Here is a 90,691-nt window from a genome sequence, read left to right as displayed (position 1 = left end):
ACAACGCAATATCATCTGGATCAAAGCGTAGCCGTGGCCGCTTGCCGTGATGCTTATCGCCTACATAGATCACGGGCGGCAGATCGCCTCCACTGCTAACGCGGTTGTAAATGGTCTGCAAAGCCAGCCCCAAAAGCGGGGCCGCCTGTGCAGCGGTGAGGAGTGGCTGAAGGCCGATAGCTGGAGAGCGGTTCATGTAGGTTCCAGGGTTAGCAACCAAGTCGGCTGCTTTAGGTATAGCACCTGGATACCGGCACCTACTTTGAGCTCACGTTCGCGGCACAGCTCCTTGGCACAATTGGCACAATCGGCCCAGTAAATCGGGGTAAAATTCGGGAACGCTGGGTATGGAAAAGCGTGTGTTTATGCGGTTCTTCGTGTTTCCCGCTAGGTGCCAAAACGCATTCGCAATGCGAAGGTCGGGAGTTCGATCCTCCTCGTCTCCACCAGAACAACCGCCTGACAGTTCTCTGTCGGGCGTTTTGTTTTGGGCGATCCTCTCTACTGAACTTCCACTCCCAAAATGCGTCCAACCTATAGTTGGACATTTCGAGGTTGAGTCACCACCGACGCCGACCCCTCAATACGTAGCCTACGCCAGCAGGTCACCCAGCCCCACGTCTGGAGAACAGCCGTGAGCAATCGCATTCAAGAAACAGGGCACAACCGTTCTGAATTTGTCGAATCGCTGGCAGACTATTCGCGCAAGCAGCAAGCCCAGCAGTGGGAAGGCACATTCAGCGACTATCTGCGCACCATCGTCGCGGACGACCCTGCGCGAGCCGCACGATCCAGCCACCAATACATCTGGGACATGATCTCCTGGCAAGGCCTGGAAACCCAAAAGCTAAGTGGCACCACACGCTACAAGCTGTTCCAGGACGAGTTATTCGGCATCGATCAGGCGCTCGAGCGCGTGGCCAATTACTTCAAGGCGGCCAGTGAGGGCTCTGAGGTGGGCCGCCGCTTGCTACTTTTGCTGGGGCCACCGTCCGGCGGCAAATCTAGCCTGGTGACATTGCTCAAGCGTGGCCTCGAAGCTTATAGCCATACAGACGAAGGAGCGCTCTACGCCATCCAGGAAAGCCCGATTCAAGAGTCGCCACTACTTCTGATTCCTCACGGCAAGCAGGCAGAATTCAAGGAAACCTACGGTGTTGCTCTCAGTGGCGAAATGTCACCCTTCACCCGTGCCCTGCTCGACGAGAAATACCAGGGGGATTTCGCGCGTGTGCCTGTGCACCGTATCTTCATCGACGAGGCGGGCCGCAACGCAGTAGGAACCTACGCACCACACGACCCCACGACGGCTGACATTGCAGACCTCGTAGGCTCGGTCGACCTGTCCAAGGTTGCTGAATACGGTGACGAAGGCGATCCGCGCGCGTGGTCGTGGTCCGGTGCCGTCTATGCCGGTAATCGCGGGCTTCTGGAAATGATCGAGATCCTGAAGGTCAAGCGCGAGTTTCTGTATCTGTTGCTGACCCTGACGCAGGAACAGGTTGTCAAGGTCTCGCGCTTTCCACTGATCTATATCGACGAGACCATCGTGGCGCATACCAACATGGCCGAGTTTCGCCGCTTCCTGCAAGAGAAGGAGAACGAGGCCTTGCTCGACCGGATGGTGATCGTGCAGGTGCCCTATACCCTGTGCTACACCGATGAAGCCCGCATCTACCACAAGCTCACCTCGTCGACGCCATCGTTTACGCAGGTTCACCTGGACCCGCACGCGCTGCAAGTAGCAGCCGTCTTTGCCATTCTGACCCGGCTGAAAACATCCGAACGCGCCGATCTGGATCTGAGCAAAAAATTGCGTATCCACGCTCATGAGGCCGTCGAGGGGGTTTCAGACGCCGAGGCAGAACGCATCATGCGTGAACAACCCGACGAAGGCATGGACGGAGTGTCACCCCGCTTCATCGTCAATGCCCTGGCCGGCGCCATCAGCCAATCGGAAAGCAAGAGTCTGACTGCAATGGAAGTGCTGCTCGCGCTCAAGGACGCCATCGAGCTCGATGCACGCATGGACGCCAAGCTCAAGAAACAATGGACGGATTTCCTCGTCACCACCCGCAAGGACTTCTACAACCGCTGGGTCAAGGAAGACGTCCACAAGGCGCTGTTCGTATCATTTCAGGACGAGGCTGAGGAGCTCCTGGACAAGTACCTCGATGAAGTCGAAGCCGTGCTGGAAAGCCGCAAGATCGCCGACCCGATCACCGGGGAAGAACGCGACGCCGACGAAAGATTTCTGCGCAGCGTGGAAACCAAGATCGGCATTTCAGACTCCGGCAAAACCTCATTTCGGCAGGAAATCGTGCGCAAAGCGCTGGCAGCCTACAAGCGAGGGGCCAAATTCACGCTGGCAGAGCATGCTCGGCTGAGAGAAGCCATAGAGCAGTACCTGTTCGAGGAGCGCCGCGACGTCTTGCGTCTGGTCACCTCCAGCACACGAGCTGACACCGAAACCCTGAAAAAGATTTCGGCAGTCGAAGAGCGCCTGGTCAACGATTACGGCTACGACGCACACAGTGCGCACGAAGCGCTCAACTACGTGACCACATTGCTGGCGCAAGAGTAGTCAAGGCATGCAAGGTCGTCATCATGACCAAGCCCGCTTATCGGCAGCTGTCCAACCTGGCGCACGCACACCGTTGGTATGACCTGTTCTCGCGCGGTGCGCGCGACTGGCTGCGACATAACGAAAAAATACGAGAGGCAGTCCGCGATCAGCTTCCGGAGATGATCGCAGGAGCCGACATCCTGAGTCGCCCCTCCAGTCACACCGTGCAGATCCCGGTTCATTTCCTGGAGCACTACCGGTTCCGGCTGAGTCCACGCAATGAGGAATCCGGCGTCGGTCAGGGAGGTGGGCGGCCCAATGACGTCTATCAGCAAGACCAGGGGCAAGGCAATGGCCACGCTGGTGCCGGGGGCGGCGGGGGGGGCGAGCTTCGGTTCCTGATCGAGCTAAAGATCGAAGACATCGTGGACTGGATCTGGGAAGAACTGCATCTGCCCGACCTTAAGCCACGGACAAGTGATGCGCTACGCGACGAAGATCTCGTCCGGGAAGGCTGGAGCCGGCACGGTCCCATTTCTCGGCTCGACCGGCGCATGACACTCAAAGAGGCCATCAAGCGTCGTCATGCTCAACCAAAGGGCGCTGCTCCGTTCTCGGATGAAGATCTGAGGTTTCGTCAGCTCGCCAGGCGCCAGCGCCCTGCTACCGATGCGGTGGTCGCCCTGGTGCTGGACGTCTCGGGGTCCATGGATGAAGAGCGCCGCAAGCTCGCCAAATCGTTCTTCTTCTGGGTCGTGCAGGGGCTGCGCAGGCAATACGACAGCACATTGGAAATCATCTTCATCGCGCACACCGACCAGGCATGGGAATTCACCGAAGAAGAGTTTTTTCAAGTAACCGCCACCGGGGGAACCACGGCCTCCAGTGCCTTCCAGTTAGCCTTGGACATTTTTGACAAACGTTATCCAACCCGCCGCTACAACCATTACCTGTTCTACGCCTCAGACGGCGAAAATTTCGCCGATGACAGCGACCTCGCAGACAAACTGCTGTGTCGGCTGGGCGACACCGTGAATTTCATGGGGTTCGTGGAAACGCCCCAGAACCCCCACGAATCAGGGCTGTCCGAAATGGGGCGCCTGTTCCAATCGCTGGAGTCGCGCAACTATCCGGCCAGCATCTACACGGTGCACGAACGCAGCGACGTCTGGAACGCAGTGCGGCGCTTCTTCCAGCGCGAATCTGCCGCCCTCACAGATCGGGAGGCCTGACATGCGCGCCGCACATCCCCAAGAGCTCGAGACGCTAACCCACTACATGCCCAAGATCGAAAAACTTGCCCTCCGCGACGGGCTGACCTTCGATCCGGTGGACTTTGAACTGGTCCCCAATACCTTCATGATGGAAGTGGCCATTTACGGACTGCCTATCCGCATGCCGCACTGGTCGTTCGGCGTACGCTACATCCACCAGCACGTGCAGCATCGCATGGGGGGCTCCCACATCTTCGAAGTGGTGTTTCCCGGCAATCCCAATCGCGCCTACCTGGTTACCGACAACGGCCTGGCCCAGAATGCGCTGGTCACGGCTCACGTGCTGGGGCATGCCGACTTTTCAAGAAACAACGCGCTGTTCGCACGCATGCAACAACAAGTGGGTTACCACATCGTTACCGAGACTGCAGAACGCGCTCACCACATCCAGACGGCCATTGAAGAACACGGACAAACCCGCGTCGAGGCCGTGCTCGATGCAGCGCTTGCGTTGGAGCAGCATATTGATGCGGATCAACCCATTCACCGGCCGGATTACCCCACCCACAGAAAGCCCAGTGCCGGCAGACCTACCGGATTCCGTGCACGCTACGCCGCATTGCCCGGCGAGCAAGCCCCCCCGGTGCCGCAGCGCCAACGTGCTCCCATTCCTCCCTACCCCGAATCCGATCTTCTCTGGTTCATCGCGCGCTACGCGCCCGACATGGAAGGCTGGGAACGAGACATTTTTCTGGCTGTGCGTGAAGAATCTTTTTATTTCTACCCTGTGTTCGCCTGCCAGATCATGAACGAAGGCTGGGCCAGCTACTGGCACGCCCGACTGCTGCGAGAAGCCAATTTTTTACCGAACGACCTTTACCTGGAAGCCATCAAGTCCCATTCCGACGTGATACGGCCCTACGCCACGGAAAAAGAGGTCTCTCTAAGCCTGAATCCCTATCACATCGGCTTTTCGATGTGGGAACACATCATCGAGAAAGAAGGCTTGGACACCGCTCTGCGTATCCGCGAGGATGAAGACGATTTCAGCTTTATCCGCAACCACTTGGATGAGGCCCTGGTCGAACAGTTGCAACTGCTCAATTATCGCGTCACGGACGACCCCAATACGGGCACTCGCGTACAAATCGAAGAAAGCACGCTGAGTACGCTCAAGGAGCGGCTGATCGAACCCAAATTCAATTTTGGGGCGCCTCACGTCTACGCCGTCGACCTGAGCAACGATGGCAGCCTGCTGTTACGCCAGGACGCCGTAGCAGACGGCCGGGGCCTGGACCTGGAACGGGCACAAAAGGTACTGGAATACATCGCCCCGGTCTGGCGCCGTCGGGTCGCACTGGAGACCGTGGATGCCAAAGGCAGCCCACAGACGCTCACGGCCGGGTGAACCGCGGCCTGGGCACCGGCCGCCCTCAGGATGCGAGCAGGCGTAGATTGACATTGAAGGACTGAAAGCACAGACTTTTGCCTTAGCTCGAGTGTCCTGCCGAGTGTTGAATGCTGTCGCCACACGAGTCGCAACGCACTTTACAAAGCAAACTCATCAGGGGTTGAAATGGCTACCGACAGCAACGAAGCACCACAGTGCACGGACCGCTGCTACCCGGCGCTGACCCGCCGGGCAATACTCCAGGGGATCGGGGCAGCCGGGCTATCAACGATACTTACCGGCCACAGCGCACTTGCAGCCGAAGCACACGCCACGAACCGCCGCAGGCTAAAGGTTGTAGCCAAAGACTATGCCTTCGAACTGCCCGGAAGCGTCCCCTGCGGCTACACAGAGATTACCCTGTACAACGAGGGTTCCGAAGAGCATCACGCCATGTTCATGCGGCTGAATCCGGGCACGACAGTTGCGGAATTCATGAATGCGGCGAAGCACGAAGACCTTCCAGCACTGTTTGCCATATCATCGTCAGCCGGCGGCCCGGGCAGCATCGATCACGGCAAGGCCTCCACTGTGATCATGGATCTGACCCCGGGTGAATACATGGTGATCTGCATTGTCCCTGACGCACAGGGCATGGCCCACTACAAGATGGGCATGCTGGCGCCTTTGACGGTGACGGGCGTGGCAAAGGCCGAAAGCACCCCGCGGGCAGATCTCACCATCGACCTGCTCGACTTCTCCTTCAGCAACCTGCCACGGCAAATCAAAGCGGGCAAGCACCTTTGGAAAGTCGTGAATACCAGCCCGCAGCTGCACGAAATGATACTCAGCCGCCTTGCACGAGGCATTTCCTTCAATCAAGCCAAGGCAATTCTGATGGCCCCTCCGCCATCGGCCAAAGCGCCTGTACCGTCAGTACCATTCGTCGCTGTCGCAGGAGCTGCCCCGATGAGCCCTGGCGCCATAAACTGGGCCATGCTGGACCTCCAGGCAGGGGATTACTTTGCCGTTTGTTTCGTGCCCGATACCAAGACTGGGAAGCCACACTTCGAGCTGGGCATGATCGCGCCGGTCACGGTAGGGCTTTGAGCCTCAGTGAGGACCTCCAAGGTGATACATTGCACATCTTTCATGAGCATACCGGCCCTCTGCTGAGAACATAGAGGCCTGCTGAGGAGGCTCGGAAGTCGCCACCATCGGCAACAGGCCCTGCAGCCTTTCTCTAGCGACTGGCAAGATAATCGTGCACCACCTCGCCCAAGCCCAGTGTGAGGTCGGTCAAAATGTGCACCGCACCGACGACTTCCAGCACCGGCAGACGCGCCACGGGCGCCAGCGCATGTTCAAAAAGCTGCAGCGCAGCCGGCCCCTGCCAGGCGCCATGGATGGTCACGTCATGGCAGCGATAGCGCACGAGTTCGCAGACCCGTGGCGTGCAATCCACATGCGGAATGATCTTCAGCAAATAGTTGTCACCCGTGACGGCCGCCAGCGCCTTGTCCTCGTCGAACGGGCGATGCTTGTAACCCATGGTGCCGATCGCTACTCGGATACTGCCGTAATCCAAGGTCCCGATCAGCACGTCTTTGTCAACCTTCAGCGACGGGTTGGCGAGCTTCTTTGGAAAGCCCCAGATTTCGCGTCCCCCCGCAATCGGGGCATCGTCATTGAGAAACATGTTGTGAGAGTAGGTGCCCTGCTTGCCCTGATATGTCACCGGGATCACCTGCCCGGACTCGGTGTAGTCACCAAACCCCGTCGAATCAGGCATGCGGATGAACTCCATCTTGACGATGTTTTCTCCGGCCGGTTGAAGCGGCGCAGGCACGACCGCGTTCAACAAGCCCGGGTCCGTTCGATAGCTGATCACCAGAAACTCCCTACGCATGAAACGATAAGGCCCCCGAGGATAGATCGGACTGGTAAGCGGCATGGCCCACGCATTGGCACGGACATCTTTTTCATTCATTCCAAATCTCCTGTCGGAATAGGCCAGCCCCCCCACCGAACCACGACACGCGTCGATGACGGACTGGACACTCAAGGGCGGCAAGCACGCATCGCACGACAACCGTTGCACAGATGACACGCCCTGCCATAAAGATGGACCAAGATATGGGAAGACAGTTCAATCTCGCCTGCTCAAGCAGCAGGCCGGCGATAAAATATTTAGATAGGCTAAGTAATTAACTCCATGACTGCTTTCTCACCCGATCCCTCCAAGGCTGACGCCATCGGAGCCAGGCTTCTGGATGTTGTCGTGCGCCTCAATCGCTGGGCCAACCACCACACGGCCTGGCCCCTTCCGCCTGCACAGGCGCGCGTTCTATCGCAAATCGACGGACTGGGCACCACGTGCATCAGCGACCTGGCGCGGGCAGAACACTGCAGCCAGCCTACCATGACGGCCCAAGTCCACCGATTGCAGCAACAGGGCTTCATCCAGCGCACCCCATCCAAAGAGGACGCACGCGTCACCTGGATCTCCCTCACGGGCCAGGGACACGAGGTGCTGACACGCGTGCGAAGCGATCGCGCCGCAACCATCGAATCCCTGATTCACCAACTCGGCACGCACGACCAGCAGGCATTGCGAGAAGCGGTGCACGCACTTTCACAATTGCTGGCGGCGGCCTATCCGCAGGCAGCCTCTTCACAGGACCCCCGAAAACCATGAATTTGTTGCATCAACCCAAAGCCGTACTCGCCGTGGCCTTCTCCTGCGTCATTGCCTTCATGGGGATCGGGTTGGTGGACCCCATTCTGAAGCCCATCGCAGATTCGCTCGGAGCCACACCATCCCAGACGTCGCTGCTGTTCACGAGCTACATGGCAGTCATGGGTCTGGCCATGCTGATCACCAGCGCCGTGTCCAGCCGCCTGGGCGTCAAGCTGACATTGCTCATTGGGCTCCTCGTCATCATTGCCGGTGCCGGTCTCGCAGGATTGTCCGATTCCATCGGCGCCATCGTTGGCTACCGCGCCGTCTGGGGCCTGGGCAACGCTCTTTTTGTAGCGACGGCGCTCGCCGCCATCGTCTCTGCCTCACGGAGTTCGGTGCGCGACGCCATCATCTTCTATGAGGCGGCACTGGGCGTCGGCATCGCCGCTGGTCCGCTCATCGGCGGAGTGCTGGGCGCCATTTCGTGGCGTGGCCCATTCTTTGGCGTGTCCGTCCTGATGGCACTGGCGTTCATCGTCACTGTACTCCTTCTGCCCAAGTCGACCACAAAACCCAAGCCCAGTTCGCTGAAGGACCCTTTTCGCGCCCTCCGCCACCGAGGTCTGCTGGGCATTGCCATCACGGCACTGCTCTACAATTTCGGTTTTTTCACTTTGCTGGCCTACACGCCGTTCCCGCTGAACATGAGCGCTCGCGAAGTCGGGCTGGTGTTCTTCGGCTGGGGGCTTGCTCTGGCATTTGCGTCGGTCATCGTCGCCCCTCGGCTTCAGAGCGTTTTTGGCACGTTGCCATCCATCCTCCTCGCCCTCATCGGTTTCGCTGCAGTCCTGATGGCCATGGCGATCTGGACTGACGAGAAGGCGGTCCTGGTGGCCGGCGTGGTCGTGGCAGGCCTGTTCCTGGGCATCAACAATACCTTGGTGACGGAAACCGTCATGAAAGCTGCGCCCGTGGAGCGCGGCGTGGCTTCGGCTGCCTACAGCTTCGTGCGTTTCAGCGGGGGCGCCATTGCACCCTGGTTGGCAGGCTATCTGGGTGAAACGATCAATGACCACGTCCCGTATTGGGTTGGCGCCGCCGCCGTGCTGCTGGGCGCTTCTGTGCTGATAGCAAGCCGCAAGCACCTGCGCCACATCGATCACCAGCCAGGCCATGAGATTCCACTGAGCACTAGGCCCGCTGCTGCGTCAGCCCTCGCCACAGAGCACGCCTGAACGGGCCGAATTGCAGGGGAGCGCCGAGGACTCAGGACTACGGTAAGGATGGTTATTGGCCCGACGACGCCTTGCGAGCTGCGCGCTCGGCTTCAGTTCGTGCAGTCACGTCACGAGCCATGGCCACCGCACCTACCGCCTGCCCTGCGGGGTCCTTGACCAGCGCAAAAGTCATCTCGACGTAAAGCCGACGCCCGTCCTTACGTAACCCTCGCGTCAGCGTGGGGCGCCCACCCAGCTTGAGCTGACCCCGCTCCATGGCAGCGTCGAACCCTGCCCAATGGGCATCTCGCAAATGCTCAGGGATGATCAGGTTCAAATTCTGGCCAATCGCTTCTTCTTGAGAAAAACCAAACAGCAACGCCGCCGCCGGGTTCCAGCGGCGAATGTCGCCCGCTCGGTCGGCATAGATAAGCGCATCCGTCGTCTGATCGATGATCCACTCTGCCAATCCTGCTGCTTCCGCCATTACCACCCCTCGCCCGGTTCCCGGGCACACTGTCATAACCACCGGATTCTCTTGAACCTCCAGTACAGCAACAAGCACACGCCCAAGGTGCCCCCCAGCATGGCTGGGTAACCGTAAGACCAGCTAAGCTCGGGCATATCGTGAAAGTTCATGCCGTAGATGCCCGCGACCGCAGTGGGTACAGCCAGGATGCCAGCCCACGCCGCCAACTTGCGAGTAATGTCAGTCTGCTGCATCTGACCAATCATCATGCTGGCCTCGAAGGCAAAGGCCAGCGCCTCACGCAAGCCCGAGACCGATTCTGTCACACGTTGAATGCGATCGCCGATTTCGGCAAAATAGGCGCGGCTTGCCACTCCGATGTTGCGAGTTTCCACATGTGCCATGCGGCGACAGATTTCGGTGAGCGGGGCAATTGCCGCCTGTACCCGGAGCAAATCACGCCGATACCGGTACAGGCTTCGGATGTCGGCTTCGCGAAAGCCGCGCAGTAAAAACTGATGCTCTACCGCCTCGACCAGGGCCTCGAGGTGCTCGAGCGACTCGACATACCGATCCGCCAACAGATCCAGCAAGGCAGAGGCGACAAAATCACTGCCACGGCCTTGAAAATCTGGCGATTCCGTCAAAAGACTGCGCAGTTCGCCGTAGGAGCTCTCGGAACGCCGGCGGATGGTCAAAATGTACCCCGGTCCTATCCACAACTGCAGCTCGCCGAAACTGGGCCGCTCACGACTCACCTCAACCGGAATCGCGACAATCAGGGTCAGTTGATCGTATTCCACAATTTTGGGTCGACGATGCACGGCCAGTACTTCTTCTGTGGCCCGCCCAGGGAGCCCCAAACGATCGCCGACCTCTCTCAGCAAGGCATCCTCAGGGTCCTTGAGCCCCACCCACAACAAGCCCTTGCAGGCAGTCGCCGCTGAGCCAAGATCGTTCAGATCAACGTCACGTGGGCTTCGGTCTGCATCGTAATGGGCCGAGGCCACCGCACACCGTTGGAAAAGAGTTCGAACTGACACACTCGAAGGCATCTTGAGCTCCTAACGAGGGGTCAGTCCCTGCAGGAGTTGCCCCAAGTTGCCGGGCAACTGCGTGGGCTGCGCCGGCAAGCTCAAGGTGCCCGGCGCCGGCGCCGCCGACGAGATACGCTCGACCCGATACTGGCCTTCGTACGCCAGAAGCCCCATGCCGCGCTGATTGAGGGCATCCAGGACCTGTTGCGTACCACTGACCGGCTGACGGCCAGCACTCTGCAGCAAAATCGCCATATGGCCTAGAACCTGCGTCAACTCGCGAACTGTCGCCTGAGACCCCAGCACCCCTCGCCCGGTATGCGTGCGGCCTTGCACGTCCCGATACGTCACGCTGTAGACGTCTCCGGGCTGCCCCGCCACGGTTTCATGCGCACCGGTGGCCGCAAGCCGCGTCAGCGATTGGATCATGTCGGTTGAGGTATGCAAGCCGCCGCCCAGCAGACCCGCCGCACTCTGAGCATCAAGTACCAAGGGCTGACCATTGACGTTTGTCACTGAATAGACCCGGTCTCCTTGCAGCAACAAATACCCACCCTGGGTGCCCGAGATATCGACACGGGCATCGGCCCCCGCGAACGACACGGTGACCGTTCGATCCCCCGTCTTGACCGTGGCCACGCCGGCAGCCCACGCTCCTGTGGACGCCATACAACACACCATCAGCACACCACTCGCCACCCAGCGCATGCACGCACTCCAAAAAATTTAGATCGGGCCTCAACAATAGCGGCTCAAACGACTTCGAAGCAAGCCGGGCCACTGCTCAGATGTGTCTGGATTTTGCCTCAAAACTCTGGCTCTCCCAGCACAAGATCACTCGACCGTAGTAAATTCGTCGCACCCACTCGCAACAGACTGTGCACATCCATGACGAAATACGTTCCCCTCGCAGTCAGAACACTGCTGTCAGTGCTTCTGGCTATGGGTGGCCTGTCCGGGGCCCCCGTCTGGGGAGCCACCACAGGGATGGAAGGCTGTTCGGCTGGCAGCGTCTTGGCCGTGGTAGCACACACCGACGACGATTTGCTCTTCATGAACCCGGATCAACAGACGGCCATCACGCAGGGGCAATGCGTTCGCACGGTGTACCTCACAGCAGGAGACCGGGGCGAAGGCCTGCCCTACCTGCAGCAGCGGGAGCGCGGCATCATGGCCGCCTATGCAGCCATGGCCAAAGTGCCCGATATCTGGACAACGGACGCGCTGCATGTCGATGGGCGATCGCTCGTTCGCCACACGCTGCATGACAATCCGCGCGTCCAGCTGATCATGTTGCGCATCCCGGACCCCTGGCTCGGCCCCGGTTGGGGGAGCCTTACTCCGCTCAGCCGCCTGGAATCCGTCCCAGGCACCCACGTTCAGTCTTATGGGCCTTACCGGGAAACGTATACACGCACGCAATTGGTTTCGCTCTTGGCCAGCCTGATACAGGCCGAACAACCGCAGGTCGTGCGCACGATGGACCCCACGATCACGGTCGCTTACCAGGCACTTTGCTGGAAGTGCAAAGGACACGACCACCCGGACCACATCGCCAGCGCGCACTTGATGGACGACGCCATGGCGATTGCACCGGGCCTCTACACCCAGATTGCCTATCTCGATTACCCTAGCCAGGAACGCCCTACCAACCTGAGCCCTGCTCAGACCCGCCGCAAGACGGCTATTTTCCTGCGCTACATGCGTGACGACCATCACTACTGCCCTGACCCGTCCCAATGCGCTGAAGTGCGCGGCCCGGAAGCCAAATGGGTAAGCCGGCAATACACGGTCAACAGCAGTCGAGCAACGGCCACGGCCGAACGCTAACCCCAGAGATCACCGACTGCAGGGCGCAGGCCCCCCGCAGACCATTCAGGATTTGTGCGAACGGTCGTGCAAAAGGCGCTCATCGCCTGCGCTCAGGCGGCCAGAGTCTCGGGCAGCCTCAATCAAGTCGGGTCTGTGGGTGGCCGTCAACGCCAGCGACCGCTCGCGCCGCCACGCAGCGATATGGGCATGATGCCCGGAAAGAAGAGGCGCAGGCACCGGATCTTCACGCCAAACCTCGGGACGGGTGTAATGAGGGCTGTCCAGGAGCCCATCAAGCGTGGGGCTGAACGAATCCTGCACGGCAGATTCGGCATCATGCAAAGCCCCGGGCAACAGGCGTACCACGCTGTCGAGCAGCACCATGGCACCGAGTTCTCCCCCCGAGAGCACAAAGTCTCCGAGTGACACCTGCTGGGTCACATAGCGGTCAATGAAACGCTGGTCTACCCCTTCATAGCGGCCGCATATCAGAATGGCACCAGTTCCCTGCGACCAGGCTTGCGCAGCAGCCTGGGTATGCACGTGACCCACTGGAGAAAGCAGCACGACAGGGGCAGACGCACCTTCCGCGTCAGCACCCGCCTCCAGGCGCGCCAGACGAGCCGCCTCGACGGCCTGCGCCAGCGGCTCCGCCATCATGACCATGCCAGGCCCCCCGCCATAGGGACGGTCGTCCACCGTTCGATGCAAGTCGTGCGTGAAATCGCGGGGGTTCCAGGTCACCAGGGACCACAGGCCATGCGCATGCGCACGCCCGGTGATGCCAAGATCTCGCACCGCCGCAAACATCGGAGGAAACAACGTGATGAGATCGAAGCGCATAGGGCTCAGAAATCGGCCGGCCAGTCCGTGTCGATACGGCGAGACTGTAGATCGACGCGCTGTACGTGTGCGGCCACGAAAGGAATCAAAGTGTGTTGAGGCCTCCCGTCACGACCCAGACTTGGACAAAACGAAGAATCGTTCAGGTCGCCCAGCACTACCTGGAGTACGGCGTGCGCTCCATTGTCGAAGACCTCGTCGACTTCACCCAACAACACGGAAGAGCCGCCTGACATGCCATAAAGACGACAGCCAATCAGATCGATCCAATAATATTCGTCGGGGTCTGCTGCGGGAAACTCAGCCCGGTCGACCCAGATCATCTGCCCACGTAATGCCTGGGCGGCGTCACGATCCGAGATGCCTTCGAGTTGTGCAAGCAAATGCGGACCGGCAGCACGACAGGCCAACACACGCAGTGCCTGACCCGGTGCGCCCTGCACTGCCGAGGCGGCCGTCAACCACCACGCTTTTGCCGAAAGCAGGACCGTACCGGACTCGGAATACGGCTGGACTTTCAGCCAGCCACGCACCCCATGCGCGGACGCGATCCGCCCAACGGCCACCCGCTCAGGCGAGGCCGGGGATGTCATCGTACAAACTGCGCTACAGTCTGTGGCAATCAGGCAGCCGCCGAAACCGTTGCCGAGAATTCCTTGACCAGGCGGTCTACCGTGCCAGAAAGCTGGGCACCGTTGTCGACCCAATGCTGAATGCGGTCAAGCGCAATGCGAAGCTTTTCCTGGCCTTCGCCAGCAACCGGGTTGTAAAAGCCCACGCGTTCAATAAAGCGGCCGTCGCGGCGATTACGGGAATCAGCAGCAACAACGTTATAAAAGGGGCGCTTCTTCGAGCCACCGCGAGCCAGACGAATCACAACCATGAAGAGTCCTTTGAAAATACTGTGAAAAACGAAAGATTCTAGCATCCAGCCCTGTGCACCGCAATCGTTGCGCACCGGGTTCTGCAAAAGAAAGTCCAAAACAAACACCACGAGGCATGTGCAGTGGCCCTGGCGCTTGCCCGGAGTCATTCGGATGAGCCAACGAGGCACGCGCTCTTTAGCGACGACGAATGTAGTGCACCATCGCAAGATCGGACGCCGCATCGGAATGCCGGTTCTGCGCCAGCAAGGCGTTGCCCGTCTGGCGGCAGAATGCCTGGAAATCCGCCACGGCGTGTGGATCTGTGGTCACCACGGCCAGCACCTGACCGCTCGCAAGCTTCGCCAGCGCCTTTTTGGTGCGCAAAATCGGCAAGGGGCAATTGAGCCCCTGCGCGTCGATCCATTCGTCGACTTGCAAGGAGTCAAGTGATACGTCGGTGATCATTTGGTCCCCAACCGCCCCGACAGCCACGATGCCACACTCCCCAAAGCACTGTCGAGTGCCGCCACGTCTGAGCCGCCCCCCATGGCCATATCCGGTCGTCCGCCGCCCTTGCCACCCACCTGGGCTGCCACAGCGCCCACGAGATCGCCCGCCTTGATGCGCGGCCCGACCTCTGGCCCAACCCCTGCCACCAGACTGATTTTGTCATCCGCCACTGCGGCAAGCAGAATTACCGCGCTCGGCAGGCGTGATTTGAGTTGGTCCACCATTCCGCGCAGCGATTTGGGATCTACGCCATTCAGGCGCTTGGTCAGGAGTTTGACACCGCCGACTTCAACGGCCTGCCCCGCGAGATCGGCGCCCGCCGCCGCTGCCAACTTCTCTTGCAGACGAGCCAGTTCATGTTCGCTGTCATGGAGCTGCTGCTGCAGGGCCTGCACCCGTTCGGGCACCGCTTCAGGCTGCGCCTTGAGCAAGGAGGAAGCGTGCAGCAATACATTTTGCGTCCGCTGCACCCAGGCCACCGAATTGCGCCCGGTAATGGCCTCGACGCGACGAATACCGGCTGCTACGCCGCTTTCGGACACGATCTTGAACAGACCGATATCGCCCGTGCGGCTGACGTGGGTCCCCCCGCAGAGCTCGCGCGAAAAGCCGATATCCAGCACTCGGACCACATCACCGTATTTTTCTCCGAACAGCGCCATCGCACCACCCGAAACGGCCTCGTCGTACGCCATCTGCTGCGTCTGCACCGCCACGTTGGCCAGCACCTGATCATTGACGATGGCTTCGACGCGTGCGATCTGATCGGCCGTCATGGGAGCGTCATGCGCAAAGTCGAAACGCGTCTTTTCAGGGTCGACCAGGGAGCCTCGTTGGCGCACATGCTCACCCAACACCTGGCGCAAAGCCTTGTGCATGAGATGGGTAGCCGAGTGGTTGCGCATCGTGTCGGCACGACGCTCGACGTCTACTTGCGCCTGCAGCACGTCACCCACCGACAGGGTTCCCTCGATGAGGTTGCCGTGGTGGCCAAATACGTGGCTTTGGATCTTTTGCGTGTCTGCTACCTGAAAGCGTGCCGCGCCGTTACTGAGCAAACCGGTATCGCCCACCTGCCCCCCCGATTCAGCGTAGAACGGTGTCGCATCGAGCACGACGACCGCATCCTGGCCCTGGGCGATCGAAGGCACCGAGGCCCCGTCGACGTACAGCGCCGTCACCGTCGCATTGCCATCGAGCCGCTCGTAGCCGTCAAAGCGCGTCTCGGTGCCTTCGTATTCGAGCCCTGCCGCTGCCTTGAATTTGCCAGCTGCGCGTGCCTGCTCACGCTGTTTTGCCATGGCATGTTCGAAGCCTTCGAGATCGACCTGAATCTTGCGCTCGCGGCAAATGTCGGCCGTCAGATCAACCGGAAAACCATAGGTGTCGTAAAGCGCAAAGAGTGTCTGCCCATCCAGTGCCTGCCCTGCCGGCAGCACCGACAGTGACGCTTCAAGGATGCGCATGCCGTTTTCGAGCGTTTCGCCAAACCGTTCTTCTTCTTGGCGCAGCACCTGCTCGACGCGCGATTGCTGGGCGGCAAGCTCAGGGTAGGCCGCGCCCATCTGCACTACGACGTCGGCCACGAGGCGATGGAAGAAGAGCCCCTTTTGCCCCAGCTTGTGGCCATGGCGCAGAGCGCGTCGGATAATGCGGCGCAACACATAGCCGCGTCCCTCGTTGCCCGGGATGACGCCGTCTACCACCAGAAAACTGCAGGCTCGGATATGGTCGGCAATGACCTTCAAGGAATTATCGGACAGATCAGTGGCACCGGTTTCACGGGCGGCCGCACGGATAAGATGCTGAAACAGGTCTATATCGTAATTGGAATGCACGTGCTGCAAGACGGCTGCAATACGCTCCAGACCCATCCCCGTATCGACGCAAGGCTTGGGCAAAGGGTGCATGACCCCCTGTGCATCGCGCTCGAACTGCATGAACACGAGATTCCAGATCTCGATATAGCGATCGCCGTCTTCTTCAGGAGACCCCGGAGGCCCGCCCCAGATTTCCGGGCCGTGATCATAGAAGATCTCTGAGCACGGACCACAGGGTCCGGTGTCGGCCATTTGCCAGAAATTGTCGGAGGCGTAACGGGCACCTTTGTTGTCGCCAATGCGGATGATGCGTTCCGCCGGTACGCCGATGGCGTGTTCCCAGATATCGTGGGCCTCGTCGTCTTCCTGGTACACGGTGACCCAAAGCTTGTCTTTGGGAAGCCCCAGCACTTCAGTCAGCAGGGTCCAGGCAAAGGTGATTGCATCACGCTTGAAATAATCCCCAAAACTGAAATTGCCCAGCATTTCAAAGAAAGTATGATGCCGTGCCGTATAGCCGACATTTTCAAGGTCGTTGTGCTTGCCACCCGCGCGCACGCACCGCTGTGCCGTCGTCGCTCGGTGATAGGCACGCGTTTCTTTGCCCGTGAACACGTCCTTGAATTGCACCATGCCTGCATTGGTGAACAACAGGGTGGGGTCATTGGCCGGTACCAACGGGGAGGACGCCACGACCTGATGCCCTTTGGATTCAAAGAAAGAGAGGAACTTCTGGCGAATTTCGGAGGTTTTCATTCTAGGGTTCACGACGCAGGAAATACCGACGGGGCATTATAGAATGCCTTTTCGCCGCCGAGAGAAGGACCGGGCGGCCATGGCCGCCTGTCTGCGTAGAACGCGCCTTTACGGAAAGCCGGTGACAACAGGCACTCTAGGCCGGGACAGCGTCCCGGTTCAACGCCTCGACTGCGGGATAGAATTCGCGGTTCTCGCGCAGCATGCGCGCATAAACGTCGTGCAACACCGTGTTAGCCTCGGCTCGGAAGACTTCGGGGTTACGCACCAGCTGCGTCGCGTTCCCCCACCGACGGGCAAACGTGATGAATGCCGTCGCAATGCCCTTCATGTCGTCCTGGTAAGTCCGGCTCATCGTGGCCAGATGGTCGTCACCGCTGCGCTCCAACGACGGATAGAGGATGCGGTCCTCAATAGCCAGATGCTGCGTCACGACCTGAGCGAGCGCTTTGAGTTCGTAGGCGATGTCGACGGCCCTGTCCTCTATGCCCTGATGCGCCAAAGCGCGCAGAGAATTGATGCCGGAGATGATCTGAACGTGATGTTCCTTGAATCGATCGATGTTCATGCTGCACCTTCTGAAAGAAGAGGTCGAACCCTTGTCGCATGCAAGCACAAGTGGGCCTTCCCCGAGAAAAAATCAATTGCTCGTTTCAGGCGCCCGTCTTGGGTGTTACGCCTGATGATGTGTTTAATAAGATATATGTTAAATACATCTTTAAGACAGCACAAGGCGGCTGCGTACACACGTTCACAACACGCTCACAGCAATTGCTGAAAGTCGTCGGAATGCTCTGCAGGGTTCCAGGAGTGGGCAGCCAACCAGGCACGAATTCGCGCTATCGCTTGAGACCGCAGCTGCGACACACGCCCTTCTGTGACACCAAGCACCACCGCGATCTCTTTTTGGTTCAGGTCCTGCTCGAACTGCAGCGAAAGCAGCAGTTTTTCACGTTCGGGCAACTGATCGATTGCCTCGATCAATACAGCTCGGAGACCGCTACGTACCAGCCAGTCCAGAGGGTTGGCCATTGCGTCATCGGCAACCCCGTCGACCACTGAAGCCCCCTCGTGGTCTTCGCGATGCTGGGCAAGATCTTCGATCATCAGGACCTGCACACCACGCGACTCTTCAAGCAGCGACTGATAGGCCGGTAAATCCAGCCCCATTTCTTCGGCGATTTCGGACTCGGTTGCAGGCCGCATCAGGCGCTGATTAAGCGCGTGGATGCTGCCTTCGATACTGCGCGATTTGGTGCGCACGCTGCGCGGCAACCAGTCCTGGCTACGCAGCTCGTCGAGCATGGTACCCCGAATACGCGTAATGGCGTAGGTTTCGAACTGCGCATCGGCCCGCTGCTGATAGCGGCGTACGGCATCAAGCAAGCCCATCATCCCCGCCTGCATGAGATCGTCGAGCTCCACACTGGCCGGCAGCCGGCCAATCAGCGCCAGCGCCTGACGGCGCACCAAAGGCGCGTATTGACTAATCAGCTGCTCCTCGGACAGAGGCATTGCAGACCCGTATGACATGTTGACACCGCTAGTATGCCGCAGGATCACCCTGCCATTTCACCAAGCAAGCGGCTGATGTCGGGCGAGTTCCACTGACCATAGCCTCGCTTCTTGAGGAAAAATAACGACTTTCCAGCCTAAAGTTCAGGACCCAGCGACCGTTATGGCAGAAAAGGATGCACCCGCCCAAAAAGGGTGGTTTGACGCACGACATCCGGAAAACATCAGTCATTCGCAGGGGCCTCGTATGATCCAACCCATCGGTCAAGCACTCGCAGCTCTGGGGGCGAGTTTGCCCCAGCCTCAACCCGAACGTCCTTCCGTGCCACCTATTGCAGCGTTGCCATCGTCTGGTTCTGCCAGCCAGGCGGGAGCCCACACAATGGGTCAGCGCAAGACTGCAGGGCAGCCTGAATCCGCGCTGGAAAAGGCCCTGACTGAAGTCAACGACCACCTTCAGGCCTGGTCGACCAGCATGAGATTCGACATGGACAAAGAAGCGCAAAGACTGGTGGTCTCGATCGTCGACACGGCGTCGGGCAAGGTGCTGCGCACCATCCCGTCAGACGCAGTGTTGCAGGTCGCCAGAATGATCGTCAAGCTGCAGGGCGCGAGCGTCGACACTCAAGCCTGACACTTCCCGCCAACCTACACGAAAAGAACTCATCCATGCCGACCGTCAATTCTTTGGGTATCTCCGGGCTTCCCCTCGACAGCCTGCTGACCAGTCTGCAAAACGACGAAAACAGGGCGCTGCAAGCGATCCAGGCCCGGCAAACTGCCAACCAGGCCAAGGTCTCGGCCTACGGAAAGCTCCAAGGAACCGTCTCGGCTTTTCAAGTGGCTGCAGAAGCCCTCAAGAAGGTCGACAGCTTCGGCGCCATCTCGGCAAAATCGGCTTCGGACTCCATTTCGGCCACGGCGGCCCCGGACACCATCCCGGGCCAGTACTCCATCGAAGTCAATGCTCTGGCCACGCAGCAGTCGATGGTCTACAACGGACGGGCCGATCGCATGGCGGCCATCGGTGCCGCAGGCACGCTGGACATCACGACAGCCGACGGCAAAACGCATTCGCTGGATCTGTCCGACACCTCGCTCAATGGCCTCGTGAAGGCTATCAACACGAACCCTGACATCGGCGTCAATGCAACGATCGTCAACGACGGTGATGCCTCCAGCCCCTACCGTCTGCTGCTGACCAGCCGCGATACCGGGACCCAGGCCGCCATCACAGAAATCAAGGTGACCGGCAACGACGACCTGCAGGCATTCCTGGGGACCACCGTCAACGCAGATTCATCCAGCACCAACGCCAATGTCGAGGTCCACGCCGCCCAGGATGCAGCCCTCACCGTCAATGGCATCGCGATCACCAGCCACACCAACACGGTGACCAACGTCATCGACGGAGTGACGCTGACGCTGAACAAGACGACCAGCAGCCCGGCCAATCTGGCCCTCACGCGCGACGACAGTTCGGCCAAGAAGGCCATCATGGACTTCGTCTCGTCCTACAACAACTTGCAGAGCACGATCCAGTCTCTCACGGCGTACGACGTCGGTTCCCAAAGTTCGTCGGCGCTCACAGGCGATTCGGTGGCGCGCTCAGTACAGACGCGCCTGCAAGGTGTCCTCATGGGTGCGGTCGACTCCAGCTCGGGTCTCAATCTGTCTTCGATCGGCATCAGCCTTGATATGGTCAACCCAAGGTCGGGCCAACTGGTGGTCGATCAGACCGTGCTGGACAAGGCACTCGCGAACAACGGCGCCAGCGTGAAAGCACTATTCACTGGCAGCACCGGCGTGGGAGCCCAGATCACTACCGCCGTGGACGCCTTCACTCGACCGGGCGGCATATTTTCGACTGCCAGCGACGGCCTGACCAAAACCATGGCGGACATCGACAAGCAAATCGCATCCACCAAAGACATCATCAACCAGCGCATGAATACCTACCGGACACAATTCACGCAGCTGGACGCCATGGCAACACAGATGAAATCCGTTAGTGATTACCTCACGCAGCAGATGACCGTATTAAACGGATCCAAAAACAAGTAAGCACTCATCATGACCTACGCACCGCGTTCACGCGCCGCCCGGGCCTCCGGGTCCTACGCCAATATCGGCCTCGAGACCGAAGTCATGGGGGCTTCTCCCGAACGACTCATCTCGCTGTTGTTCCGAGGCGCACAGACGGCACTGGCGCAAGCGCGCCACCATCTGCATAACGGCAACATCGCCGAGCGCGGCAAAGCCCTCTCAAAAGCAATCGACATCGTCGATTCCGGGCTCAAGGCAAGTGTCGACTCCGCGCGCGGTGGCGAAGTTGCACGTCATCTGATTGCAGCATACGACCTCGTCATTCGCGACTTGATGCAGGCCAACCTGCACCAGGACGAAAGCAAGCTCGACGAAGCCAAAATCCTGCTCGACAACCTGGCAGAAGCATGGCAAATTGCAGCAGACCCGCAATTTGGGGCTTCGGTGACCTCCCTCTGAAACAGGACGTTCAATTGGCACCGCTTCACACCCCGCTGATCCGGCACTATCAGGCCATTGCTGCACTCTCGACCGAGATGCTGGGCAAAGCCCAGACCCAGGAATGGGACGCCCTCGTCGAGCTCGGCCAGCAGTACCGAGACGCAGTCGAACACTTGAAAACACTGGCGCCGCTGGACGACGACCAGAAAAATGCCCGGCGCGAGTTGCTGACGCTCATCCTGGACAACGACGCGCATATCCGCCAGTTGATGTCGCCCGAAATGGACAGGCTGAGCCACCTGCTGGGAGCATTCAAACGCCAACGCAACGTCTTGCAGGCCTATTACTCCGGCACTCGCCCACGATAGGCCATGAGCATAGGAGCCCCGTCCAACCTCGGAACCCTCCTCATCCAGCGGCTGGACGCTGTCCTGGGCATTGGTTTGAGCCAGCAGGCGGCGCTGGCCAAAGACATAGGCCCCCAGGCCGTGCGGCAGCCGGGCAACCCAGAAGCTTCATCCGGGTTGCAGAATCCGGTACAACGCGACACCCAGGAAGCCGTCGACCAAGCAGCCGCCCAAGGGCAGCAACGTGCCGCCGTCAGCAAAGCCACGCAAGAAATGCGGCTGGCCAATTTGCTAGGGCGCGCCACCACTCAGTTCACTGCCACACAATCGGCCCCCACGACACTGGGCTATGCCGCACGTACCATCCTTGCGCTGCTGAACACCTATCCTGAAGCCGACACCTCGATCCGCACGCAGACAGCTCTGGTATCAAACCCAAGTCAGGTCACCTCCGAGGCCCTGGTAGCAAAAATTGCCACCACGCTGCAGCAGTCCATACAATCCAGCGGACTCTTCTACGAATCCCACCTGGCCCAGCTCACGGCCGGCGCCTCGTCGGTACAAGCACTCCACCAGGAGCCACAAGGCCAGCTCCTTGCCGCAACGGCACGCGATCCACAGGCACTACCTTTGCCTTCCACGCCCCCGCCCCTCCAAGAAGCACCTGCACTACCCGGAGGCCTTGCACAGCAAATTCAGGCTCAGATCTCATCCCAGTCTGCATCAGCTCTGGCGCCCGACCTCTCCACGTCCCCCCATGACACCTCTGCAGCGTCGACCACGCACGCGGCGGCGACAGCCTCTGGCCACACGGCACCTGGAATCGATCCGCAAGCACAGCCACTGGTCCGTCAGCAACTGGAGGTCCTGGCCAACCAAAGCGTCGTCTGGTGCGGAGAAGCCTGGCCAGGGGCCCCACTGCGTTGGGAAATCCAGAGGCGCAATGCCAAAGACCCAAGACCACACGATTTCGAAGGGCAGCACTGGGCCACGCAGCTTGAACTCAACCTTCCCCGGCTGGGCACCGTCCAGGCCCGGCTCAGCCTGCTGCACGATCAACTGGTGCTGCAGATGACGGCCGCGCAATCGGCCCCTCAACTTGATGCGTCGCTTGAGACCTTGCGTACACGACTGCTGGCAAAAGGGCTCAAGGCCAGCCAGCTCTCAGTCACGCAGTCCCCCCCAGAGGCACCCACCTCCACGTCCCATGAAGTCCCCTTCGCCTGAGTCCAACCGCACGAGTGCCGTCGCGCTCGCCTACGATCCGTCTGACCGCGCCCCACGCGTCGTCGCTAAAGGGTATGGCACTTTGGCGGACACTATCGTGCGCACGGCTCACGAACACGGCCTCTACGTCCACGAATCACGCGAACTCGTGGGCCTGCTCATGCAGGTTGACCTCGACGCCCACATTCCGCCGCAATTGTACGTGGCGATCGCGGAGCTGCTGGGCTGGTTGTACGCGCTCGATGCCGGTGAAGCGCCTGAAAATCTTAAACGGCCACCGCCCGGGCTTTCACTTCCCGAGCACCTGTAGCCCCCGGGGGGGGTTACACCGCCATGTTGGCAATGTCTTTGTAGGCCTCGACCAGCCGGTTGCGCACTTGGACTGTGGCCTGAAACGAGAGATTTGCTTTCTGCAGGTCAATCATGACATTGCTCAAGCTGACACCCGGGTCGCCCAGCTCGAAAGCCTGTGCCTGAGCGTTGGCCGCATTCTGAACCTGAGAGACCCGGCCCAGCGAACGGCTCAATTCAGCGGCAAACCCGCCCGCCTGCAGCGGCGACGATGCATCGGCGCCCAGCGCACTGCCCCCTTGGGCCGCCTGCGCCACCGACCTCATCTGGGAAAGAAGATTCTCCACACTGGAAAGGGCCTGGGAAGTGATCATTAAACAATCGTCCAATTTCAAGACCTGGGGGCCCGACACACGGGTGCGCATATCGGGCAGATATCGCACTATACGGCGCTCCCGCATCAGACAAGGGTCCCAACAAGCCCAACAACCCCCCGTAGTTTTGCCGATTGAGCCAGAAACAGGGCAACCTCCATCCGGATCGTTCTAACTAAGCCCCAAAAACCGGTTTTTTCGAGACTTGCCGCCACATTGATCACGGCCATAATGGCGGCCATAGATCTCAACCTTCCCCACGTCGGCATGACCATCTCCCAGCCATTCAAGGCCTCTTCATGGCCCGTGCCGGCTTCTAAAACCCAGCGCGCCCATTAATGAGTTTCCCTAACGACTGGATCAACCGCAACCCGGCGCTGGCACGATTGGCCGTGCTACCAAAACCCGTACTTCTGGGCCTTGGTGCTGCGGTCGTGGCCATTCTCGTCGTGCTTGCGCTCTGGATGCGCGAGCCCGAATACCGGACGCTCTTCTCCAATGTAGAAAGCCGCGATGGCGGCGCCATCGTCAACGTTCTAAGCCAGCGCAACGTCCCCTACAAGTTCGCCGACAACGGGAGCACCATCCTGGTGCCCGCCGATCAGGTCTACACGCTGCGACTGGAACTTGCTGCCCAGGGCCTGCCGCGCGGCGGGAATGTCGGCTTCGAACTGCTGGACGAACCCAAGTTCGGCGCCAGCCAGTTTGCGGAACAAATCAACTATCAGCGGGCACTCGAAGGCGAGCTGGCCCGATCAATTGAAGCACTTCATCCGGTCAAGTCGGCGCGTGTTCATCTGGCGATTCCACGCCAGTCACTATTCGTACGCGATCGCGAGGCGCCCACTGCGTCCGTGCTCCTGACGCTCTTCCCTTCTAGAACCCTGAGCGAAGCTCAGGTTTCCGCCATTGCGTGGCTGGTATCCTCCAGCGTCCCTCAACTGAACGCCGCCAACGTCTCTATCGTGGACCAGGATGGTCACCTGCTGTCCACCCCCGAAGGCAGCGCCGGGATGGACAGCACCCGGCGCAGCTTTGTCAACGACATCGAGCAACGCACCACGCAACGCATCCTGACATTGCTCAACCCCATCGTGGGTTCAGGCAACGTTCGGGCGCAAGTGAGCGCTACCGTCGACTTCTCACAACGCGAGCAGACGTCCGAAACCTATCGCCCCAACGAGACACCAGGGACTGCGGCCATTCGCAGCAAACAAACCAGCGATTCCACGCAGGGCGAGCCAACTTCGCCACAAGGGGTGCCTGGCGCCCTGACGAACACCCCGCCCGCCAACGCCACTGCCCCCATCCAGACGAATCCGCCTGCGCCAACGGCCAACGCAGCTGGCGGAGCCCGCGCAGCCACCACGGGTACCGCACCAGCTGCATCGGGGCCTCAGTCCGTTCGCAACGACGCGACCGTGAACTACGAGCTTGATCGCACCATCAACCACATCAAACATGAACCTGGTGTGTTGCAACGGCTGTCCGTGGCCGTAGTTGTCAATTACCGCGACAAGGATGGCAAACCCGCACCCTTGGGCCAGGACGAAATGACCAACATCAACGCACTGGTGAAGCAGGCGATGGGTTATTCGTCAGAGCGCGGCGACACGCTCAGTGTGGTCAACAACGAATTCACGGCAGGCGAGCCGGCGCCCAAGCCTTGGGAAGACCCCGCCTATCGCAGCATGGCTCTGCAAGGGTTGAAAGTCTTGCTTGGCCTGCTGTTGCTGTTCTTCCTCTGGCGCTCAGTCTTGCGCCCCGTGGTTCAGGGGTTTGCGAGTGCCCAGGTGGAGCGCGCCAAGAACGAAGCACATCTGGAGACGATGCGCGAGCAACGCCGCCAGGATGAAGTGCGCGCCTCCGAGATCAGCCGTCACGAAGAAAACCTGAACACGGCACGTACGCTTGCCCAAAACGACCCACGCGCAGTCGCCATGGTGCTGCGATCCTGGATGGACGGTAAAAATGGCAATTCCTGAAGCCAGCCTCACGCGCTGCGCGATCCTGATGATGTCGCTCGGGGAAAACGAGGCTGCCGAGGTCTTCAAGAATCTGACGTCGCGTGAGGTCCAGCAGATCGGCCTGGCCATGGCCAACCTGAAGCAGGTCTCACGCAGCGACGTCGACAAGGTGCTGGAAGATTTCCGCCGCGAGGCCGACCAATTCATGGCGGTCACGCTGGGCTCCGAGGACTACATCCGCGCGGTTCTGACCAAGGCACTCGGGACGGATCGGGCTGCGGGCATCATCGAAGACATTCTGGAAGCCGGCAGCGACGGCAGCGTATCGGGAATCGACGCACTCAATTGGCTCGAGCCTGCCAACGTGGCGGAGCTCATTGGCGACGAGCACCCGCAGATCATTGCCACCATTCTGGTCCACCTTGAGCGGGACCGGGCCTCGGCGATTTTGGCACTGCTCAACGAGCGGGTCAGAAACGACGTCATGATGCGTATTGCCACCTTTGGCGGTGTGCAACCTGCAGCACTGCACGAACTGACAGAAGTGCTCAACGAGGTGCTGTCGGGCCAAGGCACCAAGCGCTCCAAGATGGGAGGAGTGCGTGCCGCAGCAGAAATTCTGAACTTCATGAGCAGTACAGAAGAAGAAGCAGTGGTGAGCAGCCTGCGCGACCTCGACGCAGACCTCGCCCAACGCATCGTCGACGAGATGTTCGTTTTCGACAACCTGATCGACGTCGAAGATGCTGCCATCCAGCTCATCCTCAAGGAAATCGACACCGCATCGCTCACGATTGCGCTCAAGGGCGCCAGCGAAGAGCTGTGCGGCAAATTCTTCAAGAACATGTCGAACCGTGCCGCCGAAATTCTGCGCGACGACCTGGAAGCCCAAGGTCCTGTCCGGATGTCCAGAGTCGAAACCGAACAGAAATCTATCCTCATGGTGGCACGCAAGCTGGCTGAAGCAGGCCAGATCAACCTGAGTATGGGCAATGACGAATACGTCTGACCGAGCCGGCAGCCCCACCCCTCTCACAGTTCGGGCACGGTGGCAGCGCTGGGAGATGGAATCGCTGGGGGCCTTACGCACACGCTCAGAGCAACGGACGCACGGCACGGGCCAGCTGCCTCTGGCAGACGAACCCGATCCAGACGCACAGGCGCGCGCCAAAGCACTGGAAGAAGCGCGGACACTTGGCTATCGCGAGGGTCAGGAAGAAGGCAGGCGCGACGGGCAAGCAAAAGGCCTGGAGGCGGGCCACACAGAAGGCCTGGAGCGAGGTCGCCGCGAAGGTCTTCTCGCCGGCCATCAAGAGGGCCTCGCGCAAGGACGCCAGGAAGGTGCTGCCGAGTCACAACGGCAGGCGGAGCAACTGGGGCGGCTGGTCGAGACCTGTGCCACGGCGATTCACGACCTTGAGGCCGAGGCAGGCCAGGCGATGATTCGCCTGGCGACCCGGATCGCAGCACAATTCCTGCATACTGAATTGCGCGAAAATCCACGCCTCATCGTGGACCTGGTCCAGGATCTTCTGCAAACCCAAGTGCCCCAGGACACGACCCTGACCCTGCATCTGAACCCCGAAGACCTCGCGCTGGTGGAGGCATTCCTGCAGCAGGAGCCCGACCCGGACCACTATCGCCTGCTGGCAGATCCCACCGTCAGCCAAGGAGGATGCCGACTGCAAACCCCCTACGGGTCAGTGGATGCGACTTTCGAAACACGCTGGCAACGCATTACGACTGCACTTGGCCTGCCGGCCCAGGCATCATGAGTACGGTCCCAGAGCCACTGATGAGCGCAGGGGCACGCTGGAGAACCCAACTGGCCAATGGTGAAGAACGAATTGCCGCACGCCAGGACATTCAGCGCGAAGGCCGCGTGACCCGAGCCACTGGCCTCGTCCTCGAGGCGACCGGGCTGCAACTCCCTGTAGGCGCCGCCTGCCGTGTCCAAGTCGCCTCCGAACGCAACCTGTGGGCGGACGCCGAGGTAGTAGGATTCCAGGCGAAGACCTTGTTTCTCATGCCGCAAAGCGACATTACCGGCCTGCAGCCGGGGGCCCGTGTGCTGCCGGCAGAAACCCTGCAGCTGGCCCCCATTCCCCTTCCGGAAACCTCTTGCGACGACGCGGTTGCCATCGCCAGCGCAGAACAAGCCCGTCATCTGCCCGTGGGGCAAGCCCTGCTGGGACGCGTGCTGGACGGTGCGGGGCGCCCCTTGGACGGAAAGCCTCTTCCGACTGATCTCGAACTGGCTCCGCTCACGGCACAACCCATCAACCCTCTGGCACGCGCGACCGTAGACACCGTCCTGGACGTTGGCGTGCGTGCGATCAATGGCCTGCTCACCGTCGGGCGGGGTCAACGCATGGGGCTTTTTGCGGGATCAGGTGTCGGCAAAAGCGTGCTGTTGGGCATGATGGCCCGCTACACCCAGGCAGACATCATCGTCGTTGGCCTGATTGGCGAACGCGGGCGCGAGGTCAAGGAGTTCATCGAGCTCAACCTGGGGGCCGAAGGCCTGGCTCGGTCCGTCGTCGTGGCCGCTCCCGCAGACGTCTCGCCGCTGCTGCGTCTTCAAGGCGCCGTCTACGCGACACGCCTGGCGGAATTCTTCCGCGATCAAGGGCAACACGTGCTCCTCATCATGGATTCCCTGACGCGCTACGCCATGGCCCAACGCGAGATTGCCTTGGCCATTGGTGAACCGCCGGCCACAAAAGGCTACCCCCCGTCCGTCTTTGCGAAGCTGCCAGGGCTGGTCGAACGCGCCGGCAATGGCGCGCCCCGCAACGGGCACGCTGCAGGATCCATCACCGCCTTCTACACCGTGCTGACCGAAGGCGACGATCAACAAGACCCCATCGCGGACTCGGCACGTGCCATCCTGGATGGCCACGTGGTGCTGTCGCGCAGCCTCGCGGAATCGGGACACTATCCCGCGATCGACATCGAGGCTTCGATTTCGCGAGTCATGTCGGCCATCGTTCCTGCCACGCAGTTTCAACAGGTGCACCAGTTCAAACGCATGATGTCCCGCTATCAGCGCAACCGGGACTTGATCGCGGTCGGTGCCTATACCACCGGGAATGACCCCGAGATTGACCGGGCCATCGAACGCTACCCATGGCTGGAACGCTACCTTCAACAAGGCGTCGACGTCCGCGTGGATTACGCAACGGCCATGACCGGTCTGGCGCAAGCCTTGGATCAGGAGCCTCACCATGCCGCGTGAATCGTCCCTGGACGTCCTCATCAACCTGACACAAGACAAACTCAACGAGGCCGGGCGGGCCTTGGCCGAATTGAGCACCGAGCGTCGCCAGGCTCAGGGCCAGCTGGGGACCTTGGACGATTACCGCGCCGATTACACCCGGCGATTGCAATCAACCACCGAAGGCGGCGTGACCGCCTCGAATTACCATAACTTTAGGCAGTTTATCGCCACATTGGACGACGCGATTTCACAGCAAAATAAGGTCATCGCACAAATTGACACTCGGCTCGAGGCGGGACGCCGGCAGTGGCACGACGAAAAGCAGCGGCTGAACTCGTACGAAACGCTGAAAGCCCGCCAGCTGCGCCAGCTTCAGTATCGCGAGCAACGCAACGAGCAACGTGCCAGTGACGAAGTGGCCGCCAATCTGTATCGGCGCCGACAGACCCATTGAACCCGCGAACATCATGACCATGCCCGTTCCTCCTACGACCAGCCCCGCCCAGACGCGCGCCGACGCCGCGGCGCGGACCGTGGATGCAACTGACACAGGCAGCTCGACGCAGGATTTCTCCAAAGTGCTCTCGCAGCAGCAACCGCCTTCAGGCAAAGAGGTCTCCTCGTCGTCCGAGTCTCCCAAGACGCAGCTGAACAACGACAAGACCCAGGATCCACAAGACCCCGACACCACACTCGCGCTGATTCTCGATAGCGCCGCGCTTCCCCTCATGCGAGCTATCGATCCGACACCGGTCACCGCGTCTCGAGGCGACGCCACAAGCGCTGCCGCCGGGACTGCCCGCGCGCAGGGCTCGGGCCCTGCCGTGCTCTTGCCTGACACTCTGATCACGACAGCAGCAACAACCTCGGAACTGGCAAAAGGCTCTGCTCCGGGCCTTCAGGCTTCGCCCAAAGACACCTCGGCCGGTCAAGCCCACTTCGCCCAGGCCGCAGAAGCAGCCAAGGGAACCACGGCCGGCCTGCAGGTGTCTCTGCCCGAAGAGGTGGCCTTCCCCTCACAGGGGAAGCCAACAGTTGCCAAGGCGCAAGAGCCGCAAACGCTGGCGCAGGCAACAACCCAAGCCGTGCCCATCCGTGTTTCCGTGCCGGCCATGGCAACCTCGACGGATTCACCTTCCGACGCGGCAGTCGCTTCAGCTGGACTCATGGCAACGCCGGCACCCAGCGGCCCGCAAGTCACGAACCCCGTCATCACATTGGCGGTGGCCACTCCTCTATCGAGCCCCCAATGGGCACAGGGGTTCGGCCAGCAGATCGTCTCGATTGCCCAATCCCAGGTCAACGGCTTGCACACCGTGCAATTACACGTCAATCCGCCCGAACTCGGGCCTGTGCATATCACGCTCCAGATTGGTGACGCCAGCACTCAGGCGGCCTTTGTTTCACCCCACGCCCACGTTCGCCAGGCGTTGGAAAACGCACTCCCCAATCTGGAACAGCAATTTGCCCAGGCCGGGCTCTCGCTGGGCCAAGCCAGCGTCAGTGATCAGCAGACGGGTCAACAGGGCTTCAACCAATCCGAGTCTTCGGGCCAGAGACACCATGAAGGGCCAGTCTTCAGCCTGACACCCAGCGCCCAGGCAGGGGCGGTCGTGCCCAATGGCCTCTTGGGCACCCCACCCGGCAGAAGCCCCAATGCGCTGGTGGACACCTTCGCCTAAATGCTGAACCCGGTCGCATTTGCGCACGGATCTACCCTTTTTCTTTAGAACGCCGTTACCCTCCCAGGAATCATGCTAAGAAGGCTCCTTATCCTCATCGTCCTCCTCATCGTCGTCATTGGCGCCGCGATCGGAGGAACGATCTTCTTCATGAGCCGGAACGCCGCGAGCACCACAGCGGCATCCGCCGCAGGGAAAACGGCCCAGGCCACAACGCCCGTCCCTGCCCCGGTGCCCGCACCTATCTTTGCCGAGCTCGACCCCTTCACCGTCACTCTGTATGGCGAGACGCGCAACCGCATCCTCTACACGGCCATCACATTGCGCCTGAACCACGCCGACGACCGCAAGCAGATTCAGGATTACATGCCGGAAGTGCGTGACCGCGTGCTCAAAGTGCTGTCCTCGCAGCAGCTCTCGGCCATCCAGACGACCGAGGGGCGCCTTGCGCTGTCAAAGGACATCAAGGAATCGCTCTCCAAGCCCTTCGTGGCACAGCTGCCGGCCCCCAACGTCGCCGACGTCCTGTTCACTGCGTTCGTGGTGCAATAAATGCCCTACTCCAGCATGCTCTCTCAGGACGAGGTCGATGCCCTGCTGGCAGGCGTTACCGGTGAAGAGTCTCCTGAACACGCAGCGGCGGCGCCCGACAAGAACGGTGTACGTCCCTATGATCTGGGTTCGCCCGATCGGGTGGCGCGCAACCGCATGCACACGCTCGAGCTCATCAACGAGCGCTTTGCGCGCCGCTTGCGCTCGATGTTCTTTGGCTTCATGCGGCGCAACGCCGACATCACCGTCAATGCCATCAGGGTTCAGAAATACGCTGATTTTGAACGCAACCTGCCAGTTCCAAGCAACCTGAACATGGTGGCCCTCAAGCCGCTGCGCGGTACGGGTCTCTTCACCTTCGATCCAAACCTGGTGTTTCTCGTCATCGACAGCCTGTTCGGCGGACACGGCCGCTACGCCATGCGCGTCGAAGGGCGTGACTTTACCAACACCGAGCAGCGCATCATTCGCCGGTTGCTGACGCTCACCCTGGAGTGCTACGCCGAAGGCTGGGCGTCGATCTACCCTATCCAGTCTGAATACATCCGTTCTGAGATGCACACCAAGTTCGCCAGCATCAGCTCGGCCAACGACACGGTGGTGGTATCCACCTTCAGCATCGAACTGGGTTCTTCGGGCGGCAAGCTCAACATCTGCCTGCCTTATTCCATGCTGGAACCGATCCGCGATCTGCTGACGCGACCACTGCAGCAGGAGGCCGCCGACGCGATCGATCAGCGTTGGACCCAGCAACTCTCACGAGAAGTCCGCAGCGCCGAAGTCGAGCTCGCAGTGGAATTCGCTCGTATCGAGACTTCGGTCTCGGAACTCGTGCATCTGTCAGTGGGTGACGTTCTCCCCATCGAAATCCCGCCCGCGCTCACCGCCTGTGCGAACGGCGTCCCCGTGCTCGAGTGCGGCTACGGTACCTTCAACAACCACTACGCGCTGCGGGTCGTGAAAACGCTCTCCGCCTCGCCGATCTCAGACCCCTTGCCAGCCCACAGCCCAACATGAGCGATACCCAAGAACCCACCGACTCCGCCAACCCTACAGGCCAGACGCCCGCAACGCCGCCCAACGACGACTGGGCGGCCGCGCTGGCAGAGCAAGCCAGCGCCCAGAAGCCAGTCACCCAGGCCTCCGGTCTGAGTACCGAAGACGACTGGGCAGCCGCGCTGGCAGAGCAGACCGCAGCCACGACGCCAACGGCTCCGTCAACGCAAGCCACCCAGGCCACGGCTCAGGTCTTTCAACCCCTGGAAGGCCACAACGGCACCTCGGACAGCGACATCGACATGATCATGGACATCCCCGTCCAGCTGTCTGTGGAACTTGGGCGAACGAGACTCACCATCAAGAACATTCTCCAGCTGGGCCAGGGTTCTGTGGTCGAACTCGACGGGATGGCGGGAGAACCAATGGACATCTACGTCAACGGTTACCTGATCGCCCAAGGCGAGGTCGTGGTGGTCGACGAAAAATACGGTATTCGCGTCACCGACATCATCACCCCGTCAGACCGAATTGCACGCCTGAACAGTCGGCGCTGATTCACGATGTCCGCCGGCCAGACTCTGCAAGTGGTGCTGTCGCTGCTATTCGTGGTGGGGCTGCTGCTGGCGGCCGCGTGGGTGGCCCGGCGCAATGGCTGGGTTCGCCAGCGGCTGGGACGAGCCAACCTGAAGGTGTTGGGCACGCTGAGCCTGGGTGCGCGCAGTTCGGTCGCAATCATCCAGGTAGAAGACTCGCGCCTGGTCGTGGGTATCACGCCGCAGCAGATCACGCTGCTGCAAACACTTCCTGCGCAATCGCAGGCCAATTTCTCTGAAAGCCTGAACAAGGCTGTGGCTCGCCCGTGATGCGCGGCGCCTCCGTATTTCGAAGAATCACTCCGAGCTTCGCCGGGCTGACCCTGGTCATCCTGACTCTCTCGACCTTGGCGATGATCTGGCCAGCCACCAGTCTTGCGCAAGCCACGCTCCCGGCCCTGACCACCACGCCCGGCCCCGGCGGCACGCAGACCTGGTCACTCAGCATCCAGACGCTGGTCATGCTGACGATGCTGTCGTTTCTCCCGGCGGCGCTGCTCATGATGACCGGGTTCACGCGCATCATCATCGTTCTGAGCCTGCTGCGTAGCGCCCTGGGCACTGGCGTCTCCCCCCCCAACACCATTCTCGTCGGCCTGGCGCTATTCCTGACTTTTTTCGTCATGTCACCCGTCTTCGACCAGGTGTACACGCAGGCCTACCAACCGCTGTCACAGGACAAGATCACCTTCGAGCAGGCCCTGGACCGAGGGAGCCAACCGCTCAAGACCTTCATGCTGCACCAGACGCGCGAATCCGATCTGAAGCTGTTCGCCGACATGGCGAACGTGGGTCCGCTGCAAGGCCCGGAATCCGTCCCGCTGCGCGTCCTGGTACCGGCCTACGTGACCAGTGAACTGAAGACGGCATTCCAGATCGGTTTCACGATCTTCATCCCGTTTCTCATCATCGACCTCGTCGTCGCCAGCTTGCTCATGGCGCTAGGCATGATGATGGTTCCTCCCGTCACCATTTCACTACCCTTCAAGCTCATGCTGTTCGTTCTGGCAGACGGCTGGCACCTGCTCCTGGGTTCGCTGGTCCGCAGCTTTTACCAATAAGGGGAACCGTCACCATGACTCCAGAAGCCGTCATGTCCATGACCTATCAGGCGCTGAAGGTAGCGCTCATCATGGCAGGCCCCCTGCTGCTCGTCACGCTGATCGTAGGTCTGGTCATCAGCATCTTTCAGGCGGCGACGCAGATCAACGAAATGACGCTGTCGTTCATTCCGAAGCTGCTGGCCATCGGGGCCGCACTGGTACTGCTCGGGCCTTGGCTCATATCCACCATGGTGGACTACATACAGGCGCTGTTCACTTCGATCCCGGGGCTGGCAAGCTAGTGTCTGCGCATCATGATTGAGCTGCATCTGGATCAGCTCTACCACTGGATCACCAGTTTGTTCTGGCCACTGTGCCGCATTGCCGGGCTCGTGACGGCCGCGCCAGTGCTGGGCGAGGCCGCGATTCCCGCGCGGGTGCGGATCGGGCTTTCCGTCGTCGTCACACTCATCGTCAGCCCCCTGTTGGCGCCGCTTCCTGCACTTGCCCCCGCCTCGTGGGCCGGCCTGCTGATCGCTGCCCAGCAAGTCATGATCGGCCTGGCGCTGGGCCTCTGCATGCGCCTGGTCTTCACGGCAGCCATGATGGCCGGCGAGTTCGTCGGTCTGGAAATGGGGCTAGCCTTTGCCTCGTTCTTCGACCCCAGTACCGGCGCCAACACGGCCGTACTATCGCGCTTCATCAATCTGGTTGCCATGCTGCTCTTCCTGGCGGTGAACGGTCACCTGTTGATGCTCGATGGCCTGGTGCGGACTTTCGACTTGTTGCCGATTGGGACCTCGCTGAATCCCAACGGCTGGGGCACGCTCCTCGAGTGGAGCAGCCAGCTCTGGATTTCGGGGATGTTGCTGGCCCTGCCGCTGATCATCGTGCTGCTGACCATCAACCTGTCGCTGGGTATTCTCAACCGCACGGCACAGCAATTATCGGTTTTTGCCGTGGGGTTCCCGATATCCCTCATCACCGGGCTGGTCATGCTGGCTGTGGTGCTGCCGCAAAGCGGTGATTTCCTGACAGATTTGTTTTCGCAGTCTTATCAGGCGATGGCACGCATCGCCCGTGCACTTGCGGGCCTGTGAAGGAAGGCTAGTTCAGTCCCGACGGCTCTGTGTGATTGACGGGGTAGGTCGCTCTTGGGAGAATCTCGGTCCCTTCGGGCAGAAGGGGTGACTGGGAAGGTGCAGCCCCCTGCTCGATCGGCGGTGCAGGAGGCACGGGGATCGCCAAGGTTTGCGTCGCAGATCCGTCCGCAGGCTGGACTGCGCCTTTTTGATCCGGAACCGATTCCGTCCTGGGAAGCGCCGCGCGTCGCTCGGCCTCCTGGCGTTCAGCTTCAGCCCGCGTCAGCGTATGAAATTGCGAAGGGACATTGAGGGTCTTTTCGGTGCGAAGAAACCGCCCATCCGGCCCAAAGCGCAACCAGACTTCCTGACGAAAATAGATGGCATCGGTGGCCACCGTACCCTTGTAGGCCCAGCGCGCCAGCAGCGTGTCGCCCTGCTGCCATGTGTCCACCGGCGCAGCCCCCAGATCCTGCGTCGCCTCGGAGAGTGTCGTGCGTCCCTGCACGATATGATCGAGGCCCGACAGCCGAAAGCTTTCGCCTGTGGTAGAACACCCCGCCAGCAACAATGCGCTGGCGGTCAAACACAGAAGACGACGCGCCGTATTCACGATACGGTGCCTTTTACTTATTCATATTGAACAGACTCAGACCCTGAATGGTCTGGAAGGCCGAAGCGGCCCCTTGCAAGGCCATCTGGCGCAGGCTCAGCTTCATGGACGCATCGTAATAATCGAGGTCTTCCAAACCTGAAAGCGTCTTGGTGTAGCCCAGATTATTTTGCGTGCCCGTATCGTCCAGTGCCGTCAACTCGTTCATGCGCGACCCTACAGACGCCCGTACCGTCAGCACGTTGTCATAGTTGGTCGACAACTTCTGCATGGCCGTATTGAGCATATTACGCATGCTGGCCGCGGACTGTGGATCTCCCTGAGCGGGCTGCTGCAGAGCTGTGATCAAGCCACTCAAGGTATTGAATACATTGACATCGGTGGAAGAATCCTTCATGGGCTTGACCGTGAAGGCATCGCCCTCGGCGGGGTCTCCGCTGACTGACAACGACGTGCCATTGCCCAGATCTATCGTCGGCTGCCCCGCGGTCCAGGCCACCTGGGGTCCAACCACCGTTCCCGTCGGGGGCGGCACAGCACCCGCATCCGTTACATAGTCGGTCGTGGTCACCTGGTACTGCAGAGCGCCACTGACAGGGTCTTTCGAGAAGGCCACGCTGAAACCATATCGAGCGCCCTGATTGGCCGCCGGATCCGTGACGGCAGGTTGGCTCACAACCGCAGTGCTCCCCGCCCCTTGTGCCGTCTGTTCGCTGGTGTAAGCCAGGGTGCCGGGCTGAGCGCGCTGGAACACGTCGGATCCAACATCACTGCCCGCGATCTGGCGCGTCTGACTGGCCTGAATATTGCGCTGCAGGCTATCGCCGCCGTACTGGTAGGTATAGCCTTTGGTCAGGTCGCTGGGGTCGACAGGTACCTGTCCATACGCCGCCAGCCCCCCCTGAGACCCCGAAAACACATACTGCCCGTTGCCGTCGGTGGTGTTGGCCAACCCGAGCATGGTCTGCTGGGCGCTCTTGAGCGTATCTGCCAGCGTGGCGCGGTCGGCGTCCGACAAGGTGCCGTTCCCGGCCTGCACCAGGCTGGTCCGTACGCTGACGAGCAAGTTGCCGAGAGAGCTCAGGGCCGTTTCTTCGGTGCCCAGATTCTGATTGGCCACCGCGCGATTGGACGCGTAACGCGCGTTCAGCGCCTGGGATTGGGAAATATTGATTGCCTGCGAGGCGGCCAGGGGGTCGTCGGCCGGGGTCACCATCTTTTGCCCGGAACCGATCTGCTGATAAAGGTGCAACAGGTCGGATTGCTGGGAGTTGATGGTATTCAACCCGGTGCCATATATGAGGCTGGTGCTGATGCGCATGATGAACGTCCTACGGTAGCGCGCCTAACTGCGCAATCCCAACAAAGTGTCGAACAAGGTAGACGCCGTATTGATAAGGCGCGCCGCTGCCTGATACTGTTCCTGATACTGCTGCAGATTGATGTACTCTTCGTCGAGATTGACGCCCGAGACGCCCTGCTGGGCCGCTGTGTTCTGCTGGACGAGAGTATCTTGTGCCTTTTGTGCCGTGGTGTTCTGCTGGGTCTTGACAGCCACGTTGTTGACCAATTGCGAGTACGCCTCGTTCAGGCCCATCGACCCATTGCCCAGCACCTTGTCTGTCCGCAGCGCCGCCAGCTTCAAGGCGTTGTCGCCGTTGGCCGTGCCGGCACCTGAAGCGGCCGCCGCGATCTTGCTCGGGTCAGTGATGAGCACATCCATGTGCTGCGCTGCATTGCGGGTAGGCTGGACCGTCCAGGTGTCACCTGCCACAGGCGCCAGCCCCGTGACATCGAGGGTCACGCCATCAAACGAAAGCGTATGCGCCGTCGCATCTACCACTGGCGCCACAGCCGTCCCGCTGGGCATCTGGGTGACGACATATCCGGAGCCATCGTACTGGACCCGATAATCCTGATCAGTGATCTGAGACAACCCGCCCGGGGTATAAGATGCCTTGGGTGCGCCCTGTGAGACGTTGCGCGCATTGTCGATCACTGTCGGTGTCCCCACGTCGAAGAGCGCTCCACCCTGCGCGCCCGACAGATCAACCCCTTGCGTGTGCTGCTGATTGACCGCGACAGAAATTCCCAGCGCGATGCGGCCCAGGTCATTTTGCACAGAATCGAGTGCATCGGCGCGAAACTTCAGCAGCCCGCCCAACTGCCCTCCCGTGATGGCTCCTTCCGGCATCTCCACGGTCTGCAACTGGCCGTCCGCACCGGTCATGGTGTAACTGATGGCAAGACGCCCTGGGTCGGCTACCGAGGGCTGTGCTTGCAACGGGAACACGGTGTTGCCGCCCAACAGCGTCTGGCCATTACCGGTCGTGATGCTGATCTGGTCCCCCTGAGCGTACGTCTTGATGTCCACCAGCTGCCCCAGTTCGTTGACCAGCTGGTCACGCTGATCCAGCAAATCATTGGGAGGCTGCCCAGGTGTCGTTGCACCCGCAGTCGCCAGCTGCTTGTTCACATCTTGAATGCGGCTCAGGTAGCTGTTGATCTGCGACACCGTCGTTGAAACCTGGGTATTGACGTTTTGCCGCTGGCTGTCCAGAAAAGCGTTGGCGTTGCGGATCTGAGTCGACAAGCTGTTGGCCTGGCCGATCAAATCCTGACGCGCTGCAACATCGGCAGGAGCTGACGCCACGGCGTCAAGACTGTCGAAGAATTTTTGAATGGCGGGAGAAATCCCCACGGTACGATCAGCGACCAGATTATTGATCTGGCCGATCTGGTTTCCGTAGCTCGTGAGGGCTGCACTGCGCGACTGGGAATCGTTGAGCTGCTGGCTCAGAAAGGTGTCGTACGAGCGTTGGACGCTGACCGCAACGACACCGCGCCCCACCCAGCCTGCAGAAGTGGAGGTGGCCCCCGCGCTTTGCGCGATAACGGCCTGGCGGCTATACCCTGGGGTCGCCGCGTTGTTGATGTTGTGGCCCGTGGTCTGCAGGCGATCCTGCGCAACCTGAAGCCCCGCCTTGCCCAAATTTGCCAGATTCATACTGCGAGATCCTGTCTGTGATGGGGGGCTTCACGCTGTTCCCCGTTCTATGTCTTACAGTCCAATAACGGCATTTGCCGCGCCGAATTTAGCGCGACTGAAAATACCCCATGATGGAAATCAGCTTGTCGGCGTACTGCGGGTCAGTGGCATAGCCAGCGGCTTGAATGCGCCGCGCTGCTTCTTCAGCCGAATGCGCAGAAGTCACCCCGCTATAGCGGTCGCTGTTGCCAATCAAGCGCGCGTAATCACTGAACGACTCGGCATAGCTGCCATAGGCTCGAAACGGCTGTTGCACCCGGTGGGGAACCCCGTCTTCGAATTCAGTTGTCATGGCGTTGACGACCGGACCGTGCCAGTTGCTACCCGCCTTGATGCCAAACAGATTGTGGCTTGTGGTGCCATCTGGCCTACGGATCTCACGCTGACCCCAGCCCGATTCCAGTGCCGCCTGGCTCAGGATGAGCTTGGCCGGCACCCCACTGCTCGCCGCCGCGACCTGCGCGGCCGCCGACATCTTGTCCACAAAGCTGCGAATGTGGTCTGGCGCACCCTGAATGGCGCTGCTCACTTTGTCCCGCAGCCGGCCGCTGGCGAGCATATTGATGAGCGAATCAATCGAATCCGCCACAGTCTGCTGCCCGGCACCAATGCGGGATTGCAGTCCTGGCACTCGCGAACGGGCGGCTTCAGGCGCTTGCGGGTTGGACTTGGAATCCGCCCCACCGCCTTGCATCTGCGCCATCAGGGCGTCCGCCAGGCCAATCCCCGGGTTGGCCAAGGCCAGAGCCGCCTGCTCATCGCTCATGCTCTGCGCCATGCGGGTGGCCTGCGAATCAAAGATCGTAGGCATCTGATCCGAGGTCTTGCGCGCCTGCTTGAGCATCATCTGGATGAACATGGCCTCAAACTGACGGGCCACTTCCCGCTTTTGGTCTTCTGGCGCGTTCACCCCGGCCTGCACCCCACGCTTGAGCTGATTGAGGCTGGCAAAATCCAGGGCGGACGGCTGGACGTCCTTGCTGGGCAACGGTGTGCTGGCGACGAATCCCATGGGCGGCTCCTAGATCACGTCCAGATCGGCATGCAAGGCGCCGGCACTCTTGAGATTCTGCAGAATGGACAGCAGGTCCTGAGGCGTCGCGCCCAGGGCGTTCAAGGCCCGGACCACGTCGGCCAGATTGGCACTGGTGCGCACGTGCTTGATCGTGCCGTTGTCGCTACGCACCTGGATGTCGGTATTCGTGGTGACCACTGTCTGCCCGCCACCAAACGGCGTGTTGGGCTGGCTGACCTGTTGTTGCGGGTTGATGGTGACAGACAAATTGCCGTAGGCGACGGCCGCTTCGTCGATGGTCACCGTACGATTCATCACGACAGACCCGGTGCGCGCATTGATCACCACACGGGCGCGGGCCGGCGGCAGACTCACCTGCAGGTTCTCGACCTGAGACAGAAAGGCCAGCTGGGAAGAAGGGTCAGTCGGCACCCGCAACTCAATCGTGCGGGCATTCAAGGCGGTGGCCGAACGCGCCCCAAAGCGGCGATTCAACGCCGCCACGACGCTTTCAGCCATGCCGAAATCGCTGCTGTTGAGTTCCAGCCGCACCATGCCATTTTGCGCATAAGTGGTGGGCACCCCGCGTTCGACGATGGCACCGTCAGGCACGATGCCGCCATTGAGCTGATTGACCTGGACGCTGGCCCCCCCCTGCGAAGCCCCCGCTCCACCCACCAGCAGGTTGCCTTGCGCCAAGGCATAGACCTGACCATTGGCCCCCTTGAGCGGCGTCATCAGAAGCGTGCCGCCTCGCAAGCTCTTGGCGTTGCCCATGGAAGACACCACGACATCCACCGTCTGTCCGGGTTGGGCAAACGCCGGCAGACGCGCGGTGACCATGACTGCAGCGACGTTCTTGACCTGCATGTTGGTGCCCTGCGGCACCGTCACGCCCAACTGCGACAGCATATTGGTCAGACTCTGCTGTGTGAAGGGCGTCTGCCGCACCTGGTCGCCGCTGCCGTCCAACCCCACGACCAGCCCATAGCCCACGAGCTGATTCTGGCGCACCCCGGTAAACGACGCCAGATCCTTGATCCGTTCGGCTTGAGCAACCTGAAAGGGACTCGCCACCGCCGAGGCCAGCACCAAGACCCTCAAGCTCCAGCGCAGCCACTGCGAGCCCTTGCAACGCGCGATTCCGAAACAAGACAGCAGAACACTCACGATCATGACCTCAGAACGGTGCAATATTGAGGAAAAAGCGCTGCAGCCATCCCATCGTCTGCACCTCGTCCATCACGCCCTTGCTTCGATATTCGATCCGGGCGTCAGCCACCAGAGTCGAGGGCACCGTGCCGCTACCCGAAATCGAGCGTGGGTCTACGACCCCCGAAAACCGCACGTACTCGCTGCCGCGATTGATCGCGATCTGCTTTTCACCCGCGACTTGCAAGTTGCCGTTGGGAAGCACACCGATCACTGTCGTGGTCAAGGTGCCGCTGAATACATTGGTGGCGCTACTGGAACCCTTGCCATCCGACTTGTTGGTGCCGGTAGCCTGAAAGTCTTGCTTGGCTCCCAAGTCCGTAGGAAGTATGGCCGGTGAGGCGCCAATGGTCATGCCAGTGCTGCCATTGCGGTTGGTGCTGGTGTCCACTGTCTTCGCCGCATTGGTCTTTTCCTGAATCACGACGGTGACGATGTCTCCCACGTTGCGCGGGCGCCGATCTTCGAACAGGGGGTAGTTGCCGTAGGCCGTGGGCTGATAAATGGAGCCGTTAGCCTCGGCCGACGGAGCCACCGGAGGCGGAGGAGGTGCTGACAGCGGCCCCGTGACCACAGGCTCGGGCGGCACCAGCGCGCAGCCCGACAACACCAGCATCAACACCAGCAGGCCGGTTCGGAAGGATCGCAACGCCCCACTCATGCCGTCTCCACCATCGCCTACAGCTGCGACAGACGCGCCAGCATCTGGTCGGACGTTTCCACGGCCTTGCTGTTCATCTCGAACGCCCGTTGGGTGGTGATCATGTTGACCAGTTCCTCGGCCACATTCACGTTCGATGTTTCGACATAGTTCTGCATCAGGATGCCCGCGCCATCCAGACCGGGCTGCAGCAGATTGGCAGGCCCGGACGAATCCGTCTCGGCATACAGGTTTTCACCCATGCTCTGCAAGCCGGCCGGATTGATGAAGGTGGCCAACTGCAGCTGGCCCACCTGCACGTTTGTGCCGACGGCTCCCGGCTGCGTCACCGACACGGTACCGTCACGACCGATGGTGATGGACTGCGCATTGTCCGGAATATTGATGCCCGGCTGAATCGGATACCCCCCAGCCGTCACCAGCATGCCGTTCTGGTCGCGCTGGATACTGCCGTCGCGCGTATAGGCAAAGCTGCCGTCCGGCATTTCCACCTGTAAAAAGCCGTTACCCTGAATGGCGACGTCCAGCGCGTTGCCGGTCTGTTTCAAGTCCCCTTGTGTATGGATGCGTTCGGTCGCCACGGTGCGCGCGCCGGTGCCCAGCTGCAAGCCCGTGGGCAACTGGTTGGCAGCCCCCACCGCAGCACCTGGCTGGCGCACGGTCTGATACATCAGGTCTTCGAACACGGCGCGGCCGCGCTTGAACCCCGTGGTGTTGACGTTGGCCAGGTTGTTGGAAATCACATCCATGGCGGTCTGCTGGGTTTCCAGCCCCGTCTTGGCGATCCACAGTGAACGAATCATGAAGGGTATCCCTGTTCAAGAAGGCACGGCGCAGCGCGCCCGCACGTTGATCCTGGCCCTAGTTCTGGACCGAAAGAATGGAGTTGCCACGGTCTTCATTGCTGCTGGCATTCTTGACGACCTGCATCTGCAACTCGAACTGACGCGCATTGGCAATCATGGCGACCATGGTCTGCGCCGGATTGACGTTGCTCTTTTCCACGAAGCCCGGCGCAATCTTCACCGCGGGGTCAGGCTGCGCAGGCGGCTGACCGTTTGCCATGCGAAACAGGCCATCGTCGCCCCGCTGCATCTGAGCTGCCGGCGGATTGACGAGCTTGAACTGCGCCAGCAGCTGCACGTCGCGCGGGTTGTCCCCCGCCCCCAGCGCGCTGATCTGGCCGTCGGATGCAAACGTGAGCGAACCCCGATCCGGTACCTCGATGGGCTGGCCACCGGCCGACAGCACCGGCCAGCCCCCTTGCGTCACCAGTTGATTTTGCTGATTGACCGCGAACTCGCCGGCACGCGTGTAGGCCTCACCTTGGGGCGTCTGCACCGCAAACCAGCCCGGGCCCGCAATCGCTGCATCCAGTGCGTGGCCCGTATCCACCATGGCCCCCTGCGACATGTCGCTTCCGGGCGTAGCTGCCACGGTACTCACGCGCGTGGGCAGCTCGCCCGCCTCAGGCACCACGGGGACGGACCGGTATTGGGCGAGCTGCGCCCGGAACCCCGTCGTGGCCACATTGGCCATATTGTTGGCGATGATCGACTGCTGCTCCAGAATGCGGGCAGCGCCGTTGGAGGCAGTGTAGAGAATGCGATCCATGTCAACGGCCTATCAGCGCATCGAGATCATGGTTTGCAAGATCTGGTCCTGCGTCTTGATGGTCTCGGCGTTGGCTTGGTAGGTACGCTGGGCGATGATCAGATTGACCAGTTCCTGGCTCATGTCCACGTTGGATTCTTCCACGGCCTGTCCTTTGATACCGGCCAGACCGTTGCTGCCCGGCATGCCGATGATGGCCTGGCCAGACGATGCCGTCTCCGCCCAGGCGTTGCCGCCCACGGACTGCAAACCCTGCAGGTTGTTGAAGTCGGCCAGGACCAGTTGCCCGACCGTCTTCTTGGCGCCGTTGGTGTAGTTGGCCATCAGTTCGCCATTGGTGCCAATCGACATGCTCGCGTATTCGCCCGTGGAGTATCCGTCCTGGGTGAAATTTTGCGAGAAACTGCCGCCAAACTGAGTGGAGTTGTCGTATCTCACGGCAATCGTGGCCGGCAATGCGGGCGAGGTGCCGCCTCCTGCAGTGAAAGTGATGGTGGCGGGCGACCCGGCGACCAGACGGCCGGCGTCGCTGAATTCAAGCTTGGCCGTGTTGCTGGGCGAAAGCTGCCCGTCAACGACGTAATTGACTTCCCACACGCTATTGCCGCCACTGGGCTCACGCTTGGTGTAGTACTGCTGCACGGTGTGCTGGTTGCCCAGTGAGTCAAAGACTACGACCGGAGTAACCTCCGAGAACGACGCGGGGTTGGTGGGGTCGAAGGAAACGGCCACGACAGGCGCCACGTAGGCTACATTACCGGCGCCCGTCGGGAGCGCGGCGCTGGGTGTCCCCGACGAGCCTGTGATATTGACAGCCGTACCGCCTGCTGCACCCGATTGATAGGGAGCGGCCGCAGCAGCATCATCGGGCAGCCCGTCGGCGGCAGTAGTTGCCGCAGTCGTACCGGTTGCATCCGTATACCAGGTGTATCCCGTCCCCGGGCCCGCAGCGTCATATTTGTAGTAATAAGCCTTGCCATTCAAATACAAAGTGCCCACGGTGGTCGCATCACCCAGCGTATTGCCACCCGTCGCCGGGAGGCTGGCCGGTAGAACAGGGGTGGTCCCATCGGCGGCTAAGACCTGACCCCCCGTCATGGTGAGTGGAGTCGCCGCCGTAGCGACATCCGTCGTATAGGCACCCGACGGGGGCACCGGGCCGCCCGGGTTTCCGCTCGCGTCCGTCCAGGAATAGACGCCGCCATTGATCTTGTAAAAGTACTGAGTCGTTGCGCCGTTCTGAGTCAATGAAACCTGCCCGAGCGCACCTGTCACTCCCACGCTGGGAACCACGGCCGCATTGGCATCGAGGTTCACCAGATTGGTGATGGTGCTGGTGGGTTGCGGCGCGATGTTGCCGGTAGGGATCGTCATGCCCACCAGGGTGGTGCTGCCGGGGGCATAGCCCATGAGCTGCTGCCCTTGCGAGTTGACGATTTTATTGTCTTTGTCGGCGAAGAACTGCCCATTGCGGGTATAAAGATTGGTGCCGTCCGGGCGCGACACGACGAACAGACCCTTGGAGCCGTCGATTGCCATGTCGAACTGGTTGCCAGTGGAAGAAACCGTGCCGGTGGTGAACCGTTGGTTCACCGAAGCCACCTGAACACCCAGGCCTACCTGTGAACTTGCGTACACGTCTGCAAAGGTCACTGACGACGACTTGAAGCCCACTACCCCCGCATTGGCAATGTTGTTGCCAATGACATCCAGATTCTGTGCTGCTGCGTTCAGACCGCTCAGACCTTGTCCGAAACCCATGATTGACCTCTTTCGGTGCGAATTGCGTTGATTCAGAATTCAGAACGAGCCCCCGGCGGGAGCCTCAGCACTACATGACCTGCCGGACGTCCAGCAAGGAAATCTTGTCGCCAGCCGCCAGGTTCAGCTTCAGGCCATCGGTGGTATACGCCACACTGGAGATGTGACCCGAAGTGAGTACCTGGGTGGACACGGGCTGCCCCTTGGCATCCGTCCCGGCCACCTGGGCGGTATATGCGCCATCCGGCACGGCAACCCCCATGTCGTCCAGTCCATCCCAGGTGATGGGGTAGATGCCGGCGGGCTGCGCGCCCAAGTCCATCTTGCGCACCACCTTGCCACTGTTATCCAGAATGGAAACCGTGGTGCCCGTCGTGCCGGACATCAGGTCCACCCCAAACGGGGTTGCCACCTTGACCGTGGGATCATTCGGGTCGCTGCCCAGAGACACCTTGGCGCCTGGATACAAGATGTCTTTGCCAATGAGGCTCGCGGCCTGCAAGGACTGCGACATGTCCATCTGCCCCGACAAGGCCAGCAGCGTGTTGTTGAGCTGCTGAATGCCATTGACGGTCGACAGCTGCGCGATCTGCGACGTGACCTGCGCGTTATCCATGGGATTGAGCGGGTCCTGGTTCTGCAGCTGCGTCACCAGCAAGGTCAGGAACTGATCCTGCGTGCTGGACACCAGGCTGTTGTTCTGCGCACTGGCCAAAGAGGCGACAGCCGAACTGGCTGCGCTGGTGGCATCTGGAACGGTTGCCATGAAAGAGTCCTTTATTGGCCCAGGGCCAAAGTCTTGGCCATGAGCGATTTGGCCGTATTGATCACTTCGACGTTGGCCTGATAGGAACGTGAGGCCGAAATCATGTTGACGGTCTCGGCCACCACGTCCACGTTGGGCAGTGTGACGTAGCCTTTTGCATCGGCCAGCGGGTTGCCCGGGTCGTACTGCAGGCGGGGCGCCGCCGTGCTCTCGACCACCGAGGCAACCTTGACCCCTCCGATGGCATCCGACTGCCGTGATGGCGTCGTCTGAAAGACGACCTCGCGAGCCCGGTACGGTTTCCCATCCGGCCCGACTGCACTGTCGGCATTGGCCACGTTGCTGGCCGAGACGTTCATGCGCTGCGACTGTGCAGCCAAAGCGGAACCGGCGATCTGGAAAATGCTGAAAGTAGCCATGAAGTCTCCGGGTGAACGCTATTGCTGCAAAGCCGCAAGCATGGTTTTGATCCGCTGATTCAACACCTGCAAGTCCGTCTGATAGCGCATGGTGTTGTCGGCGAACTGCACGCGCTCGACGTCCATATCCACCGTGTTGCCGTCCAGGCTGGGCTGCAGCGGTGTCCGGTAGAGTTCTTGCGTCGCGCCCACCGAATGCGCCTGGGCCGGTATGTGGCGGGCAGACGTCAGGGTCAACGATGTATCGGGCAAGCGCGGCAGGCCGCCGGTCTGCCCCACGGCCGTGCGCAGCGCCGCGCTGAAATCCACGTCACGGGCCTTGTAATTGGGCGTATCGGCATTGGCGATATTGCTTGCCAGGACGTCCTGCCGCTGCTGACGCAGGGCCAGGGCCTTCTGGTAAAAATCAAAGTCTTTGCTGAGACCGTCGATCATGAGTCATCCGTGTGAATCAGAGCTGCGCGTTTGCCAGCTGACGCGGCAGCCGGCCCATGAGCCATCAAGGTGCTTCACGGCACGACGTCATGGTACGGCCTGATACCGCCTGACAAAATGCGAAACAAACCGAGGTTTGAAGGCCAATTCAAACGATGTGGCCTGCACACTGCTTTCGTACAATGCCTTCATGGTTGCAATCCGCCGAGCCCTTCCCTTCCTGCTGCTGCTCACGCTGGTGCCTTGGGTACTCGTGGGGAAGGCGTATGCTCAGGCGGCGCCCCCTGCGGTGGTACTGCAAGATCCTGCAGTGCTGGTCGACAAGGCACGGGCACTTCTCCAAGAGCGGGCGGCGAGCTTCCCGGGGCACGCTCTCATCACCGTCACGCCGCCGGCCGCCCTGAACCAGGTGGCCTGTACCCAGATGGAAACCTTCGTCGCCGGGGCAAGCGGGCTGCAATCGCGCACCACGGTAGGCATCCGTTGCCTCGCCCCGCGTCCCTGGACGACCTATCTGCAGGCCAACATCCAGGTCATCGGGTCCTACTTCGTCGCCCGACACACCATCGCACGCGGTGCCTTGATCACCGCCGGCGACGTTGAAACACGTGAAGGTGACCTGCTTCGCAATCCGCGCGCCATGACCGACCGCAGCCGGGTCATCGGCTGGATCAGTACCCGTGCCATCCGTGCGGGGGGCACCCTTGAATCCAGCGCACTACGCGACCCAAATTCTGTTCAGCGCGGCGACCAAGTGCGCACCGTCGCGCGCGGTACGGGCTTCGTGGTCTCCAGCGAAGGGCAGGCGCTGGAGTCGGGCGGGCCGGGCAGCCAGATCCAGGTCCGCACCACCAACGGCCGCATCATCAGCGGCACCGTGGTCAACGCGCATACTGTTCAGGTTATGATGTAGCACTGCTAAAGAATCGTGCCGGTGCACCGTAAATGGCTTGTACCCATGATCACCGTCTGACGCCCAGTCCGGAGGCGAACCTTGAAAATCAACTCCACTTCTTCCAACCCGCTGCTCAATGCCGTACCGGCGAATGCGCGCGGCGAGGCTTCGTCGCATCCGGGCGCCACACAAACTGCAGGTGCCCGTGGCGACGTCGATCTGAGCCCTGCCGCGCGCCAACTTGCAGCTTTGCAAAGCAGCGATGCCGACATCCGCACTGAACGCGTGCAGCAGATCCGCGATGCACTGGCTTCGGGCGATCTGCGCATTGACCCCAGCCGTATCGCCGACGGCCTGCTCGCCAGCGTGCGGGATCTCCTGAAGTAAATCATGAGCCACATCGACGCCCTGCTGCGCTGTGTCGACGAGCAATCGGCGCTGCTGGACGATTTCATCAAGACGCTGCAAGCCGAAGGTCAGCTGCTGCTCGAAACTCCTTCCGATGAAGCGCTAGGCACCCTCACCGCGCGCAAAAACGACTACGCTCGCCGTCTGGGCGAACTCGACCAGACTCGATCTCAACACCTTGCCGAACTGGGCTTCACCGACACTCGCGAAAGCATAGAATCGGCGTGCGTCACGCACCCCGATCTTCACCAGGCTTTCAAATCCCTGTGGCAAAGGGCGGGCGAAGCCCAAGCGCTGAACGAAAGCAACGGACAAATCCTGCACACGTTCATCGAACACAACCAGCGCGCACTCGACACCTTGCGCACGCTCATGGGCGAAGACCTCTACGATGCGCGCGGCAAGCTGCCCCGCCATCGGCCTCTTTAAGATCCAACAGCCAACAGCGCTTTAAGCGAAAAGAGTTTCAAAAGGCCATGCGGTGCCGTCCGCAACGTCAAAGTTCGGGTACCGACCAGGCGCGCCGCCACCTGGCTAGCCGGCAAGAGCTGCCCAGACCGGGCCAGATGCCCTGCGGCCAGCCCCATCTGGGCGCAATAGGCCAGGCGATCCAGCAAGGGCTCAGGGCCACGATCATCCGCCAGGAGTGCTGCAAACATGCGCCGCTGCGCACTCAATGCATGGTGGGCCAGGATACCCTCGGCAGCGTGTTCGGCCTCGATCTGTGCCACTCCACTGCCCAAGGCATACCAGGACCTCAGGACGCCGCCAGTCTCTGCATCCACGGCCCGTAGACTGTAGAGGCAAGTCTCAAGCGGCTGCAAGCCCCTGCTACGCAACTGGACTGCTGCGGCAGCGGCCCACAAGCTCACCCTGCCCACAGAAATCCCTGCGGGAACTCCCCCATCTGCCGTGACTGCCAGGCCCAGCGGGCGATGGCTCAGTCCACGGGCGACGGCAGACGCAAGGCTGGCCCCATCAGGTTGGTGCACGACCGTACGCGGCGGGCACAACGCAAGCCAGGAATATCCGCCAGCATCCAGGGCTCGCATTACAGTCTGACCTGCCTGCGCCAGGACCTGGCAACTGCTCGGCCACACCTGCGAAGCGGCCTCAACTTGAGAGAATCGCGGGTCCACAAGCACCGAGCCCTGCGTTGAAGCAGGTGATGTGGCATAACGACCATCGGGCAGCTCCAGCTGCTGCGCCCCTGCAGCCACAGGCCGCCCCCGAGTCCCGCAGTAAAACGCAGCCGACCAGACACCCCGCCGCCCGTCCAGAACGACGGACCATCGATCATGCAGGATCCATCCCGGTTGAGCCGACAGACCCGATGTGGAACGATGCCCTTGCTCAATCAGCTGAGACGCAGCCGGCAGGCGACCTGCCTGCCGTGATTGCCACATATCGTGAGACGCGGACAGCAGCGCATCCGCGTCCAGACAGGCCACGGCGGCGTTCAACTGATTCTGTGTCAGGTCACCCCCATCGGCTGAACGCGTCAGGAGCTGAGGCAATAGCAAGTTCTGCTGCAGGCGGTCCGCCGCTCGTTGCGCTTCGTCCTGCGTCGGAGTCACCGAAAGCAGTGCCGCCAAGTCGGCTTCTGTCGGCGAATAGAGCGTGCGATGACCTTCCAGCGGCACCAAAGCCAAATCAATGAGTTCGGCCGCCGACATGACCCGCAGGTTTTCCGGGACCTTCTGGCCATCGGATACATAATGAATGGGAAGCTGATAGCGCAAGGCCGTATCCAGCACGGCACCGTGGCGGGAGGCTTCATCGACTTTGGTGATGATGCAGCCTTTCAGAGGCGTTCCGCCATCGTGCAGGTACGTGCGCGCCACCTCGTCAAGGGTATCCCCCTGGCTGGCCGCATTGAGCACCAACAGCCGCTCCACACGTCGGCCCGCGCCGGCCAGCAGCGCAGCTTGATCCGCCACGTATCGATCACGCTGGCTCGTGCCCACGTTATCGATCAGAACCACTTGATCGGCTCGCACCGACTGCAAAATGCGGCGTAACTCGGGCGCATCTTGCACCACGTGCACGGGCACGTGCAGCATCTGGCCATAGATCTTCAACTGCTCGTGGGCTCCGATCCGATAAGTGTCGGTGGTCAGCAGCACCAGGTGATCAGCCCCCATGCGCCGCACGCAGCGCGCCGCGAGCTTGGCCAGCGTCGTGGTTTTTCCAATCCCCGTCGGGCCGACCAAGGCAAGCACCAGACCGGGCTGCCACAAAGCCTCTTCGGAAGGCATGACCGGAAGATGGTCAATCAGCTCGCGTCGAGCCCACTGCAGTGCGGCTCTTGCATCGGGCTGCGTCGGCATCCGCTTGAGCATGGCGCGCAACAAAGCGGTACTGAAACCGAACTGCAGCAAGGTCTGAAATACGCTGATGGCTTGAGGCGACTGACGCAGCTGATTGCCCCACACCAGTTCGTCAATACGCGATTCCAGCGTGCCCTTGAGTTCACCAATGGCTCCCAGCACGTCGGCGGCTGCCGCCCCCGGCGGCCGCGCGACCGAGGCTGGCGGACGCCTCAGGGCTTCAGGCGGCGCCTCAGGCGCCGCGACCGGCACTTCTTCTGGCATCGCCGTCTGATCAGACGCCAGAATCTCGACGCCGCCATTGACTCGTTTATTAGAAATGATGAGTGCGTCCGGCCCCAGCGCCAGACGCACCTGGCGCAAGGCCTCGCGACTGGTGGCCCCAACAAATCGGCTGATGTTCACGTGGCAGTCCCCCCAATGACGGCCGTGACGCGGATCACGCGCTCATCGGGAATTTCGGCGCTTGAAAGTACCGCCATGTGGGGCAGATGATGGCGCAAAAAGCGCGAAAGCGAGGCACGCAACACGGGCGGAGCAATCAACACCGGGGCATCCCCCCGCTCTTCCTGCTGTTGCACGATGCGCTGTGTATCCTTGAGCAAGTTCTCAGCCAGCCCCGGCTCCAGCGCTCCGTTGACGCCCATGGCCTGCGTCAGCACACGTTCCAGCCGCGCGTCCAGACCAATGACACGCAACTCCTGATCGTTGTCAAACCAGTGCTGCACGATTGCCCGGCCCAGCACGACCCGCACCTGCGCAAGCAATTCGTCCAGGTTTGGCCCTGTCCCGGCAGGATTCAGCCCAGCCAATCGAGGTGCATGTTCCGTGACGGATTCCAGGATACTGCGCATGTCTCGGATCGGCACATCTTCATCCAACAGGCTGCGTAACAAGTTCTGCAGCGCCGGCAGGCTCAGGGTCTTGGGTACCAGGTCTTCGACGAGCTTGGGCACTTCGCGGCCCACGCGGTCGAGCAACTGCTGCGTCTCTTGCCGCCCCAAGAGGCGAGCCCCGTAGCGATGCATGAGATGGTTGAGGTGGGTGGCGACGACCGTGGCAGCATCCACCACGGTATACCCCGCTATCTGGGCTTGCTCACGCGCGGTCGAGTCGATCCAGACCGCTGGCAAGCCAAAGGCCGGGTCCTTGGTCGGAGTGCCCTGCAGCGGCGCCGTGACACCGCCAGGATCGATGGCCAGCCAATGCCCCGTTTGCGCCACGCCACGTCCCACCTCGACGCCAAACAGCAGAATCCGATAATCGGTTGGCTTGATTTCCAGATTGTCGCGGATATGAACGACCGGCGGCAGGAATCCCATCTCTTGCGCAAATTTCTTGCGCAAGCTGCGGATGCGGTGCAGCAACTCGCCATTTTGCTGATGGTCCACCAGAGAAATCAGGCGGTACCCCACTTCCAGCCCCAGGGGATCGATGGGCGACACGTCGTCCCAACTGGCCTCCGAGGCAGCTGCAACGGCCTCTTCCTGTTCTCGATGAGGCTCTTTCTCGGCCGCCAGGCGTTCCTGTTCCTGCCGCTGGCGCACCATCCACCCCCCGCCACCCAGCGCAGCCGCGAGGAGCAGAAAGGCGACATGGGGCATGTTCGGGATCAACCCCATGAGCGTGAGGATACCCGCCGTGATGAACAAAACGCTGGGGTTGGCAAAGAGCTGCCCCATCATCTGCTGGCCCACATCCTGATCGGTCGCCACCCGCGACACGACCACACCTGCGGCCGTCGAGATGACCAGTGCCGGAATCTGGGCGACCAGGCCATCCCCAATGGTGAGCAAGGTGTAGACGCTCCCCGCATTCGAGAACGACATCCCGTGCTGCGCCACGCCCACGATGAGCCCACCCAGAATGTTGATCACCATGATGAGCAGGCCCGCCACCGCGTCACCGCGCACGAACTTGCTCGCGCCATCCATGGCGCCGTAGAACTCGGCCTCTTGCCCGACTTCGGCGCGACGCTTGCGCGCGTCTTCTTCGCCAATGAGGCCCGCATTGAGGTCGGCGTCGATGGCCATCTGCTTGCCGGGCATGGCATCCAGGGTGAAACGTGCGCCCACCTCGGCAATCCGCCCCGCCCCTTTGGTGATCACCGTGAAGTTGATGATCACCAGGATGATGAAGACCACGATGCCGACGGCAAAATTGCCTCCGACCAGAAAATGGCCGAATGCTTCGATGACGTGCCCTGCAGCCGCCGGCCCCTTATGGCCGTTGAGCAAAACCACGCGGGTAGAGGCCACGTTCAACGACAGGCGCAACAGCGTGGCAAACAGCAACACCGACGGAAAAGCAGCGAAGTCCAGGGGCTTGCGCGTGAACATGGCCACCAGCAGGATCATGACCGACAACGAAATGTTGAAGGTGAACAGCAGATCCAGAATGAACGGCGGCAGGGGCAGGATCATCATGGCCAGCACCATGAGGATCAGTACGGGACCTGCCATCAGCCGTGCGTGGGTTGACCCGGCCTCCTTCAAAAAATTCAGAAAGCTGGTCATGAGGCCTCAAGCGCAGTGGACGGCGCAATTCCGCCGGCGCTGGAATAGGGATCGAGCTCCGGCGGCACCGGCAATGCCTGCGGATGCTGTGGCAGAGCGCCCTCTCCCTGACGCCAGCTGCGCAACTGATAGACCCAGGCCAGCACTTCGGCCACGGCGCCATACAGGGCAGCCGGAATCTCCCGGTCGAGTTCGACGTGATGATAGAGCGCCCGCGCCAGCGGGGGCGCCTCGAGAGAGGCAACATGGTGTTCTTCTGCCACCCGGCGGATCTGGGCCGCGATTTCGCCCGCCCCCTTGGCCACCACCACGGGCGCCGCGCCCTGGCCTTCCCTGTACTTCAAAGCCACGGCGTAATGCGTCGGGTTGGTTACCACCACATCGGCATGTGGTACTGCGCTCATCATGCGCCGCTTCGCCATCGCCCGCTGCTGCTGGCGGATTCGGCCCTTGACGTGCGGGTCGCCCTCATCTTCCTTGTGTTCCTGGCGCACGTCTTCGCGCGACATGCGCAGCTGCTTTGCGTGATTCCAGAGTTGCCAGGGCACATCGATCAGCACCACCAGGAACAAGGACGCGGCAATCAGCAGACAGCACAATGCAGTCAGACTCAGGCCGTGCATCAATGCCTCGGTTGGCGCCATATGGGACAGGGCCAGCATGTCGTCTCGATAGGCCCAGATGACCTTGCCTCCCACGTAGCCGATCAGGACAGCCTTGGCCACTGTTTTCGTGAGCTCGATCAGCGTCTGCATGGCAAACAGGCGCTTGATCCCCTGCAAGGGGTTGAGGCGATCAAATTTGAGCGCCAATGCCTTGCCCGAGAGCAGAAAGCCGCCCAAGGCTACCGATGAGAAGATTGCCACCGCCATAAGCAACCCAAAAAGTGGCAGCACGGTGAGCAGAGCCTCCCAGGCCGAATGTCCCGCGACCGACAACATGATCTGGGGCTCGCGCGCGGCTCGCAAATCAAACGCAAGACCGCTACGCAAAACGCCCTGCAGGGCACGGTACATCCACCCTGCGCTCAGCCACAAGCCACCAATGCCACAGACCAGTGCCAGAAAAGTCCCGAGCTCGCGTGAGCGCGCAACCTGCCCTTCCTCGCGCGCCTTCTCAAGGCGCCGCGGCGAGGCGGGCTCAGTCTTTTCGAGATCACTTTCTTCGGCCATACCACAGACAGGCTGTCATTTGGAACAGCCTGAATTGTAGAAGCCGGCAGCGACTGTCGAAGCGCCGATAAAAGCGCCTTAGGCGGCGTAATTCAAGCGCTTCGAGGGATCAGAAGCCCAGGCTGGACAGCAGATCGTCGACCTGATCCTGGTTGACCATGACATCGCTCTTGCCTTCCGCATTGATGGCCGGCCCGTTGAGCAGGCCGGAAGATTCTTCGCGCTTTTCCGGAACCGCATTGTCGACCAGCACCTGGACCAGCTCGGTCTCGATGGTGCCGATGACGCCCAGCATCTTCATGATCACCTGACCGGTGAGATCCTGAAAATCCTGCGCCATGATGATGTCCATCAAGTTGTTCTGCGACGCCTGCGTCTTCTCGGGAACGTCCTTCAGGAACACCCGCGTGTCACCCACCAGCGCCTTGGCCTGATCAAGTTCGACCGGATGGTCGAACCACTGCTGCCAGCGCGCATCCAGCGCCTTGGCCTGACGCTGCATGTCGTCCTGCCAGGGCTGAATCTGTTCAGCTGCATTCAGCACGCGGTTGGCCGCCTGTTCCGTCATTTGCGCCACGTAGTGCAGACGATCCCGCGCATCCGGAATGGCATGCGCCGCTTCCTTGACCGCCTGCTCCAGCCCCAGTTCGCGCATACTCTCATGCAAAGTGCGGGTGAGTTGCGCAATCCGATGCAGCAGTTCTGCAGACGATGCCGCATCCACTACAGCACCCGGCAGTTTATTGGTGTCCATACCTCCCCCGCCTCAGAGCTTTTCAAAAATCTTGTTCAGTTTTTCCTCGAGGATGGCAGCCGTAAAGGGCTTGACCACGTAGCCACTGGCCCCCGCCTGAGCGGCCGCGATGATGTTTTCTTTCTTGGCTTCGGCCGTCACCATGAGCACGGGCAGCTTGGCCAAAGCGGGATCGGCCCGGACGTTCTGCAACATGGTCAGGCCGTCCATATTGGGCATGTTCCAGTCTGAAACGACGAAGTCGAACCCGCCGTTGCGCAACTTCTCCAACCCCATGGCGCCATCTTCTGCCTCATCGACATTCTCATAGCCCAGGTCTTTGAGCAGGTTCTTGATGATGCGGCGCATGGTCGGGAAATCATCCACGACCAGAATCTTGATTGTTTTCTCTACCACGAATTCACTCTCCGATAAATTTTCCAAAGGGCGGGGTGGAGTCCCGGTTATACGCGATGGCCGTAGGCACCCGCACTCTGCAACAGCCGCGCCGCCATCTCATCGAGAGGCACCGCCTCTGCGGCCGCCCCGATGGCAAGTGCTTCTCGCGGCATGCCAAACACGACGCAACTGGCTTCATCCTGTGCAAAGGTCTGAGCGCCCGCCTGGCGCATGGCCAGCAAACCCTGGGCACCATCCTTGCCCATGCCCGTGAGAATAGCCCCGATCGCATTCCCTGCAGCGACGCGCGCGGCGGAATGGAACAACACGTCCACGGAAGGCCGATGCCGATTGACAGGATCACTGTACTCGAGCTTGACCACGTAATTGGCGCCGGATCGGGCAAGCTTCATATGCGCGATGCCGCCCGGTGCCAGGTACACATGGCCCGGCAGCACCCGCTCGCCGTCTTCGGCCTCGTGCACCTGTACGGCGCACAGGCCATCGAGCCGCTGCACGAAAGAGCGCGTGAACCCAGCCGGCATATGCTGCGTGATCAGGATAGCCGGGCTATTGGCCGGCAAGGGTTCGAGCACGTGGCGAATCGCTTCGGTACCACCCGTGGACGAACCGATCAAGATAAGCTTTTCTGTCGTCGAGAAGTTTCCAAGCAGGCGCGGGCGCACTGTCCCTTCGGGATGGGCCGCACGAGGACGCAGGCGGGCCTGCGCCGCAGCGCGAATCTTGTCGGCAATCGTGGCGGCATAATCCATCAAGCCATCTCGCAGCCCCAATTTTGGCTTGGTGACGAAATCCACCGCCCCCAGCTCCAGCGCCTTCAGAGTGATGTCCGAATTGCGCTCGGTCAGAGATGACACCATGACGACCGGCATGGGTCGCAAGCGCATCAGACGCTCGAGAAAATCCAGCCCGTCCATGCGGGGCATTTCGACGTCGAGCGTCAGTACGTCGGGGTTGTGTTGCTTGATGAGCTCGCGGGCAATAATGGGATCGGGCGCCGTGGCGACAACTTCGAGATCGGGCTGCTCGTTGATGATCTCGGTCATGAGGCTGCGCACCAGCGCGGAATCATCCACGCACAGCACACGAATTTTCTTGGTTGGATTCATGGCTACCTACATTTTCACGCGACGGAATACACGGTCTGCCCTTCGAGGTGCAAGGCCTTCGTCAGATAAGTGAAATTCTCGGAATGTCCCGCAAACAGCAAGCCCCCCGGCTTGAGCAAGGTGACGAAGCGCTCGAGGATCTTCGACTGTGTGGGCTTGTCAAAGTAAATCATGGTGTTGCGACAGAAGATCGCATCGAACTTCTGGTTGATCGGCCAGCTGGGTGCGACCAGATTCAGCTCATCAAAAGTCACCAGATTGCGAATCAGGGGCTTGACGCGAACCATGCCCGCCTGGCGGCCCGCGCCCCGCAAAAAATACCGCCTCAAAAATTCAACAGGGACAGGCTTGATTCTGTCGAGCGTGTACACGCCTTTTTTCGCCTGTGCGACCACCTGGGCATCGATATCGGTTGCGAGCACCGACACGGCCGCCTCGGACTGACCGCAGGCATCATGCAGCGTCATGGCCAAGGTGTAGGGCTCTTCTCCGGTGGAGCTGGCACAGCACCATACCGAAACGGGCCGGGCGCGCGAGCGAGCAAAATCGGCCAAAATGCCGAAATGGTGGGGTTCGCGGAAAAAGGCCGTGTGATTGATGGTGAAGGCACTGACGAAACGATCCCATTCGTCGGCCAAGGGATTGTGCTCGAGAAAATCCAGGTACGCACGCACGGACGCAAGGCCCGCGTGATGCGTACGCATCCCCAGGGTGCGTGCCGCCATGTCCCGTTTGTGGTCGCCCAGCACGATGCCCGTATGCCGGTGCAACATCTGAATCGCCCGCGACAGATCGGCAGGCTCCACCTGCGGCAGCACAGGCTGCGCAAAATACGAGACTGCTGTCGAATCACGCGGCATCTGGGGGTCCGATCAGGCCACCGCACTTTCAACCAGCGACATTTCTTCGCTGGTCATGAGCCGTTCAATATCGACCAGAATCAGCATGCGGTCGCCCACGGTCCCGATGCCAGTCAGGTACTCGGTGGAAAACGCCGAACCGAACTGTGGCGGTGCACTCACTTGCGAGGGCTGCAAAATCAGTACGTCGGATACGCCGTCGACCACCACCCCCACGACACGCGAGCGGACGTTCAGGATCACGACCACCGTCTGGGCGTTGTATTCGACGTGCTCCATGTTGAACTTCATACGCAGGTCGACGATGGGAACGATCACACCACGCAGATTGGTCACACCCTTGACGAAAGACGGCACATTGGCAATACGCGTCACCGCTTGACTGTCATAGCCGCGGATTTCCTGCACTTTCAGGATGTCGATCCCGTATTCTTGATCCGCCAAGGTAAAGACCAGAAACTCCCTGCCCTGAGTCTCGACCTGATCCTGCTTGATATCCGTGATATTCATGAAAAGCTCCGAAAGACGAGAGAAGGCGCGAAGTCAGGCTGCAGCGCCCAAGGGGGGGCGGGAGGCCGTCAGACGCAGCGCAAACACATCCACAATGAGGGCAACACTGCCATCCCCCAGAATGGTAGCAGCCGAAATGCCGGGCACCTTGCGGTAGTTGGTTTCGAGGTTCTTGACCACGACCTGATGCTGACCAATGAGGTGATCCACCACCAAAGCAAAGCGCACGTCCTCGGCCTGCAGGATGACTGCGATGGCCCGCGTCAGATCCGTTTCGGCCCCCTTCACGCCAAAGACGTCGTGCAAGGCCACGATAGGAAGGTATTCGCCCCGCACGTGCAGCATCTGTTCCGTATCGGAGATGCGATGAATCTGCTCCGTACTGGGCTGCATGGATTCGGTGACGTGGTTCAACGGCAGAATGAAAGTCTCTGCTCCGACCTTGACGGACATGCCGTCCAGGATTGCCAAGGTCAGCGGCAACACGATGCGCGTCGTCGTGCCTTCGCCAACCCGTGAGGACAGCTGGATGTGGCCTCCCATGCTCTGAATGTTGCGACGAACCACATCCATGCCTACACCGCGCCCTGAAATGTCGGTCACTTTGTCTGCCGTGGAAAAGCCCGGAGCGAAGATCAATTGCCACAATTCTTCATCAGGCGTGGACTCGGAAACTGGAAACCCCGTTTGCAACGCCTTCTTCAGGATTTTTTCACGGTTCAGGCCACCGCCATCGTCATTGACCTCGATCACGATCTGGCCGCCGTGGTGCTGGGCCGACAGCGTGAGGGTGCCTTCGGGGTCCTTGCCCTTGGCCACGCGGACCTCGGGCGTCTCGATGCCATGATCCAGGCTGTTGCGCACCAAGTGAGTCAAAGGATCGATGATGCGCTCGATGAGGCTCTTGTCGAGTTCGGTGGCCTGCCCCTGCGTCACAAGCCGGATACGCTTGCCCAGCTTGGCAGCGTTCTCGCGCACCACGCGCGGAAAGCGGCTGAACACGTAATCCATGGGCATCATGCGAATGGACATGACGGCCTCTTGCAGGTCGCGGGCGTTGCGTTCGAGTTGCTCGATTCCGTTGAGCAGCCGGTCATGCAGGACTGGGTCCAACGACTGCGAAGTCTGCACCAGCATGGCTTGGGTGATGACGAGTTCACCTACCAGGTTGATGATCTGGTCGACCTTCTCGACGCCCACCCGTATCGTGCCGCTTTCTTTGTGGTGTGTCGACGGGTGAGCCGGCTTTTCTGTTTCACCGGACTTGCCGGGAACACCAGTGGCGCTTGCGGGAGACGGGGCCGCCTGCAGCTCGGTGTCATCTGTCACCGTCTGCGCAACCACTTGCGCCACAACTGGCACGGGCTCTCGAGCGACAGCAGGCGCCACGGCGGTAGGCGCAGCCACGGTTGGCGCGCTTGCAGCGGCAGGCTGGGCGTTTGCAGGAAGCGCAGCCCTTGCAACTTGAACCTGATCGGCATTGACGACGAAGCAGCAGACCGCTTCGAGATCCTGTTCGCTGGTGCTCGTCTTCAGCCACAGAGCCAGGTTTCCGCCCTGATGTTCACGGTACAGGATCTCACCCATGAGTGCCATCTCGTTGGACAGCGGCTCTACGTCCTTTTCGTGAATGTCACAAACCCGGACGCACACAGGCAGGCTGGGATCATTTGCGGACACGGGCACGGCCTCGATCGGGGCAGCCTCGACGGGTGCCGGCACAACGGCGGCTGGCTGAGGGACTGACAGGCCATTCTGGTGCTCATCGGCCAACTGGCGCAGCTGTGCACAAATGCGTTTGTAAGCAGCCTGATCCGGTTTCCCCGAATCGCGATAAGCTGCCACTTGGTCTGTCAGCACGTCTTTGGTTTCCAAAAATAGGTCGATCATGTCCTGGCGCAGCAGTAGTTCGCCATGCCGTATCAGGTCCAGCAGGTTTTCAAGCAGGTGGGTAGTCTTGGCCAGTTCGTCAAAGCAGCCAAAAGTACCTGCCCCGCCTTTGATGGAATGCGCCGCGCGAAAAATGGCGTTCAGGTGGTCTGGATCGGGATGGCTCAGATCCAGGTCCATGAGCTGCCGCTCCATGTTGGTCAGCAGCTCGTCCGCCTCGTCGAAGAAGGTGTCGAAGAATTCGCTCAGATCTACACCAGCACTCATGATCAATCCTTGTTCCCGTTAGCCCTTTCGTTCACCTGCCCAGCTGATTGCCCGTTTGCCGGCGCGGTGCTCCCCTCCGCAGGCTGCGTCGTGATGGCACCACTCTCACTGGCCGGCTTGGTCACGCCCGCTGGCGCAGCATCCGGCGCCGGGTTCCCCAATTGACGCAGTCGCTGGCGAATGTCAATCGTATTGCCCGCCGCGTTCTGTTCATCGATGCGCCGCTCAGCCTGCCGATTAAGCACCAGGATGCTGATTCTCCGGTTAACGGCAGCCAGTGGATCATCCTTAATCAGGTCGACCGTATCCCCCAGCCCCAGGATGCGCTTGACCTTGTGTTCCACCAGCCCACCCGCCACCAGCTCACGACGCGCGGCGTTGGCTCGATCTGCAGACAATTCCCAATTGCTGTAACTGCGATCTCCCATCGCATAAGGCGTGGCATCCGTATGACCGGACAAGGTGATGGAGTTGTCGAGATGATTGATGGGCGGGGCCAGCTCACGCAAGATGGCGCGCATATAGGGCTGCACCACTGCGCTTCCGGTCGTGAACATGGGCCGGTTCTGCTGGTCCAGAATCTGAATGCGCAAGCCATCGGGTGTCATGTCGAGCAACAACTGCGGGCGGAACTGCTTCAGCACCGGGTTGTGCTCGATCAGGTTCTCGAGCTGCGCCTTCAGATCTTCCAGGTTTTCGAGGTCCTGGCGGTCGGCCGGATCCTGATCCTGGCCAACAGTGGGGGCCAGGTACGGGTTCGGAACCACGCTGGGGTCCCCTCCAGGAATCTGCGACTTGCTGTTGTCCATCTTGGGCCCGCCGGTCACTGCCGTTGCAAGCGGCATGCGGAAATATTGGGCAATGCCTTCCAGATTCTTCTTGGGCACGAGCAGCAACAACCACATGACCAGGAAAAAGGTCATCATCGCGGTCATGAAGTCGGAATAAGCAATCTTCCAGCTGCCGCCATGATGCGCCTCGCCGTATGCGCGCTTACGGCGCACGACGACCCGGCCGTGTTCTTGCTTGGCCATGACGCCCCTTTAGCCTTTGGCCGCTGCCTTGGTCTGCCGCACGTGCTCTTCGAGCTCGGCAAACGAAGGCCTGACGGTCGAGAACAGTACCTTGCGTCCGAATTCGACCGCCAAGGGCGGCGGATAGCCATTCATGCTGGCCAACAAGGTCACCTTGATGCACTCCAGCACCTTGATCGCCGCCACCGACTGGCGCTCTACGGACGAGGCAAACGGCGCCACGAAACCGTAGGAGAGCAAAATACCCAGAAACGTTCCGACCATGGCTTCGGAAATCAGGTGGGCCAACACAGCCGGTGGCTGGTCCACCGCAGCCAGCGCCTTGACCACCCCGAGCACGGCTGCCACGATACCGAACGCAGGCAGGCCATCGGCCACCGCCCGGACGGCATTGATCGGCGTGTTGTGTTCGTTGTGCAGCGCCTCGATTTCCTGATCCATCAGCGTTTCGATTTCGAACGAATTCATGTTGCCGCTGATCATGATGCGCAGGTAATCGGTCAGGAACTCCATGAGCTTCGCGTCCTTCTGTACCTGCGGGTACTGCCCGAAGATGGCACTGGCAGACGGATCTTCGATGTCGGCCTCGATGGACATCAGGCCGTCACGACGCGCCTTGTTCAGCATCGTGTACATGAGGGCCAGCAGCTGCATGTAAAGCGGCTTGCCATATGGGTTGCGCTTGAAGGTCTTGGGCACCGCCTGCAACAGCAGCTTGATGGAAGAGCTGTTGCTGCCGCCTATATACGCACCCAGTGCTGCACCACCAATCAGCAGGAACTCGAACGGTTGGTACAGCGCGCCCAAGTGCCCCCCCACCGCCGTGTAGCTGATGAGGATTGAAGCGATAACGACTAAATAACCCAGGATGATGAACACGCACCCGCCCCATTGAAACAATTGTCGCTAATCATCGCCCGTTTCTGCCTCACTAAAAACCTGGCTCAACAGGGTTTTTTGTGTACAGATCGGCGTTCTACCTGCCTACGAATGGACGGCGTGACTTGCCTTGCGTTGCGACCGTGTCTTGCCGGCCCTGGGTGGCGGCTTGCAGATTGCACACACAAAGCCGGCCTCGAGAGAGTGGGCGTGCGCCACAAACTGCCCGCCGCATTGCTCACAGCGCACCAGCTGAACCAGCCCGCCATCGAAGAAGCGCAGCAACATCCAGGCCCGGGTGAAGCTCAGTACCGGCTCGGACGGGGAGTCACCCGGCGGCAACCCCACGGAGGATTGCTCAAGATACAGACGATAGGCTTCGACCAGCGCCCGCGCCTTCTTGGCGGGCGTGAACGTATCCATGTATCGGTAGATGCTGTAGAACAGGCTGGAATGAATGTTCGGCAACCACGTCATGAACCAGTCGACCGAAAAAGGCAGCATGCCTTTGGGAGGCGACACGCCGCGAATTTCGCGGTAAAGACGTGCCAGACGATCGTAGCTCAGGGATGTCTCGGCCTGCAGCACCTGCAGCCTTGCCCCTAATCGGACCATGTCCGTCGCCAACAGGATATCGTCGGCTTCGAGGGATACGCTTTTGGTGCTCATGGGCTTCAGGCACTCACGGATTCACGTCGGGCCATCAGGATCGTGGAATGAGCCTGCTGAAGCACCCCACCCAGCACATCGTGCGTCAGAGACGTCAGCAGTTGCGCATCGTTCAGCCGGAAGGCGCAGAGCACAGAATTTGACCCTGCAAGCTTTACGATCTGCGCCGGCGACAGGCCCATGAGGATTTCTGCCACGTCGGCGTCGAAACCCAGCCTGAACATCCCTGCCGCCAGGTTCTCGCGCAGCAAGCGCTGAGCAAGCATCAGATACGACAAATTCACTTCGCGAATATCATTCAGCAAAGCTGAATCGGGGTGTGACAGGGACATGAGAACCTCTCGCAAATCGTTTTTAGCGGGGGATGGGCGAGCCGCAAACAGAGCCATCTGCCGTATGGATAGTGAATATTATTGTTACAACAGAATTGTCATTATATTCACAATTTGCATAAATAAATACATTTCTATGCAAACTTTGCAACGACTATGAGAGTATATCGCGAGAATTCTTGTTTTACGCTGTTACTTCAGACATGAACATGGACAATGGTGTAAGTAACAGTGACTTATATCAATGTCAAATTCAGAAAAGCCTAAGACGCTGAAACCGCAGATCACACGGCCCAAACCCTGAAGACTCAAGCCTCTATCAGGGGAGTGCGCTTCGGCAGCGACTTTAACCGGGAACTGTGCGATAGTGCTTCGCCAGGGCTAAAAACCCATTCAGATCACCGTCAGTTCCCAGCTCTTCTTGTAGGATTTTTGCCACAACTGGCGCCTGAGCGATCGCCTGTGCGGCATTCAGGAACAACATGCGGTGGCGGCGCGCCAGTACGTCTTCTACCGTGCGCGCGTATTCGTGGCGAACGGCAAAACGCACCATGGCCTGTGTCAGGCCGAGCGCCAAGTTATCGCGGGCGCCAGGCAAAGTCTCGACATAGGCCCCCTCGGTCCCATAAGCCTGTATCCCAGGCGGTGCCGTGAGCGGCGTTCGTGCCGCTCCGGCAGCCGGAGCTCCCACTAGCGGAAACCGCCACGTGCGGGACGGCGGCAACGCGTCGAGCAGATTGGCCCGAACGCAGCGTTGCAACACGTCTTCGGCCATGGCCCTGTAGGTGGTCCACTTGCCTCCTGTGACGGTGACGAGCCCTGCGGGGCTCACGCGCACTGTGTGCTCGCGACTGATGGTCTTGGTGTCGTCATCGTCATCTGAAGGCCGGACCAACGGCCGCAGGCCGACCCAGAGACTGAGCACATCTTCACGACGTGGAGCGCGCGCGAGCACACGCGCCGCCTCGGTCAGAATGAAGGAAACTTCTTCAGGCAAGGCCTGTGGTTCACGTACTGCATCGTGGCGCGGCGTATCGGTCGTGCCCAAAATGACGTGCCCCAGCCAGGGGACCGCGAACAACACACGGCCATCCCGCGTGTGCGGCACGAGCAGCGCCTCTTGCGCCGGCAAAAAAGACCGGTCCACCACCAGATGCACGCCTTGACTTGGGGCCACCATGGGGCGAGTCGGCCTGCCGGCTGCCTGATCATCCATCTGACGAATATCGTCCACCCAGACCCCGGCAGCATTGATGACACAACGTGCACGCACTTCGCCTCCGGTCGCTCCCGCGTCCAGGGTGTCGCGCCAGCGCACGCCACACACCCGCCCTTGCGCGTGCAGCACTTCGGTCACAGCGCAGTAATTGGCGACCAAGGCCCCCTGAGCTACCGCCGTACGCGCAAGCGTCAGCGCCAGCCGCGCATCATCGAACTGACCATCCCAATAGCGCACGCCACCGAACAAGCCCTTGGTATTGATGCCGGGCAGATGATCCCGCACTCCCGAGCGTCCCAACCAGCGGGTTGGCCCCAGGCTGGCCTTGCCCGCCAGGACATCGTAGAGTTTCAGCCCGGTGCCATAGAACGGCGCCTCCCAGACTCGGTATGCGGGCATGACGAAGGCGAGCGGCTGCGCCAGATGGGGCGCATTGGCCAACAACGCCTGACGTTCATGGAGCGCTTCACGGACCAGGCCAATGTCGCCCTGCGCCAGATACCGCACGCCCCCGTGTACCAATTTGGTGGCACGTGAGGAGGTTCCGCCGGCAAAATCATTGGACTCCAACAAAAGCACCGACAGGCCACGCAAGCGCGCGTCGAGCGCCACCCCCAAACCACTGGCCCCCCCGCCAACCACGATGACGTCCACCATCTGCAATGCGCGCAAATCGGCCAATAGCCGTGAACGGTCGGTAGAAAGAGGTGGCAAGGCAGACTGATTCATTTTCCGGCACTATGAATGCCCCCACAGCGGGAACTTTTCCGGCATTCTATTCGCTTACAGAACCTGGGAGCCACCATGACCTACCTGCTCGCCCTGGACCAGGGCACCTCCAGCACTCGCAGCATCGTGTTCGACAGGCTGGGGCGCATCGTGGGGCTGGCGCAACGCGAACTGACTCAATACTATCCCCAGCCAGGCTGGGTCGAGCATGACCCGATGGAAATCTGGCACACGCAGCGCGACACCATCAAGGAGGCGCTCCAACGGGCGCGCGTGTCGGCCCGCGACATTCAGGCTCTGGGCATCACCAACCAGCGCGAAACCACGATCGTATGGGACCGACACAGCGGCGAGCCTGTTCACCCTGCCATCGTCTGGCAGGACAGGCGCGCGGAACCCACCTGCACCGCCCTGCGTGAACAGGGACTGGAGCCCATGATCCTGGACCGTACGGGCCTGCGTATCGACGCATATTTTTCGGCGACCAAGCTGAAATGGATTCTCGATCACGTCCCCGGAGCTCGCCAAGGCGCCGAGGCAGGAGATCTTCTGTTTGGCACGGTGGATTGCTGGCTGGTCTGGCAGCTCACGCGAGGGCACAGACACGTGACAGACGTGAGCAATGCGTCGCGCACCATGCTCATGGACGTGCACCGCAACACCTGGGACTCAGAACTGCTCGACGCATTCGAAATCCCACGCGCGATGATGCCTGAAATCCTGTGCTCCTCGGCTGACTTCGGGCGCACGGCGGAGGCCTTGCTGGGACACTCGATCGCCATCGGCGGGGTGGCGGGCGACCAGCAAAGCGCATTATTCGGCCAGGCGTGCTTTCACCCTGGAATGGCCAAGAACACCTATGGCACAGGCTGCTTCATGCTGATGCACACGGGTGACCAATTTCATACGTCGAACAACGGCTTGCTCACGACGAGCGCCGCGCAAACGGACACGAATCCCGCCTACGCCCTGGAAGGCAGCGTCTTCGTCGGTGGCGCCGTGGTGCAGTGGCTGCGCGATGGTCTGCGGGCCTTTGTCCACAGCAGTGACATCGAGGCCCTCGCCAGCAGCGTACCCGATTCCGGAGGGGTGTTTTTCGTCCCCGCATTTACCGGGCTAGGCGCCCCCATCTGGGACCCTCAGGCACGGGGCACCATTACCGGCCTCACTCGAGGCAGTACCATCGCCCACATCGCACGTGCCGCACTCGAAAGCATTGCCTACCAGAGCGCAGCTCTGCTGCTCGCCATGAGCCGCGACGCTCAAGCGGCCGGTGCAAACCCCTTGGCCGATCTCCGCGTCGACGGAGGTGCCTGCGTCAACGACTTGCTGATGCAATTCCAGGCCGACTTGTTGGGAATCCCGATCTTGCGGCCCACCATGGTCGAAACCACGGCGCTCGGCGCCGCGTTGCTGGCGGGCCTGCAGACAGGCGTCTATGCCGATGTCAGCGAACTGGAATCGCTCTGGCGCGTCGAACGCCAGTTCGATCCGGCTCTTTCGCGCGACGAGGCGGCACAGCGCCTGGCAGCGTGGGATCACGCCGTTCGACAAGCCTGCACACGCTGAAACGCAGCATGACGAAACCGCTTGCACCAGCCACCCGATAGAATGGAACCACGCGCCGACCTCACGTCGGCGGGCGTATCTGCGGAGCATCCATGCTGAAGAACCTGATCCTGATCGTCGCAATCTTTCTGGTGATCCTGCTTGCGCTGAGCTTCGGAGAAGCGGCATTCCATGATCTTTTCGCCTGGATCTCATCAGTCACCGGCGTACTGATCCAGAACTTTGGTGAGCTGTTCGGTTTTCTCTCGGCCTATCTGCACGCCCACATCGGCAAGGTCGTGCTGGCGGTCGCCCTGACCGTCCCAGCCAGCCTGTGGATCTTGCGCGCGCAACGCAACGGACTGGGGCAACCAGCCACCCAACGTCGCATCGCCATCCTGCTGGCCCTTTTCCTGGGCTGGCTCGGCATCCACCGTTTCTATCTGGGGCAGCTCGGCTGGGGAATCGTCGTGCTGATCATTGCCTGGGCCTTCGTACCGCTGGCAGCCCTGATCGGCTTGATCGACGCCATTCGCTACCTTTTCATGGATGAAGAGACATTTTCGGCAACACAACTGTCCTGAGATCCACGTGCCAGCCCTTACTGCGTCATACCGCTTGTTGCCCCAGCCCCCCGACCTCGTGCGAGGCCCTCTGGCAGACGAGCCGCTCCTGACGCTGGCGGCCAGCGGGCCGATCTGCTGCCTGTGGCAAGCCCCACCAGGGCTGGTCGTGCCGCGAACCTACAGGACCCGCCCCGGCTTCTTGGAGATGCAAGCCCGGTTCGAGCAGGAAGGCTGGCCTGTCCACGTGCGGCAGTCGGGCGGCGGTGTCGTGCCTCAAGGCCCGGGCATCCTCAACCTGAGCCTCGCCCAGCGCTTCTGCGGTCGACCTCTGGACTACGCCAACGCCCTCTACGCGCATCTGTGCCAGATCATTCAGGCAGCCTTGCGCACCTTCCACATCGACACGCGTGCGCAAGCTGTGGAAGGTTCGTTCTGTGATGGCCGATACAACCTTGCTCTGCTCAACCCCATCCGAAAAGTCGCGGGGACCGCGCAAGTCTGGCGGCGTGCGCCAGGAGGCGACCCCGACGCGCAGATCGGGTTGGTACACGCCCTGATTCTCGCGCAATGCGACACCCGAGCCCTGACGGCTCAGGCCAATCGACTCGAGGCCGCCTTGGCCTCCGGCCGACGCTACGACGCCAATAAAGTTGCTTCCCTGCACCACGAGTGCCCCACCTCTGAGCGCTCGCACTTTGCATGCATGCTCGAAGAACGGCTGAGCACCCTGCTGGAAAATCAGACAGCCTTGCCTCAGTCTCTCACCTGACAGTCCTCCTCTTGCCGAAAAAGCGAGCAAACCCTAAAATGGCTTCGTTTCACCAAACGAGCATCGCTAGGGGTGTCGCCCGGGTTTCCCGCCGGCGGCTGAGACAGTCCCTTCGAACCTGATTGAGATCATCCTCGCGCAGGAAAGCAGCTCGCCACAGCGACTCTTTCCGTCGCATGCGCCTGCTTCCCTGGCTTTTTTGACAGGCGCATCATGGCATCTTCCATTTCACAATCTCCCGATTCCATCGCAGCATCCGAACGCGTTTTTGGATGGCGCGACCACACCGCACTCTGGTTCAGCCTCGGTGTCGGTCTGCTGGTCATGCAGGTGGGCGCCTATCTGGTCCCTGCATTGGGAACACGCGACGCACTGGCGGCCGTCGTCGTCGGTTCCATCATTGGCGCCGGACTGCTCGCCTGGGTAGCCCGCCTGGGTTGCGACAGCGGCCTCTCCAGCGCGGGGATCATCCACGCGGTCTACGGACAACGCTTCGCACGCCTGCCCGTTCTGCTCAACGTCATTCAGCTCCTGGGCTGGGCTACCTTCGAGATCGTCATCATGCGCGATGGTACCCGTGCCATCGGCCGACAGGCATTCGGCGTCGATACGGGCCTCATCCTCCCCACACTCTTCTGGGGCCTGCTCGTCCTGGCGCTGCTGCGAGGCTCCATGGTGAAGCTGGTACGCCGAATCGTAAGCCGCGTCGGCTTGCCGCTGGTGGTGCTGTCGCTGCTCTGGTTGAGCGTCCAATTCGGCTTCAAGCTGGATGCCCAAGGCCTGCAAACGCTCTGGCAACGGGCCGGTGACGGCAGCATGAATACCTTCCAGGCCCTGGATCTGGTCATTGCCATGCCGGTATCCTGGCTCCCGCTGGTGGCCGACTACGCGCGCCACGGCACGAACGCACGCAGCGCGTTCAGCGGCACCTGGCTGGGATACACCATTGCGAACATCTGGTGCTACGCCCTGGGTGTGCTGGTCATTACAGTGACAGGACCCAACGTCGACATGGTGAGCGCGCTGCTGCTGGCACAGGGCGGTCTGCTTGCCCTGGGCCTCATCCTGATCGATGAACTGGACAATACCTATGGCGACTTGTACTCCGGGTCTGTGTGCTCGCAAAGCCTGTTGCCACGCTTCAGCGTCAAAACCTGGAGCACGCTATTGGCGATTGCCTCCATCGTCTTCGCCATGATCTTGCCGATGCACAGTCTGGAACCGTTTCTGCTCACCCTGAGCTCCGTGTTCGTGCCCCTCTTCGGTGTCATCCTGGGCTCCGTCGCGGCTCACCCTTCCCGCCTTTCCGAACCGCCACGCGCAATCTACCTGGCCCCAGCCTTGCTGTGGGTGCTGGGCATCGCCCTCTACCAGGCGCTCGCTCAATGGGCTCCCCAATACGGCAGCGCCCTTCCTACCTTGCTTGCAACCTTCGTACTCGCCGCAGCCAGCGCACGCACCCGAGCCCGCGCCGCTCAAACAGCCTGAGCACCGGCTGAACCTGGGAGCCGGAAACCTTTTCAGGTACGATCCATCCAACCTACAATGCCCGGCAGCGGGCCAAACGTGGATCTGCCTTTCAAGGAACTCCGACTCCCATGGAATGGAAAGTAGTGCTGGCCGATAGTGGTCTGTGGCTCGTCAAAGCCTATGTGCTGACCCTGTTGGTCGGGGCACTCGCCACCTGGGGCCTGGTGCGCTTCACGCGCTGGGGCCCACAGTTCTGGCAACTGACTGCCGCCTATTTTTCGCCGCGACGCAGCTGGAAACCGATTGCCGGGCTGGCCCTGATTCTGCTCCTGACCTTGGCGGCCGTGCGCGTGGATGTGCTGTTCTCCAACTGGTACAACACCATGTACAGCGCACTGCAAAAGCTCGACGAGGCGGGCTTCTGGGCCGCCATGCTGCTTTTCGCCATCCTGGCCACGGTGCACGTCGTGCGATCGCTGTTCGACTTCTACGTGGAGCAGGCCTTCACGGTGCATTGGCGCGAATGGCTCAACGAGCGCATGCTGGTGCGCTGGACCGAGCATCAGGCCTATTATCGGTCGCTTTCGCTCAGCCATCTGGCCGACAATCCGGATCAGCGTATCCAGCAGGACATCACGAGCTTTGCGCAGACTTCCATGACGCTCGGGGTAGGCCTCATCAACTCGTCGGTATCGACCATCGCCTTCACGACAATCCTTTGGCATCTGTCAGGCCCTATGACCGTCCTGGGATACGACATCCCGCGTGCGATGGTGTTTCTGGTATTCATCTACGTCTTCGTTGCCACCATTCTGGCGATCTGGATCGGCAAGCCGCTCATCCGGTTGAACTTCCTGAATGAAAAACTCAACGCTGATTATCGTTACGCCCTGGTTCGCGTGCGCGAATATGCCGAGAGCATCGCCTTCTACCGAGGCGAACGCGTTGAGGGCGGCATGCTGCGTCAGGTGTTTCGCCAGGTGATTGGCAATGCCTGGGCCATCATCTACCGGTCACTCAAGTTTTTGGGGTTCAACTTCGTCGTCACGCAAGCGGCGGTCGTCTTTCCATTCATCATCCAGGCCACGCGCTTCTTCACCAAGCAGATCAGTCTGGGCGATCTCATCCAGACAGCACAGGCCTTCGGGCAGCTGCAGAGCAATTTATCCTTCTTCCGCAACATCTACGACAGTTTCGCCACCTATCGCGCCACCCTGGACCGTCTGACCGGATTTGACGAGACAATCGACGCGGCGCGCGCCATGACCTTGCCCGCGACCCGCCAGGACGGGCACCGCCTCGCGCTCCTGAACGTCACAGTCTGCCGCCCGGATGGCGAAGCCCTGCTCAAGGACGTCAACCTGGAGGTCTCCAGCGAACAGCCCCTGCTCGTGCGCGGCCCTTCAGGTGCGGGGAAAACCACGCTGTTACGCATGATCGCGGGCATCTGGCCCTACGGTTCCGGAGAGATCGTCCGGCCACAAGCCTCTTCGCTGTTCCTGGCCCAGAAACCCTATCTGCCTCTGGGCACGCTGCGGCAAGCGCTGCACTACCCGCAACCAGTCGACCCAAGCACACAAGACGATGACATCGCGACCCTGAATCTGGTGCAACTGGGACACTTGAGCGACAGGCTGGATCTGCGCGACGACTGGAGCCGCATCCTGTCTCTGGGCGAACAACAGAGACTCGCTTTTGGCCGCCTGCTCATTGCACAACCAAGCGTCGCCTTCCTGGATGAGGCAACCTCGGCCATGGATGAAGGCCTGGAAGATGCCATGTACAGACTGCTGCGTGAGCGTCTGCCCGATGCCCGCATCGTCAGCGTGGGCCACCGCAGCTCGTTGCGGCGTCACCATGGAATCGAGCTCGTGCTGCAAGGTCGGGGAGGCGGATGGACGCTATCCCCCATTAGCGTAACGCCGTAGACCTGCCGCGGGCAGGTCCGTACGGTACACTCCCCTGGCTGATTCCGCCGCACACGCCGTGCGGTCCGCATGCGAGGTCCCATGGAGTTCTACACCCCCATCAAGAACCTGCACATGACTGCCGTCAGTCTGAGCATCGTCTTCTTCACCATCCGCGCCTACTGGTCGATCACCGGTTCAGCGCTGCTGCAAAGCCGCCTGGTGCGCATCGCGCCCCACGTGGTCGACAGCATACTGTTCATCTGCGGCGTGATCCTGGCCATTCTGGTTGGCCCCTTTCAGCCCTGGATACTCACCAAGCTTGCCCTGCTGGCGTGCTACATCGTGGTCGGAACCATTGCCATCAAGCGCGGGCCTACCCCAGGCACGAGGTTCACGGCAGCCCTGCTTGCGGTCGGTATCTTCGCGTACATCGTAGGGGTCGCCATTCGGCACGATCCCGCCTCGTGGTTTGCCTGAAACCCGCCCGAACAAGGCATCATCGGTCAAAGCGCCATCAATATTTTGAATGATGTTCCAGAATGCTATAAATTTGTCTGAATAAATAAACACTCAGGCATCCATGATTGGCATCAGCACCCGCCAGCTCGAAGTCTTCATCGCCGTCGCCACGCTGGGAAGCGTGCGACGAGCCGCCGATCAGCTGCACCTGACCCAGCCCGCGGTCAGCATGGCGCTCGCCGACCTCGAGCGCCACTTGGGAACGCCCCTGTTCGACCGCATTCGAGGGCGGCTGCATCTGAATGCCCAGGGCGCTGAACAGCTTGCGCGCGCCCAGGAAATCGTTGAACGCCTTCTGGACATGCAGCGCCGCCAGGCCAACCCAGCGGATGCATTGAGCGGAGAACTGCACATCGGCGCCAGCAACACCGTAGGCAACTACCTCGTGGGGGAACTTCTGGGGCCAATCGTGGCCCAACACCCCATGATCGCCCTGCATTTGACAGTGGACAACACACGAGACATCACACGCCGGTTGCTCGATCGAGAAATCGATCTGGCCTGTGTCGAAGGGCCTGTGCACCACTCGCAACTCGAGACTCTGACCTGGCGCAACGACGCGCTGGTGGTATGCGCATCGCCGGCGGATGCTCTGGCACGAAAATCGGCACTCGTACCCCAGGATTTTGCTGGTTCGCACTGGATTCTGCGCGAGCGCGGCTCCGCGACCCGCGACCAGACCGAACAGGCACTCACATCGCTGCCGCCGGGGAGAATCCTACTGGAACTGGGTCAGATCGAGGCCATCAAGCAGGCCGTCATCGCAGGGCTGGGCATTGCGTGCCTGCCCGAGGCTGCCACGCGCGACGCCGTGGCGACCGGGCGCCTGCGCGTACTGCATACGCCCTTTCTGCATCTGGACAGACGCCTCTCGATCGTGCTGCACCGCAGCCGATATCGCGGTACGCTGATTGAGGCCTTCCTGAACTCACTGGAGATTCCTGCTCATGCCCAAGACTGAAAACCGGGTCGTCACCGCCTCAGAGGCGTACCAAGTACGCGCGCTGGTGCTTCAGGGCGGCGGCGCGCTCGGAGCCTACCAGGCCGGCGTCTACGAAGGGCTGCACGAAGCCGGAATCACGCTCACTGATCTGGCCGGGATTTCAATCGGCGCCATCAATGTCGCCATCATTGCCGGCAACCCTCCGGAGCGCCAGATCGAACGCCTGCACGAATTCTGGGACCTGATCTGTCAACCCTACTTCGGAACCAGCGCCAACCCCCTGATGGAGCAAAGCCTGTTCCACACCAGCGACCTGGCTCGCCAGGCACTAGGGGCGCTGCACGCCAGCAGCGCCCTCATGGTGGGGCAAAAGGGTTTCTTCCGACCTCGGTTTCCGCCGGCGATTCTGTCCAGTTCACTGGACCCGACCTGCGTGGGCCATTACGATACACGTCCGCTCAAAGAAACACTCGAAGCGCTATGCGACTTCGATCGCATCAACGACTCCGGACTGCACGTGTCAGTGGGAGCGGTCAACGTGCGGACTGGAAACTTTGCCTACTTCGACAACCACCGCACCCGCCTGCAACCCGAGCATTTCATGGCTTCAGGGGCGCTCCCCCCTGCCTTCCCAGCCATTGAAATCGAAGGTGAATACTACTGGGATGGGGGCCTGGTGTCGAACACACCACTGGCCAAAGTGCTGCAACAGCACCCGGAACGCGACTCGCTCGTGTTCCAGGTGGACCTCTGGTCCGCGCGCGGCCCGGTACCGCACAACCTGAGCGAAGTGGGCGACCGCGTTCAGGACATCCGCTATTCCAGCCGTACGCGCTCGGTCACCAACGAAATGCGCAGCTACCGGAAAATGCAACGCCTGCTGCGCCAGGTGCTGGACAATGTCCCCGAAAAGCTGCGAGACGAACTCCTTGCCTGCCGACAGGCTGCCGAGCTGGCAGCATCTCCCCGCAGCAACATCATCCACCTGATCTACCGCGACAAGCCCTACGAACAGCACTTCCGCGACTTCCAGTTCGGGCCCGCCACGATGCGTGAGCACTGGGCCAGCGGTCTGCACGACAGTCGAAATACACTGGCGCATCCGTCATACCTGGACATGCCGGACAATGACTCCGGATTCGTCACACACGACGTGCACCGCGACGAAATCGAACAGACCATGTCCCCATCCAGGACCAAGACCGCAAAATAATCAGGGGGACTCGGACTCTGCGCCGCCCCAGAATCAGGGCGGGCACCGGCCCCGGCTGGCCCAGAACGCCAAGGAAACTGGGCGAGTAATACCTGGCAGCCTCCAGCGCGCCTACACCCTGCAGAGACAGCAGCTGCGCCACCACGGCCTTGACCGAAAAGAAGACCGCCTTTAAGCCCGCCAGCATGAACCCCGTCCAGAACACGCTGCGGGTGGGTAAGTTCATGGTAATTGCCTAGTCAGATACTGAGGTATACAATTCTAGTATGCAAGCACCTCTCATCCCGCCGGAACACACAACGCAGTCCGGCTTCTACAGCAGTGATCCCGGGGATCTCGGGCCCGATCACAACGTCGGCCTTCTCCTGAAACACCTGCACATGCTGCTGCATCGTGTCATGGACCATAAGGCTTGCCCCCTGGGCCTGACGGCCTATCAGTGGCGCCCGCTGCTGCTCATTCACCACAAAGGCATAGACACGCCAGCAGAACTGGCACGCGCGCTCAACATCGACACCGGGGCCGTCACTCGGGCCTTGGACCGACTGGAGGCCAAGGGATTTCTTCAGCGCGAGCGTGCTTGCGACGACCGGCGCGTCGTCAAGATCGTGCTCACCGATGAGGGTCACCGAGTCACTTCGCGCATCCTGCCGCTCATCGCCGACACGCTGAACCTTCATCTGCAAGGCTTCTCTGAAGACGAATTCCGCATGCTCCTCAGCCTGCTCAAACGCATGATTGCCAATGGAGAGCACTATTTCGACGCACAGCCAGGCGACAAAAAATAGCCACTGCTCACTCATATCCATTGACAGGCCTTATATAATTGCCTAGTCAGATACAGTCAACATCAACAATATTCAGTTTTCTGTCAGCATGAAACGTCTGCTCCCCCTGTTGCTCGCTCTCTCGCTCTCGGCATGTGCCCAGATCGATCCTGGCCCATCCGCCGTCCAACCCGTCACGGCCCACTCGCTGGCGCTCGAAGCCCAGGCCCCCATCGCCTGGCCCGACACCCAATGGTGGACGCGCTATCAGGACCCTCAACTCAACGCACTGATTGCACAGGCCCTCAAATCCAGCCCCACCCTACAAGTGGCAACGGCACGGGTCCGCATGGCACAGGCCACCGCGCGGGGCGCCCGCGCTGTCCAATGGCCGCAGGTCAACGCCAATTACCACGTGACGCGTGAGCGGTTGAGCGAAACTTACATCTACCCGCCGCCACTGGGCGGGTCGTTCCAAACCGATACCGGCCTTGGCCTGGAGCTGGATTTCAACCTCGACCTATGGGGCAAGCAACGGTCACTGGCCAAAGCCGCAGGACAGCAAGCCCTGGCAGCACAGGCAGAGGCGCAACAAGCTCGCGCACTCCTGGTATCGGCCGTGTCTCAAAGCTACTTCCAGTTGCAAGACGCGCTGGCACAATCACAGGCCATAGAAACCATTGTGGGCAAACTGCAGAAGGCACTGGACATCACCCGCGACCGCTACCGCAACGGCCTGGGTACCCAGGTCGACGTAGACCAGGCGGATTCTGCGGTTTCAGCGGCACAAGTGCAGCTGGCCCAGGCACGCAACAACGTCAACCTGCTGCAGCATCAGTTGGCTGCCTTGTTGGGGATGGCACCCGAACAGCTGCCCGCCGTGGCCGCACAACACGGGCGCGCCCTGCCGCAAGGCGTACCTGAGCACATGCCCATGGCCTTGCTGGGGCGCCGCGCCGACATCGTCGCGGCTCGCCTGCAGGCCGAGGCAGCGGGTGCTGAGGTTTCCGCTGCAAAAGCGGACTTTCTGCCCAACGTGAACCTTTCCGTGGTGGCCAGCTACCTGTCTCTGGGGATGGACCAGCTGATTCGCAGCAGCAGCCGCAACGATAGTGTGGGCCCCGTCCTGACGCTCCCCATATTCAATGCGGGCGCACTCAACGCAAAGCTTGCTGGCCGCCGAGCCGCCCGCGATGCGGCCATCGCGCAATATAACGAGACGGTCCTGACGGCCCTGCGCGAAGTAGCCGACACCAGCGCCTCCATCCGTTCTTTGCAAGACCAGATCCAGCACCAGGAAGCCAGCCTGAAAGCGATCTCATCGGCCTACGACGTGGCACTCGACCGCTACCGCCAGGGGCTGGGTGACTTCGTCCAGGTCTTGCTCGCACAAAGCGAAGTCTTGAAGCAGACCATTCAGACCACCGATCTGCATGCGCGCGCCTACATTCTGGACGCTCAGCTGGAAACAGCCCTGGGTGGCGGCTACCAAGAGCCGACATCGGGTCAAACCACCCCTAAGACATCACATTAATTCCTTTGCCTCATTGAATCATGACTGAATCCAGTACCGGTACCAAGACCAAGGCCAAGACCAAGACCACTCGCAAGCGTCTGCTGGTGTGGGCCACGATCGTTTTCATTCTGATTGCCGTGCTCTACGGCGTGTGGTGGACGATCTACGCCTCTCATTACGAGTCCACCGACGACGCCTATGTTCACGGCAACCTCGTCCAGGTCAGTGCCCAGATTCCAGGAACGGTCACAGCCATCGACGCCGACGACACTCAGACCATTACTCAAGGGGCCCGCCTGGTCACGCTCGATGGCAGTGACACCGAAATCGCGCTGACACAGGCTGAACAATCTCTGGCACAGACCGTACGCCATACACAGACGCTGTTCGTGCAAAACGACGCTCTGGCAGCTGACGTCGCGGTGGGCGAGGCCAACGTGGAGCAAGCCGACACACAGCTGCACAAGGCTCAGAATGACCTGCAGCGGCGTAACGCCTTGCGCAACACGGGCGGGGTGAGTGGCGAAGAATTGCTGCACGCCCAGATCGCCGTCAAGTCAGCCCAAGCGGGCGTTGCTCAAGCCAAGGCAGCCCTTGCGGCGGCCAAAGCCAAACTCGCGACCAACCAGGCCCTGACGCGCGGCAGTACCGTCGCTAATCACCCGGACGTCCGGCAGGCCGCCGATCGAGTTCGGCAAGCCTGGCTCGCCAACGTGCGCACTCATGTGCTGGCACCTGTCAGCGGCATGGTGGCACAACGCTCGGTTCAACTGGGCCAACGCATCCAGCCGGGTACGCCCCTCATGACCATCGTTCCGCTGCAAAGCCTGTGGGTAGACGCCAACTTCAAGGAAAACCAGCTGGCTGACGTGGAACCAGGCCAAAAGGCCACGCTGGTCTCGGACTTCTACGGCAGCAAGGTGACCTATCACGGCACCGTGGTAGGCATCTCGGCGGGCAGCGGCAGCGCCTTTGCTCTGCTCCCTGCTCAAAATGCCAGCGGCAACTGGATCAAAGTGATCCAACGGGTCCCCGTGCGCATTGCACTGGACCCCGCCGAGCTGAAAAAGCACCCGTTGCGCGTGGGTCTGTCGATGACGGTTGATGTAGACCTGTCCACGACCCCAAAGACGGCTCCCAAAGGCGCACCCACGGCGGCCTCCCACACACCCGTCTACGACCATAGTCCGGCCGAGGTCAACGCCCTCATCCGGCACATCATTCAAGAAAACCTCGCCTCATGAGTCAAGCGTCTGCCTCTGCGCAGGCCTCTGAGAATAGCCACGCCGGCGCGTCGGCAGCAGAGGCTCTGTCCCCGTTGGAAGGCCGGGTACGGACCTTCGGCACGATTGCCCTGTCGGCAGCGGTGTTCATGAACGTGCTCGATTCTTCTATCGCCAACGTCTCGATACCGACCATCGCCGGCGACCTCGGCGTCAGCGCCACGCAAGGCACCTGGGTCATCACCTCCTTCGCGGTCGCCAACGCCATTACAGTCCCTCTGACGGGATGGCTGACGCAACGCTTTGGCCAAGTGCGCCTCTTCGTGCTCGCGGTGCTGCTGTTCGTGGCAACCTCGTGGCTATGCGGCCTGTCTTGGTCGCTGGAGTCGCTGGTGTTCTTTCGCGTCCTTCAGGGAGCGGTCTCGGGCCCCATGATTCCGCTTTCGCAGGCGCTGATGCTGGCGAGCTATCCGCGCGCCAAGGCCGGCATGGCACTTGCGCTTTGGTCCATGACCATTCTGGTAGGGCCCATCGCAGGCCCCGTTCTAGGGGGCTGGATCTCCGACAACTATGCCTGGTCGTGGATTTTCTACATCAACATCCCGGTGGGCATCCTGGCCGGTTGGGCCTCGTGGCAAATCTACAAGACTCGCGACAGCCGTCGCGTCAAGCTCCCCATCGACCGCATGGGCCTGTTCCTGCTCGTCGTATGGGTGGGCTCCCTGCAAGTGATGCTGGATAAAGGCAAGGACCTGGACTGGTTCGGCAGTCCCTTCATCGCCGTGCTGGCCATCGTGGCCGTCATTGCTTTCGTGTATTTCATCATCTGGGAACTGACAGCCAGCCACCCCGTCGTGGACCTGACCCTCTTCGCCGAGCGTAATTTCTCGGCAGGCACGGTGGCTCTTTCCATCGCCTACGGCGTGTTCTTCGGCACCGTCGTACTGTTGCCCTTGTGGTTGCAAAACACCATGGGATACACAGCCACCTGGGCCGGCATCGCGCTGGCTCCGGTAGGGGTACTGGCGATCATCCTCTCGCCCGTCGTGGGCAAGCTCATGACGCGCCTGGACCCCCGGATCATCGCAACCGTGGCGTTCCTGGTCTTTGCGCTCATCAGCTACATGCGCGCACTCTACAACACGCAAGTCGATCTCTTTGCCGTGATGCTGCCTACCTTCATTCAGGGCATCGCCATGGCCACGTTCTTCATCCCGCTGACGGCCATTTCGCTCTCAGGACTGCGTCACGACCGGATTCCGGCTGCAGCGGGTCTCACCAACTTCGTGCGACTGGTCTGCGGGGCGTTCGGTACCTCCATCACTACCACCCTCTGGGACAACCGCGCCACCCTGCACCACAGCCAGCTCACCGAAGTGGCCCGTCCCGGCGAGCCTGCCTTCGATCACATCATGGGGGGCCTCACGCATCTGGGGCTGACTCACCAACAAGGCGCCAAGCTGCTGGACGGGATCATCAATCAGCAGGCCTATACGATGTCGGCTACCGACTTCTTCTACGCCTCGGCCATTCTGTTCCTTGTGCTCATCAGCCTGATCTGGCTGGCGCGCCCCAAAACGGGCTCCGGAGGGCACGCCAGTGCCGCGCACTAGGCATAACGTCGCAGGATAAATTGTGCTATAGTTTCGCTTCTTCGCAATTCCCCGATAGCTCAGTCGGTAGAGCGACGGACTGTTAATCCGCAGGTCCCAGGTTCGAGCCCTGGTCGGGGAGCCAAGAAACACCAGTAGTATCAAGCATTTACCGCCACCTTGTCCGTGGCGGTTTTTGTTTGTGCGCCTGACTGTGCCGTAAATGTGACGTGGTTTGCCCAATGGGCCAGCGTTGCGCCGTCCATGTGCGCGTACTTCTTCACCATTTCCAGCGTCTCCCAGCCGCCCAATTCCTTCAGCACGAAAAGCGGGGTGCCCGCCTGGACATGCCAGCTGGCCCACGTGTGGCGCAGGTCGTGAAAATGGAAGTCGGCCAGCCCCACCCTGTCGCACGCCCGGGCGAACATTTTGGGGTCAACCTGCTTCTGGGGCTTGCCGTTGCGCGTGAATACCCGCTCTATGTGCGTACCGATGCGCCGCCGGATCACGGCGACCGCCTCAGCGTTCAGCGGCACCGCTCTGGCCCGACCAGACTTCGCATGGTCCGCTGTCACCCAGGCCCCTGACCGGGGTAGGTCCACGTCGGCCCACCTGAGCTTGAGGATTTCCCCGGCCCGCATGCCAGTAAGCAAGGCGAACTCCGCGGCGTCCTGAATCCAGGCACGAGAGAACGCGGCCAGCAAGGCCCGAGCCTGCTCATGCGTGGCCCAGCGGACTCTGACCTTTGGCTCGGGCGCCCGGCGCAACTTAGGGCCGCCAGCCAGCCAGCCCCATTCAGCCGCCAAGGACAGCATGCGGCCAATGGTGGACAGGTACCGGTTGCGCGTGGCTGCTGTCACCGGTCTGCGCTTCTGGTGCTTGCGCTCGGCATGGGTGGGCAGCGCGTCCAGTATCTCGTCGGTTGTCAAAGAACAAAGGGTGCGCCCTGCGAACTGCGCCTGCCAGAATGCAACATGTCGCACTTTGGTGGCGTAACTCTTGCGGCCCTCATACACCTGCAGCATCCGCAATGCCGCTTCCTCGAATGTGCGCTCCGGGGCATCGCCCAGCTTGTCCTGACGCCACAGATCGGCCTTCAGCCGGTCGTGGTACTCCTGGGCTTCGCGCCTGTTGCTCGTGCCAGTAGAGCGCCTAATTCTTTGGCCGCCTGGTGCTGCGATATCGAGCCACCAGGTAGCGCCGCGCTGTTTGATCGACATGTTGAATCTCCTGTTGATCGCAGCGCCAGCCGTACAACCTTGTAATGCGGTCTGCTGATTTTTTCAAGGGTCGAGGGCCAGACGCACCATTTGCGGCAGCCCGGAAGCCGGAAGCCGATCTCGTGGCGTCGGGCAAAGACAGTCTGGTACGACAGCCCCAAACGCTGGGCGGCGTCTTTGAGCGTGATAGCTTTTTCGTCAGCCACGGTCGGGCTCCTTCGCTGCACGGGCAGCGTCATACCCACGATCGAAGCCGTCCTCGAACAGCATTCGCGTCTCTATCGTTTCAGGCAAACTTGGTCGGACACCGAAGTAACTGTCTGATGCGGCATTGCACCCAGCCTCTTTCAGAGCCAGCATGTGTTCCATATCCTCCCGATCCTGGGCGCAGAGTTGCGCGGTCTTGCGCCTATCTTTTAGGCTCTGTTGATACTCGCCTTTGAGCTGGTCGGGCCAGTTGTCGGGCCACTTCTGCGCCTGGGCGGCAACGGGAGCGGCGTAGGCACGTTGTATAAGACCGCCCGAAAACACAGGTTCGGCGCTCTGGTCGCCACCATCTCCGTCGATCCAGTCCGTGTGCGGTATCCCTGTCTCACGATCCACGACGCGCCACGCCAGCTGCACCGGCTCCTGCGCTACAGGGGCGCTTGGCAGTTTGGCAGGCGACGAAAACACAATCGCCCAGGCGCGTTCATATGCCTCTCGAACTTCATCCGGCATGCGCCCGTAATGACGTTTGCGAAGCACATTGACCAGATCGAACAACGCACCGAGGATCACCGACGCCTCCGCGCTTGCGCCAGGACGGCTGCCAAAATGCTTCCGGACGCAATCAGCAAACCGCCGGATGTCAGCGGTGCCGATGATAGATGGCAGGCCGCCGTTGCGCGTCACGCCAGCGCATCCTAGTAGATCATCGTCGCTTGGCACCATTGCGAGATCATTCTCGACATGGTCCTGCCGGTCGGCTTTGACTGCAGCGCGTGCGTGGGCCATTACTTGATCCTCTGTGAAGAGCGCTGTCAGTTCTTCTGGGCTTGTCGTCGTTTGCCAATAGCCGCCGTTTTCGTCCAGATAGCCTACGGGTTCTGGAAGCTTGATTTCAGTCTCCGTCGTCATGATCGCTCCCAATAGTGAATAGACGGCGCTCCATGATGTGGCAGCTCGCAGCTACTCTTACAAGTACAAGAGGCCACCCGGCAATCACGAATGGCACAGCGACCAAGTCACTTACGCACACGTCATGCGGCAGATTGCGCAAGGTCAGCGCGACCAGAACGACTATGCCGACTAGCAAGTAAATTACGATCCAGATCATTTTTCCTCTCCCTGTTCCTGTGCGAGCGCAGCTTGTGCCGCAGCCTGCAGCACGTCGTATTCAGCGTTCCCGGCTGCCATCATTTCCACGATTTCGCGCAAGCGCCGGTTGTCTTCCATTGCGGCGTCTGCCACGGCATCAGAGTGCAGCGCCCTGGCTGATGCTTCACGCAGCCGCGCTATCTCTCGGTCTTTGTCGGCCACGAGCGCATCGATAGCTTCGCCAGGATCGTCCACAGTCTCAACTCCAGCACGTTCAAGAGCTGCGGCCCCGGACAGTGAGATGATCTCTTGCAAATCCTTCAGCCGCGCTATCTCCGCTGCCTGGGCGTCCAGGGCGTCGGCTATCTTGTAGTGCAGCGCAAAGTCTTCTTCGGCGCGTAGAGCAATCCATTGAGATCTGTTGCGCAGCTTCTGTGTGTCGATCATTTGATAGGCTCCAGGCAGGCTCACAGAGCTATGACAGCGGTCAAGGCGCCAGCGATAAAACAAGCGACGCCGATGGCAACGACCAGGGCGATTTCGGTTTTGGTCATCATCCCTCCTGCATCTTGGCCACGCCCGACCCATCGCAATCCGGACATGGCTCGCCACCCTCGTCGGGTTGGTAGTAGCTGGGGCCACCGATCCACCCGGTACCGCCGCAGGTCTCGCACGGGCCCGGCGGCAGGATCGCGTGACTGGTGTCATCGGGCTGGGATGTCTCTCTGCGCCGTTGTGCCCGCCTAATGCGGCTGTATGGGTTGCTCATGATTCCATCCTCCTGCCAATTTCAGCGGCTGCGCGAGTGATGGCAAGGCGGGTGGCTGCGTAAGGATCGCGAGCCGCATCCTCGTTGATCCAACCTGTATGGCTCGGGTTGCGGGCGCTTGCTTCTTCCATGGTCGGCAGGATGTTGATTTCCAGCTTCACCGCCAGCCGCAGCGCATCGCCATCGTTTGTGAGTGGGTCCCATGACACCCAGTCACCCTCGCGGTTCACGATGTAGCCAGGGTTTAGCGATTCACCGTCGTCCCACCATTCGAGCGTGATTCCGGCTGCCTTGGCGGCAGACTCAAACAGATCAACGTCAAATACGCGCTTTGGCGTGTGTATGGATGTCATGATTTCCCCTCAGCCTTGGCCAGAGCAGTAGTGCAGGGGGGCAGCGCATCGATCAGGTACTGACCAGCATTCGTGTAGCGCTCCCCTACGGTCATTTCTTGGCCGATTGCGTTCAGCGCTTTCAGGGCCAGCTTCAGCGCCTCGTACAGATCAGGCGCAGCGGCGATCAGGTGGGCGTCCGCCTCGGTGAAGCAGCCCTTGTAGTCTAGGCGACGGGTGTGTACACCGGACTTGCTGCGGTCTTCCCAGAACACCGCGTATCCGGGCTCGTTGAATGTCCCGATCGCTCTGGCGAGCCAGGGCCCCGGCGTGTGCTGTGTGCTCATGACCGCTCCGCTGCAAACATCTTCGCTGCCGCAGCATCAATATCCTGCCGTGCCTGCGCCCCACGCCGGAATGCCTCGGTGGCAATCCGCCGGACCTGAAACCGGAACAGCCGGGACTCGCGCGAATCGTCGGCAGGCCAGGACGCTCCGGACTGCTCAACGATGTCGCGCACAGTGTCGTAGTCCAGTTCGCGGATGTCGATGAAGGTGGTCATGCTCCGATCCCCTTCAGCGCCGCGTTGGCCATGTCGATGACGCCAGCCAACTTGGTGCGCTCGGCCTGCAGGCGCATAGCCTCGGCCTCGATCAGTTCCCGCTTCTCGGTGGCGGTGAACAGCGCCGTGACTTTGATGCGGCGCGACCCGTAGGTGATTTCGACGGACCCGCCGTCATGGCAGCCGTCATTGACGAAACTCTTGATACTGTCGAGCCTTTCGTCGATTGCACGAACGCGCTCGATTGCCTGTTTGATGTCCATGTCACTTCCTCAAATGGTCTATGCGTACCAGAACGGAACTGTTTCTCTGGCTCGCTCAAATTCGTCTGCAACTTCACCGTGGCCGATTTCGCGCAAGAACTGCATCACCGCATCGTCAGCATCGCCATGCGCCATTTCCGGGTCGCCTTTGTTTTGCGCGATATCACGCAGCCGCTCGATGACCTGATCCTTCGTCATGCCGCCATCTCCGCGACAGCGGTCGTTTCTGTGATGCGCCCGCCCTCAACCCAGTGCCCGACGACGCACGGAAAACTTGCGAAATTTGGCAATTTCTTGAACGTCCCAAACACCAGCGCCGTTTCGATCTTCCCGGCTTCGGCCAGCCGGTCCAGACCCGTGATGCAGTCCGCCCGCCCCTGTAGATCCAGGATGTCGAACTGATCCAACGCCACCAACCGCAGGCCCGAGAGCTCGGCCAGGGCCAGCGCGATCTGCGCATCCACGCGCCAGTGCTCCGACCCCGACAGCAGCGCGTAGGGCCGCCCGTAGGCGTGGATCGAAATGTCGTTACCGATGATCTCCACGCGAGGGAAATTGAGCATGCGGCAGATGCCGGCCAGCGCGAGATTCAGGGGCCCGAGGCACTTGCCCAGGACATCGGCAGGGATGCCGCCGGGTGAGAGTGCATCCACCGCTGCCTGCCAGTCCTGCACCTCGCGATGCGCGGCGGCGGCTTTCTCGGTGCGCTCCGTCGCTCGGGCGGCGGCCTGCTGTTCGGCCAGCCGGCTATTGAGGCTGGCGGTGGCCTGCGCCAGCTCGGTTTCGGCTGCACGCAGGAAATCTCGGATGCGGTCTACATCGGTCTGGCTGCCACGCTCCACGGGTTGCTGCAGCCGGGCACTGGCGGCCTTGGCGGCTTCGATGTCGCGCTGGTCGTTCGCCACGGCGCGCTGCATGAGATCGCGGGCCTTGCGGGCCTCGGGCAGTTGCGTGGCAGCCTCGGGATCAGCTTGAGCGTCTAGTTCACCGTACTCAGCCTCATAGACCTCCAACGCACCGACGTGCTCGTCCGGCACACTGACGCCGGATGCGTTCAGAAGCCATGCGACTGCCCGCGCCAGGTCATGCACCAGACCCACACGCGGCCCGGTACCGGCCCGCTGTTCCAGCTGCTGCACCTGTTCATCCCAACGCGCGAGGTCAGCCTGGTCCTGCTGCAACTTGACCGCCAGATCAGCGGCGCGCGCGGCCAGCTTCTCATCGGCGCCGTGCTGCTCTTCGGCCTGCAGCCAAGCTTTCAGCTTCTGCTCGGCCGCGCCCAACTCCGTGTGGCCGTTCGCGATGCGGTGCTGCAGGTTATCCACCAGGACCTGCAGCTTCGTGATGGCCGCTTCATCCACAGGGACCCCGACCGGTGCGGCCCAGGCCTCGGCTTTGACGTGCCCGTAGGTCTCGCCCGTGATGGCTTTCCAACTGGCCGTAGCATCGCGGCGGCACTCTTCGACGCGCTTCGCCATGCCCTGAAACCCAGCGTCGATCATGGGCGTGATGGCCTTGATGACAGCGTCGGTGAGCTTCCGAGCCCGCATAGCCGCGATGATGTCCTTGGGCTCGCTGCTCGCGCCAGTGATCGCAAACAGCAGGTTGCGGCGCTCATCGGACGTGGACCGGGCAAATGCCGCCGGGTCCAGGCAGTACGGCAGGGCTCGCATCTGCTTGTCCCAGGTGATCTGTGTCAGCCCGTGCACCAATTCCTGTTTGCCGTTCGGGGCCGTGAATGACGCCTGACCGCCGTCCAGCCCTAGCACGACGCTGCCGCGCTTTTCTTCGCCGTGCACCAGCTGGGCCAGGTCCTTTTTCTTGACCACGCGCTCGGGCATGCCCAGCAGGGCGGCGCGGACGGCTTCCCTGATGCTGGACTTGCCGACGCCGTTCTGACCGGCGAATACCGCGACGGACGTGGGCAGGGCGACATCCACGCTTTCGATGCCGACCAGATTGTCGATGGTGATGTGGGTAATCTTCATGCCGCCGCCTTTTCACCAAATTGCAGCTCTGGCTGCGGCTCAATCACGATGTTGACTTCGTCGGCAACAAACTCAGACAGCTGCGCCACCTCTGATCCGGTCGGCTGGATGCTGATGCCGAACGTCATTTCAACCAGATTGCCGTCCTTTGGCTTCAGGCTGAACTTGCCGACGTCCACACCGCCGTAACGGTATTCGAATATCGACAGATCGCAGTTCATGACGACGTTGGTGAACCCAATCGGGCTGATCGACATGTTCTTTACGGCGCCGATATCTGTGTAGAGGACGCTACGCAACCCTTCGTCAAAAAAGTCGAACATCGTGGCTGGGGCAGTGCACAGAAACTTGATGTCCACGGCCAGGATCTTCTCGTCATCCGGGCCTTCTTTGCGGATATTCAGGTGTCGAATTTCCGCACTGCCAGCGTATCGGAACTTGTCCATGGCCTACTCCAGGTCAAGTGCTGCGTTGCTGCGGCGCGCGGCGGGCTTGGGTGCCGGTGCCGGGGCCGGGTTCTCTGAAAATGGGTTGTCGTCCTCATCCACGACGCCATCGATTTCGTCACGGCGGTGCTGGTAGACGCGGTTGAGCTCGGGCTGGCGCGCGGGGTCGCAGTCCTGGATGCCGTCGGCGGCCAGGGAAAGCACGTCTTGGTCCTTGGCGGCTTTGATGCTGGCCAGGACCTTGTCGGCGTCGAGGTAGGCGGGGGCAGCCTCTTTCGCTGGCGTGTGGGCCCCCTTGTGTTGACCAACCGGTGCGGCGGCTGCGGTATCGGCAGGCGTGACGTCTGATGCGGCGCTCTGATCGTCGCCGTCGCCTTCGTCGTCGCCGTCGTCCATCGGCGTGATGTAGTCGCCATCCAGAACGTTATCCAGCGCCTGTGAGCGGCCAACGCTGCTCAGCTCATCCAGGGCAGCTGCTGATGCCATTTCGATCGACACCGGCAGATACTTCACCAGGCGGCGAAGCACGGTCTTGCGGCCCATCTCCGCGTAGTGCTGGTCCCACACGGTGGCTCGCTTGTCGCGGGCGAACTTGTAGTTCTGGCTGTTGTCGCGGATTTCGTTGATCTGCTCGGCGCTCATGACCTCAAAGGCGTGGCCACCGCCCACCAGCTTGGCCACCGCGTAGAACGCGATCACAGGACCGCGCGCGCCCATGGTGGGTTTGTGCACCAGCGTTTCGTCCAGACCGTAGCTGTAGGCAAATTCGTCGTGCTCGCAGACCTCGTGCGCCGCGATGCTCACGATCTGCCCGGACCGGCGGGCAAGATCGATCAGCCCCTTGTAGCCCAGCACAATCTGAACCTCAGTCACGCCCTTCTTGCGATTCTCGAAGGGGATCAAGTAGGCGTGGCCAAGAGGCGTATTCGGTTCCAGCCCCAGCTGCGAGCAATGCACCACGGCGCCCATGAGAGATTCGACGCTGCAGTTCATGAGTTTCGGCGTGGTGCGCAGAGCGCCCAGGGCGATCTTGAGCATGCGATCAGGATTGACGTGCTTAGGGAGCACTGCCATCAGCGTGCCCTTCTGGCTCTCGAAAAACTTCTTCACATTGCCGATACCGGCGTCACGAGCGACCATCTTCGAGGTGCGCTTGAGCTCGACAATCGAGGTTGCGGGATTTGCAGCCATGGGAAATCTCCTGTCAGTAAATATCAACGTCGGTCAGCGCCCAACGGGGCAGCGACACGGTTTCAACGGCAGTCGAATACCCAGGCCACTGGCCGGATTTCAGACACTGCGCATAGGTTTCGAGGTTGCGGTGGTATTCGGCCCTGCCCTGCTCCATGGCGTCGTCGTCGAGCATCGTGACGCTCGCCGCATAGGGGTATTCGGTCTCAACCGCGAGAAAAAGGAAGGCAAGCACGTCCACGAACGCAGCTTTGGCGAATCCGTCTGAGTAGTACGCGGCCTGTACGTGGTAGCGCATGCGGGCGACCTGGCGGGCAAACTCGTGCGGGGTGGCGTTGCTGTACGTCTTCACGTCCACGAGGATTGCGCGGGCGGGTCCAGCGTCATGCACCCAGTCGGGACGACAGCGGCACAGGATGCCCGTCGTGGGGTCTTGCCAATACGCGGATACTTCGGGGCCCCCATGGTCGAGCGCTTCCCGGACATCTGGAAGACGATGCACAGATTCAGCCTGACGCATTGCTGTTTCACGCTGGTCCGGCTTGATGGCCGTGACGCCTGGCGGCAAGCTGGCCACAAATTCCTTCCAGGCCTTCGTGGCGCGCGAAACGTCCGGGCCCACCGCATAACGTTTGTCGAACTCTGCAGGCTCCAGGATCGCGCAATGGGCAAGGTGCCCGACCAGGCGCGCCGTGGTTTCGTCGTCCTCGCGGGGTGGGCGGGCCGGGTCCAGATACTCGGCGTAGTAGTGCGCTGGGCTTCGCTCGATCAGGTCCAGCCCGGTCTTGCTGATGGCTGTGGTGTCAGCGTGGTAGGCGTCGATGTCCAGGTCCGGGTACAGGCCGGGTGATCGGGCGATCGGTTCGGCGAGTGCGTTCATACTGGTTCCTCGCAATAGCGATCTTCGGCCTCTTGCGCCGCAATAATCTCTTGCTCGACGGCGCGCGTGTCCACGTCAGTCATCTTGCGGGCAAGCCACGGTGCGGGCCGGCCGCGAGAATCCAGCACCTCGAAGTCGATCTCTGTGTAGCCGTAGCAGTCGCGGTCGCTATCTGCCATCGAGCCCATGGGGCGCTGGCTGATGAAGTGAGTCACGTCGACCTGGCACGGGATGCCGCAAATGTGGGTGTCGAGAATCATTGCTGCACCTCGTACCCGGCCATAGCTGCGGTCTCTGCGAACGAGTCGAAGATCTGCGGGAACGCCGCCTCGAGCCCTACACGGCTATCGTGGTCAGGTGCTGCGAGCCATGCGGCCGCAAGAGCTTGATCAAAGCTGTTGCCGATACGCGCCATGAGCTGCACGCCTGCTTTCATTTCGGAGGCCATCAGATCACCCCGAAGAAGATCAGTCCGAACCCGATAAGTGCGAGCACTGCCACCAGGTCATAGCGGTCCACGCGCATCGATGCTGGCGTGTGGATGGCCGGGAAGATTTCTATCGGGGCCGCCGGGTCGCGCAGGCAACCGACCGTGACGCGTGATTCACCCTGGGGACGCAGAGCCGGAGCTTTGTCGTGCGCTGGTGCTTGCCAGCGTGCGGCGCGACGACGCGCTTGCAGATAACGTGCGTTGATGATTCCGTGCTTGCCCATCTGTGTCTCCCGCGTCTGTTGTGACGATGGGAGAATGATACCTATAGGTAATTTTAATGTCAATACCTACAGGTAATTCAAGAACACAAAATTATTTTTATCGGTTCGAAAAAGTTGATAGCTAGTCCGAGCCTCCAGGCTGTCGTATTATTTAGTCACACGGAAGGGAGAGACTATGCGTGGTCTTCTAGTACTGCTCGGGTTCGTCTCGATGCTCGCGCTTGGTTTGGCGCAAGTTGCTGTAGGCGCCATGGGGTTGGAGCTGTGGATCGGGAGGTGGGCTTGGGTGGTGGTCGTCGTGTGCTTGACGTTCCGGTTTCTACTGCCGTTGACGATTGCCTCGTACTTCGGTGCGACAGTCACTTTTGGGTGGTCATGGTACTGGGCGCTTTTGTTCGCAGTCCCTGGCTTAGCCTTAGCGATCCCCAGCATGGTTGCAGCAATAATGAGCGACATCATGAATCACTTGAGGCTGGGATCGACACAGCGCGCAGCGCGCACGCCTGTCACCGCTGCGCCGGACAAAAAAGCAGGTCTTTACGGCATTGGCGGGTGGCTAACGGTGCTCATTGCGCTCTTCATACTAAGGGCGCTCGGGGCGCTGGGCAGCACATACGCTGATCTTCAGTCTGCGTCTCAGATGCTATCAGCCGCATACGCGGAATATTGGCCAACGTTCGTCGCCATGGTCTGGTCGACCACGTGGCTGGCAGCGATCATGAGTTTCGTGGCCGGGTGGCGCCTGTTGCGTCAGCGCGACTCGAGTGTGCCTCGATTCGCGATACTGGTCTTGTGGGTATCCGGTCCGGCGGCGAGTCTGGCCGCAGACGCCGAACTCTATTGGTTGATATGGCCGGCCACGGACGCACTGTCGATTGGTAATCTCTTCGGGTCACTCATCGGCGCTGTAGTTTTCGCATCGGTCTGGACCCTTTACTTGAAACAGTCGTGGCGCGTGCGGAACACATACGGACGCGCGTTGGGCGCTGGGGTGCTCAGGCGACGCTGAATCAGCTCCAGAAGGCGCGGCCTAACCCTTCCGTAGCGTCCACCAAGCCAGCACCTTGCCGCACACCACAATGTCTTGCTCGGCCATGTGGCGCAGGTCGTACCGTTCTTCGTCCGGGTATTCAGCCGTGTTGTCGCTGCGGATGATGAGCGTGCCGTTCGACAGGATCATGGCCTTCTTCAGGATGAAGCGCCCGGCCACGTCCAGCACATAGACACCTGCAGCGTCGATGGTGTGGCACTCCACATCCACGAACACCAGGTCCTTGTCCTGGATTGTGGGTGCCATGCTGTTGCCGTTGCCCGTCAGAATCTTGATCTTTGTCGGGTTCGTGCTGCCGACGTGCTGACGCACCCATTGCTCCAGAACATCCAGATACTGAACTATCTGAACGGGCTCAGAAATCGTGGCACCGCGTCCCATGGATGGACGCGGTGAAAGATGCTCCAAGCGCACGTAACCTACTGGTGGTCGCGTTGTAGCCGCTCGAACAATCGCGGCGCCTGTTGATTCGTCCATCCATCCGGGAAACGCCCGGTTCAGTGCGTCCACAGAGTCCTCCCCAATACGCTTGTACCCATCCTTTGTGGGCGGGTACAGCATTCTCGAAACGTAGCTCGGGTCTTTACCGATTGCCTCAGCAATCTGACGTATCGCACCGCGTCCAAGTTTCTCGCGCAAGGCTTGGAGTGCCACTCGTCGCTCGTCATATTTATCCATAGCAAGATTTCAGCAATTAGTTACCTACAAGTAAATGTCCTATGGGTATTGACTGATACGTTACCTATAGGTAAGATTCATGCATGGAACGCCTACGTCGATACCTCAATAGCCTCAGTCGCGCAGATCAGGACGACTACGCGCGCCGCTGCCATACCACCGTCGGATATCTGCGCAAGGCGCTCTCGACGAAACCGAGCCTCGACGGTGCGCTTGCGCGGGCGCTTGATGAAGAGTCAAGCGGATTCGTTCGGCGCGAAGAACTGCGCCCTGACATCTGGCCGGAACTCATCGAGGCTGAGCATGCGTGAAATCTTCACCCTACCCGCTGGCACGATCTGCAAGCGCAACGGAATTCCCTTCGCGCTGGTCGAGGAAACCAAAATTTCGACCCATCCCGGAAACATCGAAATGATCCGGAAGGGGTTCGTGCCGATGGTAGATGAGCGTGGCTCGACTACAGGTTCTTGTTCAGCCAATCCACGCAGTTCTGCGGCAGATTCAGGGACGCCCAAGCCGAGCCTACCGGAATGACCAGCAGCACATCGTTTCCATCCAGAGCAGAGTGCAGAGAGTCGCGCACCTGCGCAGCAGTCAGAGGCGTCTTGATGATGTACGTGGAATCCAAGCAATGCCACCAGCCCGGATACAGGCGCTCGATAAGCGCCTTGAGTGCTTCGTACCGCTGTCCGAGTTTATGCAAGTCGTATCCGATCAGATATGCAGCCATGCCTGTCTCCTCTCCCAAAGGGTTGTTGTGTGAGAACTCCAATCATAAGGGGGAGGAGCCGGGCGCCAATGCACCCGAGCGGGACAAGAAGGTTCCGATCGGGCCGCTGGATGTGTGAGGTGATTTCCATGAACCCATCATCACCTGACGCGCCCGAAAGCACCCGCAAGATCGGTGCACAGATTCAGGCGGTCATCTTGCAGCGTCTTGCAGACGTGACGCAGGAGCATGCAGCCGCTTGCATGGGTGTGTCACCCAGTACGGTCAGCCGGGCCGTGACAGACGACCTGGAGCGCATCTGCCAGATCCTGGCCGTGATAGGCCTGCAAGTGTCAGCGACGGATTCCATGGTGGTCGAGCCAGAAGAAATGCGGGCCTTAAAGCGCATGGCGCTCAAGTATCTGCAGGCCGACCTGGCGCAAGACGATCATGGAGCCGCTCATGGCTGAATCC

101 protein-coding genes and 1 tRNA gene are annotated in these 90,691 nt (G+C 60.9%); 45 read left to right on the top strand and 57 right to left on the bottom strand.

Going from position 1 to position 90,691, the window contains the following annotated elements:
- Nucleotides 1-196: helix-turn-helix domain-containing protein (locus VF285_RS11755; protein ID WP_346952814.1), on the bottom strand; the 196-nt coding region annotated here is incomplete at its 3' end.
- 438 nt (nucleotides 197-634) lie between these two features.
- On the opposite strand from VF285_RS11755, the gene VF285_RS11750 reads away from it, so the two are divergent.
- The 4 genes from VF285_RS11750 to VF285_RS11735 all read left to right on the top strand — a co-directional run bounded on the left by VF285_RS11750 (nucleotide 635) and on the right by VF285_RS11735 (nucleotide 6,280).
- Complete coding sequence (locus VF285_RS11750; RefSeq protein WP_346952813.1) at nucleotides 635-2,584, top strand: serine protein kinase; 1,950 nt, start codon at nucleotides 635-637, stop codon at nucleotides 2,582-2,584.
- Between the two features lie 23 nt (nucleotides 2,585-2,607).
- Complete coding sequence (locus VF285_RS11745; protein ID WP_346952812.1) at nucleotides 2,608-3,798, top strand: DUF444 family protein; 1,191 nt, start codon at nucleotides 2,608-2,610, stop codon at nucleotides 3,796-3,798.
- Nucleotide 3,799: 1 nt separating this feature from the next.
- A complete protein-coding gene (locus tag VF285_RS11740; RefSeq protein ID WP_346952811.1) occupies nucleotides 3,800-5,188 on the top strand; it encodes a SpoVR family protein in 1,389 nt (462 codons plus the stop codon).
- 168 nt (nucleotides 5,189-5,356) lie between these two features.
- Entirely contained in the window at nucleotides 5,357-6,280 is a 924-nt protein-coding gene (locus VF285_RS11735) for a hypothetical protein (protein WP_346952810.1), read from the top strand.
- A gap of 133 nt (nucleotides 6,281-6,413) precedes the next feature.
- Here the strand turns inward: VF285_RS11735 and VF285_RS11730 are convergent, their stop codons facing one another.
- The gene (locus VF285_RS11730; RefSeq protein WP_346952809.1) at nucleotides 6,414-7,160 is read right to left on the bottom strand and encodes an acetoacetate decarboxylase; all 747 of its coding nucleotides are present in this window, start codon (nucleotides 7,158-7,160) and stop codon (nucleotides 6,414-6,416) included.
- A 225-nt stretch (nucleotides 7,161-7,385) separates the two neighbouring features.
- On the opposite strand from VF285_RS11730, the gene VF285_RS11725 reads away from it, so the two are divergent.
- Both VF285_RS11725 and VF285_RS11720 read left to right on the top strand, forming a co-directional pair.
- Nucleotides 7,386-7,868 carry a MarR family winged helix-turn-helix transcriptional regulator gene (locus tag VF285_RS11725; RefSeq protein ID WP_346952808.1) on the top strand — a complete coding sequence of 161 codons (483 nt, stop codon included), beginning with the start codon at nucleotides 7,386-7,388 and terminating at the stop codon, nucleotides 7,866-7,868.
- Nucleotides 7,865-9,088, top strand: coding sequence for an MFS transporter (locus tag VF285_RS11720; RefSeq protein WP_346952807.1), 1,224 nt, complete (start codon nucleotides 7,865-7,867; stop codon nucleotides 9,086-9,088). Before VF285_RS11725 ends, VF285_RS11720 begins: the two co-directional genes overlap by 4 nt.
- Before the next feature lie 52 nt (nucleotides 9,089-9,140).
- On the opposite strand, the gene VF285_RS11715 is transcribed toward VF285_RS11720, so the two are convergent.
- The 3 genes from VF285_RS11715 to VF285_RS11705 are packed head-to-tail and all read right to left on the bottom strand — an operon-like array spanning nucleotide 9,141 to nucleotide 11,284.
- Nucleotides 9,141-9,557 (bottom strand): PAS domain S-box protein, encoded by a 417-nt coding sequence (locus tag VF285_RS11715; protein WP_346952806.1) that lies wholly within the window; start codon nucleotides 9,555-9,557, stop codon nucleotides 9,141-9,143.
- A 32-nt stretch (nucleotides 9,558-9,589) separates the two neighbouring features.
- Nucleotides 9,590-10,594: a magnesium and cobalt transport protein CorA gene (locus tag VF285_RS11710; RefSeq protein ID WP_346952805.1), complete on the bottom strand. Its 1,005-nt coding sequence runs from the start codon at nucleotides 10,592-10,594 to the stop codon at nucleotides 9,590-9,592.
- 9 nt (nucleotides 10,595-10,603) lie between these two features.
- A complete protein-coding gene (locus VF285_RS11705; RefSeq protein WP_346952804.1) occupies nucleotides 10,604-11,284 on the bottom strand; it encodes a hypothetical protein in 681 nt (226 codons plus the stop codon).
- A gap of 180 nt (nucleotides 11,285-11,464) precedes the next feature.
- On the opposite strand from VF285_RS11705, the gene VF285_RS11700 reads away from it, so the two are divergent.
- The gene (locus VF285_RS11700; protein ID WP_346952803.1) at nucleotides 11,465-12,406 is read left to right on the top strand and encodes a PIG-L family deacetylase; all 942 of its coding nucleotides are present in this window, start codon (nucleotides 11,465-11,467) and stop codon (nucleotides 12,404-12,406) included.
- Between the two features lie 45 nt (nucleotides 12,407-12,451).
- Here the strand turns inward: VF285_RS11700 and trmD are convergent, their stop codons facing one another.
- The 7 genes from trmD to VF285_RS11665 form a co-directional block, all read right to left on the bottom strand.
- On the bottom strand, nucleotides 12,452-13,231 hold the full coding sequence (gene trmD, locus VF285_RS11695; protein ID WP_346952802.1) for a tRNA (guanosine(37)-N1)-methyltransferase TrmD: 780 nt from the start codon (nucleotides 13,229-13,231) through the stop codon (nucleotides 12,452-12,454).
- Between the two features lie 5 nt (nucleotides 13,232-13,236).
- Nucleotides 13,237-13,824: a ribosome maturation factor RimM gene (gene rimM, locus VF285_RS11690; RefSeq protein ID WP_346952801.1), complete on the bottom strand. Its 588-nt coding sequence runs from the start codon at nucleotides 13,822-13,824 to the stop codon at nucleotides 13,237-13,239.
- Nucleotides 13,825-13,853: 29 nt separating this feature from the next.
- Nucleotides 13,854-14,114: a 30S ribosomal protein S16 gene (gene rpsP / locus VF285_RS11685; RefSeq protein WP_346952818.1), complete on the bottom strand. Its 261-nt coding sequence runs from the start codon at nucleotides 14,112-14,114 to the stop codon at nucleotides 13,854-13,856.
- Nucleotides 14,115-14,292: 178 nt separating this feature from the next.
- Nucleotides 14,293-14,562 (bottom strand): sulfurtransferase TusA family protein, encoded by a 270-nt coding sequence (locus VF285_RS11680; protein WP_346952800.1) that lies wholly within the window; start codon nucleotides 14,560-14,562, stop codon nucleotides 14,293-14,295.
- A complete protein-coding gene (gene alaS, locus VF285_RS11675) occupies nucleotides 14,559-17,183 on the bottom strand; it encodes an alanine--tRNA ligase (protein ID WP_346952799.1) in 2,625 nt (874 codons plus the stop codon). The genes VF285_RS11680 and alaS overlap by 4 nt, the downstream gene beginning before the upstream one ends.
- Before the next feature lie 136 nt (nucleotides 17,184-17,319).
- Nucleotides 17,320-17,751, bottom strand: a complete 432-nt coding sequence (locus VF285_RS11670) for a hemerythrin domain-containing protein (RefSeq protein WP_346952798.1) — start codon at nucleotides 17,749-17,751, stop codon at nucleotides 17,320-17,322.
- Nucleotides 17,752-17,945: 194 nt separating this feature from the next.
- A complete protein-coding gene (locus tag VF285_RS11665) occupies nucleotides 17,946-18,716 on the bottom strand; it encodes an RNA polymerase sigma factor FliA (protein WP_346952797.1) in 771 nt (256 codons plus the stop codon).
- Nucleotides 18,717-18,945: 229 nt separating this feature from the next.
- Here VF285_RS11665 and VF285_RS11660 point away from each other — a divergent pair, with 229 nt between their 5' ends.
- Genes VF285_RS11660 through VF285_RS11635 form a run of 6 tightly spaced genes read left to right on the top strand, consistent with a single transcriptional unit; the run spans nucleotide 18,946 to nucleotide 23,069 of the window.
- Nucleotides 18,946-19,332 (top strand): flagellar protein FlaG, encoded by a 387-nt coding sequence (locus tag VF285_RS11660; RefSeq protein ID WP_346952796.1) that lies wholly within the window; start codon nucleotides 18,946-18,948, stop codon nucleotides 19,330-19,332.
- 35 nt (nucleotides 19,333-19,367) lie between these two features.
- Entirely contained in the window at nucleotides 19,368-20,762 is a 1,395-nt protein-coding gene (gene fliD / locus VF285_RS11655) for a flagellar filament capping protein FliD (protein WP_346952795.1), read from the top strand.
- Nucleotides 20,763-20,771: 9 nt separating this feature from the next.
- Nucleotides 20,772-21,203, top strand: a complete 432-nt coding sequence (gene fliS / locus VF285_RS11650; protein WP_346952794.1) for a flagellar export chaperone FliS — start codon at nucleotides 20,772-20,774, stop codon at nucleotides 21,201-21,203.
- A gap of 14 nt (nucleotides 21,204-21,217) precedes the next feature.
- Nucleotides 21,218-21,553 carry a flagellar protein FliT gene (locus VF285_RS11645; protein WP_346952793.1) on the top strand — a complete coding sequence of 112 codons (336 nt, stop codon included), beginning with the start codon at nucleotides 21,218-21,220 and terminating at the stop codon, nucleotides 21,551-21,553.
- 3 nt (nucleotides 21,554-21,556) lie between these two features.
- Nucleotides 21,557-22,759 (top strand): flagellar hook-length control protein FliK, encoded by a 1,203-nt coding sequence (locus VF285_RS11640; protein WP_346952792.1) that lies wholly within the window; start codon nucleotides 21,557-21,559, stop codon nucleotides 22,757-22,759.
- Complete coding sequence (locus VF285_RS11635) at nucleotides 22,740-23,069, top strand: EscU/YscU/HrcU family type III secretion system export apparatus switch protein (protein ID WP_346952791.1); 330 nt, start codon at nucleotides 22,740-22,742, stop codon at nucleotides 23,067-23,069. The genes VF285_RS11640 and VF285_RS11635 overlap by 20 nt, the downstream gene beginning before the upstream one ends.
- Before the next feature lie 13 nt (nucleotides 23,070-23,082).
- On the opposite strand, the gene fliE is transcribed toward VF285_RS11635, so the two are convergent.
- A complete protein-coding gene (gene fliE / locus VF285_RS11630; RefSeq protein ID WP_414648134.1) occupies nucleotides 23,083-23,421 on the bottom strand; it encodes a flagellar hook-basal body complex protein FliE in 339 nt (112 codons plus the stop codon).
- Between the two features lie 341 nt (nucleotides 23,422-23,762).
- Between fliE and fliF the strand changes: the two genes are divergently transcribed.
- The 13 genes from fliF (at nucleotide 23,763) to fliR (ending at nucleotide 34,580) form a co-directional block, all read left to right on the top strand.
- Complete coding sequence (gene fliF, locus VF285_RS11625) at nucleotides 23,763-25,409, top strand: flagellar basal-body MS-ring/collar protein FliF (RefSeq protein WP_346952789.1); 1,647 nt, start codon at nucleotides 23,763-23,765, stop codon at nucleotides 25,407-25,409.
- Nucleotides 25,396-26,400: a flagellar motor switch protein FliG gene (gene fliG, locus VF285_RS11620; protein ID WP_346952788.1), complete on the top strand. Its 1,005-nt coding sequence runs from the start codon at nucleotides 25,396-25,398 to the stop codon at nucleotides 26,398-26,400. The genes fliF and fliG overlap by 14 nt, the downstream gene beginning before the upstream one ends.
- Nucleotides 26,384-27,166 carry a flagellar assembly protein FliH gene (gene fliH, locus VF285_RS11615; protein WP_346952787.1) on the top strand — a complete coding sequence of 261 codons (783 nt, stop codon included), beginning with the start codon at nucleotides 26,384-26,386 and terminating at the stop codon, nucleotides 27,164-27,166. Before fliG ends, fliH begins: the two co-directional genes overlap by 17 nt.
- A complete protein-coding gene (fliI, locus tag VF285_RS11610; RefSeq protein ID WP_346952786.1) occupies nucleotides 27,163-28,629 on the top strand; it encodes a flagellar protein export ATPase FliI in 1,467 nt (488 codons plus the stop codon). The genes fliH and fliI overlap by 4 nt, the downstream gene beginning before the upstream one ends.
- Nucleotides 28,619-29,065, top strand: coding sequence for a flagellar export protein FliJ (gene fliJ / locus VF285_RS11605; RefSeq protein WP_346952785.1), 447 nt, complete (start codon nucleotides 28,619-28,621; stop codon nucleotides 29,063-29,065). The genes fliI and fliJ overlap by 11 nt, the downstream gene beginning before the upstream one ends.
- A gap of 13 nt (nucleotides 29,066-29,078) precedes the next feature.
- Entirely contained in the window at nucleotides 29,079-30,293 is a 1,215-nt protein-coding gene (locus tag VF285_RS11600; protein WP_346952784.1) for a flagellar hook-length control protein FliK, read from the top strand.
- 72 nt (nucleotides 30,294-30,365) lie between these two features.
- Nucleotides 30,366-30,845 (top strand): flagellar basal body-associated protein FliL, encoded by a 480-nt coding sequence (gene fliL / locus VF285_RS11595; protein WP_346952783.1) that lies wholly within the window; start codon nucleotides 30,366-30,368, stop codon nucleotides 30,843-30,845.
- Entirely contained in the window at nucleotides 30,846-31,862 is a 1,017-nt protein-coding gene (fliM, locus tag VF285_RS11590; RefSeq protein WP_346952782.1) for a flagellar motor switch protein FliM, read from the top strand.
- Nucleotides 31,859-32,398 (top strand): flagellar motor switch protein FliN, encoded by a 540-nt coding sequence (fliN, locus tag VF285_RS11585; protein ID WP_346952781.1) that lies wholly within the window; start codon nucleotides 31,859-31,861, stop codon nucleotides 32,396-32,398. Before fliM ends, fliN begins: the two co-directional genes overlap by 4 nt.
- A gap of 6 nt (nucleotides 32,399-32,404) precedes the next feature.
- Nucleotides 32,405-32,707 (top strand): flagellar biosynthetic protein FliO, encoded by a 303-nt coding sequence (fliO, locus tag VF285_RS11580; RefSeq protein WP_346952780.1) that lies wholly within the window; start codon nucleotides 32,405-32,407, stop codon nucleotides 32,705-32,707.
- A gap of 83 nt (nucleotides 32,708-32,790) precedes the next feature.
- Entirely contained in the window at nucleotides 32,791-33,498 is a 708-nt protein-coding gene (gene fliP, locus VF285_RS11575) for a flagellar type III secretion system pore protein FliP (protein WP_346952817.1), read from the top strand.
- 14 nt (nucleotides 33,499-33,512) lie between these two features.
- Entirely contained in the window at nucleotides 33,513-33,782 is a 270-nt protein-coding gene (gene fliQ, locus VF285_RS11570; protein WP_346952779.1) for a flagellar biosynthesis protein FliQ, read from the top strand.
- 12 nt (nucleotides 33,783-33,794) lie between these two features.
- Nucleotides 33,795-34,580, top strand: a complete 786-nt coding sequence (gene fliR, locus VF285_RS11565) for a flagellar biosynthetic protein FliR (RefSeq protein ID WP_346952778.1) — start codon at nucleotides 33,795-33,797, stop codon at nucleotides 34,578-34,580.
- A gap of 7 nt (nucleotides 34,581-34,587) precedes the next feature.
- Here the strand turns inward: fliR and VF285_RS11560 are convergent, their stop codons facing one another.
- The 12 genes from VF285_RS11560 to flgB all read right to left on the bottom strand — a co-directional run bounded on the left by VF285_RS11560 (nucleotide 34,588) and on the right by flgB (nucleotide 46,107).
- Nucleotides 34,588-35,175 carry a hypothetical protein gene (locus VF285_RS11560; protein WP_346952777.1) on the bottom strand — a complete coding sequence of 196 codons (588 nt, stop codon included), beginning with the start codon at nucleotides 35,173-35,175 and terminating at the stop codon, nucleotides 34,588-34,590.
- Nucleotides 35,176-35,188: 13 nt separating this feature from the next.
- Nucleotides 35,189-36,496, bottom strand: a complete 1,308-nt coding sequence (gene flgL / locus VF285_RS11555; protein WP_346952776.1) for a flagellar hook-associated protein FlgL — start codon at nucleotides 36,494-36,496, stop codon at nucleotides 35,189-35,191.
- A 24-nt stretch (nucleotides 36,497-36,520) separates the two neighbouring features.
- Entirely contained in the window at nucleotides 36,521-38,182 is a 1,662-nt protein-coding gene (flgK, locus tag VF285_RS11550; RefSeq protein ID WP_346952775.1) for a flagellar hook-associated protein FlgK, read from the bottom strand.
- Between the two features lie 88 nt (nucleotides 38,183-38,270).
- A complete protein-coding gene (gene flgJ / locus VF285_RS11545) occupies nucleotides 38,271-39,236 on the bottom strand; it encodes a flagellar assembly peptidoglycan hydrolase FlgJ (protein WP_346952774.1) in 966 nt (321 codons plus the stop codon).
- Nucleotides 39,237-39,245: 9 nt separating this feature from the next.
- Complete coding sequence (locus VF285_RS11540; protein WP_414648133.1) at nucleotides 39,246-40,415, bottom strand: flagellar basal body P-ring protein FlgI; 1,170 nt, start codon at nucleotides 40,413-40,415, stop codon at nucleotides 39,246-39,248.
- Between the two features lie 4 nt (nucleotides 40,416-40,419).
- Entirely contained in the window at nucleotides 40,420-41,112 is a 693-nt protein-coding gene (locus tag VF285_RS11535) for a flagellar basal body L-ring protein FlgH (protein WP_346952773.1), read from the bottom strand.
- Between the two features lie 17 nt (nucleotides 41,113-41,129).
- Nucleotides 41,130-41,915, bottom strand: a complete 786-nt coding sequence (gene flgG, locus VF285_RS11530; RefSeq protein WP_346952772.1) for a flagellar basal-body rod protein FlgG — start codon at nucleotides 41,913-41,915, stop codon at nucleotides 41,130-41,132.
- A gap of 58 nt (nucleotides 41,916-41,973) precedes the next feature.
- Entirely contained in the window at nucleotides 41,974-42,726 is a 753-nt protein-coding gene (gene flgF / locus VF285_RS11525) for a flagellar basal-body rod protein FlgF (protein ID WP_346952771.1), read from the bottom strand.
- Nucleotides 42,727-42,738: 12 nt separating this feature from the next.
- Entirely contained in the window at nucleotides 42,739-44,487 is a 1,749-nt protein-coding gene (locus VF285_RS11520) for a flagellar hook-basal body complex protein (RefSeq protein WP_346952770.1), read from the bottom strand.
- A gap of 70 nt (nucleotides 44,488-44,557) precedes the next feature.
- Nucleotides 44,558-45,253 (bottom strand): flagellar hook capping FlgD N-terminal domain-containing protein, encoded by a 696-nt coding sequence (locus tag VF285_RS11515; protein ID WP_346952769.1) that lies wholly within the window; start codon nucleotides 45,251-45,253, stop codon nucleotides 44,558-44,560.
- A gap of 11 nt (nucleotides 45,254-45,264) precedes the next feature.
- A complete protein-coding gene (gene flgC, locus VF285_RS11510) occupies nucleotides 45,265-45,672 on the bottom strand; it encodes a flagellar basal body rod protein FlgC (protein WP_346952768.1) in 408 nt (135 codons plus the stop codon).
- 18 nt (nucleotides 45,673-45,690) lie between these two features.
- Nucleotides 45,691-46,107, bottom strand: coding sequence for a flagellar basal body rod protein FlgB (gene flgB, locus VF285_RS11505; RefSeq protein WP_346952767.1), 417 nt, complete (start codon nucleotides 46,105-46,107; stop codon nucleotides 45,691-45,693).
- 190 nt (nucleotides 46,108-46,297) lie between these two features.
- On the opposite strand from flgB, the gene flgA reads away from it, so the two are divergent.
- From flgA to VF285_RS11490, 3 genes are all read left to right on the top strand, one after another.
- Nucleotides 46,298-47,020 (top strand): flagellar basal body P-ring formation chaperone FlgA, encoded by a 723-nt coding sequence (gene flgA / locus VF285_RS11500; protein WP_346952766.1) that lies wholly within the window; start codon nucleotides 46,298-46,300, stop codon nucleotides 47,018-47,020.
- A gap of 81 nt (nucleotides 47,021-47,101) precedes the next feature.
- A complete protein-coding gene (flgM, locus tag VF285_RS11495) occupies nucleotides 47,102-47,389 on the top strand; it encodes a flagellar biosynthesis anti-sigma factor FlgM (protein WP_346952765.1) in 288 nt (95 codons plus the stop codon).
- A gap of 3 nt (nucleotides 47,390-47,392) precedes the next feature.
- On the top strand, nucleotides 47,393-47,839 hold the full coding sequence (locus VF285_RS11490) for a flagellar protein FlgN (RefSeq protein WP_346952764.1): 447 nt from the start codon (nucleotides 47,393-47,395) through the stop codon (nucleotides 47,837-47,839).
- On the opposite strand, the gene flhF is transcribed toward VF285_RS11490, so the two are convergent.
- The 14 genes from flhF to VF285_RS11420 all read right to left on the bottom strand — a co-directional run bounded on the left by flhF (nucleotide 47,836) and on the right by VF285_RS11420 (nucleotide 64,079).
- On the bottom strand, nucleotides 47,836-50,145 hold the full coding sequence (flhF, locus tag VF285_RS11485; RefSeq protein ID WP_346952763.1) for a flagellar biosynthesis protein FlhF: 2,310 nt from the start codon (nucleotides 50,143-50,145) through the stop codon (nucleotides 47,836-47,838). The genes VF285_RS11490 and flhF overlap by 4 nt on opposite strands.
- Nucleotides 50,142-52,256 (bottom strand): flagellar biosynthesis protein FlhA, encoded by a 2,115-nt coding sequence (flhA, locus tag VF285_RS11480; RefSeq protein WP_346952762.1) that lies wholly within the window; start codon nucleotides 52,254-52,256, stop codon nucleotides 50,142-50,144. Before flhA ends, flhF begins: the two co-directional genes overlap by 4 nt.
- Complete coding sequence (flhB, locus tag VF285_RS11475; protein WP_346952761.1) at nucleotides 52,253-53,428, bottom strand: flagellar biosynthesis protein FlhB; 1,176 nt, start codon at nucleotides 53,426-53,428, stop codon at nucleotides 52,253-52,255. The genes flhA and flhB overlap by 4 nt, the downstream gene beginning before the upstream one ends.
- Before the next feature lie 109 nt (nucleotides 53,429-53,537).
- The gene (gene cheZ, locus VF285_RS11470; protein ID WP_346952760.1) at nucleotides 53,538-54,182 is read right to left on the bottom strand and encodes a protein phosphatase CheZ; all 645 of its coding nucleotides are present in this window, start codon (nucleotides 54,180-54,182) and stop codon (nucleotides 53,538-53,540) included.
- 12 nt (nucleotides 54,183-54,194) lie between these two features.
- Entirely contained in the window at nucleotides 54,195-54,578 is a 384-nt protein-coding gene (gene cheY, locus VF285_RS11465) for a chemotaxis response regulator CheY (protein ID WP_346952759.1), read from the bottom strand.
- A 47-nt stretch (nucleotides 54,579-54,625) separates the two neighbouring features.
- The gene (locus VF285_RS11460; RefSeq protein WP_346952758.1) at nucleotides 54,626-55,690 is read right to left on the bottom strand and encodes a chemotaxis response regulator protein-glutamate methylesterase; all 1,065 of its coding nucleotides are present in this window, start codon (nucleotides 55,688-55,690) and stop codon (nucleotides 54,626-54,628) included.
- Between the two features lie 14 nt (nucleotides 55,691-55,704).
- On the bottom strand, nucleotides 55,705-56,550 hold the full coding sequence (locus VF285_RS11455; protein WP_346952757.1) for a CheR family methyltransferase: 846 nt from the start codon (nucleotides 56,548-56,550) through the stop codon (nucleotides 55,705-55,707).
- Between the two features lie 12 nt (nucleotides 56,551-56,562).
- Complete coding sequence (locus tag VF285_RS11450; protein ID WP_346952756.1) at nucleotides 56,563-57,060, bottom strand: chemotaxis protein CheW; 498 nt, start codon at nucleotides 57,058-57,060, stop codon at nucleotides 56,563-56,565.
- A gap of 33 nt (nucleotides 57,061-57,093) precedes the next feature.
- Complete coding sequence (gene cheA, locus VF285_RS11445) at nucleotides 57,094-59,217, bottom strand: chemotaxis protein CheA (RefSeq protein WP_346952755.1); 2,124 nt, start codon at nucleotides 59,215-59,217, stop codon at nucleotides 57,094-57,096.
- A gap of 2 nt (nucleotides 59,218-59,219) precedes the next feature.
- The gene (gene motB / locus VF285_RS11440; protein ID WP_346952754.1) at nucleotides 59,220-60,251 is read right to left on the bottom strand and encodes a flagellar motor protein MotB; all 1,032 of its coding nucleotides are present in this window, start codon (nucleotides 60,249-60,251) and stop codon (nucleotides 59,220-59,222) included.
- A 9-nt stretch (nucleotides 60,252-60,260) separates the two neighbouring features.
- Nucleotides 60,261-61,130, bottom strand: coding sequence for a flagellar motor stator protein MotA (motA, locus tag VF285_RS11435; protein ID WP_346952753.1), 870 nt, complete (start codon nucleotides 61,128-61,130; stop codon nucleotides 60,261-60,263).
- 105 nt (nucleotides 61,131-61,235) lie between these two features.
- Nucleotides 61,236-61,799, bottom strand: coding sequence for a flagellar transcriptional regulator FlhC (flhC, locus tag VF285_RS11430; protein WP_346952752.1), 564 nt, complete (start codon nucleotides 61,797-61,799; stop codon nucleotides 61,236-61,238).
- Nucleotides 61,800-61,804: 5 nt separating this feature from the next.
- Nucleotides 61,805-62,131: a flagellar transcriptional regulator FlhD gene (gene flhD / locus VF285_RS11425; protein WP_414648131.1), complete on the bottom strand. Its 327-nt coding sequence runs from the start codon at nucleotides 62,129-62,131 to the stop codon at nucleotides 61,805-61,807.
- A 346-nt stretch (nucleotides 62,132-62,477) separates the two neighbouring features.
- Nucleotides 62,478-64,079 (bottom strand): glycerol-3-phosphate dehydrogenase/oxidase, encoded by a 1,602-nt coding sequence (locus VF285_RS11420; protein WP_346952751.1) that lies wholly within the window; start codon nucleotides 64,077-64,079, stop codon nucleotides 62,478-62,480.
- Nucleotides 64,080-64,154: 75 nt separating this feature from the next.
- On the opposite strand from VF285_RS11420, the gene glpK reads away from it, so the two are divergent.
- The 8 genes from glpK to VF285_RS11380 all read left to right on the top strand — a co-directional run bounded on the left by glpK (nucleotide 64,155) and on the right by VF285_RS11380 (nucleotide 73,017).
- The gene (glpK, locus tag VF285_RS11415; protein ID WP_346952750.1) at nucleotides 64,155-65,648 is read left to right on the top strand and encodes a glycerol kinase GlpK; all 1,494 of its coding nucleotides are present in this window, start codon (nucleotides 64,155-64,157) and stop codon (nucleotides 65,646-65,648) included.
- 92 nt (nucleotides 65,649-65,740) lie between these two features.
- Complete coding sequence (locus tag VF285_RS11410) at nucleotides 65,741-66,211, top strand: TM2 domain-containing protein (protein ID WP_346952749.1); 471 nt, start codon at nucleotides 65,741-65,743, stop codon at nucleotides 66,209-66,211.
- Nucleotides 66,212-66,218: 7 nt separating this feature from the next.
- The gene (locus VF285_RS11405) at nucleotides 66,219-66,962 is read left to right on the top strand and encodes a lipoyl protein ligase domain-containing protein (protein ID WP_346952748.1); all 744 of its coding nucleotides are present in this window, start codon (nucleotides 66,219-66,221) and stop codon (nucleotides 66,960-66,962) included.
- Nucleotides 66,963-67,175: 213 nt separating this feature from the next.
- Nucleotides 67,176-68,450 carry a purine-cytosine permease family protein gene (locus VF285_RS11400; RefSeq protein ID WP_346952747.1) on the top strand — a complete coding sequence of 425 codons (1,275 nt, stop codon included), beginning with the start codon at nucleotides 67,176-67,178 and terminating at the stop codon, nucleotides 68,448-68,450.
- Nucleotides 68,451-68,560: 110 nt separating this feature from the next.
- Complete coding sequence (locus VF285_RS11395; RefSeq protein ID WP_346952746.1) at nucleotides 68,561-70,360, top strand: ABC transporter ATP-binding protein/permease; 1,800 nt, start codon at nucleotides 68,561-68,563, stop codon at nucleotides 70,358-70,360.
- A gap of 69 nt (nucleotides 70,361-70,429) precedes the next feature.
- Nucleotides 70,430-70,819, top strand: a complete 390-nt coding sequence (locus tag VF285_RS11390; protein ID WP_346952745.1) for a SirB2 family protein — start codon at nucleotides 70,430-70,432, stop codon at nucleotides 70,817-70,819.
- A 103-nt stretch (nucleotides 70,820-70,922) separates the two neighbouring features.
- Nucleotides 70,923-71,822, top strand: coding sequence for a LysR substrate-binding domain-containing protein (locus VF285_RS11385; protein WP_346952744.1), 900 nt, complete (start codon nucleotides 70,923-70,925; stop codon nucleotides 71,820-71,822).
- Nucleotides 71,809-73,017, top strand: coding sequence for a patatin-like phospholipase family protein (locus VF285_RS11380; RefSeq protein ID WP_346952743.1), 1,209 nt, complete (start codon nucleotides 71,809-71,811; stop codon nucleotides 73,015-73,017). The genes VF285_RS11385 and VF285_RS11380 overlap by 14 nt, the downstream gene beginning before the upstream one ends.
- Here VF285_RS11380 and VF285_RS11375 read toward each other — a convergent pair.
- Nucleotides 72,947-73,243 carry a hypothetical protein gene (locus tag VF285_RS11375; protein WP_346952742.1) on the bottom strand — a complete coding sequence of 99 codons (297 nt, stop codon included), beginning with the start codon at nucleotides 73,241-73,243 and terminating at the stop codon, nucleotides 72,947-72,949. The two genes, VF285_RS11380 and VF285_RS11375, sit on opposite strands and share 71 nt — an antisense overlap.
- A 40-nt stretch (nucleotides 73,244-73,283) precedes the next feature.
- On the opposite strand from VF285_RS11375, the gene VF285_RS11370 reads away from it, so the two are divergent.
- From VF285_RS11370 to VF285_RS11350, 5 genes are all read left to right on the top strand, one after another.
- Nucleotides 73,284-73,805 (top strand): MarR family transcriptional regulator, encoded by a 522-nt coding sequence (locus VF285_RS11370; RefSeq protein ID WP_346952741.1) that lies wholly within the window; start codon nucleotides 73,284-73,286, stop codon nucleotides 73,803-73,805.
- A gap of 88 nt (nucleotides 73,806-73,893) precedes the next feature.
- Entirely contained in the window at nucleotides 73,894-75,318 is a 1,425-nt protein-coding gene (locus VF285_RS11365) for an efflux transporter outer membrane subunit (protein WP_346952740.1), read from the top strand.
- A 20-nt stretch (nucleotides 75,319-75,338) separates the two neighbouring features.
- Complete coding sequence (locus VF285_RS11360) at nucleotides 75,339-76,544, top strand: HlyD family efflux transporter periplasmic adaptor subunit (RefSeq protein ID WP_346952739.1); 1,206 nt, start codon at nucleotides 75,339-75,341, stop codon at nucleotides 76,542-76,544.
- A complete protein-coding gene (locus VF285_RS11355) occupies nucleotides 76,541-78,136 on the top strand; it encodes a DHA2 family efflux MFS transporter permease subunit (RefSeq protein ID WP_346952738.1) in 1,596 nt (531 codons plus the stop codon). Before VF285_RS11360 ends, VF285_RS11355 begins: the two co-directional genes overlap by 4 nt.
- 48 nt (nucleotides 78,137-78,184) lie before the next feature.
- Nucleotides 78,185-78,260, top strand: a tRNA-Asn gene (locus VF285_RS11350).
- 16 nt (nucleotides 78,261-78,276) lie between these two features.
- On the opposite strand, the gene VF285_RS11345 is transcribed toward VF285_RS11350, so the two are convergent.
- The 15 genes from VF285_RS11345 to VF285_RS11275 all read right to left on the bottom strand — a co-directional run bounded on the left by VF285_RS11345 (nucleotide 78,277) and on the right by VF285_RS11275 (nucleotide 87,779).
- Nucleotides 78,277-79,335 carry a site-specific integrase gene (locus tag VF285_RS11345; RefSeq protein ID WP_346952737.1) on the bottom strand — a complete coding sequence of 353 codons (1,059 nt, stop codon included), beginning with the start codon at nucleotides 79,333-79,335 and terminating at the stop codon, nucleotides 78,277-78,279.
- Between the two features lie 198 nt (nucleotides 79,336-79,533).
- Entirely contained in the window at nucleotides 79,534-80,454 is a 921-nt protein-coding gene (locus VF285_RS11340; protein ID WP_346952736.1) for a hypothetical protein, read from the bottom strand.
- A gap of 195 nt (nucleotides 80,455-80,649) precedes the next feature.
- Nucleotides 80,650-81,081: a hypothetical protein gene (locus tag VF285_RS11335; RefSeq protein WP_346952735.1), complete on the bottom strand. Its 432-nt coding sequence runs from the start codon at nucleotides 81,079-81,081 to the stop codon at nucleotides 80,650-80,652.
- A 318-nt stretch (nucleotides 81,082-81,399) separates the two neighbouring features.
- Nucleotides 81,400-81,756 carry a hypothetical protein gene (locus VF285_RS11330; protein WP_346952734.1) on the bottom strand — a complete coding sequence of 119 codons (357 nt, stop codon included), beginning with the start codon at nucleotides 81,754-81,756 and terminating at the stop codon, nucleotides 81,400-81,402.
- On the bottom strand, nucleotides 81,753-82,082 hold the full coding sequence (locus VF285_RS11325; RefSeq protein WP_346952733.1) for a hypothetical protein: 330 nt from the start codon (nucleotides 82,080-82,082) through the stop codon (nucleotides 81,753-81,755). Before VF285_RS11325 ends, VF285_RS11330 begins: the two co-directional genes overlap by 4 nt.
- Nucleotides 82,079-82,297, bottom strand: coding sequence for a hypothetical protein (locus tag VF285_RS11320; RefSeq protein ID WP_346952732.1), 219 nt, complete (start codon nucleotides 82,295-82,297; stop codon nucleotides 82,079-82,081). The genes VF285_RS11325 and VF285_RS11320 overlap by 4 nt, the downstream gene beginning before the upstream one ends.
- Nucleotides 82,294-82,560: a hypothetical protein gene (locus tag VF285_RS11315; protein ID WP_346952731.1), complete on the bottom strand. Its 267-nt coding sequence runs from the start codon at nucleotides 82,558-82,560 to the stop codon at nucleotides 82,294-82,296. The genes VF285_RS11320 and VF285_RS11315 overlap by 4 nt, the downstream gene beginning before the upstream one ends.
- Before the next feature lie 18 nt (nucleotides 82,561-82,578).
- On the bottom strand, nucleotides 82,579-82,758 hold the full coding sequence (locus tag VF285_RS11310) for a hypothetical protein (protein ID WP_346952730.1): 180 nt from the start codon (nucleotides 82,756-82,758) through the stop codon (nucleotides 82,579-82,581).
- Entirely contained in the window at nucleotides 82,755-84,548 is a 1,794-nt protein-coding gene (locus VF285_RS11305; protein ID WP_346952729.1) for an AAA family ATPase, read from the bottom strand. Before VF285_RS11305 ends, VF285_RS11310 begins: the two co-directional genes overlap by 4 nt.
- A complete protein-coding gene (locus VF285_RS11300; RefSeq protein WP_346952728.1) occupies nucleotides 84,545-84,994 on the bottom strand; it encodes a hypothetical protein in 450 nt (149 codons plus the stop codon). Before VF285_RS11300 ends, VF285_RS11305 begins: the two co-directional genes overlap by 4 nt.
- 3 nt (nucleotides 84,995-84,997) lie before the next feature.
- Complete coding sequence (locus VF285_RS11295; protein ID WP_346952727.1) at nucleotides 84,998-86,185, bottom strand: recombinase RecT; 1,188 nt, start codon at nucleotides 86,183-86,185, stop codon at nucleotides 84,998-85,000.
- A 13-nt stretch (nucleotides 86,186-86,198) separates the two neighbouring features.
- Nucleotides 86,199-87,065, bottom strand: coding sequence for a PD-(D/E)XK nuclease-like domain-containing protein (locus VF285_RS11290; RefSeq protein WP_346952726.1), 867 nt, complete (start codon nucleotides 87,063-87,065; stop codon nucleotides 86,199-86,201).
- The gene (locus VF285_RS11285; protein WP_346952725.1) at nucleotides 87,062-87,325 is read right to left on the bottom strand and encodes a hypothetical protein; all 264 of its coding nucleotides are present in this window, start codon (nucleotides 87,323-87,325) and stop codon (nucleotides 87,062-87,064) included. Before VF285_RS11285 ends, VF285_RS11290 begins: the two co-directional genes overlap by 4 nt.
- Nucleotides 87,322-87,513: a hypothetical protein gene (locus VF285_RS11280; protein ID WP_346952724.1), complete on the bottom strand. Its 192-nt coding sequence runs from the start codon at nucleotides 87,511-87,513 to the stop codon at nucleotides 87,322-87,324. Before VF285_RS11280 ends, VF285_RS11285 begins: the two co-directional genes overlap by 4 nt.
- Nucleotides 87,513-87,779, bottom strand: coding sequence for a hypothetical protein (locus VF285_RS11275; protein WP_346952723.1), 267 nt, complete (start codon nucleotides 87,777-87,779; stop codon nucleotides 87,513-87,515). Before VF285_RS11275 ends, VF285_RS11280 begins: the two co-directional genes overlap by 1 nt.
- A gap of 175 nt (nucleotides 87,780-87,954) precedes the next feature.
- On the opposite strand from VF285_RS11275, the gene VF285_RS11270 reads away from it, so the two are divergent.
- Entirely contained in the window at nucleotides 87,955-88,788 is an 834-nt protein-coding gene (locus VF285_RS11270) for a DUF2569 family protein (RefSeq protein ID WP_346952722.1), read from the top strand.
- Between the two features lie 21 nt (nucleotides 88,789-88,809).
- Here the strand turns inward: VF285_RS11270 and VF285_RS11265 are convergent, their stop codons facing one another.
- Entirely contained in the window at nucleotides 88,810-89,238 is a 429-nt protein-coding gene (locus tag VF285_RS11265) for a S24 family peptidase (protein WP_346952721.1), read from the bottom strand.
- Between the two features lie 353 nt (nucleotides 89,239-89,591).
- Here VF285_RS11265 and VF285_RS11260 point away from each other — a divergent pair, with 353 nt between their 5' ends.
- On the top strand, nucleotides 89,592-89,819 hold the full coding sequence (locus VF285_RS11260) for a Cro/Cl family transcriptional regulator (RefSeq protein WP_346952720.1): 228 nt from the start codon (nucleotides 89,592-89,594) through the stop codon (nucleotides 89,817-89,819).
- A 146-nt stretch (nucleotides 89,820-89,965) separates the two neighbouring features.
- Here VF285_RS11260 and VF285_RS11255 read toward each other — a convergent pair whose 3' ends face one another.
- Entirely contained in the window at nucleotides 89,966-90,238 is a 273-nt protein-coding gene (locus VF285_RS11255) for a hypothetical protein (protein WP_346952719.1), read from the bottom strand.
- A gap of 128 nt (nucleotides 90,239-90,366) precedes the next feature.
- On the opposite strand from VF285_RS11255, the gene VF285_RS11250 reads away from it, so the two are divergent.
- Nucleotides 90,367-90,687, top strand: a complete 321-nt coding sequence (locus tag VF285_RS11250) for a CII family transcriptional regulator (protein ID WP_346952718.1) — start codon at nucleotides 90,367-90,369, stop codon at nucleotides 90,685-90,687.
- Nucleotides 90,688-90,691: the final 4 nt, after the last annotated feature.

This window comes from Castellaniella sp. (assembly GCF_036379515.1).
Classification (GTDB): Bacteria; Pseudomonadota; Gammaproteobacteria; order Burkholderiales; family Burkholderiaceae_B; genus Castellaniella.
This window is presented reverse-complemented; position numbering and strand designations above follow the sequence as displayed.

Coding starts and splice junctions, on each gene's coding strand:
- VF285_RS11745 (WP_346952812.1), top strand. CDS start 2,608: ATGACCAAGCCCGCTTATCGGCAGCTGTCCAACCTGGCGCACGCACAC.
- VF285_RS11380 (WP_346952743.1), top strand. CDS start 71,809: ATGCCCAAGACTGAAAACCGGGTCGTCACCGCCTCAGAGGCGTACCAA.
- flgC (WP_346952768.1), bottom strand. CDS start 45,672: ATGGCTACTTTCAGCATTTTCCAGATCGCCGGTTCCGCTTTGGCTGCA.
- VF285_RS11730 (WP_346952809.1), bottom strand. CDS start 7,160: ATGAATGAAAAAGATGTCCGTGCCAATGCGTGGGCCATGCCGCTTACC.
- VF285_RS11310 (WP_346952730.1), bottom strand. CDS start 82,758: ATGACGAAGGATCAGGTCATCGAGCGGCTGCGTGATATCGCGCAAAAC.
- flgA (WP_346952766.1), top strand. CDS start 46,298: ATGGTTGCAATCCGCCGAGCCCTTCCCTTCCTGCTGCTGCTCACGCTG.
- VF285_RS11410 (WP_346952749.1), top strand. CDS start 65,741: ATGCTGAAGAACCTGATCCTGATCGTCGCAATCTTTCTGGTGATCCTG.
- VF285_RS11250 (WP_346952718.1), top strand. CDS start 90,367: ATGAACCCATCATCACCTGACGCGCCCGAAAGCACCCGCAAGATCGGT.
- glpK (WP_346952750.1), top strand. CDS start 64,155: ATGACCTACCTGCTCGCCCTGGACCAGGGCACCTCCAGCACTCGCAGC.
- fliG (WP_346952788.1), top strand. CDS start 25,396: ATGGCAATTCCTGAAGCCAGCCTCACGCGCTGCGCGATCCTGATGATG.
- VF285_RS11720 (WP_346952807.1), top strand. CDS start 7,865: ATGAATTTGTTGCATCAACCCAAAGCCGTACTCGCCGTGGCCTTCTCC.
- VF285_RS11490 (WP_346952764.1), top strand. CDS start 47,393: ATGAGCCACATCGACGCCCTGCTGCGCTGTGTCGACGAGCAATCGGCG.
- VF285_RS11670 (WP_346952798.1), bottom strand. CDS start 17,751: ATGAACATCGATCGATTCAAGGAACATCACGTTCAGATCATCTCCGGC.
- fliH (WP_346952787.1), top strand. CDS start 26,384: ATGACGAATACGTCTGACCGAGCCGGCAGCCCCACCCCTCTCACAGTT.
- VF285_RS11715 (WP_346952806.1), bottom strand. CDS start 9,557: ATGGCGGAAGCAGCAGGATTGGCAGAGTGGATCATCGATCAGACGACG.
- fliJ (WP_346952785.1), top strand. CDS start 28,619: ATGCCGCGTGAATCGTCCCTGGACGTCCTCATCAACCTGACACAAGAC.
- VF285_RS11340 (WP_346952736.1), bottom strand. CDS start 80,454: ATGACGACGGAGACTGAAATCAAGCTTCCAGAACCCGTAGGCTATCTG.
- VF285_RS11740 (WP_346952811.1), top strand. CDS start 3,800: ATGCGCGCCGCACATCCCCAAGAGCTCGAGACGCTAACCCACTACATG.
- VF285_RS11275 (WP_346952723.1), bottom strand. CDS start 87,779: ATGGGCAAGCACGGAATCATCAACGCACGTTATCTGCAAGCGCGTCGT.
- VF285_RS11390 (WP_346952745.1), top strand. CDS start 70,430: ATGCGAGGTCCCATGGAGTTCTACACCCCCATCAAGAACCTGCACATG.
- VF285_RS11515 (WP_346952769.1), bottom strand. CDS start 45,253: ATGGCAACCGTTCCAGATGCCACCAGCGCAGCCAGTTCGGCTGTCGCC.
- fliF (WP_346952789.1), top strand. CDS start 23,763: ATGAGTTTCCCTAACGACTGGATCAACCGCAACCCGGCGCTGGCACGA.
- VF285_RS11705 (WP_346952804.1), bottom strand. CDS start 11,284: ATGCGCTGGGTGGCGAGTGGTGTGCTGATGGTGTGTTGTATGGCGTCC.
- VF285_RS11635 (WP_346952791.1), top strand. CDS start 22,740: ATGAAGTCCCCTTCGCCTGAGTCCAACCGCACGAGTGCCGTCGCGCTC.
- VF285_RS11725 (WP_346952808.1), top strand. CDS start 7,386: ATGACTGCTTTCTCACCCGATCCCTCCAAGGCTGACGCCATCGGAGCC.
- VF285_RS11455 (WP_346952757.1), bottom strand. CDS start 56,550: ATGCCGCGTGATTCGACAGCAGTCTCGTATTTTGCGCAGCCTGTGCTG.
- VF285_RS11450 (WP_346952756.1), bottom strand. CDS start 57,060: ATGAATATCACGGATATCAAGCAGGATCAGGTCGAGACTCAGGGCAGG.
- VF285_RS11420 (WP_346952751.1), bottom strand. CDS start 64,079: ATGAATCAGTCTGCCTTGCCACCTCTTTCTACCGACCGTTCACGGCTA.
- VF285_RS11255 (WP_346952719.1), bottom strand. CDS start 90,238: ATGGCTGCATATCTGATCGGATACGACTTGCATAAACTCGGACAGCGG.
- VF285_RS11520 (WP_346952770.1), bottom strand. CDS start 44,487: ATGGGTTTCGGACAAGGTCTGAGCGGTCTGAACGCAGCAGCACAGAAT.
- VF285_RS11300 (WP_346952728.1), bottom strand. CDS start 84,994: ATGGACAAGTTCCGATACGCTGGCAGTGCGGAAATTCGACACCTGAAT.
- VF285_RS11460 (WP_346952758.1), bottom strand. CDS start 55,690: ATGAATCCAACCAAGAAAATTCGTGTGCTGTGCGTGGATGATTCCGCG.
- cheA (WP_346952755.1), bottom strand. CDS start 59,217: ATGAGTGCTGGTGTAGATCTGAGCGAATTCTTCGACACCTTCTTCGAC.
- VF285_RS11700 (WP_346952803.1), top strand. CDS start 11,465: ATGACGAAATACGTTCCCCTCGCAGTCAGAACACTGCTGTCAGTGCTT.
- VF285_RS11370 (WP_346952741.1), top strand. CDS start 73,284: ATGCAAGCACCTCTCATCCCGCCGGAACACACAACGCAGTCCGGCTTC.
- VF285_RS11360 (WP_346952739.1), top strand. CDS start 75,339: ATGACTGAATCCAGTACCGGTACCAAGACCAAGGCCAAGACCAAGACC.
- flgF (WP_346952771.1), bottom strand. CDS start 42,726: ATGGATCGCATTCTCTACACTGCCTCCAACGGCGCTGCCCGCATTCTG.
- VF285_RS11295 (WP_346952727.1), bottom strand. CDS start 86,185: ATGGCTGCAAATCCCGCAACCTCGATTGTCGAGCTCAAGCGCACCTCG.
- flgJ (WP_346952774.1), bottom strand. CDS start 39,236: ATGGGATTCGTCGCCAGCACACCGTTGCCCAGCAAGGACGTCCAGCCG.
- VF285_RS11660 (WP_346952796.1), top strand. CDS start 18,946: ATGATCCAACCCATCGGTCAAGCACTCGCAGCTCTGGGGGCGAGTTTG.
- fliP (WP_346952817.1), top strand. CDS start 32,791: ATGATCTGGCCAGCCACCAGTCTTGCGCAAGCCACGCTCCCGGCCCTG.
- VF285_RS11325 (WP_346952733.1), bottom strand. CDS start 82,082: ATGAGCACACAGCACACGCCGGGGCCCTGGCTCGCCAGAGCGATCGGG.
- VF285_RS11305 (WP_346952729.1), bottom strand. CDS start 84,548: ATGAAGATTACCCACATCACCATCGACAATCTGGTCGGCATCGAAAGC.
- VF285_RS11260 (WP_346952720.1), top strand. CDS start 89,592: ATGGAACGCCTACGTCGATACCTCAATAGCCTCAGTCGCGCAGATCAG.
- VF285_RS11335 (WP_346952735.1), bottom strand. CDS start 81,081: ATGATCGACACACAGAAGCTGCGCAACAGATCTCAATGGATTGCTCTA.
- fliS (WP_346952794.1), top strand. CDS start 20,772: ATGACCTACGCACCGCGTTCACGCGCCGCCCGGGCCTCCGGGTCCTAC.
- fliM (WP_346952782.1), top strand. CDS start 30,846: ATGCCCTACTCCAGCATGCTCTCTCAGGACGAGGTCGATGCCCTGCTG.
- VF285_RS11375 (WP_346952742.1), bottom strand. CDS start 73,243: ATGAACTTACCCACCCGCAGCGTGTTCTGGACGGGGTTCATGCTGGCG.
- VF285_RS11365 (WP_346952740.1), top strand. CDS start 73,894: ATGAAACGTCTGCTCCCCCTGTTGCTCGCTCTCTCGCTCTCGGCATGT.
- VF285_RS11290 (WP_346952726.1), bottom strand. CDS start 87,065: ATGAACGCACTCGCCGAACCGATCGCCCGATCACCCGGCCTGTACCCG.
- flhB (WP_346952761.1), bottom strand. CDS start 53,428: ATGGCCGAAGAAAGTGATCTCGAAAAGACTGAGCCCGCCTCGCCGCGG.
- flhC (WP_346952752.1), bottom strand. CDS start 61,799: ATGAGCACCAAAAGCGTATCCCTCGAAGCCGACGATATCCTGTTGGCG.
- VF285_RS11600 (WP_346952784.1), top strand. CDS start 29,079: ATGACCATGCCCGTTCCTCCTACGACCAGCCCCGCCCAGACGCGCGCC.
- VF285_RS11735 (WP_346952810.1), top strand. CDS start 5,357: ATGGCTACCGACAGCAACGAAGCACCACAGTGCACGGACCGCTGCTAC.
- flhA (WP_346952762.1), bottom strand. CDS start 52,256: ATGACCAGCTTTCTGAATTTTTTGAAGGAGGCCGGGTCAACCCACGCA.
- fliL (WP_346952783.1), top strand. CDS start 30,366: ATGCTAAGAAGGCTCCTTATCCTCATCGTCCTCCTCATCGTCGTCATT.
- VF285_RS11355 (WP_346952738.1), top strand. CDS start 76,541: ATGAGTCAAGCGTCTGCCTCTGCGCAGGCCTCTGAGAATAGCCACGCC.
- rimM (WP_346952801.1), bottom strand. CDS start 13,824: ATGACATCCCCGGCCTCGCCTGAGCGGGTGGCCGTTGGGCGGATCGCG.
- VF285_RS11665 (WP_346952797.1), bottom strand. CDS start 18,716: ATGTCATACGGGTCTGCAATGCCTCTGTCCGAGGAGCAGCTGATTAGT.
- VF285_RS11270 (WP_346952722.1), top strand. CDS start 87,955: ATGCGTGGTCTTCTAGTACTGCTCGGGTTCGTCTCGATGCTCGCGCTT.
- fliR (WP_346952778.1), top strand. CDS start 33,795: ATGATTGAGCTGCATCTGGATCAGCTCTACCACTGGATCACCAGTTTG.
- flgG (WP_346952772.1), bottom strand. CDS start 41,915: ATGATTCGTTCACTGTGGATCGCCAAGACGGGGCTGGAAACCCAGCAG.
- VF285_RS11395 (WP_346952746.1), top strand. CDS start 68,561: ATGGAATGGAAAGTAGTGCTGGCCGATAGTGGTCTGTGGCTCGTCAAA.
- flgB (WP_346952767.1), bottom strand. CDS start 46,107: ATGATCGACGGTCTCAGCAAAGACTTTGATTTTTACCAGAAGGCCCTG.
- alaS (WP_346952799.1), bottom strand. CDS start 17,183: ATGAAAACCTCCGAAATTCGCCAGAAGTTCCTCTCTTTCTTTGAATCC.
- VF285_RS11315 (WP_346952731.1), bottom strand. CDS start 82,560: ATGGACATCAAACAGGCAATCGAGCGCGTTCGTGCAATCGACGAAAGG.
- VF285_RS11285 (WP_346952725.1), bottom strand. CDS start 87,325: ATGATTCTCGACACCCACATTTGCGGCATCCCGTGCCAGGTCGACGTG.
- fliN (WP_346952781.1), top strand. CDS start 31,859: ATGAGCGATACCCAAGAACCCACCGACTCCGCCAACCCTACAGGCCAG.
- VF285_RS11640 (WP_346952792.1), top strand. CDS start 21,557: ATGAGCATAGGAGCCCCGTCCAACCTCGGAACCCTCCTCATCCAGCGG.
- fliD (WP_346952795.1), top strand. CDS start 19,368: ATGCCGACCGTCAATTCTTTGGGTATCTCCGGGCTTCCCCTCGACAGC.
- fliQ (WP_346952779.1), top strand. CDS start 33,513: ATGACTCCAGAAGCCGTCATGTCCATGACCTATCAGGCGCTGAAGGTA.
- flhD (WP_414648131.1), bottom strand. CDS start 62,131: ATGTCCCTGTCACACCCCGATTCAGCTTTGCTGAATGATATTCGCGAA.
- rpsP (WP_346952818.1), bottom strand. CDS start 14,114: ATGGTTGTGATTCGTCTGGCTCGCGGTGGCTCGAAGAAGCGCCCCTTT.
- VF285_RS11535 (WP_346952773.1), bottom strand. CDS start 41,112: ATGAGTGGGGCGTTGCGATCCTTCCGAACCGGCCTGCTGGTGTTGATG.
- flgL (WP_346952776.1), bottom strand. CDS start 36,496: ATGCGCATCAGCACCAGCCTCATATATGGCACCGGGTTGAATACCATC.
- fliO (WP_346952780.1), top strand. CDS start 32,405: ATGTCCGCCGGCCAGACTCTGCAAGTGGTGCTGTCGCTGCTATTCGTG.
- motB (WP_346952754.1), bottom strand. CDS start 60,251: ATGGCCAAGCAAGAACACGGCCGGGTCGTCGTGCGCCGTAAGCGCGCA.
- trmD (WP_346952802.1), bottom strand. CDS start 13,231: ATGCGCTTCGATCTCATCACGTTGTTTCCTCCGATGTTTGCGGCGGTG.
- fliI (WP_346952786.1), top strand. CDS start 27,163: ATGAGTACGGTCCCAGAGCCACTGATGAGCGCAGGGGCACGCTGGAGA.
- VF285_RS11710 (WP_346952805.1), bottom strand. CDS start 10,594: ATGCCTTCGAGTGTGTCAGTTCGAACTCTTTTCCAACGGTGTGCGGTG.
- VF285_RS11320 (WP_346952732.1), bottom strand. CDS start 82,297: ATGACCACCTTCATCGACATCCGCGAACTGGACTACGACACTGTGCGC.
- VF285_RS11540 (WP_414648133.1), bottom strand. CDS start 40,415: ATGATCGTGAGTGTTCTGCTGTCTTGTTTCGGAATCGCGCGTTGCAAG.
- cheZ (WP_346952760.1), bottom strand. CDS start 54,182: ATGGACACCAATAAACTGCCGGGTGCTGTAGTGGATGCGGCATCGTCT.
- VF285_RS11400 (WP_346952747.1), top strand. CDS start 67,176: ATGGCATCTTCCATTTCACAATCTCCCGATTCCATCGCAGCATCCGAA.
- VF285_RS11330 (WP_346952734.1), bottom strand. CDS start 81,756: ATGACATCCATACACACGCCAAAGCGCGTATTTGACGTTGATCTGTTT.
- flgK (WP_346952775.1), bottom strand. CDS start 38,182: ATGAATCTGGCAAATTTGGGCAAGGCGGGGCTTCAGGTTGCGCAGGAT.
- VF285_RS11280 (WP_346952724.1), bottom strand. CDS start 87,513: ATGGCCTCCGAAATGAAAGCAGGCGTGCAGCTCATGGCGCGTATCGGC.
- VF285_RS11345 (WP_346952737.1), bottom strand. CDS start 79,335: ATGTCGATCAAACAGCGCGGCGCTACCTGGTGGCTCGATATCGCAGCA.
- VF285_RS11680 (WP_346952800.1), bottom strand. CDS start 14,562: ATGATCACCGACGTATCACTTGACTCCTTGCAAGTCGACGAATGGATC.
- VF285_RS11385 (WP_346952744.1), top strand. CDS start 70,923: ATGATTGGCATCAGCACCCGCCAGCTCGAAGTCTTCATCGCCGTCGCC.